The organism is Lentzea sp. NPDC059081 (genome assembly GCF_042738015.1).
Classification (GTDB): domain Bacteria; phylum Actinomycetota; class Actinomycetes; order Mycobacteriales; family Pseudonocardiaceae; genus Lentzea.
The window spans coordinates 390,471-498,993 of the sequence record NZ_JBHYGW010000001.1; the positions used below are offsets into that span (position 1 = coordinate 390,471).

The 108,523-nt window shown below is 71.0% G+C and carries 120 protein-coding genes and 1 pseudogene (1 of these 121 running past the window's edge); 58 read left to right on the plus strand and 63 right to left on the minus strand.

Annotation, left to right across the window (positions count from 1 at the left end; all coding sequences use genetic code 11):
* Nucleotides 1-214 precede the first annotated feature (214 nt).
* The 3 genes from ACFWV3_RS01880 to ACFWV3_RS01890 all read left to right on the plus strand — a co-directional run bounded on the left by ACFWV3_RS01880 (nt 215) and on the right by ACFWV3_RS01890 (nt 3,109).
* A complete protein-coding gene (locus ACFWV3_RS01880) occupies nt 215-637 on the plus strand; it encodes a YciI family protein (RefSeq protein ID WP_382407132.1) in 423 nt (140 codons plus the stop codon).
* A gap of 27 nt (nt 638-664) precedes the next feature.
* Nucleotides 665-1,966: an RNA polymerase sigma factor gene (locus tag ACFWV3_RS01885; protein ID WP_382407134.1), complete on the plus strand. Its 1,302-nt coding sequence runs from the start codon at nt 665-667 to the stop codon at nt 1,964-1,966.
* 66 nt (nt 1,967-2,032) lie between these two features.
* Nucleotides 2,033-3,109: a hypothetical protein gene (locus ACFWV3_RS01890; protein ID WP_382407136.1), complete on the plus strand. Its 1,077-nt coding sequence runs from the start codon at nt 2,033-2,035 to the stop codon at nt 3,107-3,109.
* Nucleotides 3,110-3,118: 9 nt separating this feature from the next.
* Here ACFWV3_RS01890 and ACFWV3_RS01895 read toward each other — a convergent pair whose 3' ends face one another.
* Nucleotides 3,119-4,522, minus strand: a complete 1,404-nt coding sequence (locus ACFWV3_RS01895) for an amidase (RefSeq protein ID WP_382407138.1) — start codon at nt 4,520-4,522, stop codon at nt 3,119-3,121.
* Between the two features lie 42 nt (nt 4,523-4,564).
* A complete protein-coding gene (locus ACFWV3_RS01900; RefSeq protein ID WP_382407140.1) occupies nt 4,565-5,065 on the minus strand; it encodes a CGNR zinc finger domain-containing protein in 501 nt (166 codons plus the stop codon).
* 26 nt (nt 5,066-5,091) lie between these two features.
* On the opposite strand from ACFWV3_RS01900, the gene ACFWV3_RS01905 reads away from it, so the two are divergent.
* Both ACFWV3_RS01905 and ACFWV3_RS01910 read left to right on the plus strand, forming a co-directional pair.
* Nucleotides 5,092-5,298, plus strand: a complete 207-nt coding sequence (locus ACFWV3_RS01905; RefSeq protein WP_382407142.1) for a hypothetical protein — start codon at nt 5,092-5,094, stop codon at nt 5,296-5,298.
* Complete coding sequence (locus ACFWV3_RS01910) at nt 5,285-5,914, plus strand: TetR/AcrR family transcriptional regulator (protein WP_382407144.1); 630 nt, start codon at nt 5,285-5,287, stop codon at nt 5,912-5,914. The genes ACFWV3_RS01905 and ACFWV3_RS01910 overlap by 14 nt, the downstream gene beginning before the upstream one ends.
* Here ACFWV3_RS01910 and ACFWV3_RS01915 read toward each other — a convergent pair.
* Together ACFWV3_RS01915 and ACFWV3_RS01920 are read right to left on the minus strand one after the other, a co-directional pair.
* Entirely contained in the window at nt 5,881-6,402 is a 522-nt protein-coding gene (locus ACFWV3_RS01915) for an AAA family ATPase (protein ID WP_382407146.1), read from the minus strand. The genes ACFWV3_RS01910 and ACFWV3_RS01915 overlap by 34 nt on opposite strands.
* 10 nt (nt 6,403-6,412) lie before the next feature.
* The gene (locus tag ACFWV3_RS01920) at nt 6,413-7,276 is read right to left on the minus strand and encodes a sucrase ferredoxin (RefSeq protein WP_382407148.1); all 864 of its coding nucleotides are present in this window, start codon (nt 7,274-7,276) and stop codon (nt 6,413-6,415) included.
* Between the two features lie 99 nt (nt 7,277-7,375).
* Here ACFWV3_RS01920 and ACFWV3_RS01925 point away from each other — a divergent pair, with 99 nt between their 5' ends.
* Nucleotides 7,376-7,762 carry a DoxX family protein gene (locus ACFWV3_RS01925; RefSeq protein WP_382407150.1) on the plus strand — a complete coding sequence of 129 codons (387 nt, stop codon included), beginning with the start codon at nt 7,376-7,378 and terminating at the stop codon, nt 7,760-7,762.
* On the opposite strand, the gene ACFWV3_RS01930 is transcribed toward ACFWV3_RS01925, so the two are convergent.
* Together ACFWV3_RS01930 and ACFWV3_RS01935 are read right to left on the minus strand one after the other, a co-directional pair.
* Entirely contained in the window at nt 7,753-8,082 is a 330-nt protein-coding gene (locus ACFWV3_RS01930; RefSeq protein WP_382407152.1) for a hypothetical protein, read from the minus strand. The genes ACFWV3_RS01925 and ACFWV3_RS01930 overlap by 10 nt on opposite strands.
* Nucleotides 8,079-8,630 carry a PadR family transcriptional regulator gene (locus ACFWV3_RS01935; protein WP_382407154.1) on the minus strand — a complete coding sequence of 184 codons (552 nt, stop codon included), beginning with the start codon at nt 8,628-8,630 and terminating at the stop codon, nt 8,079-8,081. Before ACFWV3_RS01935 ends, ACFWV3_RS01930 begins: the two co-directional genes overlap by 4 nt.
* 84 nt (nt 8,631-8,714) lie before the next feature.
* On the opposite strand from ACFWV3_RS01935, the gene ACFWV3_RS01940 reads away from it, so the two are divergent.
* Nucleotides 8,715-9,413 carry an SDR family oxidoreductase gene (locus tag ACFWV3_RS01940; protein ID WP_382407156.1) on the plus strand — a complete coding sequence of 233 codons (699 nt, stop codon included), beginning with the start codon at nt 8,715-8,717 and terminating at the stop codon, nt 9,411-9,413.
* Nucleotides 9,414-9,489: 76 nt separating this feature from the next.
* Nucleotides 9,490-10,119, plus strand: a complete 630-nt coding sequence (locus ACFWV3_RS01945) for a class I SAM-dependent methyltransferase (protein WP_382407158.1) — start codon at nt 9,490-9,492, stop codon at nt 10,117-10,119.
* 3 nt (nt 10,120-10,122) lie between these two features.
* Here the strand turns inward: ACFWV3_RS01945 and ACFWV3_RS01950 are convergent, their stop codons facing one another.
* From ACFWV3_RS01950 to ACFWV3_RS01960, 3 genes are read right to left on the minus strand one after another with little or no spacing between them, the layout of a single operon-like run.
* Entirely contained in the window at nt 10,123-10,479 is a 357-nt protein-coding gene (locus ACFWV3_RS01950) for a VOC family protein (RefSeq protein WP_382407160.1), read from the minus strand.
* A gap of 29 nt (nt 10,480-10,508) precedes the next feature.
* The gene (locus tag ACFWV3_RS01955) at nt 10,509-11,258 is read right to left on the minus strand and encodes a ZIP family metal transporter (protein ID WP_382407162.1); all 750 of its coding nucleotides are present in this window, start codon (nt 11,256-11,258) and stop codon (nt 10,509-10,511) included.
* A 13-nt stretch (nt 11,259-11,271) separates the two neighbouring features.
* On the minus strand, nt 11,272-12,357 hold the full coding sequence (locus ACFWV3_RS01960; RefSeq protein WP_382407164.1) for an epoxide hydrolase family protein: 1,086 nt from the start codon (nt 12,355-12,357) through the stop codon (nt 11,272-11,274).
* A 51-nt stretch (nt 12,358-12,408) separates the two neighbouring features.
* Between ACFWV3_RS01960 and ACFWV3_RS01965 the strand changes: the two genes are divergently transcribed.
* Together ACFWV3_RS01965 and ACFWV3_RS01970 are read left to right on the plus strand one after the other, a co-directional pair.
* The gene (locus ACFWV3_RS01965) at nt 12,409-13,353 is read left to right on the plus strand and encodes a helix-turn-helix transcriptional regulator (RefSeq protein ID WP_382407166.1); all 945 of its coding nucleotides are present in this window, start codon (nt 12,409-12,411) and stop codon (nt 13,351-13,353) included.
* 2 nt (nt 13,354-13,355) lie between these two features.
* Nucleotides 13,356-13,622 (plus strand): hypothetical protein, encoded by a 267-nt coding sequence (locus ACFWV3_RS01970; protein ID WP_382407168.1) that lies wholly within the window; start codon nt 13,356-13,358, stop codon nt 13,620-13,622.
* Here ACFWV3_RS01970 and ACFWV3_RS01975 read toward each other — a convergent pair.
* Nucleotides 13,534-16,434, minus strand: coding sequence for an NACHT domain-containing protein (locus tag ACFWV3_RS01975; RefSeq protein ID WP_382407170.1), 2,901 nt, complete (start codon nt 16,432-16,434; stop codon nt 13,534-13,536). The genes ACFWV3_RS01970 and ACFWV3_RS01975 overlap by 89 nt on opposite strands.
* A 29-nt stretch (nt 16,435-16,463) precedes the next feature.
* Entirely contained in the window at nt 16,464-17,015 is a 552-nt protein-coding gene (locus tag ACFWV3_RS01980; protein ID WP_382407172.1) for a cadmium resistance transporter, read from the minus strand.
* Between the two features lie 96 nt (nt 17,016-17,111).
* Here ACFWV3_RS01980 and ACFWV3_RS01985 point away from each other — a divergent pair, with 96 nt between their 5' ends.
* Both ACFWV3_RS01985 and ACFWV3_RS01990 read left to right on the plus strand, forming a co-directional pair.
* Nucleotides 17,112-17,960 carry an SDR family NAD(P)-dependent oxidoreductase gene (locus ACFWV3_RS01985; RefSeq protein ID WP_382407174.1) on the plus strand — a complete coding sequence of 283 codons (849 nt, stop codon included), beginning with the start codon at nt 17,112-17,114 and terminating at the stop codon, nt 17,958-17,960.
* 9 nt (nt 17,961-17,969) lie between these two features.
* The gene (locus tag ACFWV3_RS01990; protein ID WP_382407176.1) at nt 17,970-18,530 is read left to right on the plus strand and encodes a TetR/AcrR family transcriptional regulator; all 561 of its coding nucleotides are present in this window, start codon (nt 17,970-17,972) and stop codon (nt 18,528-18,530) included.
* Between the two features lie 16 nt (nt 18,531-18,546).
* Here ACFWV3_RS01990 and ACFWV3_RS01995 read toward each other — a convergent pair whose 3' ends face one another.
* Entirely contained in the window at nt 18,547-19,041 is a 495-nt protein-coding gene (locus tag ACFWV3_RS01995; RefSeq protein WP_382407178.1) for a DinB family protein, read from the minus strand.
* 605 nt (nt 19,042-19,646) lie between these two features.
* Here ACFWV3_RS01995 and ACFWV3_RS02000 point away from each other — a divergent pair.
* From ACFWV3_RS02000 to ACFWV3_RS02020, 5 genes are all read left to right on the plus strand, one after another.
* On the plus strand, nt 19,647-20,624 hold the full coding sequence (locus ACFWV3_RS02000; protein WP_382407180.1) for a tyrosine-type recombinase/integrase: 978 nt from the start codon (nt 19,647-19,649) through the stop codon (nt 20,622-20,624).
* Nucleotides 20,625-20,754: 130 nt separating this feature from the next.
* Entirely contained in the window at nt 20,755-21,576 is an 822-nt protein-coding gene (locus tag ACFWV3_RS02005) for a Ku protein (RefSeq protein WP_382407182.1), read from the plus strand.
* Nucleotides 21,577-23,016 (plus strand): non-homologous end-joining DNA ligase, encoded by a 1,440-nt coding sequence (ligD, locus tag ACFWV3_RS02010; RefSeq protein WP_382407184.1) that lies wholly within the window; start codon nt 21,577-21,579, stop codon nt 23,014-23,016.
* Complete coding sequence (ligD, locus tag ACFWV3_RS02015) at nt 23,009-23,890, plus strand: non-homologous end-joining DNA ligase (RefSeq protein WP_382407186.1); 882 nt, start codon at nt 23,009-23,011, stop codon at nt 23,888-23,890. Before ligD (ACFWV3_RS02010) ends, ligD (ACFWV3_RS02015) begins: the two co-directional genes overlap by 8 nt.
* A 33-nt stretch (nt 23,891-23,923) precedes the next feature.
* A complete protein-coding gene (locus ACFWV3_RS02020; RefSeq protein WP_382407188.1) occupies nt 23,924-24,964 on the plus strand; it encodes a GrpB family protein in 1,041 nt (346 codons plus the stop codon).
* 14 nt (nt 24,965-24,978) lie between these two features.
* Here the strand turns inward: ACFWV3_RS02020 and ACFWV3_RS02025 are convergent, their stop codons facing one another.
* Together ACFWV3_RS02025 and ACFWV3_RS02030 are read right to left on the minus strand one after the other, a co-directional pair.
* Complete coding sequence (locus ACFWV3_RS02025) at nt 24,979-27,111, minus strand: choice-of-anchor P family protein (protein ID WP_382407190.1); 2,133 nt, start codon at nt 27,109-27,111, stop codon at nt 24,979-24,981.
* 201 nt (nt 27,112-27,312) lie between these two features.
* A complete protein-coding gene (locus tag ACFWV3_RS02030; RefSeq protein WP_382407192.1) occupies nt 27,313-28,278 on the minus strand; it encodes a GlxA family transcriptional regulator in 966 nt (321 codons plus the stop codon).
* Nucleotides 28,279-28,322: 44 nt separating this feature from the next.
* Between ACFWV3_RS02030 and ACFWV3_RS02035 the strand changes: the two genes are divergently transcribed.
* Together ACFWV3_RS02035 and ACFWV3_RS02040 are read left to right on the plus strand one after the other, a co-directional pair.
* The gene (locus ACFWV3_RS02035) at nt 28,323-28,724 is read left to right on the plus strand and encodes a cupin domain-containing protein (RefSeq protein WP_382408132.1); all 402 of its coding nucleotides are present in this window, start codon (nt 28,323-28,325) and stop codon (nt 28,722-28,724) included.
* A gap of 29 nt (nt 28,725-28,753) precedes the next feature.
* A complete protein-coding gene (locus ACFWV3_RS02040) occupies nt 28,754-31,507 on the plus strand; it encodes a BTAD domain-containing putative transcriptional regulator (protein ID WP_382407194.1) in 2,754 nt (917 codons plus the stop codon).
* A gap of 290 nt (nt 31,508-31,797) precedes the next feature.
* Here ACFWV3_RS02040 and ACFWV3_RS02045 read toward each other — a convergent pair whose 3' ends face one another.
* From ACFWV3_RS02045 to ACFWV3_RS02060, 4 genes are read right to left on the minus strand one after another with little or no spacing between them, the layout of a single operon-like run.
* Nucleotides 31,798-33,321, minus strand: coding sequence for an ATP-binding cassette domain-containing protein (locus ACFWV3_RS02045; protein WP_382407196.1), 1,524 nt, complete (start codon nt 33,319-33,321; stop codon nt 31,798-31,800).
* Between the two features lie 4 nt (nt 33,322-33,325).
* The gene (locus ACFWV3_RS02050) at nt 33,326-34,159 is read right to left on the minus strand and encodes an ABC transporter permease (RefSeq protein ID WP_382407198.1); all 834 of its coding nucleotides are present in this window, start codon (nt 34,157-34,159) and stop codon (nt 33,326-33,328) included.
* Entirely contained in the window at nt 34,156-35,106 is a 951-nt protein-coding gene (locus tag ACFWV3_RS02055; RefSeq protein ID WP_382407201.1) for an ABC transporter permease, read from the minus strand. The genes ACFWV3_RS02050 and ACFWV3_RS02055 overlap by 4 nt, the downstream gene beginning before the upstream one ends.
* Nucleotides 35,107-35,108: 2 nt before the next feature.
* Nucleotides 35,109-36,833 (minus strand): ABC transporter substrate-binding protein, encoded by a 1,725-nt coding sequence (locus tag ACFWV3_RS02060; RefSeq protein ID WP_382407203.1) that lies wholly within the window; start codon nt 36,831-36,833, stop codon nt 35,109-35,111.
* Between the two features lie 92 nt (nt 36,834-36,925).
* Here ACFWV3_RS02060 and ACFWV3_RS02065 point away from each other — a divergent pair, with 92 nt between their 5' ends.
* Complete coding sequence (locus tag ACFWV3_RS02065; protein ID WP_382407205.1) at nt 36,926-37,756, plus strand: M55 family metallopeptidase; 831 nt, start codon at nt 36,926-36,928, stop codon at nt 37,754-37,756.
* 17 nt (nt 37,757-37,773) lie between these two features.
* Complete coding sequence (locus ACFWV3_RS02070) at nt 37,774-39,060, plus strand: M20/M25/M40 family metallo-hydrolase (protein WP_382407207.1); 1,287 nt, start codon at nt 37,774-37,776, stop codon at nt 39,058-39,060.
* Here the strand turns inward: ACFWV3_RS02070 and ACFWV3_RS02075 are convergent.
* The 4 genes from ACFWV3_RS02075 to ACFWV3_RS02090 all read right to left on the minus strand — a co-directional run bounded on the left by ACFWV3_RS02075 (nt 39,010) and on the right by ACFWV3_RS02090 (nt 41,062).
* Nucleotides 39,010-39,552 (minus strand): pyridoxamine 5'-phosphate oxidase family protein, encoded by a 543-nt coding sequence (locus tag ACFWV3_RS02075; RefSeq protein WP_382408134.1) that lies wholly within the window; start codon nt 39,550-39,552, stop codon nt 39,010-39,012. The two genes, ACFWV3_RS02070 and ACFWV3_RS02075, sit on opposite strands and share 51 nt — an antisense overlap.
* 46 nt (nt 39,553-39,598) lie before the next feature.
* Nucleotides 39,599-40,195 (minus strand): pyridoxamine 5'-phosphate oxidase family protein, encoded by a 597-nt coding sequence (locus ACFWV3_RS02080; protein WP_382407209.1) that lies wholly within the window; start codon nt 40,193-40,195, stop codon nt 39,599-39,601.
* A 62-nt stretch (nt 40,196-40,257) separates the two neighbouring features.
* The gene (locus ACFWV3_RS02085; RefSeq protein ID WP_382407211.1) at nt 40,258-40,836 is read right to left on the minus strand and encodes a DinB family protein; all 579 of its coding nucleotides are present in this window, start codon (nt 40,834-40,836) and stop codon (nt 40,258-40,260) included.
* Between the two features lie 4 nt (nt 40,837-40,840).
* Entirely contained in the window at nt 40,841-41,062 is a 222-nt protein-coding gene (locus tag ACFWV3_RS02090) for a hypothetical protein (protein WP_382407213.1), read from the minus strand.
* A gap of 241 nt (nt 41,063-41,303) precedes the next feature.
* Between ACFWV3_RS02090 and ACFWV3_RS02095 the strand changes: the two genes are divergently transcribed.
* Nucleotides 41,304-42,962 (plus strand): M14 family metallopeptidase, encoded by a 1,659-nt coding sequence (locus ACFWV3_RS02095; protein ID WP_382407215.1) that lies wholly within the window; start codon nt 41,304-41,306, stop codon nt 42,960-42,962.
* Nucleotides 42,963-42,971: 9 nt separating this feature from the next.
* On the opposite strand, the gene ACFWV3_RS02100 is transcribed toward ACFWV3_RS02095, so the two are convergent.
* Entirely contained in the window at nt 42,972-44,177 is a 1,206-nt protein-coding gene (locus tag ACFWV3_RS02100) for an FAD-dependent monooxygenase (RefSeq protein WP_382407217.1), read from the minus strand.
* An 86-nt stretch (nt 44,178-44,263) separates the two neighbouring features.
* Between ACFWV3_RS02100 and ACFWV3_RS02105 the strand changes: the two genes are divergently transcribed.
* A complete protein-coding gene (locus ACFWV3_RS02105; protein ID WP_382407219.1) occupies nt 44,264-44,800 on the plus strand; it encodes a TetR/AcrR family transcriptional regulator in 537 nt (178 codons plus the stop codon).
* A 143-nt stretch (nt 44,801-44,943) separates the two neighbouring features.
* On the plus strand, nt 44,944-45,708 hold the full coding sequence (locus tag ACFWV3_RS02110) for an alpha/beta fold hydrolase (protein WP_382407221.1): 765 nt from the start codon (nt 44,944-44,946) through the stop codon (nt 45,706-45,708).
* Here the strand turns inward: ACFWV3_RS02110 and ACFWV3_RS02115 are convergent.
* The 5 genes from ACFWV3_RS02115 to ACFWV3_RS02135 form a co-directional block, all read right to left on the minus strand.
* A complete protein-coding gene (locus ACFWV3_RS02115; protein ID WP_382407223.1) occupies nt 45,705-46,247 on the minus strand; it encodes a TetR/AcrR family transcriptional regulator in 543 nt (180 codons plus the stop codon). The two genes, ACFWV3_RS02110 and ACFWV3_RS02115, sit on opposite strands and share 4 nt — an antisense overlap.
* A gap of 7 nt (nt 46,248-46,254) precedes the next feature.
* Complete coding sequence (locus ACFWV3_RS02120) at nt 46,255-47,337, minus strand: agmatine/peptidylarginine deiminase (RefSeq protein WP_382407225.1); 1,083 nt, start codon at nt 47,335-47,337, stop codon at nt 46,255-46,257.
* Nucleotides 47,338-47,417: 80 nt separating this feature from the next.
* Complete coding sequence (locus tag ACFWV3_RS02125; RefSeq protein ID WP_382407227.1) at nt 47,418-48,206, minus strand: pentapeptide repeat-containing protein; 789 nt, start codon at nt 48,204-48,206, stop codon at nt 47,418-47,420.
* A 6-nt stretch (nt 48,207-48,212) separates the two neighbouring features.
* A complete protein-coding gene (locus ACFWV3_RS02130) occupies nt 48,213-49,127 on the minus strand; it encodes a hypothetical protein (protein ID WP_382407229.1) in 915 nt (304 codons plus the stop codon).
* 70 nt (nt 49,128-49,197) lie between these two features.
* Entirely contained in the window at nt 49,198-50,157 is a 960-nt protein-coding gene (locus tag ACFWV3_RS02135) for a hypothetical protein (RefSeq protein ID WP_382407231.1), read from the minus strand.
* A gap of 528 nt (nt 50,158-50,685) precedes the next feature.
* On the opposite strand from ACFWV3_RS02135, the gene ACFWV3_RS02140 reads away from it, so the two are divergent.
* Nucleotides 50,686-51,531: a helix-turn-helix transcriptional regulator gene (locus ACFWV3_RS02140; protein ID WP_382407233.1), complete on the plus strand. Its 846-nt coding sequence runs from the start codon at nt 50,686-50,688 to the stop codon at nt 51,529-51,531.
* A complete protein-coding gene (locus ACFWV3_RS02145; protein ID WP_382407235.1) occupies nt 51,528-52,133 on the plus strand; it encodes a short chain dehydrogenase in 606 nt (201 codons plus the stop codon). Before ACFWV3_RS02140 ends, ACFWV3_RS02145 begins: the two co-directional genes overlap by 4 nt.
* Before the next feature lie 4 nt (nt 52,134-52,137).
* Here ACFWV3_RS02145 and ACFWV3_RS02150 read toward each other — a convergent pair whose 3' ends face one another.
* Nucleotides 52,138-52,707, minus strand: a complete 570-nt coding sequence (locus ACFWV3_RS02150; RefSeq protein ID WP_382407237.1) for a TetR/AcrR family transcriptional regulator — start codon at nt 52,705-52,707, stop codon at nt 52,138-52,140.
* A 62-nt stretch (nt 52,708-52,769) separates the two neighbouring features.
* On the opposite strand from ACFWV3_RS02150, the gene ACFWV3_RS02155 reads away from it, so the two are divergent.
* Nucleotides 52,770-53,261 (plus strand): FBP domain-containing protein, encoded by a 492-nt coding sequence (locus ACFWV3_RS02155; protein WP_382407239.1) that lies wholly within the window; start codon nt 52,770-52,772, stop codon nt 53,259-53,261.
* Nucleotides 53,262-53,264: 3 nt separating this feature from the next.
* On the opposite strand, the gene ACFWV3_RS02160 is transcribed toward ACFWV3_RS02155, so the two are convergent.
* On the minus strand, nt 53,265-53,441 hold the full coding sequence (locus tag ACFWV3_RS02160; RefSeq protein ID WP_382407241.1) for a hypothetical protein: 177 nt from the start codon (nt 53,439-53,441) through the stop codon (nt 53,265-53,267).
* 444 nt (nt 53,442-53,885) lie between these two features.
* Here ACFWV3_RS02160 and ACFWV3_RS02165 point away from each other — a divergent pair, with 444 nt between their 5' ends.
* Nucleotides 53,886-54,932, plus strand: coding sequence for a M4 family metallopeptidase (locus ACFWV3_RS02165; RefSeq protein WP_382407243.1), 1,047 nt, complete (start codon nt 53,886-53,888; stop codon nt 54,930-54,932).
* On the opposite strand, the gene ACFWV3_RS02170 is transcribed toward ACFWV3_RS02165, so the two are convergent.
* The 3 genes and pseudogenes from ACFWV3_RS02170 to ACFWV3_RS02180 form a co-directional block, all read right to left on the minus strand.
* Nucleotides 54,903-55,082, minus strand: a complete 180-nt coding sequence (locus ACFWV3_RS02170) for a DUF397 domain-containing protein (RefSeq protein ID WP_382407245.1) — start codon at nt 55,080-55,082, stop codon at nt 54,903-54,905. The genes ACFWV3_RS02165 and ACFWV3_RS02170 overlap by 30 nt on opposite strands.
* Nucleotides 55,048-55,880: pseudogene (locus ACFWV3_RS02175) on the minus strand (Scr1 family TA system antitoxin-like transcriptional regulator). Before ACFWV3_RS02175 ends, ACFWV3_RS02170 begins: the two are co-directional and overlap by 35 nt.
* A gap of 95 nt (nt 55,881-55,975) precedes the next feature.
* A complete protein-coding gene (locus ACFWV3_RS02180) occupies nt 55,976-56,560 on the minus strand; it encodes a TetR family transcriptional regulator (protein WP_382407247.1) in 585 nt (194 codons plus the stop codon).
* A 92-nt stretch (nt 56,561-56,652) separates the two neighbouring features.
* Here ACFWV3_RS02180 and ACFWV3_RS02185 point away from each other — a divergent pair, with 92 nt between their 5' ends.
* Nucleotides 56,653-57,684, plus strand: a complete 1,032-nt coding sequence (locus ACFWV3_RS02185) for an NAD(P)-dependent alcohol dehydrogenase (protein WP_382407249.1) — start codon at nt 56,653-56,655, stop codon at nt 57,682-57,684.
* A 16-nt stretch (nt 57,685-57,700) separates the two neighbouring features.
* Here the strand turns inward: ACFWV3_RS02185 and ACFWV3_RS02190 are convergent, their stop codons facing one another.
* Nucleotides 57,701-58,438, minus strand: a complete 738-nt coding sequence (locus tag ACFWV3_RS02190; RefSeq protein ID WP_382407251.1) for an SDR family NAD(P)-dependent oxidoreductase — start codon at nt 58,436-58,438, stop codon at nt 57,701-57,703.
* A gap of 39 nt (nt 58,439-58,477) precedes the next feature.
* Entirely contained in the window at nt 58,478-59,329 is an 852-nt protein-coding gene (locus ACFWV3_RS02195; RefSeq protein WP_382407253.1) for an SDR family oxidoreductase, read from the minus strand.
* 90 nt (nt 59,330-59,419) lie between these two features.
* Here ACFWV3_RS02195 and ACFWV3_RS02200 point away from each other — a divergent pair, with 90 nt between their 5' ends.
* The 6 genes from ACFWV3_RS02200 to ACFWV3_RS02225 all read left to right on the plus strand — a co-directional run bounded on the left by ACFWV3_RS02200 (nt 59,420) and on the right by ACFWV3_RS02225 (nt 63,727).
* Complete coding sequence (locus ACFWV3_RS02200; protein ID WP_382407255.1) at nt 59,420-59,971, plus strand: TetR/AcrR family transcriptional regulator; 552 nt, start codon at nt 59,420-59,422, stop codon at nt 59,969-59,971.
* Nucleotides 59,972-59,999: 28 nt separating this feature from the next.
* On the plus strand, nt 60,000-60,566 hold the full coding sequence (locus tag ACFWV3_RS02205) for a TetR/AcrR family transcriptional regulator (protein WP_382407257.1): 567 nt from the start codon (nt 60,000-60,002) through the stop codon (nt 60,564-60,566).
* 53 nt (nt 60,567-60,619) lie between these two features.
* On the plus strand, nt 60,620-62,038 hold the full coding sequence (locus ACFWV3_RS02210) for a carboxylesterase/lipase family protein (protein ID WP_382407259.1): 1,419 nt from the start codon (nt 60,620-60,622) through the stop codon (nt 62,036-62,038).
* Between the two features lie 72 nt (nt 62,039-62,110).
* Complete coding sequence (locus tag ACFWV3_RS02215) at nt 62,111-62,482, plus strand: hypothetical protein (protein WP_382407261.1); 372 nt, start codon at nt 62,111-62,113, stop codon at nt 62,480-62,482.
* A 55-nt stretch (nt 62,483-62,537) separates the two neighbouring features.
* Nucleotides 62,538-63,134 carry a DsbA family protein gene (locus ACFWV3_RS02220; protein WP_382407263.1) on the plus strand — a complete coding sequence of 199 codons (597 nt, stop codon included), beginning with the start codon at nt 62,538-62,540 and terminating at the stop codon, nt 63,132-63,134.
* Between the two features lie 41 nt (nt 63,135-63,175).
* On the plus strand, nt 63,176-63,727 hold the full coding sequence (locus ACFWV3_RS02225; RefSeq protein ID WP_382407265.1) for a vitamin K epoxide reductase family protein: 552 nt from the start codon (nt 63,176-63,178) through the stop codon (nt 63,725-63,727).
* A gap of 36 nt (nt 63,728-63,763) precedes the next feature.
* On the opposite strand, the gene ACFWV3_RS02230 is transcribed toward ACFWV3_RS02225, so the two are convergent.
* Both ACFWV3_RS02230 and ACFWV3_RS02235 read right to left on the minus strand, forming a co-directional pair.
* Nucleotides 63,764-64,297 (minus strand): HAD-IA family hydrolase, encoded by a 534-nt coding sequence (locus ACFWV3_RS02230; protein ID WP_382407267.1) that lies wholly within the window; start codon nt 64,295-64,297, stop codon nt 63,764-63,766.
* A complete protein-coding gene (locus ACFWV3_RS02235) occupies nt 64,294-65,031 on the minus strand; it encodes a DeoR/GlpR family DNA-binding transcription regulator (RefSeq protein WP_382407269.1) in 738 nt (245 codons plus the stop codon). The genes ACFWV3_RS02230 and ACFWV3_RS02235 overlap by 4 nt, the downstream gene beginning before the upstream one ends.
* 74 nt (nt 65,032-65,105) lie before the next feature.
* On the opposite strand from ACFWV3_RS02235, the gene ACFWV3_RS02240 reads away from it, so the two are divergent.
* The 5 genes from ACFWV3_RS02240 to ACFWV3_RS02260 are packed head-to-tail and all read left to right on the plus strand — an operon-like array spanning nt 65,106 to nt 68,402.
* Nucleotides 65,106-66,269 carry an MFS transporter gene (locus ACFWV3_RS02240; protein ID WP_382407271.1) on the plus strand — a complete coding sequence of 388 codons (1,164 nt, stop codon included), beginning with the start codon at nt 65,106-65,108 and terminating at the stop codon, nt 66,267-66,269.
* Nucleotides 66,270-66,279: 10 nt separating this feature from the next.
* A complete protein-coding gene (locus ACFWV3_RS02245; protein WP_382407273.1) occupies nt 66,280-66,966 on the plus strand; it encodes an RraA family protein in 687 nt (228 codons plus the stop codon).
* A 4-nt stretch (nt 66,967-66,970) separates the two neighbouring features.
* Nucleotides 66,971-67,537: a TIGR03086 family metal-binding protein gene (locus tag ACFWV3_RS02250; protein WP_382407275.1), complete on the plus strand. Its 567-nt coding sequence runs from the start codon at nt 66,971-66,973 to the stop codon at nt 67,535-67,537.
* 50 nt (nt 67,538-67,587) lie between these two features.
* Entirely contained in the window at nt 67,588-67,986 is a 399-nt protein-coding gene (locus tag ACFWV3_RS02255; protein WP_382407277.1) for a VOC family protein, read from the plus strand.
* Between the two features lie 5 nt (nt 67,987-67,991).
* Nucleotides 67,992-68,402 (plus strand): YciI family protein, encoded by a 411-nt coding sequence (locus ACFWV3_RS02260; RefSeq protein ID WP_382408136.1) that lies wholly within the window; start codon nt 67,992-67,994, stop codon nt 68,400-68,402.
* 33 nt (nt 68,403-68,435) lie between these two features.
* Here the strand turns inward: ACFWV3_RS02260 and ACFWV3_RS02265 are convergent, their stop codons facing one another.
* Nucleotides 68,436-69,275: a helix-turn-helix transcriptional regulator gene (locus tag ACFWV3_RS02265; protein ID WP_382407279.1), complete on the minus strand. Its 840-nt coding sequence runs from the start codon at nt 69,273-69,275 to the stop codon at nt 68,436-68,438.
* A 95-nt stretch (nt 69,276-69,370) separates the two neighbouring features.
* Here ACFWV3_RS02265 and ACFWV3_RS02270 point away from each other — a divergent pair, with 95 nt between their 5' ends.
* Nucleotides 69,371-70,330 (plus strand): SDR family NAD(P)-dependent oxidoreductase, encoded by a 960-nt coding sequence (locus ACFWV3_RS02270; RefSeq protein WP_382407281.1) that lies wholly within the window; start codon nt 69,371-69,373, stop codon nt 70,328-70,330.
* An 88-nt stretch (nt 70,331-70,418) separates the two neighbouring features.
* The gene (locus ACFWV3_RS02275) at nt 70,419-70,739 is read left to right on the plus strand and encodes a DUF4333 domain-containing protein (protein ID WP_382407283.1); all 321 of its coding nucleotides are present in this window, start codon (nt 70,419-70,421) and stop codon (nt 70,737-70,739) included.
* A gap of 36 nt (nt 70,740-70,775) precedes the next feature.
* Here ACFWV3_RS02275 and ACFWV3_RS02280 read toward each other — a convergent pair whose 3' ends face one another.
* The 3 genes from ACFWV3_RS02280 to ACFWV3_RS02290 all read right to left on the minus strand — a co-directional run bounded on the left by ACFWV3_RS02280 (nt 70,776) and on the right by ACFWV3_RS02290 (nt 75,281).
* Nucleotides 70,776-73,928 carry a S8 family serine peptidase gene (locus ACFWV3_RS02280; RefSeq protein ID WP_382407285.1) on the minus strand — a complete coding sequence of 1,051 codons (3,153 nt, stop codon included), beginning with the start codon at nt 73,926-73,928 and terminating at the stop codon, nt 70,776-70,778.
* Between the two features lie 96 nt (nt 73,929-74,024).
* The gene (locus ACFWV3_RS02285) at nt 74,025-74,717 is read right to left on the minus strand and encodes an aspartate/glutamate racemase family protein (protein WP_382407287.1); all 693 of its coding nucleotides are present in this window, start codon (nt 74,715-74,717) and stop codon (nt 74,025-74,027) included.
* A 9-nt stretch (nt 74,718-74,726) separates the two neighbouring features.
* Nucleotides 74,727-75,281, minus strand: a complete 555-nt coding sequence (locus ACFWV3_RS02290) for a TIGR03086 family metal-binding protein (protein ID WP_382407289.1) — start codon at nt 75,279-75,281, stop codon at nt 74,727-74,729.
* Nucleotides 75,282-75,379: 98 nt separating this feature from the next.
* Here ACFWV3_RS02290 and ACFWV3_RS02295 point away from each other — a divergent pair, with 98 nt between their 5' ends.
* Nucleotides 75,380-76,150 carry a DUF6597 domain-containing transcriptional factor gene (locus ACFWV3_RS02295; RefSeq protein ID WP_382407291.1) on the plus strand — a complete coding sequence of 257 codons (771 nt, stop codon included), beginning with the start codon at nt 75,380-75,382 and terminating at the stop codon, nt 76,148-76,150.
* On the opposite strand, the gene ACFWV3_RS02300 is transcribed toward ACFWV3_RS02295, so the two are convergent.
* Nucleotides 76,143-76,565 (minus strand): VOC family protein, encoded by a 423-nt coding sequence (locus ACFWV3_RS02300; RefSeq protein ID WP_382407293.1) that lies wholly within the window; start codon nt 76,563-76,565, stop codon nt 76,143-76,145. The genes ACFWV3_RS02295 and ACFWV3_RS02300 overlap by 8 nt on opposite strands.
* 123 nt (nt 76,566-76,688) lie before the next feature.
* On the opposite strand from ACFWV3_RS02300, the gene ACFWV3_RS02305 reads away from it, so the two are divergent.
* The gene (locus tag ACFWV3_RS02305) at nt 76,689-77,291 is read left to right on the plus strand and encodes a LysE family translocator (protein WP_382407297.1); all 603 of its coding nucleotides are present in this window, start codon (nt 76,689-76,691) and stop codon (nt 77,289-77,291) included.
* Nucleotides 77,292-77,309: 18 nt separating this feature from the next.
* Here the strand turns inward: ACFWV3_RS02305 and ACFWV3_RS02310 are convergent, their stop codons facing one another.
* Nucleotides 77,310-78,224, minus strand: a complete 915-nt coding sequence (locus ACFWV3_RS02310; RefSeq protein ID WP_382407299.1) for an NADP-dependent oxidoreductase — start codon at nt 78,222-78,224, stop codon at nt 77,310-77,312.
* Between the two features lie 109 nt (nt 78,225-78,333).
* On the opposite strand from ACFWV3_RS02310, the gene ACFWV3_RS02315 reads away from it, so the two are divergent.
* Nucleotides 78,334-78,747, plus strand: a complete 414-nt coding sequence (locus tag ACFWV3_RS02315) for a MerR family transcriptional regulator (protein WP_382407301.1) — start codon at nt 78,334-78,336, stop codon at nt 78,745-78,747.
* Nucleotides 78,748-78,752: 5 nt separating this feature from the next.
* Here the strand turns inward: ACFWV3_RS02315 and ACFWV3_RS02320 are convergent, their stop codons facing one another.
* The 9 genes from ACFWV3_RS02320 to ACFWV3_RS02360 all read right to left on the minus strand — a co-directional run bounded on the left by ACFWV3_RS02320 (nt 78,753) and on the right by ACFWV3_RS02360 (nt 85,063).
* Nucleotides 78,753-80,000, minus strand: coding sequence for an RNA polymerase sigma factor (locus ACFWV3_RS02320; RefSeq protein ID WP_382407304.1), 1,248 nt, complete (start codon nt 79,998-80,000; stop codon nt 78,753-78,755).
* A gap of 7 nt (nt 80,001-80,007) precedes the next feature.
* Nucleotides 80,008-80,232 carry a hypothetical protein gene (locus ACFWV3_RS02325; protein WP_382407307.1) on the minus strand — a complete coding sequence of 75 codons (225 nt, stop codon included), beginning with the start codon at nt 80,230-80,232 and terminating at the stop codon, nt 80,008-80,010.
* A 63-nt stretch (nt 80,233-80,295) separates the two neighbouring features.
* Nucleotides 80,296-81,132: an SDR family oxidoreductase gene (locus ACFWV3_RS02330; protein ID WP_382407309.1), complete on the minus strand. Its 837-nt coding sequence runs from the start codon at nt 81,130-81,132 to the stop codon at nt 80,296-80,298.
* Nucleotides 81,129-81,884 carry a TetR/AcrR family transcriptional regulator gene (locus ACFWV3_RS02335; protein WP_382407311.1) on the minus strand — a complete coding sequence of 252 codons (756 nt, stop codon included), beginning with the start codon at nt 81,882-81,884 and terminating at the stop codon, nt 81,129-81,131. The genes ACFWV3_RS02330 and ACFWV3_RS02335 overlap by 4 nt, the downstream gene beginning before the upstream one ends.
* A 61-nt stretch (nt 81,885-81,945) precedes the next feature.
* Nucleotides 81,946-82,527 (minus strand): hypothetical protein, encoded by a 582-nt coding sequence (locus ACFWV3_RS02340; RefSeq protein WP_382407313.1) that lies wholly within the window; start codon nt 82,525-82,527, stop codon nt 81,946-81,948.
* 67 nt (nt 82,528-82,594) lie between these two features.
* Nucleotides 82,595-82,825 (minus strand): hypothetical protein, encoded by a 231-nt coding sequence (locus tag ACFWV3_RS02345; protein ID WP_382407315.1) that lies wholly within the window; start codon nt 82,823-82,825, stop codon nt 82,595-82,597.
* Nucleotides 82,822-83,331 (minus strand): general stress protein, encoded by a 510-nt coding sequence (locus ACFWV3_RS02350; RefSeq protein ID WP_382407317.1) that lies wholly within the window; start codon nt 83,329-83,331, stop codon nt 82,822-82,824. Before ACFWV3_RS02350 ends, ACFWV3_RS02345 begins: the two co-directional genes overlap by 4 nt.
* 38 nt (nt 83,332-83,369) lie before the next feature.
* Nucleotides 83,370-84,146, minus strand: coding sequence for an arylamine N-acetyltransferase (locus tag ACFWV3_RS02355; protein ID WP_382407319.1), 777 nt, complete (start codon nt 84,144-84,146; stop codon nt 83,370-83,372).
* 11 nt (nt 84,147-84,157) lie between these two features.
* Nucleotides 84,158-85,063 (minus strand): LysR family transcriptional regulator, encoded by a 906-nt coding sequence (locus ACFWV3_RS02360; RefSeq protein ID WP_382407321.1) that lies wholly within the window; start codon nt 85,061-85,063, stop codon nt 84,158-84,160.
* A gap of 146 nt (nt 85,064-85,209) precedes the next feature.
* Between ACFWV3_RS02360 and ACFWV3_RS02365 the strand changes: the two genes are divergently transcribed.
* A complete protein-coding gene (locus ACFWV3_RS02365) occupies nt 85,210-85,824 on the plus strand; it encodes an NADPH-dependent F420 reductase (protein WP_382407323.1) in 615 nt (204 codons plus the stop codon).
* Here ACFWV3_RS02365 and ACFWV3_RS02370 read toward each other — a convergent pair.
* The 4 genes from ACFWV3_RS02370 to ACFWV3_RS02385 all read right to left on the minus strand — a co-directional run bounded on the left by ACFWV3_RS02370 (nt 85,808) and on the right by ACFWV3_RS02385 (nt 89,811).
* Nucleotides 85,808-86,299: a GNAT family N-acetyltransferase gene (locus ACFWV3_RS02370; protein WP_382407325.1), complete on the minus strand. Its 492-nt coding sequence runs from the start codon at nt 86,297-86,299 to the stop codon at nt 85,808-85,810. The genes ACFWV3_RS02365 and ACFWV3_RS02370 overlap by 17 nt on opposite strands.
* Complete coding sequence (locus tag ACFWV3_RS02375) at nt 86,281-87,912, minus strand: MFS transporter (RefSeq protein ID WP_382408138.1); 1,632 nt, start codon at nt 87,910-87,912, stop codon at nt 86,281-86,283. The genes ACFWV3_RS02370 and ACFWV3_RS02375 overlap by 19 nt, the downstream gene beginning before the upstream one ends.
* A gap of 91 nt (nt 87,913-88,003) precedes the next feature.
* The gene (locus ACFWV3_RS02380) at nt 88,004-89,236 is read right to left on the minus strand and encodes a hypothetical protein (protein WP_382407327.1); all 1,233 of its coding nucleotides are present in this window, start codon (nt 89,234-89,236) and stop codon (nt 88,004-88,006) included.
* Nucleotides 89,233-89,811 carry an RNA polymerase sigma factor gene (locus ACFWV3_RS02385; RefSeq protein WP_382407329.1) on the minus strand — a complete coding sequence of 193 codons (579 nt, stop codon included), beginning with the start codon at nt 89,809-89,811 and terminating at the stop codon, nt 89,233-89,235. The genes ACFWV3_RS02380 and ACFWV3_RS02385 overlap by 4 nt, the downstream gene beginning before the upstream one ends.
* 114 nt (nt 89,812-89,925) lie before the next feature.
* Between ACFWV3_RS02385 and ACFWV3_RS02390 the strand changes: the two genes are divergently transcribed.
* A complete protein-coding gene (locus ACFWV3_RS02390) occupies nt 89,926-90,162 on the plus strand; it encodes a hypothetical protein (RefSeq protein WP_382407331.1) in 237 nt (78 codons plus the stop codon).
* Between the two features lie 492 nt (nt 90,163-90,654).
* Complete coding sequence (locus ACFWV3_RS02395; RefSeq protein ID WP_382407333.1) at nt 90,655-91,386, plus strand: SDR family oxidoreductase; 732 nt, start codon at nt 90,655-90,657, stop codon at nt 91,384-91,386.
* Here the strand turns inward: ACFWV3_RS02395 and ACFWV3_RS02400 are convergent.
* Nucleotides 91,368-91,871, minus strand: coding sequence for a DUF2087 domain-containing protein (locus ACFWV3_RS02400; protein ID WP_382407335.1), 504 nt, complete (start codon nt 91,869-91,871; stop codon nt 91,368-91,370). The genes ACFWV3_RS02395 and ACFWV3_RS02400 overlap by 19 nt on opposite strands.
* A gap of 82 nt (nt 91,872-91,953) precedes the next feature.
* Nucleotides 91,954-92,430, minus strand: a complete 477-nt coding sequence (locus ACFWV3_RS02405) for a hypothetical protein (protein ID WP_382407337.1) — start codon at nt 92,428-92,430, stop codon at nt 91,954-91,956.
* Nucleotides 92,431-92,491: 61 nt separating this feature from the next.
* On the opposite strand from ACFWV3_RS02405, the gene ACFWV3_RS02410 reads away from it, so the two are divergent.
* The gene (locus ACFWV3_RS02410; RefSeq protein WP_382407339.1) at nt 92,492-93,460 is read left to right on the plus strand and encodes a helix-turn-helix transcriptional regulator; all 969 of its coding nucleotides are present in this window, start codon (nt 92,492-92,494) and stop codon (nt 93,458-93,460) included.
* Here ACFWV3_RS02410 and ACFWV3_RS02415 read toward each other — a convergent pair.
* The 4 genes from ACFWV3_RS02415 to ACFWV3_RS02430 are packed head-to-tail and all read right to left on the minus strand — an operon-like array spanning nt 93,448 to nt 97,670.
* Nucleotides 93,448-94,068, minus strand: a complete 621-nt coding sequence (locus ACFWV3_RS02415) for a DUF2238 domain-containing protein (RefSeq protein WP_382407341.1) — start codon at nt 94,066-94,068, stop codon at nt 93,448-93,450. The two genes, ACFWV3_RS02410 and ACFWV3_RS02415, sit on opposite strands and share 13 nt — an antisense overlap.
* Nucleotides 94,058-94,576, minus strand: coding sequence for a sugar O-acetyltransferase (locus ACFWV3_RS02420; RefSeq protein WP_382408140.1), 519 nt, complete (start codon nt 94,574-94,576; stop codon nt 94,058-94,060). The genes ACFWV3_RS02415 and ACFWV3_RS02420 overlap by 11 nt, the downstream gene beginning before the upstream one ends.
* 17 nt (nt 94,577-94,593) lie before the next feature.
* Nucleotides 94,594-95,352, minus strand: coding sequence for an SWIM zinc finger family protein (locus tag ACFWV3_RS02425; RefSeq protein ID WP_382407343.1), 759 nt, complete (start codon nt 95,350-95,352; stop codon nt 94,594-94,596).
* A complete protein-coding gene (locus ACFWV3_RS02430; protein ID WP_382407345.1) occupies nt 95,352-97,670 on the minus strand; it encodes a DEAD/DEAH box helicase in 2,319 nt (772 codons plus the stop codon). The genes ACFWV3_RS02425 and ACFWV3_RS02430 overlap by 1 nt, the downstream gene beginning before the upstream one ends.
* Before the next feature lie 37 nt (nt 97,671-97,707).
* Between ACFWV3_RS02430 and ACFWV3_RS02435 the strand changes: the two genes are divergently transcribed.
* The 7 genes from ACFWV3_RS02435 (at nt 97,708) to ACFWV3_RS02465 (ending at nt 105,465) form a co-directional block, all read left to right on the plus strand.
* The gene (locus tag ACFWV3_RS02435; protein ID WP_382408142.1) at nt 97,708-98,463 is read left to right on the plus strand and encodes a TetR/AcrR family transcriptional regulator; all 756 of its coding nucleotides are present in this window, start codon (nt 97,708-97,710) and stop codon (nt 98,461-98,463) included.
* A gap of 131 nt (nt 98,464-98,594) precedes the next feature.
* Nucleotides 98,595-99,836, plus strand: coding sequence for a hypothetical protein (locus ACFWV3_RS02440; protein ID WP_382407347.1), 1,242 nt, complete (start codon nt 98,595-98,597; stop codon nt 99,834-99,836).
* Nucleotides 99,833-100,789: a glutamate ABC transporter substrate-binding protein gene (locus tag ACFWV3_RS02445; protein ID WP_382407349.1), complete on the plus strand. Its 957-nt coding sequence runs from the start codon at nt 99,833-99,835 to the stop codon at nt 100,787-100,789. Before ACFWV3_RS02440 ends, ACFWV3_RS02445 begins: the two co-directional genes overlap by 4 nt.
* 9 nt (nt 100,790-100,798) lie before the next feature.
* Nucleotides 100,799-102,931: a tetratricopeptide repeat protein gene (locus ACFWV3_RS02450; protein ID WP_382407351.1), complete on the plus strand. Its 2,133-nt coding sequence runs from the start codon at nt 100,799-100,801 to the stop codon at nt 102,929-102,931.
* A complete protein-coding gene (locus ACFWV3_RS02455; RefSeq protein ID WP_382407353.1) occupies nt 102,931-103,899 on the plus strand; it encodes a PP2C family serine/threonine-protein phosphatase in 969 nt (322 codons plus the stop codon). Before ACFWV3_RS02450 ends, ACFWV3_RS02455 begins: the two co-directional genes overlap by 1 nt.
* A gap of 20 nt (nt 103,900-103,919) precedes the next feature.
* Entirely contained in the window at nt 103,920-104,681 is a 762-nt protein-coding gene (locus ACFWV3_RS02460; RefSeq protein WP_382407355.1) for a dienelactone hydrolase family protein, read from the plus strand.
* Between the two features lie 10 nt (nt 104,682-104,691).
* Nucleotides 104,692-105,465: an alpha/beta hydrolase gene (locus ACFWV3_RS02465; protein WP_382407357.1), complete on the plus strand. Its 774-nt coding sequence runs from the start codon at nt 104,692-104,694 to the stop codon at nt 105,463-105,465.
* Here the strand turns inward: ACFWV3_RS02465 and ACFWV3_RS02470 are convergent.
* Nucleotides 105,452-106,474: a LacI family DNA-binding transcriptional regulator gene (locus ACFWV3_RS02470; RefSeq protein ID WP_382407359.1), complete on the minus strand. Its 1,023-nt coding sequence runs from the start codon at nt 106,472-106,474 to the stop codon at nt 105,452-105,454. The genes ACFWV3_RS02465 and ACFWV3_RS02470 overlap by 14 nt on opposite strands.
* 137 nt (nt 106,475-106,611) lie before the next feature.
* Between ACFWV3_RS02470 and ACFWV3_RS02475 the strand changes: the two genes are divergently transcribed.
* Entirely contained in the window at nt 106,612-107,628 is a 1,017-nt protein-coding gene (locus tag ACFWV3_RS02475; protein ID WP_382407361.1) for a sugar ABC transporter substrate-binding protein, read from the plus strand.
* A 4-nt stretch (nt 107,629-107,632) separates the two neighbouring features.
* Nucleotides 107,633-108,523, plus strand: the 5' portion of a protein-coding gene (locus tag ACFWV3_RS02480; protein ID WP_382407363.1) for an ABC transporter permease. The gene runs 108 nt beyond the window's last position; 891 of the gene's 999 nt are visible here — the first part of the coding sequence; it begins with the start codon at nt 107,633-107,635; its stop codon lies off the right edge, out of view.

Below are 108,523 nucleotides of genomic sequence, written 5' to 3' on the forward strand. Positions count from 1 at the left end.
CTACGCCATCCTCCCCCCCACCACTCCCCCCGCCCCCCCCTTTCCCTCCCCCCCCCCCCCTCCCCTCCCCCCCCCCCCCCACGTCGTCTCACCAGCGGAAACAGAAAATTCCGAGAAACTTCCGGCCGCGTGTCGATCGAAGGACCCGCCCGTTCGACCTCGGCGTGACAGGGTCCGCGAGGGACCCGCACGAACCACCCGGGAGAGACTGACCATGAAGTTCATGCTGATCTGGCGCGTGACCTCCGACGAGGCCTGGGGCAACCTCGGCGAGATCGACTTCGACCGGATGCTCGAGACCGTCGGCCGGTTCAACGAGGAGCTGATCGAAGCGGGCGTGCTGATCGCCGCCGAAGGCCTCGCCCCCGCCGAGGAAGGCGTGGTCGTCGACTTCTCCTCGGAACCGCCCGTGGTCACCGACGGCCCGTACGGGGAGACCAAGGAGCTGTTCAACGGCTTCTACCTGATCAACGTGCCGACCATCGAGGACGCGATCGGCTGGGCCAAGCGCACCCCGATGACCGCCGCCGGGTTCAAGACCGAGATCCGCCGCGTCCCCACGATCGACGAGTTCCCCCAGGACAACGAGTGGATCAAGAAGGAACGGGCGTGGCGGGAGTCCACCGGCCAGCTCTGAACCGCCGGTCTGTTTTGATCTGACCCCATGAGCAGCAGCGACCCCACCGGGCGCAAGGCGGTGGCGGCGGTGTGGCGCATCGACTCCGCGAGGATCATCGGTGCGCTCACCCGCTACACCGGCGACTTCGCGCTGGCCGAGGACCTCGCCCAGGAAGCCCTCGCCGAGGCGCTGGTGACCTGGCCGCGCGAGGGCGTGCCGGCCAACCCCGCCGGGTGGCTGCTCACCGTCGGGCGGCGCCGCGCGATCGACGCGTTCCGCCGCCGCAGCACCCGAGACGAGAAGTACGCGGCGATGGCGCACCACCTCCCCGAGGGCGGCGCCCTGACCGGCGCCACCGATCCCGGTGCGGCGCCCGACGACGTGCTGTGGGACCCGGACCAGATCGACGACGACACCCTCGCGCTGATGTTCACCTCGTGCCACCCCGTGCTGTCGCGGGAGGCGGGGGTGGCGCTGACGTTGCGCGTGATCGGCGGCCTGACCAGCGACGAGATCGCACGCGCGTTCCTGGTCCCCACCGCCACGGTGCAGGCCCGCATCACCCGCGCGAAGAAGACCCTCGGCGCGGCCGGCGTGCCGTTCGAGGTGCCGCCGGTGGCCGAGCGGCCCGCCCGGCTCGCGCAGGTCCTCAGCGTCGTCTACCTGATCTTCACCGAGGGCTCGTCAGCCACCTCCGGCGACGAGGTCCTGCGCCTCGACCTCGCCGGCGAGGCCCAGCGGCTGGCCCGCATCCTGTCGCGGCTGATGCCGGGCGAACCCGAGGTGCACAGCCTGCTCGCGCTGCTGGAGCTCACCGCCGCCCGCTTCCCCGCGCGGCGCGGCCCCGACGGCGAGACCGTGCTGCTGGAGGACCAGGACCGGCGCCGCTGGGACCGCTCCGCCATCGCCCGCGGCCGGGCCGCCCTGGCGAAGGCCTCCGACGCGGGCCGCGGGTTCGGCTACTACGGACTGCAGGCCGCGATCGCCGAGTGCCACGCGCTCGCGGCGTCGGTCGAGCAGACGAACTGGGGCCGCATCGTCGCCCTCTACGACGGGCTCGGCCGCCTCGCCCCGTCCCCGGTGGTCGACCTCAACCGGGCGGTCGCGGTGTCCATGGCGCAGGGACCGGAGGCGGCGCTGCCACTCGTCGACGCGCTGGCCGGCCACGACGCGTTCAAGGACTCCCACCAGCTGCCCGGTGTGCGCGGCGAGCTGCTGCGGCGCCTGGGCCGGGCATCGGAGGCGCGCACCGAGCTGGAGCGGGCCATCCGCCTGTGCGGCAACGACCGCGAACGCGAGGTTCTCACGCGAAAGCTTGCTGAACTGCAGCTATTTGAACACGAATAGTGAACCTTAAATCCGTTAGGGGGACACCTGTAGTACTCGACCGGGCGACGCGGGAATGATGTTGTGATGGATTCGCTGCCCGCCGCCGTGGCTTCCGCGCTCGCCGAGGCCGACAGCGAGACCACCGACTGGCCCGCCCGCCGGCAGGCCCTCACCGCCGTCTCCGCCGAGCTGCAGTCGTTGCTCGTGACCCGCGCCGGCCCCGAGCTGGTCGCGCTGGCCGAGGACGTCGTCACCCAGCTCGCCGCCGCGGCGACGACCATCCGGCGCCACCGCGTCGAGCTGGCCGAGCTCGCCCACCAGGTGCTGGGCACCCACGCCCGCGCGTGCGCCGCGGCCCGCCCGGACCCGGTCCGGCTCGCCGACTGGCTGCTCGACCTGCAGCTGCGCCACCCCGAGGCACCCGACGTCGGTCTCGCCGCCTACTCCGAGGCACTCGACGACGAGGGTCTCGCGCACTACCGCGACCGCGCGGTGGCGTTGTTCGAGCCGCTGCCGGTGATCGGGTTCGGGGAGACCGGCCGCTACGACCGGGCCCGGTGGGCGCTGCTGCGGGTCATGGAGGAGCTCGCCGAGTACACCGAGGACGTCGACCTGCAGCTGCTCGTGCTCACCAAGGACCTGTCCTCCGGCTGGCACTACCTGCAGGTCGCGACCGTGCTGCGGGACAGCGGCCGCTCGGGCGAGGCACTGGAGTGGGTGCACCGCGGGCTCGGCGCCGTCGGCGGCAGGGGAGCGGCGACGCGGCTGCTCGACCTCGCCGTCGAGGAGCACCTGCGGCGCGGCACCCCGCAGCAGGCCGTCGAGGTGTGCCGGGAGGCGTTCGTCGCCCGCCCCAGCCTCGACGTCTACCTCAAGATCCGCGCGCTGGTCGTGCACACCGACGACTGGCCACCGCTGCGCGCGCAGCTGGTCGAGCACCTGGTGCGCGACGGCGGCCGCCTCGCCGTCGAGGTCTACCGGCGCATCGTCGAGGTCGAGCTGGCCCGCCGCGGCATCGAGGAACAGGACCTGCTCGTCGAGTGGCTGGAGCAGCTGCGCGGCCTGCAGCCCGACGCGTTCGCCGACTACCTCGACCACATCCGCTCCCGCCACGCCGCCGACCGGCAGCTGCTCGACGAGCTGACCCGCCGCGGCTTCTAGCGGTGTGGCTCAGAACCCCGGCGGGAACCGGTCCGCCCACGGCCGCGCGCGTTCCAGCTGCGCCGACACCGACAGCAGCGTGCACTCGTCGTGCTGGCGGCCCACGAGCTGCACCGCCAGCGGCAGGCCCGCGGCGCTGCGCCCGGCCGGCACCACCGCGGCGGGGTTGCCGACGACGTTCCACAACGGCAGGAACGTCGTGTAGTGCGCGGCCGCGAGCAGCGCCGTGACGACGTTGCGGCCGTCCCACTCGCCCACGCGGATCGGCGGCCGGGTCAGCGCCGGAGTCAGCAGCACGTCGACCGTGCCGAACACGCGGTTCGCGTGGGCGGTGAGCGAGGCGTCGTCCTTGAGCGCCCACCGCACGGCGCCGCGCGGCAGCCGCCGGCCCAGCTCGGCGGCCGCGCGGGTGCGGGGCTCGACGAGGTCGGGCAGCTCCAGGCCCGCGCGGGCCAGGTGGGCGTTGCGCAGGTAGCGGACCGCGAACCGGGTGGGCGCGGTGACCTCGCGCATCGGCGGGTCCAGGCGCACCACGTCGTGGCCGAGGTCGGTCAGCAGCGCGGCGGTGTCCTGCACGGCGTCGCGGACCTCGTCGGCGATCGGGATGCCCGGACCCCACGGCCGCAGCGACACCCCGACGCGCAGCCGTCCCGGGTCGGTGCGCGCGGCCTCGGTGAAGCTCGTGCGCGGCGGGTGGGCGGCGTGCGCGTCACCGGGGACGGCGCCGTGGATCTGGTCGGCGACCAGCGCCCAGTCCGCCACGGTGCGGGTGATCGGCCCTGCCACGACCATCCCGCCCCACATCTGCGGCTCCGGCGACAGCGACACCCGGCCGCGCTGGGGCTTGAGCCCGAACAGGCCGGTCATCGCGGCGGGGATGCGGATCGACCCGGCGCCGTCGGTGCCGATCGCGGCGGCCGCGAGCCCCGCCGCCACGGCCGCGGCCGACCCGCCGCTGGACCCGCCGGGGGAGTGCGTGAGCGACCACGGGTTGCGCGTCGGCCCGGCCCAGGAGCTCTCGGTGAACGGCCACAGCCCGAGCTCGGGCATGCGGGAGCGGCCGATGACCACCGCCCCGGCCGCGCGCAGCCGGCGCACGATCTCGGAGTCGGCCGGCTGCGGGGCGCGGGCGGCGTTGGTGCCCTTCGTGGTCGGCAGGCCCGCGATCGCGATGTCCTCCTTGACCGCGATGGGCACGCCCCTGAGCGGCAGGTCGTCGCCGGTCGCGTCGAGTCGCTCGGCTTCGGCCAGGGCCTGCTCGGCGAAGACGAGCCGGAACGCGTTGAGCCGCGGGTCGAGGCGTTCGATTCGGCGCAGGTGCTCGGCGACGAGGTCGCGCGCGGTCACCTCACCGGAGCGCACGGCCTGCGCCTGCCTCGTCACGCCGGCGAAACACAGCTGTGTCAGCTCCATGAACCGACCCTAGGGGCCCGCGGGTGACCGGCGGAACCGCTCTCAGGCCGAGCGGCGGCTGCGGTGGCTCGCGACCGCGACCCGGTTCGCGCACTTGGTGGAGCAGAACCGGCGCCGGCCGTTGCGGCTGGTGTCGACGAACACCGTGCCGCAGCCCTCACGGCCGCACCAGCCGATGCGCTCGGCGTCCTCGCAGAACACCGCGGCCATCCCGGCGGCGGTGTAGGCCTTGATCCGCACGTCGATCGGCGCGTCGGCGCGCGCGTAGTGCAGATGCGGCGCCCGTCCGTCGTGGGTGGAGATGTACGGCGTGGTCGACGACTCGGCGAGCAGCTCGTTGAGCAGGTCGACGCCGGGGGCGCGGAACACCTCGCGCAGCCGCTCGACCCAGTCTCGTACGTCACGTTCCTGACCTGCGTCGAGGGCGCGCAGCGGCTTGTAGTCCGCGGCTTTCAGCACGTCGAACAGGGGTGCGCCGGGCTCGGCGTTGACGAGCTTCGCGGCGAGCTCCGCCGCCGCCCCGCCGTAAGGGTTGAAATGCACTAGACCATGACAGCACGCTGGTGGGCATGATCGCCACCTGCCCCGCCTGCCACTGGCCCGCCGACTCCGCCCTGTCCTGCCACGGCCCCGTGTCCTACGTGCGCTGCGTGTGCGGTCTGTTCCTCGTGGTGGAGCGCGGCACGGTCACCGCGACGGCCGGGACCAGCACGTTCGCCCCGGCCCGGCACGACTGTGGTGATCTTGCTAGTGTCCCGGACCGTGAGCCGTCGTGAACTCCTGTGCGACACCGCGATCCAGATCCTCGCGGTGGAGGGCGGCCGGGGACTGACCCACCGCGCGATCGACCGCGAGGCCGGCGTCCCCATCGGCACCACCAAGAACTACTTCCCGACCCGCGAGGCCATCCTCACCGCCTGCGCCGCCCGCATGACCGCGCTGCACCAGGCCGCCGTCGAACGCCTGCGCGAGACCACCCCCGCCGACATCAGCGCCTCCGACGTCGCCGAGCTGTACCCGGCCCTGCTGCGCCGCGCGGTCGCCGACGACCCGACCCAGATGCTCGCGATGGTGGAGCTGTACCTGGAGGCGGTCCGCAGGCCGGGCGTGCGCGAGGCCCTGTCCGGCATGGTGCTCGCCAACGCCGAGGCGGGCGCGGCACTGCAGCAGGCGGCCGGTCTGCCCTCGACCGTGCGCGACACCGGCCTGCTCGACGCCTACTTCCTGGGCGTGGCGATCTCGCTGCTGGCGCTGCCGGTGGAGACGCTCGCGACGGTGGGCCTGGACGACCCGTACGCGCTGGGCATCGGCGTGTTCTCGGCGACCGTGCCCGGACCGGGTCAGCAGGGCGAAGCTGCTCAGCAGGACAAGGCGGCGAGGAGCTCGTCGTAGGTCTCGTCGACGCTCGCGCCGGCGGTGTCGATGGTCCTGGTGCCGGGCGTGATGTAGGTGCCGAAGTGCGCGTGGGCCCGGCGGATCAGCTTCTCGCCGCCCATCGCCTCGATCGCGGGGTCGATGGGGTGCCCGCGCCGGTGGAAGCGGTCGATCATGGTCTCGGCCGGGGCCACGAGCACGAACTCCCGGTAGTCCGCCCTGGCCGCACGGGCGACCGCGGCGAACCTGTCGCGCTCGCTGTCCACGGCGATGAGCTGCGGCATCACCACGTCGTTGCCCAGGCCCAGGTGGGTGGCCGCCATGGCGAGGGCGAGCGGGCGGACGAGGTCGACGGTGCCGTAGAAGTCGTCGCGCCAGCCGCCGACGAGCCGGACGATCTCGTCGGCGTCGAGGTTGAGCGTGCGGGGGTGGTCGGCGGCGTAGCGGGCGGCGATCGTCGACTTGCCGACGCCGGTGGCGCCGTTGAGGTGGATCAGTCGGGGCACCGGCCCCAACCTAGCGGCCGACCGACACCAGCTGGTCGATCGCCGTCGCCACCAGCGCGATCGCGATGTCCGGCGACTTGCCGCAGCTCGCCGGCCGCGGCGGCACCGGCTGCTCGGTCAGCGCCACCCGCCACTCGCGGCCGTCGGTGTGCCGCACGGTCGCCGAGTCCGGGGTCTCCGCCACGACGGTCAGCACGTCGCGGGTCTCGCCGATCCGCTCCCGCACCGCGACCTCCGCGACCTGACCCCGAGGGGTGAAGCAGGAGCGTCCCCGGCACCGGTCGGCGACGATGCCCTCCGTCACCACGCGCTCCGCCAACCGGTGGTCTATGCGCCCGTACAGGTGACCGGTGGGCAGCAGGACCCCGGTGGGCGCGAACCTGTGCCCGCCGGTGTGCGTGCACTCCCAGAGGTTGAGCGCGGTGGCGATCGGGCGGCCGTACAGGGCGCAGCAGACGTCGCGTTTGCTGTTGGTGCAGATCAGGAGCAACGGGTCGTCGACCGGGGTGCCGAAGGCGGTGGAGCGGCCGGCGCCGAGGGCTTCGAAGTCGAGCTCGAGCGCCTCCTCCGCGGAGGTGAGGTCGGCCTGTTCCAGCCAGGACGCGCCGGGTTTCGTCGAGGCCAGGTACAGGCGGCGGCTCGCGGGCACGTGGTCGTCGGCATGCCGGCCGGGGCGGCGGATCAGCAGGATGCGCACCCCGGTGCCGGCGGCGCGACGGGCCAGCTCGGCGCCCAGTTCGGGGTCGAGGTGGCTCTCGGTCAGCGCGTCGCGGCCCCACGGGCCCGGCTGTTCCAGGCACAGCCACGCCGTCGCGGTCGCGGCCGTGCCGGCCAGCGGTTCGCCCGCGAAGTCGGAGAGTATCGAGCACCTCATCTGCACACTCTATACGGCCGTTCGGGTGATGACTAAGGACACCCTTACCTCGGTTGGTTGTGATCTTGGTCCCGTACCCCGTGGTGTTGGATCCCGGTCATGAACCTCGCTGTCATGAACCCCGCTGTGTGGATCGTGTCCGGCGTGCTGGCCGCCCTGTACCTCGTGGCGGGCTTCACCAAGCTGGCCAAGTCGAAACAGGATCTTCTCGCCGAGCCGCGGATGGCGTGGGCCTCGGACTTCTCCCCGGGACAGGTCAAGGGCATCGGCGCGGCCGAGGTCGCGGGGGCGCTCGGGCTGGTGCTGCCGTGGCTGACCGGCGTCGCGCCGATCCTCACCCCGGTCGCCGCGCTCGGCCTCGCGCTGGTGCAGGTGGGTGCGGCGATCACGCACGTGCGGCGCGGTGAGGGTGCCACGGTGCCGGTGAACCTGGTGCTGTGCGCGCTGGCGGTGTTCGTCGCCGTGGTGCGCTTCGGTCAGCTCTGAGCCTCCAGCAGCGCGATCCGCTCCCGCAGCGAGGCCTGCAGGCGGGCGCGGTAGCCGAGGAAGAGCTTGTTCGCGAGGTAGGGCGCCCAGTTGCCCTGGCGTGCGATGTTGTAGACGCGGTGCACGAGCAGCGCGCCCTCGGGGTGCGGGTGCAGGGAGTCCTCGCCGCGGTACCACCAGTCGCCCCAGTGGGCGATGACCCCGGCGGCGCGGTCGACGAGCCGGTGCGACCCGGACACACCGGCGTCGGCGAACATCCGTGCGCGCACCTCCTCCAACGGGGCGTGCACGACGCCCTGCACTTCGAAGAGCAGTCTCATCGGTGTTTGTCCTCCCAGGACTCGTACCCGCCGACGGTGCCGTCGCGGGTGGCGGTGGCGAACCACGTCAGCCAGGCGCGTTCGGCGCGCAGCATCGCCAGCCGGTAGTCGAGCTCGATCCACGCGAGCTGCGGCAGCCCCATGCCCGCGAGCCGTTCCAGCAGCACGGCCAGCGCCACGAGCTGTTCGTCCACGGCCGCGCACCGCCGGTCCACCACGGCGAGCGCGTCGGCGGGGGAGAGCAGACCGACCATCGAGATGCCGGCCTCGAAGCGCCGGTACTCCTTCGCGGGGACGGCGATCAGCTCGCGCAGCCAGTCGTGCAGCTCCGCCGTGCCCGTGCCGGTGACGGTGTAGACGGTGCGTTCGGGGCGGTTGCCGGCCTTCTGGGTGGCGCTCGCGGCGATCAGTCCGTGCTTGGCCAGCTGCTCGACGACGGTGTAGAGCGAGCCGTAGTTGAGCTTGACGACCTCTTCCTGGTGGCGCTCGCGCATGGTCTGCGCCATCTCGTAGGGGTGCATCGGCCGTTCCGACAGCAGGGCCAGCACCGCCAGTGCCAGCGGGTTCGTGCGCTTGAAGGATATGTCCGCTCCCGAATACTCGGCACCGAATATATGGGTAGGGTGGGCGGTATGACAACGGTGATCACCGGGGGAAGCCGGGGTATCGGTGCCGCGACCGCGCGCAGGCTCGTGCGCGACGGCCATCGGGTCGTGATCAGCTACCGCCAGGCCGCCGACGAGGCGAAGGCGCTGCGGGACGAGCTCGGCGTGCTCGCCGTCCGAGCGGACACCGCGGACGAGGACGACGTGGCGCGGCTGTTCGACGCCGCCGGGGACGACATCACCGGGGTGGTCAACAACGCCGGCATCACCTCCCCGTCCGGCCCGCTCGCCGACCTGCGCACCGAGGACCTGCGCCGCGTGGTGGACGTCAACGTCGTCGGCGCGTTCTTCGTCGCACGGGAGGCGGCCCGGCGGATGACGCGCGGCTGCATCGTGAACGTCTCCTCCGGCGCGGCGACGCTGGGCAGTCCCGGCGAGTACGTGCACTACGCCGCGACCAAGGCGGCGGTGGACGCGATGACGATCGGCCTGGCCAAGGAGCTCGCGCCCCGTGGGATCCGGGTCAACTGCGTGCAGCCCGGCACGATCCGCACCGACATCCACCAGCTCTCCGGGCAGCCCGACCGCCCCGACCGGGTCGCGGGACGGGTGCCGCTGGGCCGGCCCGGTGAGGTCGACGAGATCGCCAACGCCATCGCGTGGCTGCTCTCGGAGGAGGCCTCCTACGCCACCGGCGCGATCCTGCGGGTCACCGGCGGCACGTGACGGGCGGGGGTGCGGGAACCTCTACGGCCTTTCGCCTCTGCGGACGCCCCCGCCCGCACCCCTAAGCTTCTCCGTCATGTCCGCGCCTGCGCTGTCCGACTTCGTGCTCGCCAACACGACGCTCACCCCGGTGCCGCTGGTGCCCGAGGTGCTCCTGCACAGCGCGGTCGAGGCGATGGACCTGTGGGAGCTGACCGACCACGACCAGCCGCCGTTCTGGGCGTTCCCCTGGGCGGGCGGCCAGGCGCTGGCCCGGCACCTGCTCGACCACCCCGGCCTGGTGCGCGACAAGAAGGTCTTCGACCTGGCGTCCGGATCCGGTCTGGTCGCGATCGCCGCGGCACTGGCGGGCGCGGACTCGGTGACCGCCAACGACATCGACCCGCTCTCGCTGACCGCGGTGCAGCTCAACGCCACCGCCAACGGCGTCTCGGTCACCCCGCTGCCCGGCGACCAGCTCGACAGCGACGCCCACGGCGCCGACGTCGTGCTGGCCGGGGACGTCTTCTACGACGCCGACATCACCGCGCTCGTCCTGCCGTTCCTCGTCCGGGCCGCCGCCAGGGGAGCGCTGGTGCTGCTGGGCGACCCCGACCGCGCGCACCTGCCGCGCGACCGGTTCGTGCGCTGCGCCCGCTACGAGGTCCCGGTGCCGCTGACGCTGGAGAGCACCGAGACCCGCAGCGCGACGGTCTGGCGCGCCTAGCGCCTAGACGATCACCAGGCAGAACGGGTGCCCCGCCGGGTCGGCGTAGACGCGGCAGGCGGCGTGCTTGTCGTGCAGCTTCGCCGCCCCCAGCGCGAGGACCTCCGCCTCGGCCGCGTCCAGGTCGGCGACCGCCACGTCGAGGTGGACCTGCTGCGGCAGCTCCTGACCCGGCCACCGCGGCGCCGTGTAGCCCTCGACCTGCTGGAACGACAGCCGGCGGCCGTTGCCGGTCCGCAGGCTGACCCAGTCGGAGTCCGCGTCGACGATCTCGCCGCCCACGAGCTGCTGGTAGAAGTCCGCGAGCTTCACGGGCTCGGGACAGTCGATCACCACGTCGTACAGGTCGCCGATCGCCACTGCGGTTCCCCCTCGTCGGTCGGGCCGGGTCAGCCCAGACGTTCCACCACGAACGCGGTGAGAAACCCGGCCGTCGTGCACAGCCCGGTGTAGAGCCGGGCGCGCTCGTAGGCCTCGGGGATCATCGTATCGGCGATCATCGCCAGGATCGCCCCGGCCGCCACCGCCGTGATCACCGCGACGACCTGCGGCGACGCGCCGTCGAGCAGCACGTTGCCCAGCGCAGCGGACAGCCCGCTCGCCACCGCGATCGCACCCCACACCCCGAACACGTAGCCCGCGCCCCGCCCGGCCTGCTTCATGCCGGCCACGCTCGACAGCCCCTCCGGCACGTTCGAGATGACCACCGCGGCGAGCATCGCCACCCCGACCCCGCCACCGCCGATCAGCGACACCCCGAGCACCACCGACTCCGGCACGCCGTCGAGCAGCGCACCGACCGCGATGGCCGTGCCACTACCGGCCTGGTCGCTCTCCGACGGCTGGTTCGCGCTGCGCTTGCGGTGCCGCGCGCCCTGGCGGGCGAGCAGCATGTTGGCCAGCACGTACACCACCGCCCCCGCCGCGAACCCGCCCGAGGTCGCGAGCAACCCGCCCTTCTGCTCGGCCTCGTCCATCAACTCGAACGCCGCGGCCGCCGTCAGCACCCCCGCGCCGAACGCCATCACGACCGCGACCACGTCCCGCGGCACCCGCAGGAACCAGGCGAGCAGCGCGCCCACCACGAGCGCGCCGCCGCCGGCCAGTCCCCACAAGCCTGCTTCCACCCACTGAGCCATGCCCGAGGATGACCTACAACTTGGCGAAGAACACCTTGAGATCACCCGCGAGCAGTTCCGGCGAGTCGTGGCCGGAGTAGTGGCCGCCCGTCGCGAACTCCGACCAGTGCACGATGTTGTGGTGGTCGCGCTCGGCGAAGCGGCGGATGGTCTGGAAGTCGTCGGGGAAGATCGCGACCCCCATCGGCACCGTCGTCGGCTCGGTGGGCACGTCCTCGCGGTGGGCGTCCTCGTAGTACAGCCGCGCCGAGGAGCCCGCCGTGGCGGTGAACCAGTAGATCGACACGTTCGCGAGCAGGAAGTCCCGCGTGACCGCCGGTTCGGCCATCAGCTGCATGGTCCAGGCGAGCTGGCCGACGGGGGAGTCGGCGAGCGCGAACGCCACGTTCTGCGGCCGCGCCTGCTGCAGCTTCGCGTAGCCCGACAGCGACTCCCAGAAGTGCTGCAGCACCCCGAGCCGCCGGTGGTCCTCGTCGGTCAGGCCCTCCATCTCGGCCGGGTCGCCGCCGGGGAACGAGAAGATCTGCGTGACGTGCACACCCATGACGTGCTCGGGGTCCACGCGCCCGACCTCCGGCGCGATGATCGACCCGGCGTCGTTGCCGTGCACCCCGTACCGCTCGTACCCCAGCCGCGCCATCAGCTCCGCGAACGCCCGCGCGATCCGGCCGGAGTGCCAGCCGCCCTCGGTGGTCGGCCCCGAGAACGCGAAACCGGGGATCGACGGGATCACCAGGTGGAAGTCGTCGGACAGGTGCTCGATCGTGTCGACGAACTCGAGCACCGACCCCGGCCAGCCGTGGATCATCAGCAACGGCACCGCGTCCGGGTTCGCGCCGCGCACGTGCAGGAAGTGCACGTCGGTGCCGTCGATCGCGGTGACGAACTGCGGGTGGGAGTTGAGCCGCGCCTCGACGGCCCGCCAGTCGAAGTCCTCGGCCCAGTACCGGGCCACCGCCTTCACGTCCGCCACGTCGTCGCCGTAACGCGAGCCCGCACCCGGCACCTGGTCGGTCCACCGCGTCCGCGCCAGCCGCAGCAGCAGCTCGTCGACGTCCGCCTCGTCCACCGCGACCCGGAACTCCCTGATCTCCGTCATACTCCGAGGCTAGTGAACCTTGCGGCCAGCTCCTGTCCTAAAGTGCACGGCATGCTGGAAACCTCGGCCCGCCTGCTGCGCCTGCTCGCCCTCCTGCAGTCCCGCCGCGACTGGCAGGGCAGCGAACTGGCCGACGAACTGCAGATCAGCCCCCGCACCGTCCGCCGCGACGTCGACCGCCTGCGCGAGCTCGGCTACCCCGTCAACGCCACCACCGGCTCGTTCGGCGGCTACCGCCTCGGCGCCGGCGCCGAGCTGCCCCCGCTGCTGCTCGACGACAACGAAGCCGTCGCCGTGACCGTCGCCCTGCGCACCGCCCCCGTCACCGGCCTGGAAGAGGTCTCCCTGCGCGCCCTGCTCAAACTCGAACAGGTCCTGCCCTCCCGCCTGCGCCACCGCGTCTCCGCCTTCGACCACGTCGAACAGGTCCCACGCGACACCCCGGCCCCCACCGTCGACCCGGAGCTCCTGACGACCCTCGCGGCGGTCTGCCGGGACAGCGACACCATCCGCTTCGACTACACCGCCCACGACGGCACCGCCTCCCGCCGCTGCACCGAACCCCACCGCCTCGTCAACTGGGGCCGCCGCTGGTACCTCGTCGCCTGGGACCTCGACCGCACCGACTGGCGCAGCTTCCGCGTCGACCGCATCACCCCACCCGCCCCACCGTTCGGCCCGCGCTTCACCCCGCGCGACTTCGACGCCACCACCTACGTCGCCTCCGAGGTCAGCTCCGCCGCCTGGCGCTTCCAAGCCCGCGTCGTCGTGAAAGCACCCGCCACCGCCGTCGCCGAGCGCATCAACGCCGCCATCGGCACCGTCGAAGCCGTGGACGCCGAGTCCTGCGTACTGGTGACCGGCTCCGACTCCGTCGAGTCCCTCGCCGTGTGGATCGGCATGCTCGGCTTCGACTTCGAGGTCACCTCACCACCCGAGCTCGTGGCACACGTTCGCTCTCTTGCGGCCCGCTACGCACGGGCCGTACAAGACTGAGCATGACCATCACCGGACGGGACATCGAGCGCCTGCTCTACACCGACACCCCCGACCCGGTCCTGGTCGTGCACCACGGGGAGACCGCGATCGTGGCCGCGGCCGAACTGGGCGGCCACACCGGAGCCGTCGTCGTGTGCTCGCGGTCGGAGATCCTGCGGCACGTGGGGGAGAGGGACCTCACCGAGGAGGAACTGGACGCGATCGCGGCCACTCTCGAGGCGGCCATTCGAGACCCAGCTCAGCCGCGGCCGCTTTGGCCCGCTTGACCAGATCGGGCCTGCGCTCTTCCACCCGCTGAACATCCTCGTCCTGCAGCACGAACCTCGGGAAGCTGTCACCTCGTTCGAACGTGCGCAACCAAGCATCGACGAAAATTTCGTTGTCGATTATTCCGGACGTCGACCACCCCAGGTCCAGAAGCTCGTGGTCATCGGCTCCCCGCCCCATCCGGGCAAGACACTCGTCGGTGGTGAACTCCGCTTCCGGGGAAAGCCGCCGCAGCACCGGCAGGCACTTCTCCAGCGGGGTGACCATCAGCTCGATCAACACCGCGGTGTCGTGAATGCCGTGCCTCGACACGAGCGGGGTTAGTGCGTCCCGCAACGTCATGCTGACCTCGTCCAACGTCACGTACGGCTCCGACATCAACAACCACTCCGCCTGCGCCTCCCGGTCACGGTTGCTCAGGCTCACCGCGAAATGCCGGTCGGCGTCGCGCTCCACCCACAGCCACAGCACCACGCTCGCCCACTCGCTCGACGACACCCGCGACTTCCAGAACAAGGTCAACCGCCGCCAGTCGTCCACGCTCAACGCCAGCTCATCGGCATGGACCTTTTCCTGCAGCACCAACGCCAGCACCAGAAGGTTCAGCGAGTACTTCGCGTCCCGCGTCGAATCGGCCAACGACACCGGCGCGTAGTCACCCCGCGACAGCCGCGTCTCGTCACGGGCGGCGAACAACCGTGCCACCAGGTCGCACAGGCCCGCCTGATCGGATTTCTCCGCGAACTCCCGCAGGAAGTCCAGCACCGGCTTGCTCGTGGTCAGCGCCATGTACGACAGCACCGAGTACAGCTCGGTGTCGTCCACCGTGGACTTCCGCCGCGACCGCGCCGAGTCCTCCCGGTGCAGCTCCGCCAGCCGGTCCCACACGAACCTCGCCACCAGGTACTCGCCGAACGTCGCGTGCAGGAACTCGAACGTCCGCAGCCTGGTGTTGTCCTCGCGCACGGCTTCCGTCTTCTGCACGAAGAAGAACCTCCCCAGCACGGTCTCGCCTGCCGACAGGGGAGTACGCCGGCCCACCGACCGGTCCGGTGAGTCGACGCCGAGCAACGGTTTGAGATCCGCGGTCACCTCGTGCTCGGCCACCCACTGCGCGCCCCGGTTGAACATCCCCAGGGCCACCACCGACAACCGGTCGAGCTCGTACTCGACGTCGGCGTCCAGGTCGGCCTCGGACCGGTCCGCGTCGTCCTTGGCGACCTCCCGGCGGGCGAACCTGTCCAGCAGCCGCCGGTACAGCTGGCCTCGGCTCAGGCTGAGGTGGTCGTCCTGGAAGGAGCTGTCCACCGCGTCGTACAAAGCCAGCATCAACAACAGAAGCGGCTGTGAGGCGAGGTCGGGGTACTGCAGCGCCGTCGCGGCGGGCAGCGGGCGGTTGATCGCGTTCCAGGCCTCCAGCCAGGCACGCACCTGGTCCTCGTCGAACGGCATCAGACGTACGACCTGGGTGTCCTGAGGCAGCTCCAGGCCCGCGCACACGCTCAACCGGCTTGTCACGACGAACGCCGCCGGCCTGCCCATGTCCTCGAGCCGCTGTTGGAAGTCCGCGATCGTCGTCAGGTACCGGGTCTGGCTCACCCCGGTCGACTGCAACAGCTCGTCGAACCCGTCCAAGATCACGACAGGCAGCGCACCCGCGGTCTTGCGGGAGAAGTCGGCCCAGCTCACCGGCTCGTTCAGCAACACCCGCAGGCCGTGCTCTATCTGCTGCTCCAGTGCTGCCTCCGTGGGCGTGCTCCGCAGCTCCACCCGCACGACGGCGAAGTCCGACGCCGGCAGCCGAGCCGCCAGCATCTCGGTCAGCACCGATTTGCCCGAGCCCGGATCGCCCAGCACCAGCAGGGGCGCCGTCAGAGCTGCCGGCGAGGTGAGGTGGCCTGCCAGGTAGGCGTAGAGGTCGTCGCGCACGGGCACGTCGTCCCACCAGGCCAGCAAAGACGGGGCAGCGGTGTGCTCGGTGCCGATCACCACCTGGAACCGCGGGTCGACGTAAGCCTCGCCCAAGCTGGGGACCCGCACCTCGGTCGACTTCACCAGCGGCCGCCGCAACGCTCCTCGGTAGGCGCCGGCCAGTTCAGCCAGCCTCACCTCGGGCGTGAGGTCGGTCGTGGTGTCGCGCAGAACCTCTTCCAGCCGCCCCAGGGCCTTGCGGGTGGACCGGCCGTCCTCGACCGCGCACCAGAACCGGATCTCCGGGTACTCGGCGGCCAGCTGCCCAAGCAGTTCCTCGTACCGTTGCAGCGCCCGGTGCGGGGCATCGACCATGATCGCCTGCCGCACACGTGCCTGCGAGGTCTCGTGCAGCTCGTCCCACGTGCTCAGACACGTGATCGCCTCGTACAGGTTGGAGCCCAGTCGGTCGTACAGGGGTGCGAGCTGCGCCAGGTTCTCCTCGTAGGGCCTGGCAGCCGACGGGAGCGGCCAGTCCAGCGTCCACGGGTTGAACCTGGCGACCAGTTCCTGGTCCTTGGCGCCGACCTTGACCGGGGTCTGCTGCTCCTCGAACGCCTCGAAGAACGCCGTCATCACCAGCACCGCATGCGCCGCGTGCAGCTGCTGCGTGCGCGTGTAGCGGCTCACGCCACAGCGCTTGGCCGAGACCTTGGAGATCAGCTCGCTGCTCAGACGGATGAAGTCCGGCTTCGCGTCGAACAGGTCCAGCACCTGCCACAACCCCAACGAGCCCGCCAGCAGCGCACCGCCCAGCAGCTTGTCCATCGCGGCGATCACGGGGTGGTCGCGGCCGCCGAGGATCTTCACGGCCTCGTTGTAGCTGTAGGTCTTTCGCACCCGAAGTGTCTACCTGACGACCACACCGGTCAGCCCGAGAACAACACCAAAAGACCAATCAGGATCAGCACAACGGGGAGCGCTACGTGCCCCCACCGGGCCAACGCCTTCGCCACCACCTGACGCGACGCCAAGAACCAGCCCGCCAGGCACCACACACCGACCAGCACCAAGAACACCACCATGTACAGCCACAGCGAGTCCGTGACGGTGAACACCGGGACGTAGACACCGATGTTGTCCCCGCCGTTGGCAAGCGTCACACCCGCCACGGCGAATACGCCCGGAGCCGCGGCACGCTCGTCGTCAGAGTCCGCACCGCGCCACACGGACCAAGCCGCCTTCAGGCCCAGGGCGAGCGGGATCAGGCCCAGCCACGGCCGGAACGCCTCGGGGAGCAGGGACGCGCCCAGCGCGCCCAGCACCGCCACCGCGAGGATGCCCGCGAAGCCCAGGTACTGACCCGCCACCACCTTCCACGCCGCACCCGCGTGCGCGAAGAACAAGGCGAGGATCACCAGGTCGTCGACGTTGGTCACCGCGAACATGCCCGCTGCCTGGCCGATCACCCCGAGATCCACGGCGCGGATTCTGCCCGAGCCTGAAGCGGATAGATCATCCGGATGTGTGCTAGCGTCAACACCGGAAGTGGATGAACTATCCGAATCGAGGACGACATGACACCCAGAGCAGTGGTCACCGCGGGCACCGGCGGCATCGGCCTCGAAACAGCACTCGGCCTCGCCAGAACCGGCTACGCCGTCACCGTCGTCGGACGCAACGCCGAACGAGGAGCACACGCCGTCGACAAGATCAACCAAACAGGGGAGAAGGCACAGTTCCTCCAAGCCGACCTCGGATCACTCGACCAGGTCCGCACCCTCGCCGACCGGATCACCGCCGACGGAGACCTCGACCTCCTCGTCAACAACGTCGGCGGCATGTACCCCGACCGCACCGAGCTCGACGGCCTCGAAGCCACCTTCGTCATCAACCACCTCTCGCCCTACCTGCTCACCGAACTCCTCCTGCCCACCATCACCCGCCGCATCGTCAACGTCACCTCCGGCGCCGTCACCATCGCCAAGAAGACCTTCGACCACGTCGAACCACCCGGCCCCTACTACGGCTTCCACTGGTACGGACGCGCCAAGCTCGCCAACCTCACCTACACCCTCGACCTCGCCCACCGACTACGAGACAACGGCATCACCGTCCTCGCCGCCGACCCCGGCGGCGCCGACACCGACATGACCGGCGGCTTCACCAGCCACCCCCGCACCCTCACCCCCGCACTCCGCCCCTTCCTGCCCCTCATCACCCTCGTCACCAAACCCGCCACCCACGCCGCCCGCTCCACCCTGCGCGCCGCCACCGACGCCACCCTCGACACCGGCACCCTCATCGGCCGCAACGTCCGACCCGTCACACCCCCCAAAGCAGCCACCCGCAACACCCACGCCGTCCGCCTCCTCAGCCAGAGGCACGCACCACTCCGCCACGTTCCGGATGACGTATCCAATTAAGCTGCACCCATGACGCCGCAGCGGAAGGACGCCGCCCGCAACTGGGACCGCATCGTCACCGTCGCCAGAGACCTCGTCGACGAAGGCACCCCACTGCAGCTCAACGACGTCGCCCGCCGCGCCGAACTCGGCGTCGGCACCGTCTACCGCCACTTCCCGACCACCGAGGCACTCCTCGAGACCGTCGCCACCCCACGCCTCGAAGCACTCGCCGACCACGGCGAACAAGCCCTCCAGGACGACGACGCCTGGCACGCCCTCGCCGGCTACCTCACCCGCCTCGTCGAAGCACAGGTCAGCGACCCGGCACTCGCCAAGGTCTCCGCCACCGGCGCAGACGCCCTCCCGCGCACCACCGAGCTCAAACACCACATCCTCGACATCGGCGCCCAGCTCCTCGCTCGCGCCCGCGACACCGAAGCCATCCGCCCCGACCTCGCCGACGCCGACCTCGTCCCCCTCATGTGCGGCATCGCCTACGCCACCTACGTCCACAGCGACACACCCACCGACCGGCTCGCCACCGCACGCCGCTACCTCGACACACTCCTGCGCGGCATGCGCACCTGACGGCGGGGGAGCGGCATCACGGCCACTCGCCGACCGCCCCGTCGATCTGCTCCCGCAGGATGTCCGCGTGCCCCGCATGCCGAGCCGTCTCCGACAGCATGTGCACCAGCACGTTGAACAACATCACGTCCGGACGCGGCCACCACGGCACATGCCCCGCGGCATCCACCGCAAGAGACGAAATCGTCACGTCCGAATGCGCACACACCCGCCGATACCGACCAACGATGTCCTCACGCGACTCCTCATCAGTCGCCCACTTGTCCGCACCGCGCGCCGACAAGTCGTCCCACCGCGGCATCGGCTCCGGAAACGGCCGCCCGAACACCTCACCGAAGTACCGCGACTCCGACAACGTCAGGTGCTTCACCAGACCGAGCAGGTTCGTGCCCGACGCCACCAACGGCCGGCGCACGTCCGCCTCGGGTAGCCCGTCGAGCTTCCACACCATCACCTCACGCAGCTCGCGGAGGTCGTCGTGCAGGTACTTCTTCGCGAAGTCGTCGATCACGGACACGCAGCCTGCCACACAGCTAACGCCACGGTGACGAAACGACGGTGACACCGGGAGCGCGGTAGCGGCGAACCGGCCCGCGGCACCCGAACCGTCGTCAGAACGCCGCTCGCAGAAGACCGCCGACAGAAGACCGCTGGGCGACACGAACGGATGAGTCGCGCACGGGCGAGGGTCGCGAACGCCCGGCGAAGGCGTCCAGAGGCCCGGGAGAGCCCTCCAGGCGAGCCCGATCCGCTTTACTTGACATAATGTAGATTATCGGTGAAACGGCGACCTGCGAAGATCGTTGCCGGAAGGGGTTCGACGACGTTGTTGGCGCGTCTGCAAGCATCGCCCGGCGGGCAGGCCGGCCGCGCTTGCAGACGCCACAACATCTCGCCTTCGACGATGCCGGAGCGCGGTCGGCACCGTCGAGTCGTCAGTAGAGACGTACGCAGAGTGGTGCCATTACGTTCGCGATCCCCGACAAGTGACGCCACCTGGTCCAGCGCCCGGCGAACCCCGACTAAACGGACATTTCATGCATAATCGCCATTATCCAGCACGGAACACGCTGCGGGACGGCACAGGGGACCAGCGCGTGCGGAATTGTCGGTGCCGTGCGGTACAAGATCCATATGCACGTGCTCGCCGCCCAGGACGCCTTCTTCCTCGCCCGCCGGACCCGCAAGGACTCCCCCCACACCACGGCGGCCTACCAGCGCGATCTCTCCGGCGTGAACACGCTCCTGGCCGAGACGCTGCTCTCCCCCGTCGAAGACCTGCTGGTGCGGGACCTCACGGGCTCGAACCTGCGTCACGCTTTCGGGTTGTTCGCGGACACCCACGCCAAGAGCTCCGTGCTGCGGGCCTGGTCGACGTGGAACCAGTTCCTGACGTTCTGCGTGGCCGAGGACCTGATCGCCGGCAACCCGATGGGCGCGGTCGCACGCCCGAAGACTCCTCCCCTGGTCCCGAAGCCGCTGCGGGGCGAGGACACACCGGAGCAGCTGCTGACGGCGGCCGCGGAGGGGGCGCGCAAGGGGCGTGACCCGTGGCCGGAGCGGGATGTGCTGGTCATCGCCCTGGGGCTGGTGGCGGGGCTGCGGAGTGCGGAGATGCGGACGTTGACGCTGGCGAGCGTGGTCGGGCGGGAGGGTGACCGGCGGTTGCACGTGAAGGGCAAGGGCAACCGGGACCGGAGTGTGCCGATCGAGCCGCCGATGGAGCGGATCGTGGACGCGTACCTGGCGAGCTGCAAGGTGCGGTTTCCGCAGGGGCGGTTCGACCGGGACAGCGCGTTGCTGCGGGACCGGCACGGGGAGCCGATCGGGCGGGGTGGGCTGGAGTACCTGGTGAAGTCGTGTTTCCGATGGGCGGGGTTGAACGACCGGGTGCCGACGGGGGCGAACCTGCACGCGTTGCGGCACACGTTCGCGACGCGGCTGGCGGAGGACGGGGCGTCGGCGAGCGAGATCATGGCGTTGCTGGGGCACGCGAGTCTGGCAACGAGTCAGAACTACATCGAGGCGACGGCGCGGGAGCGGCGGGCGGCGGTGGCGAGCAACCGGACGTATCGGGCGCTCAAGGACATCTAGCGGGGTTCCACCGCGGTGCGGGACGCTCGGCGGACGTGTGTGACGTCGGGGGTCGCCCAGTTGCGGGATCGTTAGGCCGAGTGGGTGACCTGCTAGTGCGAAAACCGCATTTCAGGGGTACCCAATGAGAATGAGATCCGTGTGGCGTGGGGCCATCTCCTTCGGGTTGGTGACGATCGCCGTGCGCCTCTACACGGCTGTCGAGGAGCACGACTTCCGTTTCAACCAGGTGCACCGGGAGGACGGCGGGCGCATCAAGTACAAGCGCGTCTGTTCGGTGTGCGGTGAAGAGGTCGAGTATTCGGACATCACCAAGGGCTACGAGCTGGACGACGGCCGGATGGTGATCATGGAGAACGAGGACTTCGAGAAGCTGCCGGTGAAGACCGACAAGTCGATCGACGTGCTGGAGTTCGTGCCGGCGGAGGAGATCGATCCGATCTACTTCCAGAAGACGTACTACCTGGAGCCGGACAAGGCGGCGGCGCGGCCGTACGTGTTGCTGCGGGATGCGCTGGTGAAGACGGGTCAGCTGGCGGTCGTGAAGATCACGATCCGGCAGAAGGAGACGCTGGCGACGATCCGGGCTCGTGATGACGTGCTGGTGATGCACACGATGTTGTGGCCGGACGAGATCCGGAAGGCGGAGTTCGACTTCCTGGACCAAGACGTCGAGGTGCGGCCGCAGGAGTTGAAGATGGCGACGTCGTTGGTGGAGTCGATGGCCGGGGACTTCGATCCGGACACGTTCACGGACGACTACCGGGATGCGCTGGAGAAGGTCATCGCGGCGAAGGCGGAGGGTGCGGAGCTGCCCGAGCAGCCGGAGGCCGAGGACAAGGGTGATGTCATCGACCTGATGACGGCTCTGGAGCGCAGTGTGGAGAAGGCGAAGGCGGGGCGGAAGTCGGCGAAGAAGGCGCCGCCCAAGAAGAAGGCTTCGTCGGCGTAGATGGCCGGGCTCGACGAGTACCGGCGCAAGCGGGATCCGGCGAGGACGCCGGAGCCCGTGCCTGGTGCTGGGGATCTTCCTCGGGGCGATGACGACACGTTCGTGATTCAGGAGCATCACGCGTCGAGCTTGCATTGGGATGTGCGGCTGGAGCGTGGTGGTGTGCTGGTGTCGTGGGCGGTGCCGAAGGGGTTGCCGCCCACGACGGACGTGGTGAGGCTCGCGGTGCACACGGAGGACCATCCGCTGGAGTACGCGGAGTTCTCGGGTGAGATTCCGAAGGGCGAGTACGGCGGCGGCGAGATGTTCATCTGGGACAGCGGTCGCTACGAGACGGTGAAGTGGTCGGACCGCGAGGTGGACGTGGTCCTGCGCGGTCGTCGGGTCGAGGGTCAGTTCGTGTTCTTCCGGTCGGGGAAGGACGGGAAGAACTGGATGGTGAAGCGGCGGCACGCGGCGGCGCGGCCGGACTGGCAGGTGTTGCCGGAGCAGCTCAAGCCGATGCTGGCGGTGCCGGGTCCGCTCCCCCACGACGATGACGAGCAGTGGGCGTACGAGTTCAAGTGGGACGGTGTGCGGGCGATTTTGCGGGTCGAGGGTGGCCGGGTGCAGGGGTGGTCGCGGCTGGGCAACGACATCACGGTGGCGTATCCGGAGCTGCAGGGTGTGGGTGAGCAGCTGGGGTCGACGGAGGCGTTGCTCGACGGGGAGATCGTGGCGTTGCAGAACGGGCGGCCGAGTTTCAGCGCGTTGCAGAACCGGATGCACGTGAGCAGGTCCGATGCCGCGCGCCGGGCTGCTCGTCAGTTCCCGGTCACGTTGCTGCTGTTCGACCTGCTTCACCTGGACGGCACGTCGTTGCTGCATCTTCCGTTCCGGCAGCGGCGTGAGCTGTTGCGGGGGTTGGAGCTGCGGGGGAAGAACTGGCTGACTCCCCCGTCCTACGACGAGGACGGGGCGGCGGTGCTGGCGGCGAGCCGGGAGCAGGGGCTCGAGGGCGTGGTGGCGAAGCGGCTGGACTCGGTGTACCAGCCGGGGACGCGGTCGCCGGTGTGGCGCAAGATCACCGACCTGATGGCGCAGGAGGTGGTGATCGGGGGCTGGCGGATGGGTGAGGGCAAGCGCGCGGGGGTGATCGGGGCGCTGTTGCTGGGTATTCCGCGGGGTGACGGGCTGGCGTTCGCGGGGTCGGTGGGCACGGGGTTCAACGATGCGGAGCTGGCGGTGCTGACGCCGCGGTTGGAGGCGTTGGCGCGGCGGTCGTCGCCGTTCGTGACGGAGATGCCGAGGGAGAGGTCCAAGGGCGCGAAGTGGGTGGAGCCGGAGCTGGTGGCGGAGGTGGTGTTCCGGCAGTGGACGCCGGACGGGCGGATGCGGTTCCCGGCGTGGCGGGGGTTGCGGCCGGACAAGTCTCCCGGGGAGGTGCGTCGGGTTGAGTGAGTCGCCGAAAGAGGTCTCGGTGCGGGTCGAGGACCGGTTGGTGAAGCTGACGAACCTGGACAAGGTGCTGTATCCGGAGTTCGGGTTCACCAAGGGTGAGGTGATCGACTACTACACGCGGATCGCGCCGGTGCTGCTCCCCCACCTGAAGGATCGTCCGGTGACGTTGAAGCGGTATCCGAACGGTGTGGACGGGAAGTGGTTCTTCGAGAAGAACGCGCCGGAGCACCGTCCGGAGTGGGTGCGGACGGTGCGGCTGGAGTCGCCGGGGAGCACGAAGGGCAACGAGACCGTCAACTACGTGCTGGTGGACGAGCTGGCGACGTTGGTGTGGCTGGCGAACCTGGCGGCGTTGGAGCTGCACGTGCCGCAGTGGACGGTGGGGCCGCGCGGGGGCAAGCGGGATCCGGACCTGCTGGTGTTCGACCTGGATCCGGGGGCGCCGGCGACGGTGGTGGAGTGTTGCCGGGTCGCGGAGCTGGTGCGGACGGTGCTCGACGACGACGGTGTGGACGCGTGGGCGAAGACGTCGGGGAACAAGGGCATGCAGGTGTACGCGTACGCGCCGGCGAAGGACACGTCGGAGTACGCGAAGGCGGTGGCGCTGCGGTTGGCGAAGGAGAACCCGTCGCTGGTGGTGGCGACGATGGCGAAGGCGCAGCGCACCGGGAAGGTGTTCATCGACTGGTCGCAGAACAACACGGCGAAGACGACGATCGCGCCGTACTCGTTGCGGGCCCGTGAGCGGCCGGCGGTGTCGACGCCGGTGACGTGGGACGAGGTCGAGGAGTGCCAGGTGGTGGAGGACCTGGTGTTCACGGCGGACGAGGTGCTGGAGCGGGTCGCGGCGGCGGGTGAGCTGTTCGGGAGTTGATATTCTGGCCGACTGCCTACGAGGGGGTTTGCCGTGAACATCGAGCTCGCCGAGTACGACCCGGCCTGGCCGGGTCTGTTCGAACGGGAACGCGTGCGGGTGCTGGGGGCGTTGCCGGGTGCGGAGCTGGAGCACGTGGGGTCGACGTCGGTGCCGGGGTTGTGCGCGAAGCCGGTGGTGGACCTGATGCTGGTGGTGGCGGACGCGGCGGACGAGGTGTCGTACGTGCCGGCGTTGGAGGCCGCGGGCTACCGGGTGGTGGTGCGCGAGGACGACTGGCACGACCACCGGATCCTCAAGGGGCCGGACACGAACATCAACCTGCACGTGTTCTCGCGCGGGTGTGCGCAGGTGCGGCGGCATCTGATGTTCCGGGACTGGTTGCGGGCCCATGGGGAGGACCGGGAGCTGTACGCGTCGGCGAAGCGGAAGCTGGCGGAGTCGGACTGGGTGCGGGTGCAGGACTACGCGGATGCGAAGAACGCGGTGGTGCTGGAGATCCTCGAGCGCGCGTATCTGGCGTGGCGGGTGCCGTCGGACGACGTGGAGTTCGTGACGGAGGTGCCGGCCCGCGGCGGTTCGATCGTGCTGGAGGACTACAACCGCGCGTGGCCGGAGTGGTACGGGGTCGAGGAGGACCGGATCCGCGGCGCGCTGGGTGAGACGGTGGTGCGGCTGGAGCACTGCGGGTCGACGTCGGTGCCGGGGCTGGCGGCGAAGCCGTTGATCGACGTCCTGCTGGTGGTGCCGGACTCGGACGACGAGGACGCCTACGTGCCGGCGTTGGAGCGGGCGGGCTACTACCTGCGGTTGCGGGAGCACGGCTGGCACGAGCACCGGTTGCTCAAGCGGCACGAGGCGCCGGACGTGAACCTGCACGTCTTCTCCCCCGCCTGTGAGGAGATCGACCGGATGCTGGTGTTCCGCGACTTCCTGCGCTCGGACGACGGGGCGCGGGCGGAGTACGAACGGACCAAGCGCGCCTTGGCGAGCGAGTCCTGGGACAGGGTCCAGGACTACGCCGACGCCAAGACGCGCGTGGTCGAGAGGATCATCCTGCGGGCACTGGCCTGATCAGGCTCGGCCGGTCAGCCGAGGCGGCAGGCGCTCAGGATGATCTCCTGTCCGAGCAGGGTGCGGACGCGGACGGCGTTCTGGACGAGCTGGCCGTTCGGTCCGGTGGTGGTCTCGTTGAGGTGGACGGTGGCGACGCCGGGGATGCCGATGGTGGCGGGTCCGGTGCCGATGGGCTGGCCGTTGAGGGTGCCGACCTTGGACGAGCCGGTGATGCCGTTCGCGTCACTGACGCACTTGGCCTCGATGGCGTTGAGGGTGATCAGCCCGCCGAGCAGGCTGGCTCCCTCCACCCGTGCCTGGGCGACGGTGCGACCGGTGTTCGGGTCGAGGGTGCAGTCGGCGTGCAGGGCGTTGACCGAGGCGAGGCCGGCGACGTTCACGGTGGCGACGGTCTTGTCCTCGTTGGGCGGGCACTGGGCGTGCGGGGTCTTGGTGACGCCGATGAGGCCGGTGGCCGACAGCGCCCACGCTTCACCGCGCAGGTAGACGACGACCTTGACGGTGGCGGTGGCGGATCCGCCGTCGTCGTCGGTCACGGTGACCAGGACGGTGTGCGGGCCGAGGGCGGTGAACGTGCGGGCGGCGGTGCAGGTGCCGCTCCCGGCGCCCTGGGCGACGGTGCCGTTGACGGTGGGGCTGCCGTCGTCGAAGTTCAGGGTGCAGGTGTGCTTGTCGTTGGTGGCGATGTCGGTGAACGGCGCGGTGAAGTTCACCGTGGTGCCGCGGGTGACCAGGGTCTTGTCGGCGGTGAGGGTGGCCTGCGGGGCGACGTTGGTCAGCGTGAGCGTCGTGGTCGTGGCGACCGGCGGGTTGAGGCCGTCGTTGGCGGTGAGGGTGAGCGTCCAGACGCCGTCATCGGTGCACTTGACCGTGGTGGTCTGGGCGGCGGCGTCGCCGAAGGAGCAGGTGGCGCCCGCGTCGACGCCGGACTGCGGTGCGGCGGTCCAGGCGGTGGTCAGCGAGGGGCCGTCGGGGTCGGTGACCGTGCCGGCGAGGCCGACGTCGGTGCCTTCCTGGCCGGCGTACGGACCGCCGGGCTTGACGACGGGCGGGGCGTTGACCTTGACGGTGGTGCACTCGGTCACGTCACCGGCTCCGCCGCCGTCGGTGCCGCGAGCGGTGACGCACAGCTGGTGCGTGCCGGGGGTCAGGGCCGGGGTGCCGACGGTGTAGTCGACGGTCGCGGGCCCGTCCTGCGGGAGGGCCGGCGTGATCGAGGTGATCGGGATGTCGGCGCCGTTGTCGACCTTGAGGGTGAGCTGGGTGAGCTTGGAGGCGATGACGCCGGGCACGACGTCGGGCAGCTGGGCGACGTTCGGGACCTCGGTGCAGGTGCCGCCGGTGGTCTCGGCGATCTCGCGCAGGGAGCCCTGGGTGCCGGCGTTGTTGCAGGCGGCGCTGTTGGACACGGCGAAGGTGAAGATCTTGATGCCGGCGGAGACGGCCTGCTGCAGGGCGGCGTCGACGGTACCGCCGTCGGTGGACCCGCCGTCGGAGAAGAACACCATGAGCTTGCGGGCCTGGGGTGCGGCGGTGGCGGAGGCGATGCCGGCGTTGAGGCCGCCGACGAAGTTGGTGCTGCCGCCGGCGTTGCGGGCGGTGAAGAGGTTCACGCCGCCGCCGATGAAGGCGCTGCCGAGTGCTTCGGAGATGTCGGTGGTGCCGTTGCCGTTGACGTCGGCGCCGGGGGCCACGACCTTCTGGTCGCCGGGGGCGGAGCTGACGTCGGCGGACTGGCCGCTGGCGCCGAACACGGCGGCGCCGACGTTGCCGACGACGGTGTTGGGCACGGCGGCCTTGGCGTTGAGGGCCCTGGCGGCGGCGATCTCGCAGTCGAGGATCGTGGCCGGTTGGCCGTCGCCGTTCTGGTCGCCGCCGCAGCCCGCGGCGACGTTGGTCTGAGTGGAGCCGGACACGTCGAGCACGTAGGTCAGTGCGGTGTCGACGACGGCGACGCCGGTGCCGATCGAGGCCTTGCCGGTGACCGTGACCGGGCCGGGCACGACCACGGAGTTGTTCGCCGGGCTGGTGATCGTGACGCCGATGCTGGTGCCGCCGGGCAGGTTGCCGGTGGCCGCGTGCGCTGGGATGGCTAGTGCCACGGTGGCCGTCAACGCGGCCGTGACCGTGATGGTGCGTCTCATGGTTCTCCGCTCGAATGGTGCGGGGGTCCCCCGACCCGATGAACAGAGAACCCCACGTCGCGGAGCAGATACAGGCGGTCACCGGATTGCGTCCATCAACGACCCGGTTGGACCAATCGGCGGTATGGTGCGCAGGCGTGCGGAGTAGTCGGCTGATGGGCGGTTCGTGCCCGGAGTCCAGTCCTTCGGCGGCTTGAGATTTCAGCCCGTGGGCCCGAACCTGCGGCGGTAGTCCGACGGGGACAGTCCGGTCTCGCGGCGCATGACCGCGCGCAGGTTCGCCGCGGTGCCCAGGCCGGTGCGGCGGGCCACGACGTCCAGGCGCGGCTCCCCCAGCTCGATCAGCCGGCAGGCGAGCGTGACGCGTTCGCCGGTGAGCCAGGCCAGCGGGGTGGTGCCGAGCTGGGCCTGGAAGCGGCGGTGCAGGGTGGCGGGGCTGACGTTCGCGCGGGTGGCGAGGCCGGTGACGGTGAGCGCGGTGTCGAGGTGTTCCTGGGCCCAGGCCAGCAGCGGGGCGAGGGACTCGTCGGGCAGGTCGGGCACCGGGCGTTCGACGAACTGGCGCTGGCCGCCGTCGCGGTGGGCGGCGAAGACCAGGCGTCGGCTCACGGAGTTGGCGATCTCGGCGCCGTGGTCGCGGCGCACGAGGTGCAGGCCGAGGTCGAGGGCGGCGGCGCTGCCGGCGGAGGTGAGGATGTCGCCGTCGTCGACGAACAGCACGTCCGGTTCCAGTCGCACGGCCGGGAAGCGGGCGCGGAACTCGTCGGCCCACTGCCAGTGCGCGGTGGCCCGGCGGCCGTCGAGGACCCCGGCCTCGGCGAGGGTGAACGCGCCGCTGCAGCAGCCCACCAGGCGGGCGCCGCGGGCGTGGGCGCGGCGGATCGCGCCGAGCACGGCCGGGTCGCGCGGGGTGGCGACGTCGGGCCGGTTGGGGACGATCAGGGTGTCCGCGGTGTCGGCCGCCTCGATGCCGTCGACGCCGGTGAGGGTGAAGAACCCGTCGCGCATGGCCGTGGCCGGGTGGGCCGAGCACAGCCGGAAGTCGTAGAGGTCGCGGCCGAGCTCGGGGCGGCGCAGGCCGAAGATCTCGGTCGCGCAGCCGAGCTCGAACGGGTTGGAGTTCTCGTCGACGATCACCACGACCCGGTGCGAGGATTCTTGCGGCATGTGCGATTCCTAGCACTCACGCTCGCCGGGCGGCAACGGCCAGGCTGGTGGGCGTGACCGAACCCATCACCCTCGCGACCGCACTGGCCTCCTTCGACGCCCTGTGGAGCCCCCGCATCGTCACCCGCGTCAACGACTACGACGTGCGCGTCGCCAAGGTCCACGGCGAGCACGTCTGGCACGTGCACGACCACACCGACGAGTTCTTCCTCGTCCTGGACGGCGAGCTGCACATCGCCCTGCGCGAACCGGCAGGGGAACGCACCGTCGTGCTCGCCCGCGGAGCGGTGTTCACCGTGCCGCGCGGCACCTACCACCGGCCGACCGCCCCGCACGGCGCGTCGATCCTGATGTTCGAACCCACCGGCACGATGACCACCGGCGATGACCACGACGACGTCCCCGCCCACGTCGACTCGACCGCCGGGCACGAACTGGCCTCCTGACACCGGCCGGTGCGCAACAATCACGCGGTGTGAGGTTCGGGGTGCTGGGGCCGGTCGAGGTGCACGACGACGCGGGAGCGGTGATCACCGTCGCCGCACCCCGGCAACGGGCCCTGCTCGCCATGCTCGCGCTGGACGCGGGCCGGATCGTCGGGCACGACCGGCTCGTCGACGGCCTCTACCCCGAGCCGCCCGCCGGTGCCGCGAACGCGCTGCAGTCCCAGGTCTCCCGGCTGCGCAGGACCGTGCCGGGACTGCTGGTCGAGCACCACCCGGCCGGCTACCGGCTCGTCGCCGACCCACGTGACGTCGACGCCCACCGGTGCGTGCGCCTGCTCGACGCCGGACGCGGTGCCGAGGCGCTGCAACTGTGGCGCGGCACCGCGTTGGCCGACGTCGACGCCCCGTTCGCCGCCGACGCCCGGCAGCGCCTGACAGAAGTGCTCATCAACTGCACACTTTCCGGCGGGACCGAAAACGACCTCCGCCGAGTCCTGTCCGGGCACCCGCTGCGCGAGGACGTGCGGGCGGCGCTGATGCGCGTGCTGCACCACGACGGCCGCACCCCGGAAGCCCTGCGGATCTTCGCCGAGGGCAGGGCGCTGCTGGCCGACGAGCTCGGTGTCGATCCCTCCCCCGCGCTGGCCGCCGCCCACCTCGACCTGCTGCGCGCCACGGCACCGCACCGGGGCGTGCCCGCCCAGCTGACCAGCTTCGTCGGCCGCGACGACGACCTGCGCCGCGTGACGACGTGGCTGCGGGAGCACCGGCTGGTGACCCTGACCGGGCCCGGCGGCACCGGCAAGACCCGCCTCGCCGTCGAGGTCGCCCGCCGCGACGCCGGCGAGGTGGCGTTCGTCGACCTCAGCGCCACCACCGACGTCGCCCGCGCCCTGCTCGACGGCCTCGGCGTCCGCGAGGCCGGGCTGCTCACCCCCGCCCCTGCCGGCACCGCACCCGTGCGCGTCGAGGACCGGCTGACCGCCGCGCTGGCCACCCGCGCGATCCTGCTGGTCGTCGACAACTGCGAACACGTCGTCGACGACGCCGCACGCGTGCTCGGCACCGTTCTCGCGGCGTGCCCGGACGTGCGCGTGCTCGCCACCAGCCGCGAACCGCTCGGCATCACCGGCGAGGTCCTCAGCCCCGTCGCCGCCCTGGACGACGAGTCCGCCACCCGGCTGTTCCTCGACCGCGCCCAGGCCGTCCGACCCGGCTTCACCGCCCCCACCGGGGTGATCGCCGAGGTCTGCCGGCGGCTGGACGGCATCGCGCTCGCCGTGGAACTGGCCGCCGCCCGCGTGCGGACCCTGCCGCTGGCCGAGATCACCGCGCGCCTGGACGACCGGTTCCGGTTGCTGTCCAGGGGCAGCCGCACCGCCGCGCCCCGGCACCGCACGCTGCACGCCGTCGTCGAGTGGAGCTGGGACCTGCTCGACGACGCCGAACGCGACCTCGCCGCCCGCTTCACCGTCTTCTCCGGCGGGGCGTCGCTCGCCGCCGTCGTCAGCGTCACCGGTGCCGACGTCGACACCCTGACCTCGCTGGTGGACAAGTCGCTCGTCGAGATCGGCGGCGACCGGTACCGGATGCTCGACACCATCCGCGCGTTCTGCCTGGACCGAGCACCCGACCTGCGGGAACGGCACGCCCGCTGGTTCCTGGCCCGCGCCCGCGAGGCCGAGCCGCACCTGCGCGCCCACGACCAGCTCGACTGGCTGCGGGCACTGGGCGCCGACCACGACAACCTCACCGCCGCCATCACGTGGGCCGTCGAGCACGACGTCGTCCTCGCGCTGGAGCTCGTCGCGGTGCTGGCGACCTACTACTGGTGCCGCGGGCTGCGCACCGAAGCCGCCGAACGGGCCGAGACCGTGCTGCGCGCGTGCGGCGAGACCCCGCCCGCCGGGTACGGGCAGGAGTACGCGATGTGCCTGCTGATCGCGTGGCCCGTGGCGACCGGCGACCAGTCCGCCCGGCAACGCCAGGCCGACGCGCTGCTGGCCGCGGTCGACGGACCGCCCCGGTACCCGATCCTCACGATGATGTGGGGCATGGCCATGGGCGCCCCGGAGACCGAGTCGCCCGCCTGGCACAGCCGCCACCGCATGGTCGGCACCGACGCCTGGAGCGCGGCCCTGTCGTTCGTCGGCGACGGCCTGGTCGCCTGGCAGCAGGGCGAGCCCGTCCGCGCGGCCGAGCTGCTGCGCCGTGGCGCGGACGGGTTCGACCGGGTCGGCGACCGGTGGGGCGTGGCGCTCGCGGTCAGCCAGCTCGCCGAGCTCGCCCTCGGAGCCGGGGACACCGCCGCCGCGCTGCGTCACGTCGAACGCGCCCGCGCCCTGCTCGAGGAGCTCGGCGCCACCGAGGACACCGCCGAGGCGCTGGTCAACCGCGCCAACGTCCGGCTGCACGCCGACGACCCCGCCGGGGCGCGCGCCGACTACGCCGAGGCACTGCGCGTGGCGCGGCGGGCAGGGGCACCGCTGGTGGCGGCGAGCTGCCACGTCGGACTGGCCGAGCTGGCCCGCCTCGACGGCGACCTCGCCGCCGCGGCCGCGCAGTGCGACGCGGCGTGGGAGCTGACCCCGGGAGGCTGGTACGGGCCGGACGAGATGCGCTGCCGGATCGCGTTCGAACGAGGCCGGATCGCCCGCGACGCCGCCGACCCCGAGCTGGCGCGCCGGCACTTCGAGGAGGCGCTGCGCCGTGCGGTCGGGCAGCGCAACCGGGTGACCGAGACCGCCGCGCGTGCGGAGCTCGACGCCCTGCCCGCGCCGTGACCCGCCGCCCGGCGCGGCACCGCCTGCGGGCCCGGCACGACGTCGGCACGTGGTCCCGGTCCCGTCACCTCCGCTGGTTCGGTGGGGGGAGGCCGGGCGGCCTGGGGCGTTCCACGCTGTCCGGGCGCTCACCGGTGCGAGCATGGTCGGCCGCCAGGTACCGCCCACCGCCGTCGTGTCCACACGAGGGGTCGAGGCGAGGACCCTGGGCGGGCGGCCCAGGTCGTTCCGCGCCGGCCAGCCGTCGGCGCCGCCCGATCTCGGCAGGCGTCAGCGACACCCGGTGGTTCTCAGACCGTCGGCACCGCGCGCACCAGCGCCCGCGTGTACTCGTGCGAGGGGGCGAGCAGGACCTGCTCGGCCGGGCCCTGTTCCACGACCTTCCCCTCGTGCATCACCACCACCCGGTCGGCGATCTGCCACGCCAGACCCAGGTCGTGCGTGATGAGCAAGGACGCGAGGCCGAGTTCGGCGCGCAACCGCAGAATCAGCGCCACGATCTCGCCGCGCACCGAGGCGTCCAGGGAGGCGACGGGTTCGTCGGCGACCAGCAGGCGCGGTTGCAGCACCAGCGCTCCGGCGATCACCACGCGCTGCTGCTGGCCGCCGGACAGCTCGTGCGGCAGCGCGTCCAGGTACAGGCTCGCCGGCCGCAGCTCGGCCCGTTCCACGGCGGCCGTGACCTGCGCTTGCTCGTCGTCGGTGAGGCCGTGCACGCGCAGTCCCTCCGCCACCGCGTCGTACACCCGGTGGCGTGGGTTCAGGGCGCTCGCCGGTTCCTGCAGCACGAGCTGGACCTGCCGCCGGAACGCCTTGAGCGCCCGGCCCCGCGACGGCACCTGCGCGCCGTCGAAGAGCACCTGGCCGGCGGTCGGCGTCCGCAACCCCATGATGGTGCGGGCCAGTGTCGTCTTGCCGGAGCCGGACTGGCCCACCAGCGCCACGATCTCCCCGCGCCCGACCGTGAGGTCCACGCCGTCGACCGCGCGGGTGCGGCCGTAGTCGACCACCAGGTCCCGCACCCGCAGCAGCGGCTCTGGTTCGGGCGTGGGTTCGGTCCAGCGGTGGGCCGGGTCGCCGATCACCGGGAACGCGGCCGCCAGCGCCGCCGTGTGCGGATGGCGCGGGTGTGCGATCACCTCGCGGGTCCGGCCGCGTTCGACCAGGGCGCCGCGATACATCACCGCGAGCTCGTCGCACGTCTCGGCGAGCACCGACAGGTCGTGACTGATCATCAGCAGCCCGAGGTCCTGCTCCGCCACCAGCCGGGTCATCAAGCCCAGCACCTGGGCCTGCACGAGCACGTCCAGCGCCGTCGTCGGCTCGTCCGCGATCACCAGCCGCGGCCCGCACGCCAGTGCCATCGCGATCATGACCCGCTGCTTCTGCCCGCCCGAGAGCTCGTGCGGGTACGCGCGTGCCTTCGCCGCGGGCAGCTCGACCTGCTCCAGCAGTGCGGCGACGTCGCCCGGTGTGCCGTGCAGGCGCAGGGGTTCGGCGATCTGGTCGCCGACGCGCCGCACCGGGTTGAGCGAGTGCATCGCGCCCTGGAAGACGATCGACGCGGACGCCCACCGCACCGCCCGCAGCCGTCCCCACGACATCGCCCGCACGTCCTCGCCGTCGAGCAGGACCTCCCCGTCGACCCTGGCGGTCTTGGGCAGCAGCCGCAGCACCGACATCGCCACCGTCGACTTGCCCGAGCCCGACTCGCCCGCGAGCCCCAGGGTCGCGCCGGGCGGCAGCGTCAGGGACACGTCGTCGACGACCCGCTTGTGTCCGTAGTGGACGGTGAGGTTCCTCAGCTCCAGCACCCGGTCACCTCTCCGGCGCCACGACGGCTTCGAGGGCGCGGCCGACGAGCGTGAACGCCAGCACGACCACCACGATCGCCAGCCCCGGCGGCAGCAGGAACCACCACGCGCCCTGCGGCACCGCCCCGTGCAGCTGCGCCTGGTGCAGCATCGCGCCCCACGAGATCCGCGTCGGGTCGCCCAGGCCGAGGAACGCGAGCGTCGACTCCGCCACGATCGACGACGCCACCGCCAGCGTCGCGTTCACCAGCACCAGCGGCACCACCGACGGCACCACGTGCCGGGTGATCACGTGCACGTGACCGCCGCCCAGCGCCCGCGCGCGTTCCACGAACGGCCGGGCCTCGGTCGTCAGCGTCTGCGCCCGCACCATCCGCGCCGTCGACGGCCAGCTCGTCAGCCCGATCGCCAGGACGATCGTGCCCAGCCCCCGCGGCAGCACCGTCGACAACGCGATCGCCAGCACCAGCGACGGCAGCACCAGGAAGAAGTCCGTCACCCGCAGCAACGCACCCGCGACCAGGCCGCGGAAGTGCCCGCTCAGGACCCCGACGAGCGCGCCGATGCCCACCGACAGCACCGCCGCCGTCAGCCCGACGAACAACGACGTCCCCGTGCCCCGCACCACCAGCAACGCCACCGACCGGCCCGTGTGGTCGGTGCCCAGCCAGTGCCCGGCGCCCGGCGGCTGCCACGCCGCGTCGGACACCCGCGTCACGTCCAGGGCGTCGGCGGGGATCAGCAGCGGCGCGACCAGTGCCGTCACCGCGGCCACGGCCAGCACCACCGCGCCCGCCACCCCGGCCCGGTGCGCGCCGAGCCTCTCGATCGTTCTCATACGACCTTCACCCGTGGATCCAGGACCCCGTGCAGCAGGTCGGCCAGCAGGTTCATCACCACGACCGCGCCCGCCGTCACCACCAGCAGCCCCTGCAACAGGAAGTAGTCCGGGCCGGTCAGCGCGTCGTAGAACAACAATCCCAGCCCCGGCCAGGAGAACACCGTCTCCGTCGTGATCGCGCCGCCGACCACGAGCCCGAACCGCAGGAACACCAGCGTCATCGCCGGCAGCACCGCGTTCGGCACGGCGTGGCGGCGGCGCACCAGGTCGTCGCGCAGCCCCTTCGCCCGCGCCGTCACCAGGTACGGGGCGGTCGTCTCCGCCAGCAACGACGACCGCATCACCAGCACGTACTCCGCGCACACCACCGCCACCAGCGTCACCGACGGCAGCACCAGGTGGTGCGCCACGTCCAGCGACTGCGACACGAAGTCCGGTGCCGTGTCGGTGTCGCGCATGCCCCGCGACGGGAACAGGTCCCCGGTCGCCATCATCAGCAGCATGCCGAGCCAGAACGTCGGCACCGCCCACAACGTCAGCGACACCCCCGTCGTGACCCGGTCGAACACCGAGTCCCGCCGCCACCCCGCCCGCACGCCCAGCCACAGCCCGAGCAGCACCGCGACCAGCGTCGACGTGCCGACCAGCAGCACCGTCGGCCCGAGCCGGTCGAGGATCACCTCCGCCACCGGGCGGCGGAACGTGAACGACGTGCCCAGGTCACCGCGCAGCAACGACGTGAGGTAGCTCCAGAACTGCTCGTGCAGCGGACGGTCCAGGCCGAACTGCGCCCGCAGCTCCGCCTGCGCCGCCGCCGTCGTCGGACGCCCGCGCGTCATCGACACCACCGGGTCGCCGGGCACCACCCGGAACAGGAAGAAGCCCAGCACCGCCACCATCACCAGGCTGAGCGCGGCACCACCGAGCCGACCGGCCGGCCGCACCGCTACTCGCGCTCCCCGGCCGTGGCCCGCCGCCGGCGCACGTAGACCGCGACCAGCATCGCCATCGCGCCGAGCGCCGCGCAGAACGCCGCGATCCCGCCCCACCCCCGTGCGGCCGGAGCCGCCTGCGCGACGGGTTCGGCGCGGTAGTAGCCCCACATGCCGTTCTGGGCCATGATCACGCCGTTCTGCGCGGGCTGGGTCGTGAACTTCGCGAAGTGGTCGGAGCGGTAGGCCTCCAGCGCGTTGTCGTAGGCGAGCACGATCGACGGCACCTGGTCGTAGAAGCGGGCCTGCATCCGCTTCACCAGCTCCACCCGCTTGGCCTCGTCGAACTCCGAGAGCTGCCGGGCGTAGAGCTCGTCGTAGGCGGCGTCGCAGAAGTAGGCGTCGGTGGTGCCGCCCTTGCCGTCCGCGCCCGGCCGCTGCGCGCACGTGTGCAGGCCGAGGACGAAGTCCGGGTCCACGTTGGTCGCCCACCCGGAGAACGCCAGGTCGTAGGTCGCCGCGGTGGTCGCCTCGTTGAGCTGGTTGTCCGACACCAGCCGCACGTCCAGCGGGATGCCGATGTCGCTCATCGACCGCTTCAGGTACTCGGCGGCCTGTTCGTCGTAGGCGCGCCCGGCCCGGCCGACCAGCCGCAGCCCGAAACGGGTGCCGTCGGCCCCGCGCGGGTAGCCCGCCGCGTCGAGGGCGGCGTTCGCGGCGGCCGGGTCGAACCCGCGGGGCTGCTCGGGCTGCCAGTGCCACGTCGAGAACACCGGCGGCACGAGCCCGGCGCCCTTCTCCGCGTAGCCGTGGTTGACCCGCTGCACGAGCGCGTCGAGGTCGATGGCCTGCGCGATCGCCCTGCGCACCTCGACCTTGTGCAGCGCGGGGTTGCCGTCGCCGACCGGGTCGCCGGTGCGGGTCTGCGCGCCGGGGTTGACCAGCAGCTCGGTGAAGCGGCGGCCCTGCGCCCAGTTGCGCGTGACGCCCGCCTTGCCCTCGAGCGAGTCGAACTGGGCGGGCGCCATCCGGTTGACCAGGTCGACCTCGCCCTTGCCCAGCGCCTGCACCGCGGCGTCGGAGTTCTGGAAGTACACGAAGTGCAGCTCGTCGTACTTCGGCGCGCCACGCCAGTAGTCCTCGTTGGCCTTGAGCTTGATGAACTGCCCCGGCACGTGCTCGGTCAGCACGAACGGGCCGGAGCCCACGACCGGCCCCCGGTCGTTGGCGTAGTCCTTGATCGCACCGACCTTCGCCCACACGTGCTCCGGCACGATCGGGACGTCCAGCGCGAGCATCGTGACCTGCGGCGCCTTGGTCCTGATCACCACGGTCCGGTCGTCGGGCGCGGTGACGGAGGCGAAGTTGGTGACGAAGCTGCCGTTCGCGGTGCGCGCGACCTCGTCGGTGAGCATGAGGTTGTAGGTGAACGCGACGTCCCGCGCGGTGATCGGCTGCCCGTCGGACCACTTCTTGCCCTGCGGCACGGTGAACGTCCACGTGAGCTTGTCCGCCGAGGGCTCCCACCTGTTCGCCAGCCCCTCGGTGACCGTCTGGTCGTCGGCCGAGTACGCCGTCAGGTAGTCGTACATCAGCCGGTTGATCTCCGTGCTCGACTGGAACACCGCGAGGAACGGGTTCAGCGAGTCGATCTGCTGCACGATCGCGACCTTCAGGATGACCGGCGCCCGAGCTCCCGCCTGCGCCTGTGCCTGTGTCTGCGCCGGTGGTGCGGCCACCCCCAGTGTCGTTGCAATCGCAAGCAACGCGCACAACTTCACCCGCACGAAAACCCCTCTTCCCCAGCGGCCCGCCGCTAACTTACCGAGATGTGCGGATCCTGATCTCGGCGGACATGGAAGGCGCCACCGGCGTCACGTGGACCGGGGACGTCGTGCCCGGTACCGAGCAGTGGCAACGGTTCCGGCGCCTGCTCACCGGTGACGTCAACGCCTGCGTCACCGGTCTGGTCGCGGGCGGCGCCACCGAGGTGCTCGTCAACGAGGCCCACTCCTCGCAGCGCAACCTGCTGCTGGAGGACCTCCACCCCGCGGCGCGGCTGCTCACCGGCCGCCACAAACCCCTGTCGATGATGCAGGGCGTCCAGGAGGACGTGGCCGGCGTGGTGTTCCTCGGCTACCACACCGGTGCCGGCGCCCCCGGCGTGCTCGCCCACACCTACCTGGAGAACTCGATCACCGGCGTGTGGCTCGACGGCGTGCCCGCCTCCGAAGGCCACCTCAACGCCGCCCTGGCCGCCGAGTACGGGGTACCGGTGCTGCTCGTCACCGGTGACGACCTCACGTGCGTCGAGGCCGCCTCCACCTACGCGCCGTCGGTCGAGTTCGCCGTGGTCAAGGACTGCGTGTCGCGGTACGCGGCCCTGTGCCTGCCGCCCGCCGTGACCGCCGAGCGGATCACCGCCGCGGCCCGCAGGGCGATGGCGTCGGCCGGGCCGGTGCGGCCCCGCCTGACCGCGCACCGCATCGAGATCGAGTTCGACGCCAGCCAACTCGCCGACGCCGCCGCCGTCGTGCCCACCGTCGAGCAGCTCGACGTGCGCCGCGTCGGGTTCGACGCCGAGTCCATGACCGACGCGATGAAGGCGTTCAAGGTGGTCACCTACGTCGCGGCCGGGGCGATCGAGGGCATCTACGGCTGAAACGTAGGGTGGCGGGCATGACGCTGGACGTGGCGCAGCTGTGCGCGGAGCTCATCCGCTTCGACACGACCAACCGCGGCGGAGGCGACTCCGCGGGCGAACGCGAGGCCGCCGAGCACGTGGCGGCGGTGCTGTCCGACAGCGGCGTGCACCCCACGTTGCTCGAACCCGCCCCGCGCCGCACCAACGTCCTCGCCCGCGTCCCCGGCACCGACCCCGCGCTGCCCGCCGTGCTCGTCCAGGCCCACCTCGACGTCGTGCCCGCCGACCCCGCCGAGTGGAGCTTCGACCCGTTCGCCGGGGAGGTCCGCGACGGGTTCGTGCACGGCCGCGGCGCCGTCGACATGAAGGACATGGCCGCGATGACGCTGGCCGTGCTGCACCGCTGGCACACCGAGGGCCGCCGCCCGCGCCGCGACGTCGTGCTCGCGTTCGTCGCCGACGAGGAGGACCAGGGCGTCCACGGCGCACACTGGCTCGTCGAGCACCACGCCGCCCACTTCGCCGGCGTCCAGGCCGCGATCAGCGAGTCCGGCGGGTTCTCCTACGACGTCGACGGCGTGCGCCTCTACCCGGTGGGCACCGCCGAGCGCGGCACGTCGCACATGAAGCTCACCGCCACCGGACGCGCCGGCCACGGATCCCGCCGCAACGACCAGAACGCCGTGACCGCGCTGGTCACCACACTGGCGCGGATCGCCGCGCACGAGCACCCGGTCCGGCTGACCCCGACCGTCGAGGCGTTCCTCGTGGAGACCGGCAAGGCGCTGGGCGTGGAGGTCGACCTCGACGACGTCGACGCCACCATCGCCCGACTCGGCCCCGCCGCCAAACTCGTCGAGAACACCGTGCGCTGCTCGACCACCCCGACCATGCTGCAGGCCGGGTACAAGGTCAACGTCATCCCCGGCACCGCCACCGCGCAGGTCGACGTCCGCACCCTGCCCGGCACCGTCGACGAGCTCACCGCCACCATCGACGCGCTGCTCGAACCCGGCGTGAACCGCGAGTTCCTCGAACACCAGCCGGCCGTCGAGGCGCCGATCGACACCCCGTGGTTCACCGCCATGGCCGACGCGCTGCGCGACGAGGACCCGTCCGCCGCGGTCGTGCCCTACTGCCTGGGCGGCGGCACCGACGCCAAGGCGTTCAGCACGCTCGGCATCGACTGCTACGGCTTCTCGCCGCTGCTGCTGCCCACCGGCTTCGACTACCGCGCCATGGCCCACGGCGTCGACGAACGCGTCCCCGTCTCAGGCCTGGAGTTCGGCGCCCGCGTGCTGGACCGCTTCCTGTCGAGCTGACCGCTGCCGGGCAGCACGGCGGTCGGCGAGCTCCTGCACGGCGCTGGGCAGCGTGGTCTCGAAGTCGATCAGCTTCGCCCACGTCGGCGTGACCACGATCCGCACCATGCCGTCGTAGAGGCTGCGCACCTCGCGTTCCCACTCCACGCGCTGCTCGGCCGTCATCTCGTAGCTGCCGTTCATCTGCAGGTACTCGTCCGGGATGCCGTCCACGACGTCGAGCTCGACCGTGCCGCGGATCAGCAGGATCTTCGGCGGGTGCGACTCGGTGTCGATCGTCAGCGCCACCGCCGGGTTCGCCTTGAGCGCATGCAGCTTCGGGGCGTTCTTCGACGTGCACAGCACGACCTCCGTGCCGTTCCACGCGAACGCGATCGGAACCGCCCTCGGGGTCCCGTCCTTCGCCACGTACGCCAGCCTGCACAGGTCGCGGTGCAGCAGCTCCCGGCTCAGCGGCTGGGACAGGACCTCGGCGATCTCGCTCTGCGTCATCATGTCCCGGGGACGGCGCCGCCCCGAGGTTCTCGACACGCTCCGCTCAGGATTTTTGAAGATCTTCCTGACGGGCCGGCAACGGCAGCGGCATCGCGGGCAGCCCGTCGATGCTCGCGTTGTTGTACGGCTTCTTGTCGGTGTACTCGCGGAACTCCTCGTCGGTCTTGCGGCCGAAGTAGTCCGCGTGCAGGTCCCGCTCCGACCGGTAGTCCATGAACGGCACCGCGAACCCGCACGTGTCGCTGATCAGCTCGGCCGTCACCACGATCACGGCCCGCACCGCGGGCCCGTCCGCCTCGCCGAACCCCGCCACCAGCTCCCCGAACCGCGGGTCGTCGCGGAACACCGGCTCACCGCGCCCGTGGACGCGCACGATGTTCGGCGGCCCCTCGAACGCACACCACATCAACGTGATCCGGCCGTTCTCCCGCAGGTGCGCGACCGTCTCGGCGTGGCTGCCGCCGAAGTCGAGGTAGGCCACCGTGCGGTCGTCGAGGATCCGCAACGTCCCCTGCCGGCCCTTGGGCGAGAGGTTGACGTGACCGTCCCCGGCCAGCGGAGCGCTGGCCACGAAGAACACCTTCTGGTTCTCGATGAACTCCCACAGCCGCGGCTCGATGCGCTCGTATTCCTTGCCCATGCTCCGCAGTATCGATCCGCGCACGGCCGTCTGTCAGCGCGATTCCCAGGAGGTGAACGGCCTCACGCCCGCCCCGACGCCTCCCGCGCCACCTGCTCCACCCGAGCCCGGTAGGCGGCCCAGTCCTGCTCGGGCAGGTTCGTCCCGCCCTGCCGCAGCCCGGCCTCGCCGTCGATCTCCTCCCGCAGGATGTCCGCGTGACCGGCGTGCCGGTTGGTCTCCGCGATCATGTGCACGAGCAGCAGGTGCAACGTCACGTACTTGCGCTCCTCCGGCCACCACGGCACCACACCGGGCGCGTCCAGCGGCAGCTCGGTGATCACCGCGTCGGCGAACTCCGCCACCCGCCCGTACAGCGCGAGGATCTCCTCACGGGTCTCCGCCGCGGTGGCGTACATGTCGCCGTTCGGGTCGTCGTCGTCCAGCCACGGCAGCTTCTCGCCGAACGAACGGCCCATGCAGTCGCCGAAGTAGCCCTGCTCGGTGCTCGCGAGGTGCTTGATCAGCCCCAGCAGGTTCGTGCCCGTCGGGGTGAGCGGGCGGCGCACGTCGTACTCCGACAGGCCCTCCAGCTTCCAGAGCATGGTCTCGCGGGCGACGCGGAGATAGCGGTGCAGGTCGGCTTTGGGATCTGAGGCCATGCGCTCACCCTTTCAGACGCCGGGCCGCGACGACCGCGAATTTCCGCGACCGGGCGTGGCAGCCCCCGTCAATCGCCCACCGGGGAACGTCAGCCGGCATCGCCTCCAGCCAGCGGACCGCGAACCCCAGCCCGTCGGCCACCTCGGACACGGTCGGAAACCCTGACAGCGCCCGCACCGCCCCGGCAGCGGCGAGATCGGGCACGTGGTGCACGACGGTCGACATCCACGTCCAGGAACCACACCCCGAACGCCCGCACGAACAACCCCGTCCCGGCCCCCAGGTCGAGCACCGTCCGCCCGCCAACGAGATCTCCCGGGCCTCCCGGAACGCGGAGGCCCCCACCGAGTCACAACGCCTCATCCCACCAGGCAACCCCATACGGATGGCGGGATGACAGTGGGGCTTCACACCCACTTCACTTGGCGGAGCCATGTCCTGCCGTGGTTCGAAAGGGTTGCCCTGCATGCGAAAGAGCCATCTCAGACCCCTGATCGGGGTAACCGTCGCCGCGAGCGTCGTGTTCGCCATGGGAGGCGTGCCGACCGGCGCGGCCCCCGGCGCCGAGGAGACGTCGACCAACTACCAGGTCGGCAACGTCCGCACCGCTGAACAACGCAGCAAGCTCGCCAAGTCCGGTGCCGCGATCGACTCGGTCGAGGAGCACGGCATCGTCGTGATCACCGCGACCGAGCGCGAGGTCAAGAGCCTCAAGGCCCAGGGCTTCGAGGTCACCGAGCTGCCCAGGCGGATGGAGGCGAACTCGGCGATCGGCCCGTTCGACTTCCCCGCCGCCGACTCGAACTACCACAACTACGCCGAGATGACCGCCGAGATCGACGCGGCCGTCGCGGCGTACCCGACCCTGCTGTCCAAGCAGGTCATCGGCAAGTCCTACGAGAACCGCGACATCGTCGCGCTCAAGATCAGCGACAACGTCGCCACCGACGAGGACGAGCCGGAGGTGCTGTTCACGCACCACCAGCACGCCCGCGAGCACCTCACCGTCGAGATGGCGCTGTACCTGGTCAACCAGTTCACCACCCAGTACGCGACCGACTCGCGGATCAAGGGCCTCGTCGACACCCGCGAGATCTGGATCATCCCCGACGTCAACCCCGACGGCGGCGAGTACGACATCGCGACCGGCAGCTACCGGTCGTGGCGCAAGAACCGGCAGCCCAACGCCGGGTCCAGCAACGTCGGCACCGACCTCAACCGCAACTGGGACTACAAGTGGGGCTGCTGCGGCGGTTCCAGCGGCAGCACCGGTTCCGAGACCTACCGCGGCCCCAGCGCGGCGTCCGCCCCCGAGGTCAAGGTCGTGTCCGACTTCGTGCGCGGCCGCAACGTCGGCGGCAAGCAGCAGATCTCCGCGTCCATCGACTTCCACACCTACAGCGAGCTCATCCTGTGGCCGTGGGGCTGGACCTACGACGACGTCGCGCCCGGCCTGACCCAGGACCAGCGCGACACGTTCGCCACCATCGGCCAGTCCATGGCCGCCAGCAACGGCTACACGCCCGAGCAGTCCAGCGACCTCTACATCACCGACGGCTCGATCCCCGACTGGCTGTGGGGCACGCAGGGCGTCTTCGCCTACACCTTCGAGATGTACCCCGGCAGCGCCGGTGGCGGCGGCTTCTACCCGCCCGACGAGGTGATCCCGGCGCAGACCTCCCGCAACAAGGAGGCCGTGCTGCAGCTGCTCGAACGCGCCGACTGCCCCTACGAGGCCATCGGCAAGGAAGCGCAGTACTGCGGCGTCGACCCGCCCGCGCCGGGCAAGTACTTCGAGAACGCCACCGACTTCACCATCAACGACAACTCGACGATCACCTCGCCGATCACGGTGTCCGAGGTGACCGGCAACGCGCCGTCGACGCTCAAGGTCGGCGTGGACATCAAGCACACCTACCAGGGCGACCTGCGCGTCGAGCTCATCGCCCCGGACGGCACCGTCTACGTCCTGCACAACCGCAGCGGCGGCAGCGCGGACAACATCAACACCACCTACACCGTCAACGCCTCCAGCGAGGTCGCCAACGGCACCTGGCAGCTGCGGGTCAACGACAACGCCAACCAGGACACCGGGTTCCTCGACAAGTGGAGCCTGCAGTTCTGAGCTGAGGTGTCAGGGCGCCGGTACGCCGGCGCCCTGACGTCCGTAGTCCTTCACCGGCATCGAGTCGTGCAGCCGCACGCCCTTCGAGTTGAGCTTCGCCAGCGGCCGCACCAGCCACGACGGCAGCCGCGTCGCCACCTGCATGCCCCGCGTCAGCGCCCAGACGCCCAGCCGGGTCGAGGGGATCAGCGTCGTCGCCATCCCCAGCGCGAACGCCCTGCTGGCGTGCACCAGCTCCCGCATCTCGTCCTCGTAGCGCGCGAACGCCGTCGCGTGGTCCGGGCTCGTCGCGAGCTCACCGGCCAGCACGTACGCGCCCACCACCGCCAGGCTCGTGCTGCCACCGATCGCCGGACCGGGGCAGTACGCGGCGTCGCCGACCAGCGCCACCCGCCCGCGCGTCCAGGTGTCGGAGCGCAGCTGCGTGATCGAGTCGAAGTAGAACGCCCGATCGGTGTCCAGGTAGGACATCCACTCGTCGACCTGCGGGTGCAGGCCGGCGAACGCCTCGCGCAGCAGCTGCTTCTGCCGTGCGACGTCGCGGTGGTGGTAGGACAGTTCCGGCGAGCGGAACAGGAACACCGCCCGCGCGTCGTCCAGGTGGCGCGCCCCGTACACCGCCGCGCTGCGGCCCGGCCCGACGTGCCCGGTCATCGCACCCGGCACACCCTCCTCCCGCGGCACCGACAACACCGCCAGGTAGGCGCCGATGAACTGCTTCTCCACCTCGCCGAACACCAGCCGCCGCACATTCGAGTGCAGCCCGTCCGCGCCGATGACCAGGTCGAACGACCGCGGCGCGCCCTGCTCGAACGTCACCTCGTCGCCGATGGCCGTGATCGAGTCGCCGAACAGGTACTCGACGTCCGCGCGGGTGGCGTCGTAGTAGATCTCGCTCAGGTCGTCGCGCATGATCTCGACGTGCCGGTCAGAGGCGGCGGCGAAGATCTTCGTCGCGTCCCCGGTGATCGGTCTGCGGGTGCCCTCGCGCAGGAACGTCAGCTGTTCGGTACCGGTGGCCCTGGACTCGATCCGGGGCAGCACGCCCATCTTCTCGGAGATCGTCATGGCCGGTTGGAACAGGTCGACGGCGTGCCCGCCGGTCTTGCGCAGCACCGGTGAGCGCTCCACGACCGTCACCTCGTGCCCGTACCGCGTGAGCCACCAGGCGAGCACCGGGCCGGCGATGCTGGCGCCGGAAACGAGAATGCGCACGTCAAACCTCCTTACTTAACGGTCGGTAAGTACATGGAGGGGACTGTAGCATCGCGGCTTACCGACCGTTAAGTAAGATTCGGCACGTGCCCCGACCGTCCGACACCAAGCAGCGGATCCTGCAGACCGCCCGCGAGCTGTTCGCCACGCAGGGCGTGCAGCAGACCAGCCTGCAGGAGATCGCCGACCGCCTCGGCATCACCAAACCCGCGCTCTACTACCACTTCTCCTCCCGCGAGGAGCTGGTCCGCAGCATCGTCACCCCGCTGCTCGACGACGGCGAACGGTTCCTCACCGGCGTCGAGCAACGCGAGGACGTCCCGGCCCGCGAGCTCGTCAAGGGCTTCTTCGAGTTCCACCACCGCCACCGCAAGGACATGCTGCTGTTGCTCACCGAGCTGACCACGCTCGCCGAGCTCGGCCTGATCGACGTCGTGCTGTCGTGGCGCGCCCGGCTCACCGCCCTGGTGTTCGGCCCCGAGGCCACGCTGGAGCAGCAGGCCCGCGCGGTGCTCGCCTTCGGCGGCATGCAGGACTGCACGATGCAGTTCCCCGACGCGCCGTTCGACGAACTTCGTGCCGCAACGGTCACGGCGGCATGCGCCGCACTCGGGATCGACTGATCGGCCTCTCCCGCGTGACGCGTTCGTAGGCGAACATCACGCGATAACCCTCAGCCAGATGAGAACCGGCTCCCGAAACCGAACTAAGCTCACCTGACCGCGGGGTAGGGTCCGCACACTGAACCACCGCTGCCGGGAGTGACATGCGCGCCGTCGAGATCAGACCTGGGGTCCGGATCCGCTGGGTCGAGGTGCCGGGAGCGACACCGGCCAGGGTCTACCTGCACGGACTCGGCGCGTCGTCGGCGCCCTACTACGCGGAGGCCGTCGCGCACCCGCTGCTCGCGGGCCGCCGCAGCCTCATGATGGACATGCTCGGCTTCGGCATCAGCGACCGCCCCACCGGGTTCGCCTACTCGCTGGAGGGCCACGCCGACGCCCTCGCCGTGGCGCTCGCGAAGATCGGCCTGCGCCGCAACGAGATCATCGGCCACAGCATGGGCGGCGCCGTCGCCATCGTGCTCGCCGCCCGCCACCCCGAGATGGTGCGCTCGCTCGTCCTGGTCGACCCGCACGTCGACCCCGCCCGGCCCTCGCTCGGCGCCCCCGGCAGCCGGGGCATCGCCGCCTACAACGAGACCGAGTTCCTCACCCACGGCTTCGACCGCGTGCTGCGCGACGTCGGGCCCCACTGGGCGGCCACCATGCGCATGGCAGGCCCCGAAGCGCTCTACCGCAGCGCCGTCGACCTCATCCGCGGCACCTCGCCGACCATGCGCAAGCTGTTGATGGAGCTGGAGATCCCCAGGGTGTTCCTGCACCCCGAGGACGCCCCGCCCAGCGGCGGCCGCGAGCTCACCGCAGCCGGCGTGCAGATCATCTCCGTGCCGAACACCGGCCACAACATCATGATCGACAACGTCGAGGGCTTCGCCCGCGCCGTCGCCCAGCAGCGCCTGTCGGTCTAGTCCAGCTCGCGGCCGATCGCACCGGACAGCAGCTCGCGGGCACGTTCCACCGTCAGCGAGCCGCTGTGCCGACGTTCGCTCAACCCCTCCACCAACGCGGTGAGCCGCTCCGCCGCAGCCACTGCGTCCACGTCCGGGTTCGCTTGCCGCACCAGGGTTTCGACGTCGGCGTTCCACGCGTTGGTGGTGTCGCGCAACGTCGGCCGCAGCTCCTCGTGGAACACCGCGCTGGCCCGCAGCTCACCCCACGCGACACTGGTCTCGCGCACGACGTCGACGTCCTGCAGCTCCGCCAGCAGCATCTGCTCGACCTGCTCGCGCGGGTCGTCCGACGCCGTCTCGGTGTAGGCCTGCGCACGGTGGTTCACGTGCTCCAGCGCGGCCCGCAGGATCCCGGCGCGGTCCTTGAAGTGGTAGTAGATCAACGCCGTGGACACCCCGGCGGCCGCCGCGAGCTTCTCGACGCGCAGCCCGCGCACGCCGTCCTGCGCGATCACGCGCACCGCGGCCTCGAGCATCTGGGTCCTGCGTTCCGACAAGGTGTCCTCACCGTGGTTGCTGCTGGGTCGTGCAGTGGATGCCGCCACCGCCCGCCGCGATGCCGTCGATGTCGATCTGCACCACCGTACGTCCGGGGAACACGCGCTCCATCGTCGCCTTCGCCGCGGCGTCCGCCCGCTGGTCACCGAACCGCGGTCCGATGACGGCACCGTTGCAGACGTAGAAGTTGACGTACCCGGCCGCGAAGTCCTCGCTGTCCGAACGCACCGTCTCCGGCCCCTCGAGCACCTCGACCCGCAACAGCCGGCCGGCAGCGTCCGTGGCCGACCGGAGGATGTCGAGGTGGCGGCGGGTGACGTCGTGGTCGAACGACTCCGGGTCGGTGTCCAGCCCCGCCACCACGACACCCGGACCGGCGAACCGAGCGTAGAAGTCGGTGTGCCCGTCGGTGATGTCGCGCCCGGCGATGCCCGGCAACCAGATCACCTTCCTGACGCCGAGCAGGTGCGCGAGCTCCTCCTCGACGTCGCGCTTCGACCAGCCGGGGTTGCGGTTGCCGTTGAGCACGCAGCTCTCGGTGATGATCGCCGTGCCCTCGCCGTCGACCTCCAGCGCGCCGCCTTCGAGCACCAGGTCCGTGCGCACCCGCTCCACCCCGGCCCGCTGCGCGACGAACCCCGCGACCCGCGCGTCCCGGAGATGCTCCTGCTTGCCGCCCCAGCCGTTGAAGTTGAAGTCGACCCCACCGCCGTCACGCACGAACACCGGCCCGGTGTCGCGCATCCACAGGTCGTCGAGCTCGGCCGTGACCAGCTCGACGTTCGCCGACCCGACCAGCGACCGCGCCTGCCCCACGTCCTGCGCCCGCACCAGCATCGACACCGGCTCGAACCGCGCGATCGTGGTCGCGACCGTCGCCAGGTCACGCCGCACCTCGGCGAGGTCACGGCCCCAGATGCGCTCGCTGGCCGCGAACGCCATCCACGTCCGCGCGTGCGGCTCACCCTCGTCGGGCATCAGCCAGGTCTTGGCCGTCCCGCTCGTCGTCCCGGTGGTCCTGCCCGTGCAGCCGGCGAACAGACCGCTGATGGCGGCGGTCGCCGACTGCACGAAAGTGCGCCTCTTCATGCCGCCACCGTAGCTCTGACTGAAATTTCAGTCAAACCGAAAGGCCTGGTCAACGGCTTCAGTGGCCTTCGCTTGGCGGTTCAGCGCCTCCGCGCGGGCACCGCGGTCCAGTGAGCCGGCCGGGCCAGCGCCTCCGGCAGCGTCGTGCGGGCGTTCCCCCTCGCCGCGTTGACCTGCGGCTGCGTCAGGAACAGGCACGTGGCCAGGTCCGCACCCGACAGGTCCGCTCCCCGCAGATCGGCGCCGATCATGTCCGCCCGCGACAGGTCGGACCCCGTCAGATCCGCCCCGATCAGGTACGCACCGCGGAAGTCGGCACTCGCGAGGTTCCTGTTCCGCAGGCGAGCACCGATCAGGTCCGCGCCCCGGTACGACTTCGCACTCGTCCGCAGCCGCTCGCTGGTGCGCAGCAGCAGGACGTTGACCTTGGCCCGGACCTCCGCGACGTCGAGCGCCAGAATCTCGTCCGGCCCGGCCACCGCGTGCCGTTCGACCTCGGCGTAAGCGGCCGCCAGGTCGTCGTGCGGGTCGAGCCGCCCGGCCTCCGCGAGGTACCAGAGCAGCTCGTGCAACTGCCGGACCACGGGGAACACCGCGAACATCTTCTCCCGCTCACCCGCACGCCAGTCCACGCCGCCGAACACCGTCTGCGACACCCGCTGACCAGCACCGAAGCAGTCGTAGACCGTGCAGCCCGCATACCCCTGCTGCCGCAACCGGTCGTGGATGCCACACCGGTGGTCAGCCAGCAGGTTGCGACACGGCGTACCCGCGTCCTTGGTGGCGGCGAAATCGGCCGACCTGGCGAACGGCAGTGCGACGCAGCACAACCCGAAGCAGTTGGCGCAGTCGCCCTTGAGCTCGTCCATCGCCGCTCAGGATACGGTGCGCGACCTCCGTGCCTTGAGCTGCGCGCCGAACTCCTTGCGGTCGGTGAGCTCGACATTGCGGTGCGGGGTGACCTGCGATGCCAGTGCGCGCATCTCGTGGATGTGGTCCTCGCCCACCTTCCACAGGCCCGTGACGTCGGCCGCGGCAGCCTCGTTGGCGCACAGGAGCATGTTGCCCGCACGGTCGAGTGACACGTCCGCCACCACCGAGTCCCAGTTCTGCTGCTGCCCGCCGGTGCCGTGCAACGCGATGTCGTAGTCACTGTCTTCGACGATCGCCTCAGCGATCGCGAGCATCGACCTCAGATGGCCGCCGACCGCGTTCACGCTGGCTGTGAGCGCCGCCGGGTTCGTGATTGTCGTGGCACCGGCCAGATCGGCATGCCGGCGGGCCAGGTCCTGCCGGTGCGGCTTGAGGGCGTTGGCCTCCTGCGACAGAGGTGCGCACGCCGCGGCCATGTCGGACGACGCGCGCCCCGCGTCGAAGTACATGGTCGTCGCGAAGAAGTGCTGGTCCGCCGGTAGTGCGGTCAGCACGGAGCCGATCTCGGCCCGTACCGCGTCGATGTCGACCACCTGGGCGGCCAGCGCGTCGACCGCCGAGTTCAGCGGAACCTCCGCCGTGCGCGCCCAATAGCCGAGAAAGGCGACTTTCTGCAACGCCCGCAACATGGGCGGGTCACCATGCTCGAACTCGAACTCGAACTCGTTCTCCCGCCAGTAGGCAAGACTCTTGTCCTGGGCGAAGGCCCTCTCGGACGGCTCGCGCGCGTCGGTCTTGTCGTGGTGCTCGCCGACGATGTTCAGCTTGCCCTCGGTGACCGCGCGCTGCACGGCCCGGTTTCCCGCCAACGCCTGCAACGCGAGCAACGCCTCGGGCGACGGTTTGTGAACACCCACCACGAACCTCCTGTGCGCCGTTCAGTCCAATGCTGCTGAACTGTTCGGCGTCAGGACAAGACCGATAGCACTATCGGCGCAACGCCCGCAGCTCCGCCGTCGCCTCATCCAGCTGCCGCTCGGCCCGTTCCGCCCGCGTCACCGTCTGCGCCCTCGCGTCCTCGACCACCGCCAGGGTCTGACGTACCGCCGCCACCTGCTCAGCGGCTTCCTGCCGCACCAACGCAAGCCGCCCCTCGAACTCACCCCGAGCCCGCTCCAACTCCGCGCGCGCATCGGCCGCCGTCTGCTCAGCCCGTTCCGCCCGCACCACGGCCTGGTCCCGAGCCTTGGCCGCCCGACTGACGGTCTCCGCCGCCTCCTGCCGAGCCGTCTCCACCTGCCCTGCGGCCTCGACCTTGACCTGCTCAGCCGCCTCACCAGCAGCCTTCGCCTCAGCGCGGGCCCGTTCCACCACCGCCCGAGCCTCCGCCCGCGCCTCTTCCACTTCCTGCGCAGCCTGCGCACGGGCGTGCTCGATCTCCTTGGCCGCCTGCCGCCGCGCCTGCTCGGCGTGCTTCACCGCATCGGCCTTGGCCTGCTCCGCCTCAGCCCGAACCTCCTCGACCACCGCCGCAGCCCGCACCCGAACCTCGGCCACCTCCGCCTCAGCCCGCTCACCGGCAACCCGGGCAGCCTCCACAGCCTCGTCCCGCGCCGACAACGCCGAGTCAGCAGCCTCGTCCGCTTCCTCCGCCGCCCGCACCGCCTGCTCGGTCATCTCCTCGGCAGCCTTGCGAGCCGTCTCCGCCTCATGCCGCCGCCGCTCCGCCGCCGCCACCTCGGCCTGCGCCTCCGCAACCCGCCGAGCAGCCTCCGCCTCGGCCGCCTGAACGAGACTCTCGGCCACGCTCGGATCCGCCATCGCGTTCAGCTCGCCGACAGCCCGCCCGAGAGTCACCGTCATCTGCTCCGACAGCACCCGGAACCGGTCGAGGAGCTCTTCAGCCCTGATCTTGGCGGTACCGGAGACCCTCGGGAGATTCGTCACGGTGACGACCTCCAGGTTTTGCTCGGGACTCTCCGCCAGTCGCTGGCGTTCCCTCCACGCCCGCCACCGCGTGTGCTCCGGCAGGTCGCAGTACTCCGAGGGTCGACCAGGCCCGCCACCTCGAAGAACAGGGCGTTCACAGCCGGGGAAGTTGCAGCTCGTCTCCACGGCGATATCGTAGCAGAATTACGTGTGCAGTTACGTTATCCAACGCAACGCTACCCAATGAGGCGAGAAAACGCTGGCCGCCGATAAGTGAACGTTATCGGCGGCCAGAGGTAGGGAGTTTTCTGAAGAGCCGCGCCGGGGACGACCCCCCTCGACGGCTACGCCTGCGACGGCGACTCGCGGTGGACACCGGCGAGTTCCTCGCCTACCTGGCGGGTGACCTCAAGACCGACCTTCGGGCGTATGTCTTCCGCCTGGAACAAGGCCGCTACCCCGGACTTCGGCGACCTGCTCCCCGATCTCTGAAGGTGCCCGTATTCGGGGCAGGTACAGGACGACGATGGGCGAGACGATGAGGTGGTGACCAAGACAGGAGTGCACGACCTCGGCGGGTTCCTGCGCAGCCGGCGCGAACGCCTGACGCCGGAAGGGGCCGGCATCGATCCCGGCCCCGCCCATCGGCGGGTCTCAGGACTGCGCAGGGAGGAACTGGCCGAGCTCGCCGGGGTCAGCGTCGGCTACTACACACGACTCGAGCAGGGCATCAGCGCCAGCGCGTCGGGCGCTGTCATCGACGCGCTGGCCGCGGCGTTGCGCCTCGACCCCGCCGAGCACGACCACCTGCGGATACTCGCCACGCCACGACGGCCGACTCGCCCTCGTGCCCGCAGGAGCAAGCTGAGGCCCTCGGTTCGTGACCTGCTGGCCGTCCTCCCCGCCACAGCGGCGATAGTGATCGATCACCGCGCCGACGTTCTCGCGTGGAACGGTCTCGGTCACGCACTGCTCGCCGGGCACGTCGACCTCGACGCACCGGACGCGCGGACACGGCCGAACATCGCGCGAATGCTGTTCCTCGACCCGCACCACCGAGCGCTGTACCGCGACTGGCATGGCAAAGCGCAGGTCACAGTCGCGGCCCTGCACCAGGCGGCCGCGCGGCACCCGGCCGACCCGGAACTGGAGCAGATCGTCGGCCGGCTCGCCGTCGACAGCCCGGAGTTCGCGCGGATGTGGGCGCGACGGCCGGTCCGGACCTGCTCGTACTACCTGCGGGAACTCGACCATCCTGTCGTCGGGCGCCTGACCCTGGCGAACGAGACCGTCACCCTGCCCGACGACGACCAGCAGATCGGGCTGTTCTACGCACGTCCCGGCACCCCGGACGGCGACGCTCTCACCCTGCTCGCGCAGAGCGTGCGATGAGGATCGTCGTCATCGGCGGAGCGGGCACCATCGGACGACGGTTGGTCCCCGCTCTGCGATCGCGCAACCACGACGTCGTCGTGGCCGGACGCACCTCGGGCGACGTCCGCGTCGACCTGGCCTCCCACGCCACGATCGAGGCCATGTACCGCGAAGTCGGGCCGGTCGACGGCGTCGTGAGCATCGCCGCGCACGGCGCGCTCGACGAGTTCGCGACGTTGACCGCGGAGGAGCTGCAGGAGAACATGCGGGCCAAGTTCTTCGGGCAGGCCGACCTGGTCCTGACCGGCCAGCACCACGCCGCCGACGGCGCCTCCTTCACGCTGACCTCCGGCATCTTCGCCGACCAGCCGTGGCCGCACGTCACCGGCGGCGGCGCCATCAGCGGTGCCCTGCACAGCTTCACCCTGTCGGCCGCCGTCGAACTACCGCGAGGCATGCGGATCAACGTCGTCAGCCCCACGATGATCGGTGACTCCGTCGACGCCTTCGCCGGACACTTCCCCGGTATGCGCCCGGTGCCCATGGACGACCTCGTCGAGCACTACCTGGACTGCGTCGAAGGCGACCACACCGGCCGAGTCATCCGCGCGTACGGGTGATCGTTCAGCCCGCCGGCCACGCCCGCAGCAGGGCGTCGAGGGCGTCCAGCGCCCGCAGCCACGACGCCTCCACCCCGCGCGGATGGCTGTGGAAGGCACCGGCTCGTTCCAGCGACACGTAGCCGTGGAACGTGCTGTGCAGCAGGCGGGCGGCATCGGTCTGGTCGGGTTCCCACAGGTCGTAGCCCCGCAGGATCGCGCGGACCAGCTCCGAGTACCTGTCGGCGGCGCTGTCCGAGGCCACGTCCGGGTCGAGCGCCAGCTGCGTCGCCGTGTACCGGCCGGGGTGCGCGTGGGCGTAGGCGCGGTAGGCGTGGGCGAACGCCAGCAGGGCCTCGCGGCCCGATCGGCCGCCGAGGGCTTCGGAGACGCGGTCGGCCAGCTCCGACAGGCATTGGACGGCCAGGCGGACGCGCAGGTCGTGGGCGTTGCGGATGTGCGAGTAGAGCGAGGCGTCCTTCACGCCGAAGTGGCGGGCGAGTGCGGACACCGTCACGTTCTCCAGGCCCACCTCGTCCGCCAGCTCCGCCGCCGCCTGCGTCAGTCGGTCGGCGGTGAGCCCCGCGCGTGCCATGCGTCTCCTAGGGTCATTATTGATTTGCCTAGGACCTCTAGGTAAGCCTAGCGTCCCTGGTCATGAAGCCGTTGACCGAACACGACATCCGCGCGTCCTTCGTCAATTCCACCAAGGGCGAGGCGAAGCGCATGCACGTGCCCAGGGATCTCGGCGAGCGGCCGTGGGACGACCTGGACTTCCTGGGGTGGCGAGATCCGGCCGCACCGGACCGCTCGTACCTGGTGATCGAGCTCGGCGGCGCGCTCGTCGGGATCGCGCTGCGGCGGGCGACCAAGGCCGGGCTCGCGCGCAAGACGATGTGCGCGTGGTGTCTGACCACGCACCAGAACGACGGGGTGTCGCTGATGACCGCGCGCAAGGCGGGGAAGTCCGGGCAACTGGGCAACTCGGTCGGCGTCTACGTGTGCGCCGACCTGGCCTGTTCGCTGTACGTGCGCGGCAAGAGGAGTGCCGGGCCCGGTTCTCGGTTCACGGAGTCGATCACGCTCGACGAGCAGGTCGAGCGGATGGTCTCCGGGGTGAGCGCGTTCCTCGATCGGGTGCGCTCGTAGGGGTCAGAGCTCCAGCACGAGCTCCGCGCAGCACGCGCGGGCGCAGGGCCACGGGTCGCCGCACGCGGTGCAGCCGGTCGTCGCGGGCAGGTGCGTGTCCAGCACGTGCACCGCCCTGGTGCGGTAGCGCTCGAGATCGGACTCCCAGTCGTGGCGGGAGGCCGCGGTGGCACTCGTCATGGTCATCAGTCCTCGGGTCGAGGTTGGTGTAGACCAGGATGCACCTGTGCGGCGTCGTTCGGGCGGCAATTTCCCGAATCACGACGATCGGCGGGTCGCGAAGGCGACACGCCGAACAGAACACGCGTCGATCGGGTGGGAAAGGCGAGTCCCGATGGCCCCGCGCGGCATCGTGCGGCCGTGGACATTCCTGCGTCGCCGGGCGTGGTGACCAGACCGTGCGGGACGCGCTGGTCAGGCAGTTCAGCGGGTCACCGTGGTCGGTCGCCCCCGCGCACCGACCAAGCGACGCCGACGCGGACCATGCCGTGCGGTGCACGTGGATCAAGCTCGTCGAGCACGTCGACCGGATCGGTGAGCCCGAACGACCTGCCGGCCCGCTCGCCACCGTATTTCCTCCGGCGGCTGTCCCTCTTCCCAGGTACGACAAGAGGAGGAAGAGCCATGACCTGCTTCATCCTGCCCGCCCACCTGCTGATCGAGCTCGCCGAGTCCGGCGGCGTCGACCTCCGCGACACCATCGGCACGCTGCTCGCCTCGTCGGCCCTGCGGTCGCAGCGCGAGGTGCTCACCGAGGCCGTGCAGTTCCTCGACGTCAACGCCGCCCAGCTGCGCGGGCCGTCCAGCGAGTTCAAGGCCGTGCACGACGTGCAGGGCGGTGACGAGCGCACGTTGCCCGGCGTGCTCAGACGCAAGGAGGGCGACGGCGCGGTGGCCGACTCCGCCGTCAACGACGCCTTCGACAACGCCGACCGCACCTACGACTTCTACCGCGACGTGCTCGGCCGGCACAGCGTCGACGGCAACGGTCTGCGGCTCGTGTCGTCGGTGCACTTCGGCAGCGGGTTCGACAACGCCTTCTGGGACGGCACCCAGATGGTCTACGGCGACGGCAGCGGCAAGGTGTTCCAGGTGGGCGCGCTCGCTCGCGACACCTCCGTGGTCGGCCACGAGATCACGCACGGCGTCGTCCAGTACACGGCCGGGCTGCGGTACCGGAAGCAGTCGGGTGCCCTCAACGAGTCCATGGCCGACGTCTTCGGCTCCCTGGTCAAGCAGCACGCGCTCGGCCAGTCCGCAGACCAGGCCGACTGGCTCATCGGCGCCGGCATCCTCGGCACGCAGCTGCAGGGCGTCGCGCTGCGGTCGTTGCAGGACCCCGGCCGCGCCCACCAGCTCGACCGCCAGCCCGCCCACATGCGCAACTACGTCGACCTGCCCGACGACGGCAACCCCCGCAACGACAACGGCGGCGTCCACATCAACTCCGGCATCCCCAACAAGGCGTTCCACCTCACTGCGACCCGGCTCGGCGGCAACGCCTGGGACCGCGCCGGCAAGGTCTGGTACGACGCCCTCGCCACCAAGCTGCGGGTCAACTCGTCCTTCGGCGACGCGGCGGCGGCCACGGTCGCGAGCGCCCAGGCGTTGTTCGGGGCGGAGGTCGCGACCGTGGTGCGGTCAGCCTGGGACGACGTCGGCGTCCGCTGACTTGACCTGGCACAACAGCGACGACCACTGGTGGGCCGTGAGCGGGAGCTCGACCGACGGCGACTTGCTGTCCCGGATGCCGACCCCCTGGCCCACCTCGACGCAGTTGCCGTCGTTAGCGCTGTAGCTGCTCTTCCGCCACCTGGTCACCACAAGACTCCTCACCGATGATGTCGGTGATCAGCTTCCTCGTCCGCTCCTCGTTCAACGCCGTCCGTCCGAGTGACTTCACGACGTTGCCGTAGAGACCGACGGAGAGCTGGTCTTCGAGGAAGACGTTGGCGCCGTGGCTCTCCAGGTAGACGATCGGCGGGATCTTCTTGAACTTCAGCAGGTCGAAGTCACCGGCGAGACCCGCGTGCGGTCCGGAGGCCGTGGGGACCACGCGAATCGTCAGGTAGGGCCGCACGGACAGGCGGAGCAGGTGGTGGAGCTGTTCCGCCATCACGTCCGCGTTGCCGACCGGGAGCCGTCGAGCACCGACCGCTGGCGCACGCCACGGCTGCGGACAACCGCGGGCACGTCCTCCTGCAGGTTCACGGCGGAGTCGGCGAGGTGCAAGGTGTAGTCGGGCACCTGCAGCAGGCCGTGGACGACGTTCATCGACCAGCCGGTGATCTCCGACGCGATCCGCTCGTGCTCCCGCAACGTGCGTGCGCGGTCCGGTGTGCCGGATCCCTTGGGCTGCAACCAGTCCCTGATGTGCGTGTCGTGGTGCAGGGTCATCAGGTGGTCGTACTCGGCGGGCGGTGTGCGCAGCAGGCCCAGCAGCTTGGCGAGGTCGACGTCGGACGTGCCGTCCTTGCCGTTGACCAGCTCCGAGACCTTGGCCTCCTGCCAGCCCAGCAGCTCGGCGGCCGCGCGGTTGGTCAGGTCGGCCGACCGCAGCAGCGCCCGTATCGCGTCGCCGAACTCGCGGCCGCGCACAGTGGATCTCCGCAGAGGCATGCGGGGACGGTAGAGGTGGCGTTCCGTTTGGTTCCACCCGTTCCTCGCAGGTCAACCTGAAAGCGTGCCGTTTGGAGCGCTGCCAAAGCAGGTGGTCAGGGTGCGACGGCCCGGCGGACGGTGTCGCGCAGCAGGTCACGGCGGCGTTCGTGGTCCTCGGCTGGTTCGTCGAGGACGGCCGCGTAGACGTTGCTGACAGGGGACCACGCCATCGACATCGCGATGACCATGGCCATGAGGTCGAACGGGTCGCCGGCGCGGACGAGTCCCACGTCCTGGGCGGCGGCGATGGCCTTGAGCTTGGCGTCGTCGCGGCGCTGGGCGGGGTCGACGAGCAGGCCGGCGGGGCGGCGTTCGAGGCGGGCCCACGTGGCGAGGCGGATGAGGTCGGGGCGCTGGAGGTACTCGTCGTAGAGGCGCACGGCCCAGCCGGCGAGGTCGGTGGCGTCGATGGGGACGACGTTGACGATCCGGTCCAGCGAGGCGAAGAAGATGGCGTCGAAGAGCCCGTCCTTGTTGCCGAAGTAGGCGTAGAGCTGGGCTTTGTTGGTGCGGGCCGCGGCGACGACGCGTTCGATGCGGGCACCGGCGATGCCGTGCTCGGCGAACTCGGCGGTGGCGACGTCGATGATGCGGTGCCGCGTGGCCTCGCCCCTGGCCGTCAGCTGCTGGTCGGACATGGTCCGCACTCTACTGACAGAACAGTCGGTTTACTTTGCCGCCGGGCGCGCGTACGTTGAAATAGACCGAACAGTCTGTTTGAAGGAGCGTCATGCGCAGCACCACCGGCTGGCAGTCCCACGGCACCGACGAGTTGCAGCGGGTAGAACTCTCGCGACGGGACCTCCGCCCCGACGACGTCGCCGTCCGCGTCGACTTCTGCGGGGTCTGCCACACGGACCTGCACGCCGTCCGCCGGCACGAGGACAAGCCGCTCGTGCCGGGACACGAGTTCACCGGCGTCGTCACGGAGGTCGGTCCGGACGTGACCGCGTTCCGCGTCGGCGATCCGGTGGCGGTCGGCAACATCGTCGACTCCTGCGGTGAGTGCGACATGTGTGCGGCGGGGCAGGAGAACTTCTGCCGTGAGTACCCCACGCTGACCTACAACGGCACCGACCGTCATGACGGGACGACGACGCTGGGCGGGTTCTCGCGGGAGTACGTCGTGCGGGAGAAGTTCGCCTATCCCCTGCCGTCCGGGCTGGACCCGGCGGCCGCGGCGCCGTTGATGTGCGCCGGGATCACCGTGTGGGAGCCGCTGCGCGCGTTGAACGTGGGGCCGGGCATGCGCGTCGCGGTGGCGGGACTGGGTGGGCTCGGGCACCTCGCGGTGAAGTTCGCCGCGGCGATGGGTGCCGAGGTCTCGGTGGTGAGCCGGTCAGCGGGTCGTGAGGCGGAGGCGGTCAAGCTCGGCGCCCGTGACCTCGTGGTCTCCACCGACGAGGAGAGCGCCGCCGCGTCGCGCGACCGGTTCGACGTGCTGATCGACACCATTCCGGTGGCGCACGACGTCGGCCCGTACCTGAAGCTCGTGGCGATGGACGGGACGCTGAGCCAGGTCGGCTACCTCGGGTCGCTGACCGTGGAGACGATGGACCTGCTCCTCGGCCGCAAGAAGCTCAGCTCCGGAGGCAGCGGTGGCGTGCCGGCCACCGCCGCCATGCTGGAGTTCTGCGCTGCTCACGGCATCACCGCCGACGTCGAGGTGCTTCCGTCGGGACAGGTGGTCGAGGCTCTCGACCGGCTCGAGCGCGGCGACGTGCGCCACCGGTTCGTGCTCGACCTGTCCGACCTGGGCTGACTCGGGCGACCGTGGCTCAGGCGACCGGGCCGAGCAGGAAGCCGCCGTCGGCCAGCAGTTCGGTGCCGGTGGCGAAGCGGGCCTGGTCGGAGGCCGCGAACAGGATGAAGTCCGCGATCTCCGCCGTGCTCGCCTGGCGCGGGATGGCGAAGCTGCCCACCGGGACGAGCTCGGTGCCGTCGGGACCGTAGGCGAGCGGCGTGCCGATGATGCCGGGGTGCACGGCGTTGACCCGGATGTTGTCGCGGGCCAGCTCCTTCGCGGCCGCGCGCATCAGGCCGCGCAACGCCCACTTGCTGCTGCTGTAGGCGACGAGACCGGGTGCGGCGGTGAGGCCGGCGATGGAGTTGACGTTGACGACCACGCCGCCGCCCGCCTTGCGCATCGACGGGGCGGTGGCGCGGATGCCGAGCAGCGCGCCGGTGAGGTTGGTGTCGAGGACGCGGCGGAACTCGTCGAGCTCGATGCTCTCGGTCGTGCCGACGCGCAGGTAGGCGGCGTTGTTGACCAGGACGTCCACGGGTCCGAAGCGGTCCTCTGCCGCGGCGACCGCGTCGGCCCAGTCCTGCTCGCTGGTGACGTCGAGCCGGACGCCGAGCGCCGGGCCGTCGAGGGTGGCCGCCAGGTCGTCGGCACCGCTGCGGGCGGCGACGACGGTGTTCGCGCCCGCCTTGGCGAGCTGCTCGGACAGCGTCGTGCCGAGCGCTCCGGTGGCGCCGGTGACGAGGACGGTCTTGCCGGTGAAGTCGAACATGGCTGGCTCCTTCTGGGTTACGCGCTGGTTGGTGGTGGGTCAGTTGGCGACGAGGACGTCGTCGGCGTCGGTGGAGTGGGCGAGGTCGCGCGAGGCCTTCAGCGCGTCGAGGCGGTCCTGCAGTGCGGCGGTGCCGATCGCGTAGGCATCGGAACCGAGCGTCAAACGCAGCGGTGCCTCGGCCTGGTCGGCGGAGGCGATGATCGCGGCGGCGATCTTCTCGGGGTCGCCGGGCGTCGGCAGCGGCGGCAGCGCGCCGGAGAGGACGCCGCGGAGGTAGCCGGACGGGCCGTCGGCGTACTCGGGCAGTGCGTCTCCCAGCACCGAGCCGCCGGTGCCGAAGTTCGTCCGCGCCATGCCGGGCTCGACCAGCGTCACGCCGATGCCGAACGGCGCGAGCTCGGCGGCCGCCGACTCCCAGAAGCCCTCGATGCCCCACTTGGTGGCGTGGTAGAGGCTCATGGCGGGGAACGCGACCTGCCCGCCGATGCTCGCGACCTGCACGAACCGCCCGCCGCCCTGGGCGCGCAGGTGCGGGGTGGCGGCGCGGGCGAGCTGGATCGAGGCGGTCAGGTTGGTCGCGATCTGCCGGTCGATCTGGTCGTCGCTGAGCTCCTCCGCCGCGCCGAACAGGCCGTAGCCGGCGTTGGAGACGACGACGTCGATCCGTCCGAGCTCGCCGAACGCCTCGGTCACCACGGCGCGCAGTGCGTCGGTGTCGGTGACATCGAGCCGTGCGTGCCACAGGCGGTCGCCGTAGCGAGCCGAGAGGTCGTCGAGGGTCTCGACACGGCGAGCGGTGGCGGCGACGCGGTCACCACGCTCCAGAAGCTGTTCGGTGAGCTCGCGGCCGAAGCCGGAGGACGTGCCGGTGATGAACCAGGTCTTCATGTCCGCTCCTCGGTAGGTAACTAACTAGATACATTCGTACACCCCCGCGGTCCTGATGTAAATACCCAGATGGTTATGTACGATCGGCGTATGCCACCCGATGCCACGGAGACCAAGCGCCGCCTGATGAAGGCCGCTATCGACGAGTTCGCGACCTACGGCCTCGCGGGGGCGCGGGTCGACCGGATCGCCGAGCAGGCGTCGGCGAACAAGCGGTCGATCTACATGCACTTCGGCGCCAAAGAGGAGCTGTTCGACCGCGTCGTGGGCGACTGCATGGCCGAGCTGGCGGCGGCCGTCGCGGTCGACGCGGGCGATCTCCCCCGCTACGCCGGCGCGCTGTTCGAGCAGCTGGAGACGCGCCCGCACGTGCGGCGGCTGTACCTGTGGGCCGGGCTGGAACGCCAGCAGCCCGTCGAGGCCGAGGTGGCGGAGTACCGGCGCAACGTGGCCGCGATCGCCGCCGCGCAGGAGGCGGGGACGGTCCGGTCCGACATCCCGGCAGTGGAACTGCTGGCCATGGTGGTCGCGCTGGTGATCAGCTGGGACACCGCGTCGTGGTCGCTCAAGGCGCTGAGCGACTCCTTCCCCGGACGCAAAGCCGCAGTTCAGGCCGCAGTCACCGGTCTTGCTCGACCCTAGGTTTGCTCGCGTGTGCTAATTTTTGCTCATGCGAGCAAAATCCGTGACGGAGCAGGCCCGGCGTGCGCAGATCGTGTCGGCCGCCATCGCCACGATCGCGGAACTGGACTACGCCGAGACGTCGTTCAAGGCGATCGCGGCACGCGCGGGGCTGAGCAGCACCGGGTTGATCTCGTACCACTTCGGGAACAAGCAGGAGCTCGTCGACGCGGTGTTCGCGGACGTCCTCGACCGGTTCCAGGACTTCGTCGGCGCGCGCCTGGGCCAGTCGAGCCCGCGTGAGGAGCTGCGGGCGTTCCTGGCCGCGAACGTGGCGTTCCTGCGCGCGCACCGCGCGGACATGCTCGCGTTCCTGCGGATCAGGGCGCACGCGGCGGTCGCCGACGGGGGCATCGCCGACTCCGATCACGTGGAGCTTGCCGCGCTGCTGCGCCGAGGACAGGAAGCCGGCGAGTTCCGCGCGTTCGACCCGGACGTCATGGCGGTGTTCGTGCTCGCGATGCGCAACGGCGTCGTACTGCGGTCCGGGTCGCTCGACCTCGACGTCTGCGAGAGGGAGCTGGTCGCGGCCGTCGAGCTGGCGACGGGAACTTAGCCGTGCGCCTGCTGTTGTCCGTGTTGCTGCTGGTCAGTGGGGAGGCGGTTGCGATGCCATCGGACATCGTCACGACGGACACCGGTCAGATCAGGGGCGAGGTGCGGGACTCGAGCCTGGTGTTCGAGGGGGTCCCGTACGCCCGTGCGGCGCGCTGGGAGCCGCCGGTCCGCGCGGCGTCGTGGGAAGGGGTGCGCGACGCCCGCGCGCCGGGGAGCCCGTGCCCGCAGGTCGGTTCGAGCTACTCCGAGGAGCGCAGCACGAACGAGGACTGCCTGTTCGCGAACGTCACCACGCCGTCGACGACCGGCCGCAAGCCGGTGCTGGTGTGGATCCACGGCGACGGCGCGGTCGGAGCCGGGCACTTCTTCCACGCCGAACGCCTCGCCCGGCAGGGGGACGTGGTCGTGGTGACGTTCAACTACCGCATGGGCGTGCTCGGCGGCTTCGGCCTGCCGGGCCTGCCGCACTCCGGCGAGTTCGGGCTGCTCGACCAGCGCGCGGCGCTGGAGTGGGTGCGGCGCAACATCACCGCGTTCGGCGGCGACCCGGGCAACGTGACGCTGTTCGGGGTGTCGTTCGGCGCGACGGCGGTGAGCGCGCACCTGATGGGGCCGCGGCCGTTGTTCCACAAGGCGATCATGCACAGCTCGTTCACGCTGGTGGACGTGCCGAGGGGAGCCTGGTTCCCGGGCCTGGAGGCGTTGCCGTCACTCGCCTGGCGGCCGGTGGCGGAGATCGAGGGGCTCGGCGCCTGGGTCATGGCCGAGCTGGGCTGCCCAGATGTCGAGTGCCTGCGGGCGCTGCCGGCCGAGAAGCTGCTGGACCACCCGCAGATCATGAACATCTTCCAGGCGACGGGGTACGGCGGCACGCTGCTGCCGCGCTCCCCCGCCGACCTGCTGGAGGCGGGGGAGTTCGCCCCGGTGCCGATCCTGGCCGGGGCGACGCGCGACGAGCACAACAGCTTCGTCGGGCTGTTCCGGCCCGAGCCGATGACCGCCGACGACTACGCGGCGCTGGTGCGGGACGCGTTCCCCGACCGCGCGACGGAGATCCTGGCCGAGTACCCGCAGAGTTCCAACGCGTCGCCGAAGCAGGCGTGGGCGGCGTTGCTGACGGACCGCATGTGGGCGCGATCGACGTTCCGGCAGAACACCTTCTACGCGCGCACGGCACCTGTGTACGCGTTCGAGTTCGCTGACCGTTCCGCGGCCACGGATCCGTCGTTCCCGCCGGAGCTGCACGGAGCGAACCACTCTTCGGACATCGACTTCCTGTTCCCGGATAAGTCGTTCTCGAAGGATCGTGGGCTGTCCGACTACATGATCCAGGCGTGGACCGACTTCGCCCGTGACGGTTCTCCCGGGTGGCCGCGGTTTTCGGAGGGGCAGTACGTGCAGTCGTTGGCGCCCGGTGCGATCGGGCCGGTCGACTACGCGGCGGAACACCGGCTGCCCTTCTGGGAGTGACCGGGCGCCCGGCTCGTGCGGCTTCTCCCCCGACGCCACCCGGCACGGGCACGGGTGGCTACCCTGGATGACGTGCCCGGCACCCCCAGCTCGCGAACCCCCGCGTACCTCGTGCGGGTCCTCGCCGTGCTGGCGTTGGTCGCCGGGGTCGCGATGATGCAGGGCACGCCGTGCGAGACCGAGTTCGCGTGGACCGCGCAGTGTGCGACGACGTCGGCCACGGCCACGTACGTCGCCGATGCGGTCGACGACGGCTCGTCGTTGCTGGAGGGCATCCTCGTCGCGGGCTGCTGCCTGATGGTGGCGCTGGCGGTGCTGATCGGCTTCGCCGTGCTGCGGCGCTCGTCGTTCGCGGTGCGGCTGCTGCGCCTGCCCGCCGCCCTGTCTCCCCCTTCACGCCGGCTGGAAGTGCGGCTGGCCCAGCTCTGCGTGTTGCGCGCCTAGACCGAACCCGTTCCGCGGTCCTTTCGGTTCCTGCTCGCACACGTGGAGTTCTGCCATGTCCAAAAACGCACGTCTGTCCTTGATCATCGTCGCCGTCGTGGCGGTGGTGGTCGCCGGGTTCCTGCTGTTCGGCCGTTCCGACACCACCGCGCTGGAGACGTCCGGCGACGGCAAGGTAACCGTCGTCGAGTACCTCGACCTCGAGTGCCCTTCCTGCCGCGCCGCCTTCCCCGGCGTCGAACGGCTCAAGACCGAGTACGGCTCACGGGTCACGTTCGACCTGCGGCACTTCCCGATCCCCAGCCACCGCAACGCCGAACTGGCCGCCGTCGCGGTCGAGGCCGCCGGGGCTCAGGGCAAGCGAGACGAGATGTTCCGGGTGCTCTACGACGCGCAGCCGGAGTGGGGCGGGCAGCAGACGTCCCAGCGCGCGGCGTTCGTCGGGTTCGCCTCCGAGCTCGGGCTCGACCAGGCGCAGTTCGAGAAGGCGCTGGACGACGCGTCGCTGCGGGAGCGGGTGCTCGCCCAGCGCACGGAGGGCGGCAAGGCCGGGGTGCAGGGCACGCCGACGTTCTTCGTCAACGGGGTCAAGTTCGCCGGCGCGCCGACCTACGACGCGCTGAAGGCGGCCATCGAGAAGGCCCTGTCGTGAACCAGCCTGCCGTGAACCAGCCTGCCGTGAATCAATCTGTCGTGAACCAATCTGGCGTGAACCGGATCGTCGCCTGGGTGCTGGCGGTCGGCGGAGCGATCGGCCTGGTCGCGTCGTTCGTGCTGACGATCGAGAAGATCGCGCTGCTCAAGGACCCGTTCTACATCCCGACGTGCAGCATCAACCCGGTGCTGAGCTGCGGCTCCGTCATGAAGACCGCGCAGGCGGAGGTGTTCGGGTTCCCGAACCCGCTGCTGGGGATCGTCGGGTTCGCGGTGGTGACGACGGTCGGTGTGCTGCTGGTCGCGGGCGTCTCGTTGCCGTCGTGGGTGTGGATCGGGCTGCAGGTCGGGGTGACGTTCGGCGTGCTGTTCGTGCACTGGCTGATCGTGCAGTCGCTGTACGAGATCCGCGCGCTGTGCCCGTACTGCATGGTCGTGTGGGCGGTGACGATCCCGATCTTCTGGTACGTCACTCTGCGGAACATCCGGCCCGCGTTCCAGTGGCACAGCGTCGTGCTCGTGCTGTGGTACCTGGTGATCGCGGGCGGGGTGCTGCAGGCGTTCTGGTTCTACTGGTCGTCGCTGGTGTGACCTGGGTGGGGCTCGCCGCCGGCGAGCCCCACCGGCTCAAGCGAGCACTTCGCGCAACCCGGCGATCCCCGTGAAGTGGTGCCCCAGCATCCCCGCCTCCCGAGCCGCCGCCACGTTCTCCACCTTGTCGTCCACGAACAGGATCTCCCCGTCACCGAGCCGCTCCCGGCACCACTCGAACGCCGCGCGCTCCGGCTTCGCGGCACCGATGCGGCACGAGAACGCGCACACCTCGAACAGGTCGAGCCACGCGTAGGTGCGTTCGAAGTTCTGCGCGTGGTCCTCGGGGATGTTGGACAGCAGCGCGATGCGGCGGCCGGCGTTGTCCAGCTCGTGCAGCAGGGCGACCATCTCGTAGTCGACGCGGCTCCAGCTCGCCACGTCCTGCTCGACGAGCGGAGGGTGGCCCACCAGAGACCAGTACTCCGAGGCCGTCACGTCGCCGCGGTCGTAGGCCGGGCGGTGGGCCCAGTAGGCGTCCCAGAACTCCGGCGAGGTGCTCATCGTGTCCATGACCTCGCGCGACTGGTCGCGGGCGATCACGCCGAACATGTCGAACAGCACGATCATGCCGTCACCACCGCCACTCCCGCGGCGCTGAGGCCCTCGTCCCCGTCGGCGTCGGTCACCACGGCGTCCAGCGCGGACGCCGGTGCGACGAAGGCCAGGGCGGTGCGGGTCAGTTTGGACGCGTCGACGGCGGCGATCACGCGGCGGGCCGAGGCGATGGCGGTGCGTTTCACCGAGGCGTCTTCCAGGTCGAACGCGGTCATGCCGTGCTCGGCGGACAGGCCGCAGCAGCCGATGACGGCGGTGTCGAAGCGCAGGGCCTGCAGCGAGGCGAGGGTCAGCGGGCCGGTCAGGGCCAGCTCGCCGAGGCGGGGGCGGCCGCCGGGGACCAGGAGTGTCACGGTCGAGGACGACGACAGGGCGTTGACGGAGTGCAGCGACAACGGCATGACGGTCACGCGCCGGTCGTGCAGCAGGCGGGCGACTTCGAGGCACGTGGTGCCGCTGTCGAGGACGACGGACTCGCCGTCGGCGATCAGGCCCGCGACCGTGGCGGCGATGCGGCGCTTGGCGTCCATGTTCTCGTCGGAGCGCAGTGCGAACGGGGGTTCGGAGCCGCGCAGGAGCAGGCTGCGGGCGCCGCCGCGGTAGCGTTCGAGGACGCCCTGGGCCGCGAGGACCTCCAGGTCGCGGCGGATGGTCATCTCGGAGGCGCCGGTCAGCGACGCCAGGTCCGCCACGCCGAGGGAGCCGGCGTCGCGGACCGCCTCGGTGATCTGCTTCAGTCGGGACACGGTCGCGATTGAACACGAGTGATGTGCGGAACTCAAGCTTTCGAACACGTCCTACGTTCGTTAGCGTGTGTGCCGTGAGTGCTCTCAAGGCCGCGCGGGTGGCCACCTTCACGTACTTCGCCCTCAACGGGTTCCTGCTCGGGCTGTGGCTCGTCCACATCCCGACGGTCGAGGACCGCACGGGCATCACCCACGCGGAGCTCGGCCGGCTGCTGCTGTTGCTCGGGCTGGGCGCGTTCCTCGGCATGCGGGTCGGCGGCAAGGTCACCGACCGCCTCGGCGTGAAGCTGGTCGTGCCGCTCGCGGGCGTGGTGTGCAGCGTGACGGCGTTCCTGCCCGGAATCGCCTTCGACCAGTGGACGCTCGGGGCCGCGCTGCTGATCTTCGGCTTCGGCAACGGGCTGATCGACGTCAGCATGAACGCGCACGCCGTGGTCGTGGAGCGGCACTACAACCGCCCGGTGATGTCGGCGTTCCACGCCACGTGGTCGCTGGGCGGTGTGGCGGCGGCGCTGACCGGTGCGCGGACGTTGGGCTGGGAGCTCTCCCCCGCGACCACGCTGGGCGCGGCGGCCGTGCTCGGCGTGATCGTCAGTCTCGTGACGGCCCGGCTGCTGCTCGACGAGAAGGAAGAGCAGCACGCCACCGAGCAGACCGGCGCCAAGCGCAAGGCACCCCGCAAGATCTGGATCATGGCCGTGCTCGCCCTGCTGGTGATGCTGAGCGAGGGCGCCGCGAACGACTGGAGCGTGCTGCACCTGCAGGACGTCCTCGACGCCTCGCCGGAGATCGCGGCGTTCGCCTACGGCGCGTTCGCGACGACGATGACCGTCGGGCGGCTGATCGCGGACCGGGTCACCGCGAAGATCGGGCCGATGGCGGTGCTGCGCTGGGGTTCGGTGATCGGCGCTGCAGGCATCGCGACCGCGGCGCTGTCGCCGGTCATCTGGCTCGCGCTGGTCGGCTGGGCGATCGCCGGCATCGGGCTGTCGGGCACGGTGCCGCAGCTGTTCAGCGCGGCGGGTCACGCGGAACCGGGCGCCGCGGGCGTCAACGTCTCGCGCGTCGCCGGCCTCGGCTACCTCGGCGTGCTCGCCGGACCGGCGGTGATCGGCTGGCTGACGCACTTCGTGCCGCTCAACATCGCGTTCCTGCTGCCGGTCGCGCTGTGCCTGGTCGCGGCGCTGTCGGCGGGTGTGCTGCGCACCGCATCGACCGAGGAGCGGGTCTCGGCGTAGAACATGCCTCATGGATCTTCCCCAGACTGATCTGGCAGCACTCGATCTGACGACCGCGCACCTCGCCGACGCGTGCGTCCGGGCCCACATCCCGGTCCGCACGGTGAGCCTCAAGCCGGTCGTCCCCGGCACGAAGACGGCCGGCCGCGTGCTGCCCGCCCGGCACGCGGGCAGCGTCGACGTCTTCCTGGAGGCGCTCGGCCGCGCCGAGCCCGGTGACGTGCTCGTGGTCGACAACGACGGTCGCACCGACGAGGCCTGCGTGGGCGACATGATCGTGCGGGAGGTGCAGCTCGCCGGCCTGGCGGGCGTCGTCATCTGGGGACTGCACCGCGACACGCAGGAGCTCCGCGAGATCGGCCTGCCGGTCTTCAGCCTCGGCGCGAACCCGACCGGGCCGCTGAGCCTGCGCGACCGGGCGCCGGAAGCCCTGTCGACCGCCGAGGTGGACCAGTGGACCGTCACGACCGACGACCTCGTGTTCGGCGACGACGACGGCGTGCTGTTCCTCCCCGCCTCGCACGTGGACTCGCTGCTGGAGAAGGCGCGGTCCATCCGCGACGTCGAACGGGCGCAGGCCGAGCGCTTGAGGCAGGGTGAGTCCCTGCGCGACCAGCTGCGGTTCGACGAGTACCTCGGGAGCGGGCTCACCTTCCGCGAGCACCTGCGCAAGATCGCCGGCGCCGTCGAGGAGTGAGGCCATGATCTCTGCCAGATACCGGGCGCGGGCCGACGCCTTCGAGGCGAAGGTCGCGAACGTGCGAGCGGACCAGTGGGGCAGTCAGTCGCCATGCGCGCGTTGGACGGCCCTCGAGGTCGTCGACCACGTCATCGACATGCACGGCGTGATGCTGGGAGTGCAGCTCCCCCGCACCGAGGACCCGCTGACGGACTTCCGCGAGGCCCGCCGCCAGGTGCAGGAGGCGCTCGACTCCGACCGCGCCCGCGACGAGGTGTCCACGCCCGGCGGCCCGATGACGCTCGAGGACCACGTCGACCAGGTCGTGAGCGACGACCTGGTGCTGCACGGCTGGGACCTCGCCCGCGCCACCGGCCAGGACGAGACCATCCCGCCGGACGACGTCGACCGGCTCTGGGCGGCGACGCGGTCCGTGCCGCCCGAGCTGATGGAACGCTTCCGCACGCCCGGCGCGTTCGGTCCCGGCATCGAGGTCTACGGCCCGGAGGTCCCGGTCGCCGAGGACGCGTCGGCGCAGGACAGGCTGCTCGGGTATGTGGGCCGGGACCCCTTGTCGAAAAACTTCTGAGCACTTCGACGCGTCGGTGCAAAGGGCCACCGCTGAGAGGACCACGAGAGATGGACTGGACCCTGGAAGTCATCGTCGTACCGGTGTCGGACCTCGACCGGGCGAAGCGCTTCTACGAGGAGCAGCTCGGGTTCGAGGTCGACCACGACACGACGTTCAACGAGGACACCCGGATCATGCAGCTCACGCCGCCCGGCTCCGGCTGCTCGATCGTCATGGGCAAGGGGATCGTGAAGGGCGAGCCGGGCACGCTCAAGGGCGTGCAGCTCGTCGTGTCCGACCTGGAGAAGGCACGGACGCAGCTCCTCGAGCGCGGCGTCGAAGTCGGTGAGATCGTGCGCATGAACGAAGCGGACGGAGGGTCGTTCGTCTTCTTCGACGACCCGGACGGCAACAGCTGGGCCGTGCAGGAGATCAAGGCCCGCGCGACCGGTGGGGAGTGGAAGTGAAGTACATGCTGGTCAGCTACGGCGGCAGCCAGGAGGACTGGGAAGGGCTCGCCGCGTGGTCCGACGAGGACATGCACCGCATGATCGGCTACATGCGCGACCTGGACGCCGAGCTGCGCGCGTCCGGTGAGCTGCTGCAGTCCGAGGGCCTGAGCGGTCCGGCGCGGGCGTTCGTCGTGCGCGGGTCCGACGACGGCCCGGTCGTGGTGGACGGTCCGTTCGCGGAGTCCAAGGAGGTCATCGCCGGGTACTGGGTGGTGGACGTCGACAGCCACGAGCGGCTGCTGGAGATCGCACGCAAGGCGTCCGCGTGCCCAGGGCCGGGCGGAAAGATCCTCAACCAGCCGATCGAGGTGCACCCGATCATGTCGGCGCCGGACGTGGACCCGGAGACCCTGGCGCCGTACCAGAAGTGACGCCCGCGGCCGGGGTGCTCGCGCCCCGGCCGCTCACCGCATCATCTGGACGTCCCGCACGCCGCTCCGCTGCAACCGGTCGAGCTTCTCCCGCGCGTCGGTGCCCTCGGTCGGGAAGAACACCAGGACCTTGGTGTCCTGCTCGGGCGACAGCAGGACCTCGCAGGTCAGGTGCAGGACGCCGACCTGCGGGTGGACGACCCTCTTGCGGTCGTGCAGGCGCACGGCGACCTCGTGGCGTTCCCACAGGGCGCGGAACTCCTCGCTGACCGCCAGCAGGTCGCGGACCAGGCCGGTCACGTCGGGGTCGCCGCCGCGGCGCGCGTGGGCCGCCCGCATCTCGAGGACGTGGGAGAGCGACTGCCGCGGCCAGTCCTCCCGCGGGAACCAGGCGCGCAGGTCCGGGTCGGTGAACCACCGCCACAGGAAGTTGCGCGCACGCCCGGCCCCGCTGTCCGGCAGCGGTCCGAACGCCAGGTCGGCCAGCGCGTTTTGCCACAGGGTCTCGCTCAGGTCGGAGACGACGCAGGCCGGAACGTCCTGGAGGTGGTCGAGCAGCATCATCACGCCGGGCCGCACCCGTCCGCCGGACATCCGGGGCGGCGGCGTGAACCCCGCCAGGTGGTACAGGTGGTCGCGTTCGTCGAGGTCGCACCGCAAGGCGACGGCCAGTGCCGCGACGATGGGCTCGGACGGGTTGGCGCCGCGTGACTGCTCCAGGCGGGCGTAGTAGTCGGCGGAGATGCTGGCCAGCTCGGCCACCTCGTCGCGCCGCAGACCGGGGGTCCGCCGCACGCCCCGGCCGATGTCGTCCGGGCGCAGCAGCTCACGGCGGCGGCGCAGGAAGTCCGCGAGGCCGGGTCGGTCGATCACGGCACCAGTACACCAGCCGGGACCAGGCTGTCCCTGGCTGGCGCGCGGCCCTCGCAAGATCATGGACGCATCCCGCCAGTCCAGAAGGAAATGACGTGACTTCGATCCTGATCACCGGTGGCCACTCCGGCATCGGTCTCGCCGCCTCCCGGGCACTCGCCGCACGGGGCTTCGACCTGGTGCTGGCCGGTCGCAGCCCCGACCGCATGGCCGAGGTGGCCGCCGCGCTGAGGTCCGAGCACGGCGTGTCCGTGACGCCCCTGGCGCTCGACCTGGCATCGCTCGTCTCGGTCCGCGAGGCCGCCGCGCGACTGCGCACGCTGCTCGACTCGGGCGAGGTCTCCCCGCTCGACGCGATCCTGTGCAACGCGGGCGGCCGCCTCGGCGGTGACGTCACCTACAGCGCCGACGGCCACGAGATGACGTTCGCGGCCAACTGCCTCGGCCACTTCCTGCTGGTGGAACTGCTGCTCCCAGCGCTGTCCGAGAAGGGCAGAATCGTTTACACCGCCAGCGGCACCCACGACCCGGACACCCTGGACGGCAAGCTGGTGGGCGCCGTCGTGCACCCGGACGCCATCGCCCTCGCCTCCACGGGCAAGAACGGCGCGAAGCCGGTGTCGTCCGAGAAGCGCTACACCACCTCGAAGCTGTGCACTGTCATGTGCGCCTACGAGCTGCACCGCAGGCTGCGCAAAGCGGGTAGTGCGGTGTCGTCGATCGCCTACGACCCCGGTTCGGTTGCGGACACCGAGTTCATGCGCGGCATGCCCGCACCGGTGCGGCGGCTGATGGGCAGCGGCGCGCTGAGGTGGGTCATGAGGCGGATCGGTGTCACGACGTCGGAGGTGGGCTTCTCCGGTGCGTCGCTGGCGGCGCTGGCGGTGGACGCCGGGTACGCGTCCGGAAAGTACTTCCAGGCCAAGGAGGGGGTGCTGGCGGAACGGCGGTCGAGCCGGCTGTCGTACGAGGAGGCGCTGGCCGGGAAACTGTGGGAGGACTCGAAGGTGCTCGTGGGGCTGACGGTCGACGAGGAGCCCGCGGCGCTGCGGTGAGTGAGGAGCCGCTCGGGGTAACGAGAATTTCGACGACTGCGATCTGGTCGTCATGCGTTCCCGCCACGTGCTGATCGGCCTCGGACTGGTGCCCGGCGTCCTCACGACCGCCTGCACGGTCTCGATCTCCGGAATCGGCGTAACCACCACGGTCACCGTTACGGCGACACCGCAGGCGCCAGAGGCACACAGGGTGTTCGTTGCGGCTGCCGTCGAACGTGATGTGGTCCAAGTCCTGCGCGACGAGTACAAGATCTCAGACGTCGGTCTCGCGTCGTGCCCACTTGGTCAGGCTGTCGATCCAGGGTCCTCGTTCTTCTGCACAGTCGGAGTCGGCGGCCGGACGAAGTCCGTCAAGATCATGGTCAAGTCGGTGGACGGCGAGTACGAGGTCGGGCAGCCGGAGTGAGTGAGGGGCCGGCAGGAGACCGGCCCCTCACCCGGATCACTTCAGGTCGTACGCGCGGATGATGGTCTGCTGCACCTCACCACCCGAGTCCGCCGCCCGCGCCTTGAACGACACGTTCTTCGCCCAGTGCGGGTGGACCAACGTGACCGCCCAGCCCGAACGGGTCTTGCGCAGCGGCACCGGCTTCCACGTCTTGCCCTCGTCGTAGGACACCTGCACCGCCGGGTCCTTGATGTTCGTGACGGTGCCCGTTCCGTTGCGCTCCACCGTGATCGGCACGGTCTGCACGCGGCCGGCGCGGTTGGACGTGTCGAGCTGCGGTGCGAACCGGACGGCCAGCAGCGGGATCGGCTGGTAGGCGTCGCCCGTCACGTGCTCCGAGGTGAACGACCAGTCGGCCGTGATGCGCGACGACAGCGAGTCGCGGGTCGCCTCGGTGTGCGCCTGGTAGCGCTTCTTCTCCGCCGGCACGTTCTGGATTGCGGCGTAGCCCGAGTACGGCTCGTCGGAGATGACCTTGCCGTCGAGCGTCACGGTGGTGCGGCCGGTGTGCGCGCTGGTGCCGTTCATGCCCTGCGAGCTGAACATCGGCATGTCCAGGCGCAGCAGGTCGCCGGCGCGGCCCGCGTAGCGCACGTAGCGCGGGTCGTTGGGCACGCCGGGACCGTAGACGGCGCTGTTCCAGTGCTCGGTGACGGTGCGGCCGAGCTGGAACACGCGCGGCACGGCCGAGAACTGGTAGCCCAGCAGCGGGTACTCGCCGAGCTTCGTGAACTCCAGCAGCGAACCGGACCACTCGACGCCGGGCGTGTAGTACTCCTTGAGCCGCAACGGCAGCGTGCCGGAGGCGCCGTCGTCGCGCTGGCCGACCGAGCCCGGTACGCGGGCGTGCGTGACCGAGTCGACGCGGGCCAGGTCGCGGTCCTTCACCGAGCGCTGGAGGTTCGCCGGCACGCGGGTCTTCTCGCTGACCCGCACGTGGTACTGGTACGGGCTGCCGCCGAAGGTGCCCTGCGCGTCCGGTTTGGCCAGCACGGCCTCGGCGTAGAAGTCGAACTTCGGCCACGACGTCTTCGACGGGCGGACCAGGATCGAGTCGAAGCTGTAGAGCGACCAGGTGCCGCCGGTCTCGCCCCAGGTGGCCTGCATGAGGAACCCGAGCCCGGCGCGGGCCGGCTTCGCTTCCTGCCGGTCGACCGCGATGGACGGCCGGACGCCCTGGCGGGCGTCGAACACGATCTCCGTGGGCCTGTTGATCTCCAGCGCGGGCTCGGTCAGCGTGGTGATCGGGCTGTTCTGCGTCGGGTCCGGGTTGCGGGTGCTGATCGTGCCGTCGAGGAAGAACCGGCCCTTGGGCAGGCGCTGCACGAGCGTGCCGGACGGGTCGTAGCGGAAGTAGGCCTGGCGTTCGTCGATGTTCACGAACCGGTAGTCGTAGTACTCCGCCGGCTGGCCGTTGTGGTCGAGGAACGTCAGCTTCACGTCGTAGCTCTCGACCTCCTTCACCACGCCGATCGCCACGCGGGTGCCGTCGGACGCCAGCACCGCGGCGCCGTAGAGGCCGTCCGGCACCGACGCGCGGGTGTCCGCCGTGACGGTGGCGTCGGCGGTGCCACCGGCGGGGATGGTGAGCTTCGCGGGTGAGACGCTGAACAGGCCGGTCGCCGCGGGCTTCACCTCGCCGACGCTGAGGTCGACGGTCACGTCGGACGTGCCGGTGTTGCGGTAGGTGAGCTTCTGCGTGATGGGCTTGTCGTCGTCGTGCGGCCACTGCGCGGTGCCCAGCGAGAAGCTGCCGTGGTCCGTGGTGAGCGGCCCGGAGACCGCGCGGTCGACGTCGAGACGTCCGGCGCCCTGCTCGTAGACGGTCAGCGACGGGTTCGGCTTCGCGCTGTTCATCAGCGCGGCCTTGATGTCCTCCGCCTTCCACGCCGGGTGCTGCGCGGCCACGATCGCCGCTGCTCCCGCCACGTGCGGGGTGGCCATCGACGTGCCGGAGATCGCGACGTGGCCCTCGTCGACCGGGGTGCCGATGACGCCGTTCTTCGCCTTCGCGGCCACGATGTCGACGCCCGGCGCGGTGATGTCGGGCTTGACGGCGTTGTTCGTCCAGCGCGGGCCGCGCGAGGAGAACTCGGCGAGCGTGTCGTCGCGGTTCACGGCCCCGACGGTGAGGGCGGCGTCGGCGGCTCCCGGTGAGCCGATCGGGCCGCCCGAGTTGCCGGCGGCGACCACGAACAGCGCGCCGGTCTGCTCGGTGATGCGGTTGAGCGCGAGCGACATCGGGTCGGTGCCCTCGTCGGGCCACGAGCTGCCGAGGCTCATGTTGACGACCTTGGCCTTGGTGGCGGCCCACTCCATGCCGGCGATGATGTCGCTCTCGCTGCCGCCGCCGAAGTCGCCGAGCACCTTGCCGTTGACGAGCTTCGCGTCGGGCGCGATGCCCTTGTACTTGCCGTCACCGGTGACGATCGACGCGACGTGCGTGCCGTGGCCGAAGAAGTCGTCGGTCGACGGGCTGTCGCTGAAGTTCTTCGACTCGACGACCGCGCCCGCGAGGTCCGGGTGCGACTCGTCGACGCCGGTGTCGAGGATCGCGACCGTGACGTCCTTGCCGGTGAAGCCCTTGGCCCACGCCCTGGGCGCGCCGACCTGCGCGGCGCTGCGGTCCAGCGACGCGGTCACCCTGCCGTCGAGCCAGATCCTGCCGGTGCCCGCCGCCCGAGCACCGGCCCAGAACTGGCCGTTCTTGTCGACCTTCACCGCGTGCGCGCCGATGCTCGGCAACGACTCGGCGTTCGCCGCGCTGATCCCCTGCCCCTGCACGATCAGCGGGGTCGTCCTGCTGGAGGCGTCGTCGTAGCCGGACCTGGCCAGCAGCGAGACGTCGAACAGGCGCTCGTCGAGCTCACCGGAGTTGATCCGCGCCTGGGCGTCGAGCGGGACGACGTGCAGGTCGCCCCGCGTGTCCTTGAACGACCGGAAACCGATCTTCTCCCTGCCCTGCGCCCCTCTGGTCCTGACCCGGCCGTCGACGACGGTGACCTCGTCGCCGGTGATGAGCGTGACCTTCGTCGTCAGCCCGTCGGCTCTGACCGGGTCTGGCGGTGGTGCCGCCGAAACGGGAACGGCTGCCGTGGCGGCAACCACGACAGCCGTGAGTCCTGCGGCGAGATGCGATCGTTTCAACGCGAGCTCCCCTGGTTCACCGTGGTGAGGAATAGCCCTCGGTGACTAAGACACTTCGCAGAGTTGTCGCGTTGCGGCGTGGATCACATGAGTTGTTCACAGATTTGTCTGAATCGCCCTCTCGACGGCGGCTTCGACGTGCAGCCGGGTCGTCGGGAACACCGGCAGCGGGACGTCGTCCTGGCTGATCAGCAGCTCGATCTCGGTGCAGCCGAGGATCACGCCCTGCGCGCCGTCGAACCGCGCGATGACGTCTTGGTAGGCGCGGCGGGACTCGTCGCGGACGATGCCGAGGCACAGCTCGTCGTAGATGATCCGGTGCACGGTCGCGCGGTCGTCCTCCGAAGGCACCAGCACCGTCAAGCCGTGTGATTCGAGGCGTTCGCGGTAGAAGGGCTGGTCCATCGTGAAGCCGGTGCCGAGCAGCCCGACCGTGGTGAGGCCCGCCGCCGTGATCGCGGCGGCGGTGGTGTCGGCGAGGTGGAGGACCGGGATGTCGACGGCGGCCTGCACCTGGTCGTAGACCTTGTGCATGGTGTTGGTGCAGATCAGCAGGAAGTCCGCACCGGCGGCCTGCACACCCGCGGCCGCCTCCGCGAGCACCTTGCCGGCGTCGTCCCAGCGGCCCTCGACCTGCATCCGCTCGATCTCGGCGAAGTCCACGGAGTGCAGCACGACCTTGGCCGAGTGCAGGCCACCCACCCGTTCCCGCACCAGCACGTTCGCCAGCCGGTAGTACTCCGCACTGCTCTCCCAGCTCATCCCGCCGAGCATTCCGATCGTCTGCATGGGACCCAGTCAAGCACTCCAGCGCGGGTCGCGGCCGGTGGTGGCGAGCAGCTGCTCGAACGGCGAGGCGTCGGCCGGGGCCGCGACGGGTTCCTTGAAGACGTTCATCTCGATCGCCATCGGCCCCATCTGCTTCACCAGGGCCTCGACCTCGGCGAACACCTCGGGGTCGGGGTCGAAGCGCTGGCCGGTCGCCTTCGCGAGGTCGGAGGCGTGGATGGTGAGGTCGAGCAGGGCGAGGCCGCCGACGACCTGCGCGGGCATGTTCATGTTGCCCGCGATGCCCTCGTCCGCGCCGGGCTGTCCCCACGCCTCGACGAGCTTCGCCGTCTCGGCCGGGTACCGCGCGCGCCAGTCCGGGTAGGACGGGGTGTGGCTGAAGTCGGCGTCCTGCTTGACGGCGAGCTTCTGGAACTCGACGACGACGTGCAGCAGGTGGTCGAGCAGGGCGCGGACGTCGTAGTCGGCGCACGGGGTGGGCCTGGTCAGGTCGTCGTCGCCGATGCCGGCGATGACGGGCAACGCGTGGTCGCGGGCGCGGTCGAGCAGAACGCTGAGCTTCATGTCCCCGAGCTTATTTTCGGGCGGTCCGGCGCTCTTGAAGAAACGCGCCAACCTCGCGGCGGGCACCTGGCGGAGGCCGCGCACCTAGGATCTGCGACGTGCAGGGGCCGCGCCGGGACACTCGGGGGATCGTGGACGCGCGTGAGCTGTTCGCCCGCGTGCGGTTCCGGCGCCGCCTGCCGTGCCCGGAGCTGCGGCCCTACCTGGAGCACTACTGGTTGATCGACGGTCAGCTGGACGAGCCGTACACGTCGTACGTGGTGCCGCACCCGTCCGTGAACGTCGTGTTCGAACGCGGGTACGCGCAGCCGGAGATCGCGGGCGTCGGGCTCGGGCTGTTCAGCCGGGTGCTCGACGGGCGGATCCGGGTGGCGGGCGTGCAGTTCCGGCCCGGCGGGTTCCGGCCGTTCCGCGCCGAGCCGGTGTCGTCGTGGACCGGCCGGCACGTGCGGCTGCCCGTGGACGCGGGTCTGGTCCTCGACGTCGAGGACGAGGACGAGCGGGTGGCGGCGCTGGACTCGTTCCTGCTGGGCCTGGGACCCGTGGCCGACCCGCAGGCGACGCTCGCGATGGACCTGGTCCAGCGGATCCGCGACGACCGGGAGATCCGGCGGGTCGCGGACTTCGCAAGGTCCTCGGGCGTGGCGGTGCGGACCCTGCAACGGCTGTTCGCGGACTACGTCGGGGTGAGCCCGAAGTGGGTGATCCTGCGCTACCGCATCCACGAGGCGCTGGAGCGCGCCGAGTCGGAGGTCGAGTGGTCACGGCTGGCCGCCGACCTCGGCTACAGCGACCAGGCCCACCTCGTGCGGGACTTCACCCAGACCGTCGGCGTCTCCCCCGCGGCCTACGCCCGCGCGCTCACCTGAGGTACTCGGACAGCTCGACGATGATCCCCTCCGGGCCGCGGACGTAACAGGTCCTCAGGACGTCCTGGTACCGCTCGACGTTCCCGACCAGCTCGGCGCCGTGCGGCTGCAGCCGGGCGAGGGTGTCGTCGAGGTCGTCCACGACGAACGCGATGTGCCGCAGCCCCAGGGCGTTGATCGGGGCGGACGCGCTGCCGTCGATCGCGTCCGGGGCCGCGAACTCGCTGAACTCGATCCGGTAGCGGCCGTCCGGGGTGTGCAGCATGGCGATCTCGCTGCGTGAGCCTTCGAGGCCGATGACGCCGTCGACGAACTCGCCCTCCATGTGCGCCTTGCCCTCCAGCTCCATGCCGAGCGCCTCGAAGTAGGCGACGGCGGCCGCGAGGTCGGTGACGGTCATACCCACGTGGTGCATGCTCTGGATGCTCATGCCCCTGGGACGGAGCCCGCGCCGGGTTCTCGACACGCGAAGTGGTCCAACTTCGTGAGCGGATTGTGGCTCTCCTGACTGGACCGCTTTCGCGGCAGAGTGCACGGCATGAGCCTCGCTTTCCTGGTCACGACGGTGATCGCGGTCGCCACCCCCGGCACCGGTGTGCTGTACACGCTGTCCGCCGGTCTCGCGCACGGACGCAAGGCGAGCGTGATCGCCGCGTTCGGCTGCACGCTCGGGATCGTGCCGCACGTGCTCGCGACCGTGACGGGGCTGGCGGCGTTGCTGCACGCGAGCGCGGTGGCGTTCGAGGTCGTGAAGTACCTCGGTGTCGCGTACCTGGTCCACCTGGCGTGGGCGACGTTGCGGGACAAGAGCGAGCTCGTCGTGGAGACCGCTGCAGAGGCCGCGGTGGCGCCCACGTCCGCGCGGAAGATCGTCGTGTCGGCGGTGCTGATCAACCTGCTGAACCCGAAGCTGACGATCTTCTTCGTGGCGTTCCTGCCGCAGTTCGCCACCGGGTTCGGGCAGATGCTGACGCTCAGCCTGGTGTTCATGGCGGTGACGTTCGCGGGCTTCGCGGTGTACGGGGTCTTCGCGGCGGCCATGCGCGACCGGGTGCTGGCCCGGCCGCGCGTGACGGTGTGGCTGCGGCGGTTCTTCGCGGCCTCGTTCGCCGCCCTGGGCGTGAAGCTCGCCCTCACCTGAGACCAGCCCTCTTCCGGGTCACGGCACGAGGATCAGCTTGCCCCGGACGTGTCCCGCGCGGCTGAGCTCGAACGCGCGGGCGGCCTCGGCGAGCGGGATGCGCTCTTGGACCGGGAAGCGGAGCACGCCCCGAGCCGCCAGCTCCGCCACCGCCGCGACGATCCTGGCGACGCTGTCCATCGGCGCGCCCACGGGGGCGATGCCGGCCTCCGCCGAGTGCTGGTCCTCGGCGACCGTCGTGGCCCGCGTCAGGTCGGAGAGCAACGCCAGGGTCGCGGCGACGCAGTCGGCACCGCCGTGGGTGTCGAAGACGCCGTCCACGCCGCCCAGCGCCGTGACCTCGTCGACGAGCCCCGGTCCGTACGCGACCGGCGTGGCGCCGAGGCTCCGGAGGAACTCGTGGTTGCGGGGCGAGGCGGTGCCGATCACCCGCAGGCCCAGGTGGAGCGCGATCTGCGTGACCGCGATGCCGACCCCGCCCGCGGCGCCGTGCACGAGGAGGGTCTGGCCGGGTTCCAGCTCGAGCATCTCCAGCCCGGCGTACGCGGACCCGGCGGCGACCGGCAGTCCCGCCGCCTGCTCGAAGTCGACGTCCGCGGGCTTGGGCACCAGCTCGGTCGCGGGGAAGGTCGCCTCGGCCCGGTAGCTGCCGCCGATCCCGGTGCGGATGACCTCGTCGCCGACCGCGAACCCGGTGACGTCCGGCGCCACCTCGGTGACCACGCCGGCGCTCTCGTTGCCGGGCACCGCCGGCAGCGGGAGGGGCAGGAAGTCGCGGGCGTACCCGGCGACGATCTTCCAGTCCGCGGGGTTCACGGAGATCGCGCGCTGGGAGACGCGCACCTCGCCCGCGTTCAACGGCGGCAATTCTTCTTCGCGCGCTTCGAGAACGGACGAGTCTCCGTATTCGTCGAAATAAATCGTGGTGCTCAAGAGGTCATCCTCATCAAGGAAATCGGGAACGGGCACCCCGTAAACTAGGACCTGACGTCGACGTGAGAGGTCGGTGAATGTGACCGCCCTCACGAGAGGAGCGGGTGGGATGCGCATCGGTGAGCTGGCCGAGAAAGCCGGGGTCACGCCTCGGGCTCTGCGTTACTACGAGGAGATGGGCCTGCTCCGCTCGACCCGCACGACCAGCGGTCAACGCATCTACGACGCCGCTGCTCTGGACCGCGTCACCGTCATCCGGGAGCTCTACGGCGCCGGGCTCGGCAGCGACCTGGTCTCGTCCATCCTGACCTCCGTGGAGAACCAGCGCGCGGAAGACGGGTTGCTGAACGCGTTGACCGACGAACGCGCACAGCTGGAGGTGAGGATGGCCGCACTGCGCGACGCCGCGAACCGGCTCGACGTTCTCATCGACCTGGTCGAGAACCCGACCACGCACGTGTGCCCGCCCTCGCTTTCCGCTGACGGGAAAGCGCCGACGAGGATGAAGAACGTTCCGGCCTGAATTCGTCAGCCGCAGGCGGCGGCGCGTTCGAGCAGCAGTGCTTTCTCGGCTTCGTTGCGGGTGAGCGAGGCGGCTTTCTCGAACTCCGCTTTCGCTTCCTCCGCCCTGCCCAGCTTCGCCAGGAAATCCCCGCGCACGCTCGGCAGCAGGTGGTACCCCCGCAACGCCTTGTCGTCCGCGATCTCGTCGACCAGCGCCAGCCCGGCCGCCGGGCCGAACGCCATCGACAACGCCACCGCGCGGTTGAGCTCCACGATCGGCGACGGCGAGATCCGCGCCAGCACCTGGTACAGCGCGGCGATCTGCTGCCAGTCGGTGTCCTCGGCCCTGCGCGCACGGCCGTGGCACGCGGCGAGGGCGGCCTGCACGTAGTACGGGCCGGGCGGCTGGTTCAGTGCCTCGGCGCGTTCCAGCGCCTTGAGGCCGCGGCCGATGAGCAGCCAGTCCCACTTGCCGCGGTCCTGCTCCAGCAGCAGCACGGGCTGGCCGCCGGGACCGGTGCGGGCTTTGGCGCGGGAGGCCTGGATCTCCATCAGCGCCACCAGGCCGTGGACCTCGGCCTCCTTCGGCGCGAGCTCGGCGAGCACGCGGCCCAGGCGCAGGGCCTCCGCGCAAAGCTCAGGACGCATCCAGTCGTCGCCCTGGGTGGCGGAGTAGCCCTCGTTGAAGATCAGGTAGAGCACCTCGAGCACCGAGGCGAGGCGGGGCGCGAGGTCGGGACCTTCCGGGACCTCGAACGGGACGCCGGCGTCGGCGAGGGCCTTCTTGGCGCGCACGATGCGCTGGGCGACCGTCGAGTCGCTGACCAGGAACGCGCGGGCGATCTCCTCAGTCTTGAGGCCGCCAAGCATCTTCAGCGTCAGCGCGACGCGGGCCTCGGTGCCGAGCACGGGGTGGCAGGCGGTGAAGATGAGGCTCAGCAGGTCGTCGCCGATCTCGTCCTCGATGCCCTCGCTCGCGTCCGGGGTGGCCTCCTGGACCTCGCGGCCGATCTCCTCGACCTTGCGGTTGAAGTTCTCGCGGCGCCGGATCTGGTCGACCGACCGCCGCTTGGCGGTCGTCATCAGCCAGGCGCCGGGGTTGCGGGGCACGCCCTCGGCCGGCCACTGCTCCAGTGCCGCGACCAGCGCGTCCTGGGCCATCTCCTCGGCGAGCCCGACGTCGCGCGTGTACCGGGCGAGTGCGGCGATGACCTTCGCCGACTCCATCCGCCAGACCGCGTCGATGGTGCGGTGCACCGAGGTAGCCCCCATGGGGGCATCAGACCACAGCCACCTGACGTATTTCCACGACGCACGCCGGAAGGGGGATGCGCCGGATCCGTTCCACCGCCTCCTCGTGGTCGCGCACGTCGATCAGCCAGTACGCCGACACCCCGAACGCACCGGGCACGAGGTCGCCCGCGTCGAGCAGGACACCCGCGCGCAGCAACGAGATCCCGTGCCGCGCCGCCACCGTCCCCTTGACGAACACCATGAACCGCACCGGACCTCCTCGCTCGCGCCCTCATCGGGACGTCGAACGGGGAGGTGCCGGATCGACGTGGGTTCAGGAGCGGAAGTCGGCCGCGTGGTCGCGCGCCCACCGGGCGAACGTCCGGTACGGCCTGCCCGTCAGCTCCTCGTACACCGGGGACACGGTGTACTCGTAGCCGCTGAAGTCGTCGGGGTCGCCGCCCTCGTACCCGGCGAGGCCCAGGACGTAGCGGGCGATCTCCTCGGGCCAGCCGACACTGACGTAGTAGGCGAGCGTCTCCTCGGCCGTGACGTCGCGGAACGTCGGTTGACGCCCGATCGCCTCGCCGATCGCCCGTGCCATGTCCCGCTGCGTGATCGGCGCGGGGCCGGTGAGGTCGTAGGCACGGCCCGTGTGCCCGTCCTCCTCGAGGACCCTGACCGCGACGTCGGCGATGTCGGCCTCGTGGATCGGCTGTCCGACCGCGTCCGGCCACGGGTGCACGATCGTGCCGTCCTCGCGGATCGACGGGCCCCACAGATCGATCTTGTTGGCCGCGAACTCGCCCGGCCGCAGGTGCGTCCACTCGGCGCCGGACGCCTCGACGGCCCGTTCGACCGGCAGGTGGTGGCTCTGGTCGTAGCCGTGGGTCACCGCGCCGCTGGACAACGTCACGATCCTGCGCACGCCGGCCCGCACCGCTCGGTCGACGACCTCCTCGGCCGTCCGCGGATGGGCGAACAGGTAGAGCTTCTCGACGCCGTCGAACGGGATGCTGGCGGGGTCGTCGAGGTCGCCCCGGACGACCTCGACGCGGCTCGGGAAACGAGTCTTGCCGGGGTCGCGGGTCATCGCCCGTACGGGGCCCGTCAGACCGGCGGCCACCAGGCGGCCGACGTTGCCCGTCGCGCCCGTTACCAGGACCGTCATCGCATGCCCCCTTCGATCCCGTCCAGCAGCTTCGCGAGCCCGTAGTCGAACGAGGTGCGCATGGTGTCCGCGAGCGTGCCGTCGGTCTCGTAGGCGCCGGCGTTCCACAGCGCGGTCATCGCGGGGTAGCGCTCGACGTCGAAGTAGTCGTCCCAGAACACCTGCCGCGCGTTCCACCACGAGTCGCCGGACTCCCCGGTCTTCGCGGCCAGCTGCTGGTCGTCCACCTCGGACGCCGCCGCGCCATGCACGAACCCCTCGACCGCGACGTGCGCGACGGTGACCTGCTTCGGTTCCAGCCCGGAGTCGGCGAGCGCGGCCAGCACGAACTCCTGGCCGTCCATCAGGCCGGGCCCGAGCGGCGGCCGGACCATCGACACGTCCCGCATCCACGGGTGCGCCTGGTAGACCGCCCGCGTGCGGTCGGCGTAGTGCGTGACGCGCTCCCGCCACCCGCCGCTGGGCGTGAGGTCGCGTTCCTGCAGCACCGCGTCGGCCATGAGGTCGATCAGCTCGGCCTTGCCGGGCACGTGCGTGTAGAGCGACATGGTGCCGACGCCGAGCTCCTGCGCGACGCGGGCCATCGACATCGCGCCGAGCCCCTCGCGGTCCGCGACCGCGATCGCGGCGCCGACGATCTGGTCGACGCTCACCTTCGGCTTCCTGCCGACCGGTTTCGGCTCCGGCGGCGTGCGCCAGAGCAGCGCGAGCGTGCGGACCGGGTCTCCCCCGCCGCTGCGTTCGGCGGCCATCCGCCCACCTCATTTCCGTAGGCCATACGGAAACAATACCGTACGACCTACGGAAATGGGCTCAGTTGACGTACCAGACGACCTCGACACTGGAGGGTGTGGCTTTGTGCAGCTCTGCGCACGCTTCGTGGGTCACGACGAGGCCGGTCCGCCGGCACATCCGCTCGCTGTCGTCGAGCGATGCCTTCGGCGTGTACCCGCGAGACGCGAGGTGGGCGCGCATCACGTCGGCCGCGCGGTCCCCGGTCGCCTCCAGGTCACGGGAGCAGCTGTGCGAGCCGCAGTACCCGGCGCCCTCGACGACCCGCACCCCGACCGGCCCCGGGAGCACACCTTCGTCACCCGGCTTGGCCTCGTACTGCGCGATCAGGACCACGCCCACCGCGACCGCGGCGGCGATCGCCACCGCGGGCACCAGCAGGAGTACGCGGAACCGCCCCCGCACCGCAGACCCGATGCCCCACACGAGCGCGAGGAGTACCGGCAGTAGGCCGGCCACCTCGACGGCCGACGGCACCCACGGGCCCGACCAGTCCAGCACCTGCGGCGCCACGAACCACGCGACCAGCGCCGCCGCGACCGCACCGGTGACCACCTTCGTCAGCCGGGCGCGCGAGGACGCCACTTCCCCCTCGATCGACATGGACGCCAGTAAAGCGGAAACGCCGCCCCGTGTTCGGGACGGCGTTTCCTGTGGTGGGAGCGAGGTGTCAGGCTGCCAGGGCTGCCAGGTCCATGCGGGCCGGTTCCAGCAGCAGCTGCGTGACCCGGAGCTGGCGGGCGGCGGCCCGCAGATCCTTCACGACCTCGGCCACGTCGCGGCCCAGGTCCGTGTCGGCCCGCGAGGCCAGCGCGGAGGCCTCGGCGGAGAGCCGGGCGCTCGTCGCGCGGATCTCCTCGAGCGCGGCGCGCAGCTCGTCGACCGTCAGCGGGGTGCTCATGACCGCCAGGCCAGCGCGGTCAGCATCTCCTTGCCGCGCTCGGCGCTGCGCGGGTGGCTCAGCACGTCGTAGCGGCCGGCCACGAGCTGCGTGGTCGAGGCGAAGTCGCGGCGGCCGCGGGTGGCGCCGTAGCGGGCCGCGGCGCTGGCCAGGCCGAACACCGTACCGACGACCAGGCCCGTGACGATCGGGGCGAGCGCGCCGCCGGTCGAGAACAGGCCCAGCAGCAGGCCGACGAACAGACCGAACCAGGCACCCGACGCGGCACCGGCGCCGAGGACGCGGCCCCAGGTCAGGCGGCCCGTGACGCGTTCGACGATCATCGGCTCGATGCCGACGATGGTGACGTCGGCGACCGGGAAGTCGTTGTCCGCCAGGTGGTCGACCGCTCGCTGCGCTTCCTCGTAGGTCGCGTACGAACCGATCGGCCAGCCCGAGGGCGGGGTGGGCAGTGCGTTGACGCCAGTGGAATTGGCTCCGGTGGCGAACGGAGTCGCGGTGGTCATGTCCAACACCTCCGAAATGCGATCCCCTACACCCGGTATTACGAATTCGCCCCTTCGGTTGTTCCCGGAGTCGAGCTGATGTGACTCAGCTCCCTCTCGGTAAGTGCGATGTCCAGCGATTCCAGGGTTTTCGCGAGGTCGTCCACCTGAGAATTCTCAGGTTCGGCACCGGCGTGCTCGACGGTGAGCCGCGAGCCCACCAGACGGCGGCTCAGTCCCGGCTCCAGACGCATGACGACGAGCTGCCGGCTGAACGGCGACCGCGCGTGCGTGGCGACGTAGTGGTTGGCCGCCTGGTAGTCGACGGGCAGCTGGTCGACGTCGGGCTCGAACGCGTGCCGGAGGTCCCAGCCGTCCGCGGACTGCTTCTCCAGCACCCAGCGGCGTCCTTCGCGGCGCAGCCGGTGCGGCCAGCCCGCCTGGTCCACGACCACGCCGTCGGCGAGCGGCATCGGGTGCAGCATTCCGGCGCCGAAGCCGACGTCGACGAGGTGGTCGTCCACGATCGACATCATGTGCGTGCGCGGCCCGGTCATCACCCGGCTCATCCGCCGCGCGACCGTGTACCCGAGACGTTCCAGCACGGCCGTGAACAGCAGTTGGTGCTCGTAGCAATAACCGCCCCGACGGCTTCGGAGCATCTTGTCCTGGATGTCGCCGAGGTCGAGTGACGGAACACGGCCGAGCATCACGTCGATGTTCTCGAACGGAATGGCGCGCACGTGCGCTTCGTGCAACTCCGTCAACGAACTCGACGCCGACGCACCCGTGCGCGCGAAATACGCGTCGAGGTCCACTGTTTCCGTTTGCCACATGCTGAAAACCGTCACCCCTGTGCTTTGCCGCGGTCTGCGGCGAAAGCCGCGGGATCTCCGCATTCCGCCGTGATCTCGGCCGTCGCCAGCGCGGCGGCCACGAAGTCGTCGACCAGCGGCGAGACGCGCGAGGCCGCCGTCGCGAGGCCCACCTGGACGGGCGCGAGCTCCGGGACGGGGACGTAGCTGATGTCCGGGCGGGAGTGGAACACCGTCTCCGACCTGGCCAGGAACGAGATGCCCCGGCCGGCCGCGACGTGTTCGAGCGTCTCCTCCACGCCCCGCGCCCGCAGGCCGGAGTCGGGGTGCGGGCGCCGGGTGGGCGCGGTGTCCGGTGCGGCGTGCCAGACCAGCGGCTCACCGGCCAGGTCGGACTCGGTGACCTCCTCCTTGCCGGCCAGCCGGTGCCCCGCGGGCAGCACGGCCAGGACCGGCTCGGTGAACAGCGGGGTCACGCGCAGGCCGGTCGCGTCGATCGGCAGCCGCACGAAGCCGACGTCGACGCGGCCGTCGAGCAGCATCGACGCCTGGTCGTCCCACTCGATCCGCTGCACGTCCACGACCACGTCCGGGTGCCGCGCCTCGAACGCCCTGGCCGCCGGGATGACGGGAATGCCGGTGCGGAACCCGATCGCGAGCCGCGTGCTGCCGCGGGCGGCCACCGCGACCCGGTGGCGGACGGCGTGCGCGGAGGCGAGCAGCGGGCCCGCGTCGGTCTGCAGCTGACGGCCGGCGTCGGTGAGGGCCACGCCGTGGCGGTTCCTGGTGAACAGCTCGGCGCCGAGGTCGTGCTCCAGCGCCCGGATCTGCCTGCTGAGCGCCGGCTGCGCGATGTGCAGGTCCTCGGCGGCACGGCCGAAGTGCAGCCTCTCGGCGACGGCGCGGAAGTAGCGGAGTTTGCGCAGGTCCAGATCCACAGGGGCTCCCCGTCCGGTGATGCCTCCAAGGTATCACCACGACCGAAAGCGGTCTTGGACATCGGTTCGCGCCGGTGAAAACCTCGAATGGCACGCGGCGAACACCCAAGAACTCGCCGCAGGATTCCGGAAGAAGGCGGAGAAGAATGAGCAGCGTCAGCATCATCGGTCTGGGGAACATGGCCAGGGCCCTGGCCGGACGGGCGCTCGCCGGCGGCAACACCGTCGAGCTCATCGGCCGAGACCAGGCCAAGGCGAAGAAGCTGGCCGAGTCACTGGACGGGGCCACCGCCGGCACCGTGCCGACCGGCGACATCGTCGTGCTCGCCGTGCTCTACGACGGCGCGGCGGAGGTCGTGCGCGAGTACCGGGACGCGCTGCGCGGCAAGGTCGTCATCGACATCACCAACCCCGTTTCCGCTGATCGGCTCGGGTTCGTCACGCCCGAGGGCAGCTCCGGCGCGCAGGAGATCGCCAAGGCCGCGCCGCCGGACGCGCACGTCGTCAAGGCGTTCAACACGCTGTTCTCGCAGGTGCTCGCGTCCGGTCCGGCCGGGCTGGACGTGTTCATCGCGGGCGACGACGCGGAGGCCAAGGCGCGCGTGTCGGAGTTCGTCGAAAGCCTCGGCATGCGGCCGAGGGACGCCGGGCCGCTGCCGATGGCGCGGGCGCTGGAGAACGCGGGTCTGATGATGATCGGGGTCATCACGAACTCGGTGAAGCACACCGATTTCGCGCTCGGTCTCACGATTCTCCGCTGATCGCGCTTTCCCATTCCTGCTTGGTGAGCGCGTATTCGACTTCCCCGAGCTCCGTGCCGGGTAGCGGGTCGGGGAAGTCGACGTGGAAGGTGCGGACGTGCCGCAGCCCGCACTTCTCCATCACGCGCCGCGAGCCCGCGTTGACGAACATGGTGGTCGCGACGACCCGCTGCACGCCACCGGCGGTGAATCCCCGGTCGATCAGCGCCCGGCCGCCCTCGGTGGCGTACCCGAGTCCCCAGAACTCGCGGTGCAGCCGGTATCCGAGCTCGGCGTCCGGGGTTCCCTTCAGCTCGAACCAGCCGATGAACCGACCGGTCGTCTTCTCCAGCGCCGCGTGGAAGCTCTCGCCGAGGTAGTTCTCGACGGGTGCGGGGTCGAGGTAGCGCATCACCTCAGGATCGGCGTGCAGGGCCCGCAGCGCGTCCGCGTCGGACCCGGTCATCGGGCGCAGGGTCAGGCGTTCTGTTTCCACGAGGGCATCGTGGCGCGGCTGTCCACCGCTTTACCGCACTTCAGCGACGCGAACGCCGCCACCAGGCACAGCACGATCGCGAAGCCGAACGCGATCGCGAGCCCCTCGGAGAACGGCTGCGAGATCAGGCTCGGGAAGAACCCGCGCCCGGTCAGGAACGCGGCCTGGTCCGGCGGGAGCGTCGTGAGCTGGTCGCCGAGCAGCTGCTGGATCGGGTTGTAGCCGAGGAACGCGGCGAACAGCACGGCCACGGCGGGCAGCCCGGCGACTTGGGAGGCGGCGGCCGGTGACACGCCGTGCTCCACGAGCCCGGTCCGCATCGCGCCGGGCAGCGACTGGGAGAACCCGACGATGATCAGGCTGAAGAAGAACCCGATCGAGAGCACCATCGCGGTGTTCTGGAACGTGGTCATCATGCCGCTGCCCGAGCCGCGGGCGTTGGCGGGCAGCGAGTTCATCACCTCGGCGCGGTTGGGCGAGGAGAACATGCCCATCCCGATGCCGGTGAACACCAGGATCAGCGCGAACGCCCAGTAGGGGAAGTCGACGGGCAGCGCGATCAGCAACCCGAACGTCACGGCGGCGATCAGGTTGCCGGTGAACGCGAGCATCCGGCTGCCCAGCCGGTCGGACAGCACGCCCGCGGTGGGCGCGGCGAGCAGGAACCCGACGGTCATCGGCAGCATGTAGATGCCCGCCCACAGCGGCGTCTCCTCGTAGGAGTAGCCGTGCAGCGGCAGCCAGATGCCCTGCAGCCAGATGATCAGGATGAACTGCAGCCCGCCGCGGCCCAGCGCCGAGGTGAAGTTCGCGATGTTGCCCCAGGTGAACGACCTGAGCCGGAACAGCTCCAGGTCGAACAGCGGGTTGGGCACGCGGTGCTCGATCACGACGAACGCCACCAGCACCAGCACGCCGCCGATCAGGCAGGTCAGCACGAACGGGCTGGTCCAGCCGGTCTGCGAGGTGCCGTGCGGCTGGATGCCGTAGGTGATGCCCACCAGCAGCACGATCAGGCCCACCGCGAACGTGATGTTGCCCCACCAGTCCATCTCGGCGTGCCGGCGCTCGCCGGTGTCGTGCAGCTTCAGGTAGGCCCAGACCGTGCCGAACAGGCCGAACGGCACGGACACGATGAAGATCAGGTTCCAGTTGACCGGCGCCAGCACGCCGCCGATCACGAGCCCGAGGAACGAGCCCGCGATCGCCGCCACACCGTTGATGCCGAGCGCCATGCCGCGCTGGGTGACCGGGAACGCGTCGGCCAGGATCGCCGAGGAGTTCGCCATCAGGAACGCCCCGCCGACGCCCTGCACCACGCGCCAGCCGATCAGCCACAGCGCGGCGGCGTCACCGTCGAACCAGGTCACCGCGAGCATGACCGAGGAGACCGTGAAGATCGCGAAGCCGAGGTTGTACATGCGGGCGCGCCCGTACATGTCGCCGAGCCGCCCGAAGCTCACCACCAGCACCGCGGTGACGACCAGGAAGCCCATGATCATCCACAGCAGGTAGCCGGTGTTGGCCGGGTCGAGCGGGTTGATCGCGATGCCCTTGAAGATGTCGGGCAGCGCGATCAGCACGATCGAGGAGTTGATGGTCGCGATGAGCATGCCCAGCGTGGTGTTGGACAGCGCGATCCACTTGTAGCCGGCCGGAGCCGCGGACGTCTCGACAGTCACTTCGCCATGCTAATCATCCTGTCTACCGCGTGGGGGTGATGGTCTCGAGGACCACTCCTCCGGCGTCGCGCACGACGACCTTCGCGCCCTCGGCGAACGGGGCCGCGAGCACGAACGTGCCGTTGCCGATCACCGCGGGCACGTCGGCGGACCCCGGCGCGGTGTAGGTGATGGAGGCGACGCGCGGGTCGAACAGCACGCCCACCGCGGCGGTGCTCTCGCTCGCGGAACCGCCGCCCTCCAGCGGCTTGAAGTCGTAGGCCGCGCGGATCGCCCCCACGGTCGTGCCGTTGACGATCTCCATGCCGTCGGGGTCGCGCAGGTCGTAGACCAGGCCGTGCGCGGGACGGCCGTCGTCGAGGCAGTGGACCAGCAGGTCGCCGAACCGGCCCAGCACGATCGTGTCGGTCGGGCTCACCTTGACCGTGACGCCGTGGGCGAACTGGCCGGCGTCGGGGATCGCACGACCGGACATGCACGCGCCGAGCCGTTGCGCCTCCGGGGTGGTGCGGTCCGCGGGTGGCTGCGGCCGGTCGGTCACCGGCGGGGTGGGCTTCGGCACCCCGCGCACCGCGGACTCCTCGCCGTCGACGAGCGCCATCGTGCCGGTCTCCGCGTTCAGGTAGCCGTCGGGGGCGAGGAACAGGCCGTCCACCACCGCGGGCGAGGTGACGTTCCAGCCGGGGTCGGCGATGCGGGACAGGCTGAGCAGCGTCACGTCCGGCGAGACCAGGCCCGCCATCGCCCCGGACGGCGTGGTGAACAGGATCTTCACCTTGCGGTCGCCGGCCTCGACCGGGTCCGCGGCGGGCGCGGAGACGGTCGTGGTGGTGGCGGTGTTCGCGCAGAAGAACACGCCCGCGGGCACCCGGAACGCGGTGAGCACGGTGCCGTTCCTGCGGCTGGTGACGAGCGGCTGCCACTCGGCGGCCGGCGGGTGGGCCGTGGCGGCCGCGGCGCAGCGGGCGAGTGCGTCCTGGTCGACCTTGCCGCGTTCGACGTGGTTGACGACGGCGCGGTCCTTGCCGACGAACTCGCCGTTGTGCTGCATCGGAGGTCCGGCGACCTCCGCGGGCGCGCCGAGCAGGGCCTGGCTCGCGACGACGGCGCCCGCGGCCAGGAGGCTGACCCCGGCGGCGATCAGGACGGGCCGGCCGGTGCGCGGTGCGGGACGCATGTCCTCGGACAGGCGCCGGCGGGCGCGCAGGCGGATGTCGTCGGGCAGGCGGCGGTGTTCGGGCAGCTGGTCGATCACGGGGTGTCCTCGGGGGTCAGGTCCCGCAAGCGGGCGCGGGTGCGGGCGACGCGGGCGCGGACGCTCGACTCGGCGATGCCGAGGAGCGTGGCGGCGTCGGCGGTGGACACGTCGCCCAGCAGGCAGAGCTGGGCGATCTCGCGTTCGGCCGGGGGCAGCTTCGCGATGGCCGCCACCACGACGGCCAGGCGCCGTTCGGCGTCGGTGCGGGCGGCGACCTCGTCGGCGTGGTCGCGTTCGTGCTGCGGGGTCAGCCTCGACACCAGCCGCAGCGCGCGGCGCGCGGCACGCCACTCGGTGCGGGCGCGGTTGGCCGTCACGGTGTAGAGCCACGGCAGCGCAGAGTCGCGCACCAGCCGGGCGTCGCCGCGTTTGCGCCACGCGGTCAGGAACGTCGCGGACAGCAGGTCCTCCGCCTGCGACCACGACGCGGTCAGCCGGTAGGCGTAGTTCCAGACCGCCTCCGCATGACGTTCGAACAGCTCGGTGAACGCCGCGTGGTCACCCTGCGCGATCTGGTCCCACAGGCGGGTGTCAGGCGGTCCCACGTCCGCACACTCGGTCGTTTCAGTCATCACACTCCGCCTGGGGCCACCTCCGCACAGTGTGCTGCGTGACAGCGGTCACACCCCATCAGGCGACCTGCCCCTCATTCGAGGCGCGAATGACAGCGATGGCAAGATCGTGGGGTGCCGATCGAGCAGCCCGGCAGTGTCGAGCCGGAGACCCAGGTGTTCGCGAAGATCCCGACCGAGCAACCGGAGGCGGCGACCGTTCCCGGAGTCGCTCCCGTAACGCCCACTCCATCAGCACCCCCGGCGACGCCCGCCGCCGCGACCGCTCCGACGCCCGCGCGCAAGCCCAAGTCGCTGACCAGGCGGCTCGCCCGCCGCATCCTCGGCCCGACCCTGATGACGAAGAAATAGGTTCCGGCGGCTACCGGTCGGGGACCTGGCCCAACCCGCCGCAGACCCGGCAGGCGGTCCGGTCCTCGTTGAGCCCAGAACCATGGCAACGGCTGCACTCCTTCACAGAAGAACAGTGTCCGCTTCTACTCCGAGTGGTGGCAGCCGCCAAGCAGGGACGGTCACGGCAATAATGGGTGACCCCCATCGTTCACGCTCGGTGATCAGGCCTGGGTGGACGGTCCGGCTGGAATCTCGTTGGCGTGGGCGACGTTTCCCGGTACCGAGCGCCCGCTCTCGGCGTGCGGGACTCTCCACCAGCCCGAGCAGCCGCGCGGGCACGGATGCGACATCTCGTGCAGCACAAGGCCTTCTGGACCGGGAACCGGCTGTTGCCACGACATCGTCCCTGACCCCTGGCACAGTCGGCAGGGGTCGTCTTCACGCTCCACACCCGGTTATTACTCCACACCGGACAGTTCGGGCAATCGCTTGATCGAGGGGAGACAACCGATGGCAGTCGTCGTGGTGACGGGAGCGGGCTCCGGCGTGGGACGCGCGGCCGCGCGAACCCTGCTGGAAGCGGGCTTCCAGGTGGCGCTGGCCGGTCGCCGCGAGGACGCGCTGACCGAGACCGCGGACGGCTTCCCCGACACGGCGTTCGTCGTGCCCACCGATGTGTCCCGAGAGGACTCCGTCGTCGCGCTGTTCGACGCGGTGGTCGCCCGGTGGGGCCGCGTGGACGTGCTGTTCAACAACGCCGGGACGAACGTGCGCGCCACGCCGGTCGAGGAGTTCAGCCTCAGCGCGTGGGAGAAGGTCGTCGGCGTGAACCTCACCGGCGCGTTCCTGTGCGCCCGTGAGGCCTTCCGCGTGATGAAGACCCACGGCGGCGGCCGGATCATCAACAACGGCTCGATCTCCGCGTCCGTGCCGCGCCCGCACGCCGTGGCCTACAACGCGACCAAGCACGCGATGACCGGGCTGACCAAGTCGTTGTCGCTGGAGGGCCGCCCTCACAACATCGCGTGCGGGCAGATCGACATCGGCAACGCGGCGACCGCGATGACCGAGCGGATGGGTCAGGGCGTGCTGCAGGCGAACCTCGAGACCGCCGCGGAGCCGACGTTCGACGTGCGGCACGTGGCCGACGCCGTGCTGTACCAGGCCCGGCTGCCGTTGAACGCCAACGTGCAGTTCATGACCGTGATGGCCACGACCATGCCCTACATCGGGAGAGGTTGAGCCTGGTACATGCCGCCGCCGCGTTCGAGCAGACCGAAGTCGACCAGGTAGCGGCGGATGGTGACGTGGTCGACCTCTCCCCCGTCGCACCACGCCTGGAGCCGTTCGTTGATCTCGGTCTCCTCGTAGTACGTCCGCGCCTCGAAGGCCTTCGACGCGACGTGTTCGAGGATCTTGCGACGGCGTTCGTGCGCGACCGGCAGCGAGATCAGCTTGTCCCCGCGCACGAACGGCGCGAGCCCGTCGGCGGGCACCTGCTCGGTGAGCGTCGCGGCGAGCGGCTTGAGGTCCGCGGGTCGCGCGGGCTCACCCTCGACCAGTCCGGCCTCGCGCAGCTTGCGCAGCGCGGTCCCGGCGTCCTTGACCTCGAGCCCGGAGGCGGCGGCGACGTCGGCGAGGGTCCCCGCCCCGAGGACGACGGCGGCGAAGGCCCGCAGCCTCGCCGGTTCGGCCAACGCGCGCACGACAGACTCCGGAGTGGTCATGTCTGCGAACCTAACGCCTCCGTCCACCGGTTTTGCCCGCTACTTCGACGGTGCTACTTCGACGGCGCCCCCTGCCAGTCGCTCACCGGCCCACGAGACCTTCGGCCATGACGTCCTTCAGGTAGGTCTCGACGTCGGGCTCGGCGGGCTCCAGGACGTGCCGCACCCACGCGCGGCGCTCGTGCTCCAGCGGCGGCAGCTCCCACACGCAGCCGATGAGGTCCTTGGGGATGACGCCGAAGCGCGTGAGGTCGGGGTCGGTCGAACCGAGGAACGGCTGGTCACCGGACACGGCGGTGCGGCAGTGCAGGACGTTGTCCCAGACCCAGTTGTAGGCGTTGAGGTACATGCCCGCGGCGCTGCGGTGCAGCACGGTGACGGTGGCCGGCGGGGTCGGGTCCTCGAAGTCCGGGTAGATCGTGGGCAGGAACGCGTACGCGGCGGCGCGGACCTCGTCGGTGATCTCCAGGCCCGGGGTGACGACCTCGTAGCGCTTGACGTGCCTGCCCGCGATGAGCAGCGGTTCCTTGACCGCCAGCTCCTTCTCGTAGAAAGCCATGCGTCGAACGTATGAGCTAACACTGACAACCTGTGTCAGTGGTGTGTGCCAGTGTGGTCGCGTGCGTGCGAGCCGACTGGTGTCCCTGATCCTCCTGCTGCAGACGAAGGGCCGGATGACGGCGCAGGCGCTCGCCTCCGAGCTGGAGGTGTCGGTGCGCACGATCTACCGCGACGTCGAGTCGCTGCACGCGTCCGGGGTGCCGCTCTACGGCGACGCGGGCCCGGCGGGCGGCTACCAGCTGCTCGACGGCTACCGCACCAAGCTCACCGGCCTGACCGAGCAGGAGGCCGAGTCGCTGTTCCTCGCGGGGCTGCCGGGGCCGGCGGCCGAGCTGGGGCTCGGGGACGCGGTGTCGGCTGCGCAGCTCAAGCTGATGGCGGCGCTGCCGTCGTCGATGCGGGTGCGGGCGGCGCGGATGACCGAGCGGTTCCACCTCGACGCGCCGTCGTGGTACTCCGACCCGGAACGGTCGCCGTTCCTCGCTCCGGTGGCGGACGCGGTGTGGCGGGAGCGGCTGCTGGAGGTCGGGTACCGGCGGTGGCAGGCGCCGGAGGACGTCACGAAGGTGCTGAAGCCGCTGGGGCTCGTGCTCAAGGCGGGGCGCTGGTACCTGGTGGCGCAGGGGGCGTCGCGGATCTCGACCTACCGGGTGGCGCAGATCCGGTCGGTGGAGGTGCTGGAGGAGTCGTTCGAGCGGCCGGCGGGGTTCGACCTGGCGGCGCACTGGGCGGCGTCGCTGGAGGACTTCCAGGCACGGCAGTTCACCGGCGAGGCGGTGGTGCGGTTGTCGCCGCGGGGGTGGGAGTCGTTCGCGTCGAACGTGCTGCCGGCGGTGGCGCGGGCCGCGGAACGGTCCGCTGTGGACGATGGCGGGTGGGTGCGGGTGACGATCCCGATCGAGTCGGTCGGGCACGCGGCCGGGATGTTGTTGCGGATGGGCGGCGAGGTCGAGGTGCTGGCGCCGGACGAGCTGCGCGCGCACGTCGCGTCGGTGGTGCGGGAGCTGGCGTCGATCTACCTGACGTGAGCGAGCTGCCGGTCGTGCCACCGCGCCAGCGCGAGCTGTGCGGTGAGGGCACCCAGCAGGGCCATGAACATGTCCCACTGGGTGTCCCAGACGTCGCCCTGGGTGCCGAGGAAGTCCTCCGCCGCCGAGCCGCCGATCACGGCCGACGCCCATTCGAGCAGCTCGTAGGTCGCGCTGAACGCCAGGCACACGCTCACCACGAGCACGAACAGCCAGCCGCCCGGCCGCAGCGGGGTCTTGCGCAGCAGCAGTTCGCGGGCGAGCACGGCGGGCACGAAGCCCTGGACGAAGTGGCCGAGCCGGTCGTAGTGGTTGCGCGCCAGGTCGAACCAGTCCTGCACCCAGAACCCGAGCGGCACGCGGGCGTAGGTGTAGTGGCCGCCGAGGATCAGCACGAGCGCGTGCAGGAACAGCAGCCGGTACAGCAGCGGTGTCAGCCGGAACCGCCGGTAGGTGGCGACGAGGATGACCGCGCCGATCACGACGGGTCCGACTTCGAGGTACCAGGTCGTGCGGTCGTACGGCGCGATGCCGGACACGACCAGCGCCACCGCCGTCAGCGCCAGCAACACCAACGGTTCGGTGGGCCTGTGCTTCTCAGAGCTCACGGATCACCTTGCAGGGGTTGCCGACGGCGAGCACGCGCGGCGGGATGTCGCGCGTGACGACGCTACCGGCTCCGATGACCGCGTTGTCGCCGATCGTGACCCCGGCGCAGACGATGACGCCGCCGCCGAGCCACACGTTGTTCCCGATGGTGATCGGCGCGGCGGTCTCGAACCGTTGCCGGCGGGCCTCGTGGTCCTCGATCGGGTGCAGCGCGGTGAGCAGCTGGGCGCGCGGGCCGATGGAGACGTCGTCGCCGATGGTGATCGTGGCGCAGTCCATGAGGATCGCGTCGTAGTTGAGGAAGCTGTTGGAGCCCAGGTGGATCTGGTAGCCGTAGTCGCACTGCAGCCGCGGCATGACCCACGAGCCCTCGCCGACCGAGCCGAAGAGCCGGGCGATGACGGCGCCGTCGCGGGTGGCGTTGAACTCGTCCACGAGCGCCTGTGCGTGCTGCCGTTCGGCGACCAGCTCGGGGTCGGAGTCCTTGTACAGCTGCCCGGTCATCATCTTCTGCTTCTCGGTGATCACCCTTCGAGAGTGCCCGATCGCAGCAGCGCGCGGGCCCTGTTCGCGGCGATCTCCATCAACGCGGTGAGGTGCGCGGCGTCGGCACCGGGTGGCGGCTCGACCGCGAGCACCACAGGTGTGGTGGCCGGAAGTGGCGGTTTCGCAGGCAGTTGACCTGCTGGTTCGACGGAAACCACCACAGGTGTTCTGGTTCCGACGGGTCCGGCGACGCGGTCCTTGAGCGCGCCGAGGAGCTCCTGTTCCGGTTTTCCCTTGAGCAGCAACAGCACGAACGGGTCGGCGTCGAGCAGCCAGCCGACCTGGAAGGCGAGCGCGGCGGCGTGGCGGCACGGCAGTTCCCAGCCGTCGCAGTCGCAGTCGGGTTCGAGGTCGCCGATGCCGGGCAGCAGGTCCACTCCGGACTCCTCGGCGGCGGTGACGAGGTCGCGCGGCATGTCGTTGTCCAGCAAGGCGGCGATGTGGCCGGGGTGGTCGGCGACGCGGTCGAGGAACCGTCCCCAGTGGACCTCGCTGAGCGACGGGACGGCGACGGTGGTGTTGTGGACGGTGCCGACGTCGTGGACCTGGGCGTGCAGCCGGCCGGGACTGACGGTGATCGGGCCGACGACGCCGGCGTGGGCGTAGCGGCGGCCGAGGCGGACCGTGCGGGTGTCGAGGGCGGTGTCCTCCAGCGCCTTCACCCAGGCCTTGCCCCACCAGGTGGTGGCGACGCGGCGCTTGACCTTCGGGAACGCGGCGAACCCGCGTGCGGTCATCAGGAGCTCCTGAGCTGGACGAGGTCGGCGAGCTCGGCGTCGGTCAGCTCGGTGAGGGCGGCGTCCCCGCCGTGCAGGACGGCGTCGGCGAGGTCGCGCTTGTCCTGCAGCAGTGAGGCGACGCGGTCCTCGACGGTGCCCTCGGTGACGAGCTTGTGGACCTGGACGGGTCTGGTCTGGCCGATGCGGTGGGCGCGGTCGGTGGCCTGGTCCTCGACCGCCGGGTTCCACCAGCGGTCGAAGTGGATCACGTGGTCGGCACGGGTGAGGTTGAGGCCGGTGCCGGCGGCTTTGAGCGACAGCAGGAACACCGGTGCCCTGCCCTGCTGGAAGTCGTCGACCATCCGCTCCCGGTGCGCCACGGGGGTGCCGCCGTGCAGGAACAGCGTCGGGTGCTCGATGTGCTGCTGCAGGAGCTTGGCCATGCCGACGTACTGGGTGAAGACGAGCGCGGCGCCGTCCTCGGCGACGATGGTGGCGAGCAGTTCGTCGAGCAGGTCGAGCTTGCCGGAGGTGCCCCGCAGCCGGTCGTGGCCGAGGTAGTGCGACGGGTGGTTGCAGATCTGCTTGAGCCCGGTGAGCAGTGTCAGCACGAGCCCGCGTCGTGCCATGCCGTCACTCGCCGCGATCCGGTCGAGGGTTTCGCGGGTGAGCGCCTCGTAGAGCGCGGCCTGGTCGGTGGTGAGGGAGACGGGCAGGTCGGTCTCGGTCTTGGCCGGCAGTTCGGGGGCGACGCCGGGGTCGGACTTGCGGCGGCGCAGCAGGAACGGCCGCACGACCTTGGTGAGGGTGTCGTCGGGCGCGGGCCAGCGGGTGCGGAACGCGCGGTGCGTGCCGAGCAGGCCCGGTGTCGTCCAGTCCAGGACGGACCACAGCTCGGACAGCGAGTTCTCGACCGGGGTGCCCGACAGCGCGACGCGGGCGGCGGCGGGGATCGAGCGCAGTGCCTTGGCGGTGCCGGAGTGCGGGTTCTTGACGTGCTGGGCCTCGTCGGCGACGACCATCCCCCACTCGTGCTGCCGCAGCGCGTCGGCGTCCAGGCGCATGGTGCCGTAGGTGGTGAGGACGACGCCGGACTCGGCGAGGGTCCGGTGTGGACCGTGGTAGCGGGTGACCGGGGTGCCGGGGGCGAAGCGGCGGATCTCGCGTTCCCAGTTGCCGAGCAGGGAGGCGGGGCAGACGACGAGCGTCGGGTGCGGGTGGTCGCGGTGCAGGTGCAGGGCGATGAGCGTGACGGTCTTGCCCAGGCCCATGTCGTCGGCGAGGCAGGCGCCCAGGCCGAGGCCGGTGAGGTGGGCGAGCCAGCGCAGTCCGTGGAGCTGGTAGTCGCGCAGCTGCGCGTGCAGTGCGGCGGGTTGCGGGATCTCGGGGATGGTCGTGACCGCGGTGGTGAGGCTGTGCGCGGCGACGGGGACGGGTTCGCCGTCGACGATCGCGGTGCCGGTGAGCGCGGCCGTGACGGCTTGGACGGCGGTGAGGGGCTTGAGCTCGCGGCGGACGCGGTCGCGCAGTCGCGGGTCGACGAGGACCCACTGGTCGCGCAGCCGGACGATCGGACGGCCGGCTGCGGCGATGGCGTCCATCTCGGCGTCGGTGAGCGCGTCGTCGCCGAGGGCGAGCTGCCAGCGGAACGTGAGCAGGTCGTCGGCGCGGAACCGGCCGTTCGGCTCGCCGATGACGGCCCTGGCGGACAGTGTGGTGGTGAGGTCGCGGGGCCAGTGGACCTCGATGCCGGTGCCGAGGAGCTCGGCCACCTCGTCGTCGGTGAGGTCGGCCTGGTCGAGCAGGCGGTGCAGCAGAGGCCGGCCGAGGCGGCCGATCGCTTTGATGGCGTCGAGCTCGCGGCCGGAGCCGCGCACGTCGCGCGGGTGGGGGTCGGTGACGTGGCGGACCTGGAGGATGCCGCGGAACCGCCGGTCGTCGGTCGTCTCGACGCGCACCGAGAGGGTGACCTGCTCGTCGGCCCACGCGGTGAGCTCGGGAACGTCGTGGACCTCCGTGCTCGCGAACGGGCCGTCGCCGCCGCGCGGCAAGACGTCGGCGACGGCGTCGAGGAACCCGCGCAGCTCGTCGTAGTCGCCGTGCGCGGCGAGGCGGCGCAGGTGCAGCTCGTCGGCGTGGTCGAGCGGCCCGACCCGCCAGGTGTCGTGCTCACCCGCGGTCACGCTCGGCACGATCCGGCCGCGGGCGACGAGAGCGAGCGCCGTCGCAGCGGCGACACCCCAGTAGTCGTCGCGGCGGAGGACGTCCGGCAGGGCTTCGAGGAGGGGTTTTCCGTGGAGGCGGCCGAGCCGGGGAGGGTCCGCTGGCGTGAACACACCTTGTACCGTACAGCATACGGTACGGTAGGGTCGGCTGGTGATCGAACACACGGGCAGCGGTGACCCGGCGCGGACGCTGGCGTTGCTGTGGCGCACGCAGGAGCGGACCAGCCGCAAGGGCAAGCCGGACCTGAGCGTGGACCGCATCGTGGCGGCGGGGATCGCCCTGGCCGACGCGGACGGGCTCAAGGCGCTGTCGATGCGGCGGGTGGCCGAGTCACTGGGCGTGGGGACGATGTCGCTCTACACCTACGTGCCGGGCAAGGGCGAGCTGATCGACGTCATGGTGGACACCGTGCAGGCCGCGACCGGGCGTGAACCGGCGGCCGGGTGGCGCGAGCACCTGACGTACGTGGCGCGGGAGAACCTGGCGCTGTACCGGCGGCACCCGTGGTTGTTGCAGGTAGCGCCGTCGCGGACGGTGCTGGGGCCGCAGGTGGCGGCGAAGTACGACTTCGAGCTGCGGGGCCTGGAGGGCGCCGGCCTGTCGGACGTCGAGATGGACTCGGTGCTCAACCTGGTGCTCGGGCACGTGCAGAACTCGGCGCGGGGCCTGACCGCTGCGGCGGTGACCGAGAAGGAGACCGGGCTGACCGACCGGCAGTGGTGGGACGCGGCGGCGCCGGTGCTGATGACCGTGTTCGACCCGGCCCGCTACCCGGTGGCCGCGCGGGTCGGCGGTGCCGTCGGCGAGGCGCACCAGAGCGCGTTCAGCCCGGAGCACTCGTTCGAGTTCGGACTGGAGATGATCCTCGACGGGGTGGGCCGGCTGGTCGCGGCGCGCGCGTAGCCACCAGTCGAGACGATCATCTCGTTACGGCCGGGTGACACCTCACGGGATGCGTCGTTAATGCGCACGTGGTGTCCTCCGGGTGCCTACAGTTACGCGACGCCGATCAAGTTGCCGTGGGAGGCCCGCTCGTGGTGATCGACTCGCAGCCGCGGCAGGCGCTGGTGCGCCGGGTCACCGGTCTGGCGCGGTCGACTCCCGGCCGGTTGGGCCTGATCGTCGTGGTGCTGGTCGTGGCGAGTCTCGCGAGCGGCTGGCTGTCGACGTGGAGCGTGGACCGGCAGGAACGGGCGCTGGAGGACCTGGCGACCCGGTCCGAGCCGCTCGCGCACGCGGCCCAGGAGGTCTACCGGGCGTTGCAGGACGCCGACGCCACGGCGGCGAGCGCGTTCCTGTCCGGCGGCCTCGAACCGCCGCAGCTGCGGGAGCGCTACGAGAAGGACATCGCGCAGGCGCAGGCCGCGTTGTCGGTCGCGACGGCCTCCTCCCCCGACCTCACGACGACCCTGGCCGCGCAGCTGCCGGTGTACACGGGGCTGATCGAGACGGCGCGGTCGAACAACCGGCAGGGCTTCCCGGTCGGCGCGGCCTACCTGCGCGAGGCGTCCGGGCTGATGCGCACGCAGCTGCTGCCGGCGGCCCAGGAGCTGTACCGGGCGGAGACCGACCGGGTGGGCCGTGCCCAGGACGAGGCGGACTTCCCGGTGGTGCCGGTGCTGGTCGCGCTGGCGTTCGTGATCGCACTGGTGCTGGTGCAGCGGTACCTGACGCGCAAGACGAACCGGCTGCTCAACGTGGGTCTGCTCATCGCCACGGGCGCGGCGGCGCTGTCGCTGCTGTGGGTCACCACGGTGTCGGTGCTGGTCATGAACAACGTGTCGGACTCGCGCACGGCGTCGGCGAAGGTAGACGTGCTGGCCCAGGCGCGGATCGCGACCCTGACCGCGCGCGGCGAGGAGACGCTGACCCTGGTCGCACGCGGCTCGGGCCAGACCTACGAGAAGAACTTCCTCGAGGTGTCGCAACGCCTGCAGGGGCTGCTGGACCAGGCGGGACGGCTGGACGACACCGACGCCGTCGACGCGGCGACCCGGCACTTCCAGGAGTGGCAGCAGGTGCACCAGCGCATCCGGCAGGCCGACGACGCGGGCCAGTACACCGAGGCGGTCGGGCTGATCGGCACCCCGGCGTTCGACTCGCTGGACCAGGACCTGGTGAAGGCGATCGGCCAGGCCCGGCAAGACTTCAGCGACGAGGTGGCGGTGGCGCGGACGTCGCTGGCGGGCACCGTGGTGGGGGTCGTGGTGCTGGCGCTGATCGGCGCGGCGGGGGCGACGATGGGGTTGTGGCAGCGGCTCAAGGAGTACCGATGAGGCGACTGGCACTGGCGGGTGTGCTGCTGCTCGGCGCGTGTTCGGCGGGCCCGGCGCCCAGCGAGGTCGTGCCGCGCGGCGGCCCGGCCCCGGAACCGGCCAACGCGAGCACCGTGACGGCGGCGCCGAGCAGTTCGGCGGCGCCCGCGCCGTCGTGCGACGCGACGGCGAGCCTGCGGCCGGGGGTGCTGCCGCCGGCGGGTCAGATGCCGGCGGGGTCGACGATGGAACGGATCCTGCAGCGCGGCCGGGTGATCGCGGGGGTGGACCAGAACTCGTACCTGATGGGGTTCCGCAACTCGTTCACCGGCGAGATCGAGGGCTTCGACGTCGACGTGGCACGGCAGATCGCGAAGGCGCTGTTCGGGGACGAGAAGAAGGTGCAGTTCAAGGTCGTCACGTCGGCCGAGCGGATCCCGATGCTCAAGAGCGGGGCCGTCGACGTGGTGGTCCGCACGATGACCATCACCTGCGACCGGCTCAAGGAAGTCGACTTCTCGCAGGTCTACTACCAGGCCGGGCAGCGCGTGCTGGTGCGCCGCAACTCCGGGATCGGCGGTGTGGAGGGGCTCGCGGACCGCAAGGTGTGCGTGGCGGCCGGGTCGACGTCGCTGGGCAACGTCGTGACCAGGGCGAAGACGACGGTGAGCGTGCCGAACTGGACCGACTGCCTGGTGATGTTGCAGCAGGGGCAGACCGACGCGATCTCCACCGACGACACGATCCTGGCGGGGCTCGCGGCACAGGACCCGTACACCGAGGTGGTGGGGTCGCGGTTCACCGACGAGTCGTACGGGGTGGGGATCCCGAAGGGGCAGGAGGACCTGGTCCGGTTCGTCAACGGCGTGCTGGAGCGGATGCGGGCCGACGGGACGTGGCGCGGGATCTACGACCGGTGGCTGAGCAGGCTGGGCCCGGCACCGACGCCGCCCGTCGGTCGTTATCGGGACTAGGGGGTCGAGATGGCTGAAGAGGTGGACCTGCCCGAGACGGGGCCGTCGACGGCGCCGGGCACCGCGCCCTGGTCGGCGTCGCAGGAGACCGCGCGACCGGGTTCGGGGCGGGCGCGGCGCGGCAGTGCGCGGTCGATGAGCCGCGGCCGGTTGGGCGCGGGCCTGGTCGAGGTGCCGCGGGTGCCGTACCGGGACCCGACGACGGCGGTGCTGGCCGACCCGGAGGTGCCGGAGGCGAAGCGGTTCTGCTCGAAGTGCGGCAAGAAGGTCGGGCGGGCGAAGGACGGCAAGCCGGGCCGGGTGGAGGGGTTCTGCCCGCAGTGCGGGCACGCGTACTCGTTCACGCCGAAGCTGGCGCCGGGTGAGGTGCTGCACGACCAGTACGAGGTGCTGGGGTGCCTGGCGCACGGCGGGCTGGGCTGGCTGTACCTGGCGCTGGACCACGCCGTCAGCGACCGGTGGGTGGTGCTGAAGGGCCTGCTCGACTCGGGTGACGCGGACGCGATGGCGGCGGCGCTGGCGGAGCGGCGGTTCCTGGCCGAGGTCGAGCACCCGAACATCGTGAAGATCCACAACTTCATCCGGCACGCGGACCGCGAGAGCGGCAACCTCGTCGAGTACATCGTGATGGAGTACGTCGGCGGCGAGTCGATCAAGGACATGATCACGCGCCGGCGCCGGGAGGGCCGCGGCGACGAGGCGCTGCCGCTGGCGCAGGCCATCGCGTACGTGCTGGAGATCCTGCCGGCGGTGGGCTACCTGCACGGCGTGGGGCTGCTGTACTGCGACTTCAAGCCGGACAACATGATCCACACCGAGGAGCAGCTCAAGCTGATCGACCTGGGCGCGGTGCGGCGCATCGACGACCACCACTCCCCCATCTACGGCACGGTCGGCTACCAGGCGCCGGAGATCGGCACGATCGGCCCGTCGGTCTTCTCCGACATCTACACGGTCGGGCGGGCGCTGGCGGTGATGAGCTTCCCGTTCGACTTCCGGGGCGCCTGCAAGGACCGGCTGCCGTCGGCGGACGAGGAGCCGCTGCTGGCCCGGTTCTCCTCGTTCCACCGGTTGCTGCTGCGCGCGACGAACCCGAACCCCGAGCTGCGGTTCTCCTCCGCGGAGGACATGGCCGAACAGCTCACGGGCGTGCTGCGGGAGGTGCTGGCGATCGAGGACGGCGTGCCGCGGCCGGGCATGTCGCGGCAGTTCACGCCGGAACGCCGCCGGTTCGGTGTGGAGGGCGCGCTCGACCTGCGCGAGGTGGCGCTGGCGTTGCCGGCGCCGAGCGTGAGCACCTCGGACGCGGCCGCCTCCTGGCTCGCGACGGCCACGACGTCGGACCCGGCGGGGCTGCGCAAGGCACCGCAGGTCACGGTGGAGGTGCGGCTGCGGATCGTACGGGTGCTGATCGAGTCCGGTGACACGGCGGCGGCGTTGCGAGAGCTGGAGTCGCTGACGGCGCCGTCGATGTTCGACGAGCCGGAGCTCGACCCGGCGGAGGACTGGCGGCCCGACTGGTACCGGGGGCTGGCGGCGCTGGCCGACGACCGGCCGGGTGACGCGCTGGGGTTCTTCGACGCGGTGTGCTCGGCGGTGCCGGGCGAGGCGGCGCCGAAGCTCGCGCTGGGGGCGTGCACGGAGGCGGTGGGCGACGGCAAGGCGGCGGCCGGCTGGTACGAGCTGGTGTGGCGCACCGATCACTCGTACGTGTCGGCGGCGTTCGGGCTGGCGCGGGTGTTGCTCGCGTGTGGTGACCGTGCGCGAGCGGTCGAGGTGCTGCTGTCGGTCCCGGACACATCTTCGCAACACTTGCCGGCGCAGATCGCGGCGGTGCGCGCGCAGCTCGGCGACTGCGGTGCCGAGGACCTCGTCGCGGCCGGGGAACGGTTGCGGGACTTGGACATCGACGTCGCGTCGCACACCCAGCTGTCGGCGGAGGTGCTGGAGGCGGCGTACGACTACGTGACCCGCAATCAGGCCGCCGAGGGGAGGGTGCTGGACTGTGCACTCTCCGAACACGAGCTTCGGCTGGGTCTCGAGCGTCGCTACCGCACGCTCGCCCGGTTCGCGGCCACGCCGGAGGAACGGATCGCATTGGTGGACCGCGCGAACGCGGTAAGGCCTAGGACGTTGGTTTGATGGACACCCTGAAGTGCCCGGAGTGCTTCGCGCCCGTAGCGCCGGAAGACCGGTTCTGCGAGGCGTGCGGGCGCAACCTGCTGGTCCGCCGCACGCCGCTGGGCGGGCCGACCGGTCCCGCGCAGGCGTCGTGCATCCTGTGCGGCTCGCCCGACATCGACGACGAGGACTACTGCACGCAGTGCGGCCGTCACCAGCCCTCGGCGCGTGACCGGGTCGAGTACGCGCTGGGCTCGGTGTCCGGTGTGTCGGACCGCGGCAAGCGCCGCGCCCGCAACGAGGACTCGATGGCGTTCGGCACGGTCGCGGGCAAGGGTGTCGCGGCGGTGGTGTGCGACGGCGTGGCGTCGTCGGAGAGAGCCGAGCAGGCGTCCCAGGCCGCAGCGGACGCCGCGGTGGACGTGCTGATCAACGCCCTGATCGACTCGGCGGACGCCGAGCAGGCGATGGTCGACGCGGTCGCGGCCTCGTGCTTCGCGGTAGAGCAGCTGGTGGAGGCCGAGCCGGTGGAGGCGGGCGGCCGGGGTGTCGCGCCGTCGTGCACGTTCGTGTCGGTGCTGGTCACGCAGGACTCGGCCACGATCGGCTGGGTCGGCGACTCGCGCGCCTACTGGCTGTCCGCGGACGGCTCGAAGCAGCTCACGACGGACGACACGTGGGCCGCGCAGCTGGTCGCGGAGGGCGTGCTGACCGAGGAACAGGCCCGCACGGACCGCCGCGCGCACGTGCTGTCGCGGTGGATCGGCGCGGACGCGGGCCCGGTGGTGCCGCAGGTCGTGACGCTGCCGCTGACCTCGGCGGGGACGTTCCTGCTGTGCTCGGACGGGCTGCACAACTACCGGCCGGAGCCGCAGGACCTGGAGCCGTTGCTCGGGTCGGGGCCGGAGGAGTACGTGAAGGTGGCGCTGGACGCGGGCGGCCACGACAACATCACCGTCGTGCTGGTGCCGTTCGCGCCGGCCGACTGAACCCCGGGGAGACGACGAGAGTGACTGCTGTGCGCGGGACGACCGTGGACGTGACCACCGCGGACGGTGTCGCGGACGCCTACGTGGCGCATCCGGACGGCGACGGTCCCTTCCCGGCCGTGCTCTTCTACATGGACGCGTTCGGCCTGCGGCCGCACCTGGAGAAGATGGCCGACCGGCTGGCGGCGGAGGGCTACCTGGTCCTGGTGCCCAACGTCTTCTACCGCGCCGGCCGGGCACCGGTGGTCGAGCTGCCGGACTTCATCGACCCGGCGGCCAGGCCGGGGCTGTTCGAGCAGATCATGCCGATGCTGCGGTCGCTGACGCCCGAGGGGCTGATGAGCGACGCGCGGGCGTACCTGGGGTGGCTGGCCGACTCGCCGCTGGCCGCCGGCGGACCGGTCGGCATCACCGGCTACTGCATGGGCGCGGGCCTGGCGCTGCGCACGGCGGGCACCTACCCGGACCGGGTGGCCGCGGCGGCGGGCTTCCACGGCGCGAACCTGGCGTCGGAGGCGGACGACAGCCCGCACCTGCTGGCCGGCGAGGTCACGGCGGAGCTGTACTTCGCGCACGCCGACCAGGACTCGGCGATGCCGGTGGAGCAGATCGACCGGCTGGAGAAGGCGCTGACCGACGCGGGCGTGACGCACCGCTGCGAGGTCTACGCGGGTGCGCACCATGGCTACACGCAGGCCGACACGGCCGCCTACGACGCCGAGGCGGCGGAGCGGCATTGGACGGAGCTGCTGGCCCTGTTCGAGCGCACGCTCACGCCGTGACGCGGAGCTGATGCGCAGGGCGGTGTTGATCGCGGTGGCGGTGGTTGTCACCATCGTCGCCGTGGTCTTCGCCTTTCAGCGCAAGCTGGTCTACTTCCCCTCTCCCGGTCCGCTGCCGTCCGCGGAGGACGTGCTGCCCGGCGGCCGCGACGTCCGGCTGGTGACGGCGGACGGTCTGCTGCTCGGTGGCTGGCACTTCGAGGTGCCGGACGCGCCCGCGACGGTGATCGTGTTCCCCGGCAACGGCGGCAACCGGGCCGGCCGGGCGCCGATCGCCGAGGAGCTGACGGCGCGCGGGTTGTCGGTGTTGCTGTTCGACTACCGCGGCTACGGCGACAACCAGGGCAAGCCGTCGGAGGAGGGCCTGACCTGGGACGCGCGGGCCGCGCTGGACCTGGTGGACGGGCCGGTGGTGTTCTTCGGCGAGTCGCTGGGCGCGGCGGTGGCGGCGGAGCTCGCGACTCACCGGGCCCCGAAGGGCCTGGTGCTGCGCTCGCCGTTCACGTCGCTGGCGGCGGTCGGTTCGCACCACTACCCGTGGCTGCCGGTGCGGATGCTGTTGCAGGACACCTACCCGGTGCTGGAGCGGGTGTCGGCGCTGGACGTGCCGACGGTGGTGCTGCTGGGCACCGCGGACTCGGTGGTGCCGCCCGCGCAGAGCCGGGAGGTGGCGACGGCGGCGCGGGCGACGCTGGTGGAGGTCGCGGGCGCGGACCACAACGACGAGGTGCTGAGCTCGGGCCCGCAGGTGATCGACGCGATCGTGTCGGTCAGCCGGGGGTGATCTCGCCGGAGCCGCGGCGCACCAGCGCGGCGGGCACGACGGCGTGCACGGGCGGTGAGGTGTCGCCGTCGATGCGGGCGAAGATGAGCTCGGCGGCCTTGCGGCCGATGCCGGGCACGTCCTGGCGCACGACGGTGATGCCGGGGTCGACCATGTCGGCGAGCGGAAAGTCGTCGAACCCGATGACCGCGACGCCGCGGTGCAGGTCACGGGCCCGCAGTGCGCGCATGGCGCCGACGGTGACGAGGTTCTGGGCGGTGAACAGGGCGGTGGGCGGCCGGTCGAGGCAGAGCAGCTCACCGGTGGCGGCCTCGGCGGGGCCGGCGCCGTGCAGGTCGGTGCGCACGAGCTCCTCGCGCAGCGTGAGACCGGCGTGGGCGAGGCCTTCGAGGTAGCCGGTGTAGCGCTCCTGGCTGGTCCACAACGTGCGGCGGTCGCCGAGGAACGCGATGGCGCGGTGCCCGAGGGCGGCGAGCCGGGTGACGGCGTCGCGGGAGCTGGCGCGGTTGGTGGTGGTGACGCAGTCGGTGCCGCCGAAGGTGGGCGGCCGGTCGACCAACACCATCGGAGTCCCCCGTTCGCGTTCCTGCTGCAGCGCGTCCTGGTGGCCTCCGGCGGCCATGACGACGACGCCGTCGACGCGCCGGGCGGACAGGGAGACGAGCAGTTCGCGTTGCAGCGCGTGGTCGTCCTCGCTGCTGCCGGCCAGGACGAGGACTCCGCTGTGGCGGGCGCGGTCTTCGACGGCGCGCAGCAGGGCGGAGTCGAACGGGTTGGACAGGTCCTCGAACAGCACGCCGATGGTGGCGCTGCGCCGGTCGGAGCGGCGCAGGCTGCTGGCGGTGAGGTTGGGCCGGTAGCCGAGCGCGCGGGCGGCGGCGAGGACGCGGTCGGTGACCTCCCGGCCGGCGCCGGGCTGGCCGTTGATGACGCGGGAGACGGTCTTGGTGCTGACCTTCGCCACCGCGGCGACGTCGCGCATCGTGGGCTCGCGTCTCGGTTGGTTCATGCTCACCGCCTGTGACGATCCTTGCGTCATCGTTGACGCAACGGTATACCCGTCTGGTTACTCGTAGCTGCTCTCCCACTACATCAGGTGAGCACGACGGGAGAGCCGGTTACGTCAACGATGACGTAGGAGTGGTCATGCGCAGAACGGTCGGGGTTTTCAGCGCAGCGGCGTTGCTCGTGGCGGTCACCGCGTGCGGATCCGGTGGCGGCTCTTCCGGCGGCTCGACGCTGGTGGGCCTGGTCACGAAGACGGACACGAACCCGTTCTTCGTGAAGATGAAGGAGGGCGCGCAGCAGGCGTCCTCGTCGGCCGGGGTGACGGTGCAGTCGTTCGCGGGCAAGCAGGACGGCGACAACCAGACGCAGGTCGACGCGGTCGAAAACCTGATCGCCTCGGGCGCGAAGGGCATCCTGATCACGCCGAGCGACTCGAAGGCGATCGTGCCGTCGGTGGACAAGGCCCGGCAGGCGGGTCTGCTGGTCATCGCGCTCGACACGCCCCTGGAGCCGGCGAACGCCGCGGACGCGACGTTCGCGACGGACAACTACAAGGCCGGTCTGCTGATCGGGCAGTGGGCGAAGGCGAAGTTCGCGAAGGACGGCAAGCAGGCCAAGATCGCGCTGCTGGACCTCAACCCGAACCAGGTGTCGGTGGACGTGCAGCGCGACCAGGGGTTCCTGGAGGGCTTCGGCGTCGACGTGAAGGACAAGACCCGCATCGGCGACGAGTCCGACCCGCGGATCGTGGGCCACGACGTGACCAACGGCGACCCGGCGGGCGGCCGCACGGCGATGGAGAACCTGCTGCAGAAGGACCCCGGCGTCACCCTCGTCTACACGATCAACGAACCCGCGGCGGCGGGCGCGTACGAGGCGTTGAAGGCGGCGGGCAAGGAGAAGGACGTCGTGATCGTGTCGGTCGACGGCGGCTGTCCCGGCGTGAACAACGTCAAGGCCGGGGTGATCGGGGCGACCTCGCAGCAGTACCCGCTGAAGATGGCGCAGCTCGGCGTGGAGGCGGTCGCGAAGTTCGCGAAGGACGGCTCGAAGCCGCAGAACACCGACACCGGCGTCACCCTGATCACCGACCAGCCCGCCGACGGCGTGGAGTCGAAGGACTCGGCGTTCGGCCTGCAGAACTGCTGGGGCTGAGCCGATGGCCGTGGTGGAGTCCCGCGACCGGTCGCCGCTGACCCGCGTGCAGCACGTGCTGCACGCGCAGGCGACGATCGGGCCCGCGGTGGTGCTGCTGGTCGCGGTGGTCGTGTTCGCGCTGCTGTCGGACCGGTTCCTGACGCCGGGCAACATCTCGCTGGTCCTGCAGCAGGTGGCGGTGGTGGGGACGCTCGCGGTGGGCCAGACGATCGTGATCCTGACGGCGGGCATCGACCTGTCGTGCGGGGCGATCATGGTGCTCACGTCGATCGTGATGGCGAAGGTGGCCTCGTCGACGGGTCTTCCGGGGCTGCCGGCGTTGCTGCTGGGGTTCGCGGTCGGCACGCTGTGCGGGCTGCTCAACGGGGTGCTGGTGACGCGGCTGAAGCTGCCGCCGTTCATCGTCACGCTGGGCACGCTCAACGTGTTCTTCGCGGTGAACCTCTGGTACTCCGGCAGCGCCACGATCCGCGGCACGGACATGCCGTCGTTGCTGCTGTTCACCGGGCAGACGTTCACCGTCGGCGGCACGCGCATCACCTACGGCTCGATCATGCTGGTGGTGCTCGTGGCGGTGATGGCGTTCGTGCTGAAGAACACCGCGTGGGGCCGGCACGTCTACTCGACCGGTGACGACCTGGAGGCCTCACGCCTGTCGGGGATCCGGACCGCGCGCGTGCTGCTGAGCGTGTACGCCACGGCGGGACTGATCTACGCGGTGGCGGCGTGGACGTTGATCGGCCGGATCGCGTCGGCGAGCCCGCAGGCGGGGCAGACCGACAACCTGGACTCGATCACGGCGGTGGTGATCGGCGGGACGTCGCTGTTCGGCGGCCGCGGCGCGGTGGTCGGGTCGCTGATCGGCGCGTTGATCGTCGGCGTGTTCCGCAAC

What these genes read in the sequence shown, in the direction of transcription:
- ACFWV3_RS02230 (WP_382407267.1), bottom strand. Translation starts at nt 64,297, where the DNA reads ATGATCGTGCTGTTCGACATGTTCGGCGTGATCGCCCGCGACCAGTCG.
- ACFWV3_RS01955 (WP_382407162.1), bottom strand. Translation starts at nt 11,258, where the DNA reads ATGGCTCAGTGGGTGGAAGCAGGCTTGTGGGGACTGGCCGGCGGCGGC.
- ACFWV3_RS02030 (WP_382407192.1), bottom strand. Translation starts at nt 28,278, where the DNA reads ATGCCGCAAGAATCCTCGCACCGGGTCGTGGTGATCGTCGACGAGAAC.
- ACFWV3_RS02095 (WP_382407215.1), top strand. Translation starts at nt 41,304, where the DNA reads ATGCGAAAGAGCCATCTCAGACCCCTGATCGGGGTAACCGTCGCCGCG.
- ACFWV3_RS01945 (WP_382407158.1), top strand. Translation starts at nt 9,490, where the DNA reads ATGTCCGCGCCTGCGCTGTCCGACTTCGTGCTCGCCAACACGACGCTC.
- ACFWV3_RS02470 (WP_382407359.1), bottom strand. Translation starts at nt 106,474, where the DNA reads ATGAACCAACCGAGACGCGAGCCCACGATGCGCGACGTCGCCGCGGTG.
- ACFWV3_RS02205 (WP_382407257.1), top strand. Translation starts at nt 60,000, where the DNA reads ATGCGAGCAAAATCCGTGACGGAGCAGGCCCGGCGTGCGCAGATCGTG.
- ACFWV3_RS02345 (WP_382407315.1), bottom strand. Translation starts at nt 82,825, where the DNA reads ATGAGCACCCCGCTGACGGTCGACGAGCTGCGCGCCGCGCTCGAGGAG.
- ACFWV3_RS02255 (WP_382407277.1), top strand. Translation starts at nt 67,588, where the DNA reads ATGGACTGGACCCTGGAAGTCATCGTCGTACCGGTGTCGGACCTCGAC.
- ACFWV3_RS02025 (WP_382407190.1), bottom strand. Translation starts at nt 27,111, where the DNA reads ATGAGACGCACCATCACGGTCACGGCCGCGTTGACGGCCACCGTGGCA.
- ACFWV3_RS01905 (WP_382407142.1), top strand. Translation starts at nt 5,092, where the DNA reads ATGATCGCCACCTGCCCCGCCTGCCACTGGCCCGCCGACTCCGCCCTG.
- ACFWV3_RS02080 (WP_382407209.1), bottom strand. Translation starts at nt 40,195, where the DNA reads ATGGGCAAGGAATACGAGCGCATCGAGCCGCGGCTGTGGGAGTTCATC.
- ACFWV3_RS02290 (WP_382407289.1), bottom strand. Translation starts at nt 75,281, where the DNA reads ATGAAGCTCAGCGTTCTGCTCGACCGCGCCCGCGACCACGCGTTGCCC.
- ACFWV3_RS01920 (WP_382407148.1), bottom strand. Translation starts at nt 7,276, where the DNA reads ATGAGGTGCTCGATACTCTCCGACTTCGCGGGCGAACCGCTGGCCGGC.
- ACFWV3_RS02120 (WP_382407225.1), bottom strand. Translation starts at nt 47,337, where the DNA reads ATGAAGAGGCGCACTTTCGTGCAGTCGGCGACCGCCGCCATCAGCGGT.
- ACFWV3_RS02375 (WP_382408138.1), bottom strand. Translation starts at nt 87,912, where the DNA reads ATGCTCATCGCGACCATCAACTCCTCGATCGTGCTGATCGCGCTGCCC.
- ACFWV3_RS02185 (WP_382407249.1), top strand. Translation starts at nt 56,653, where the DNA reads ATGCGCAGCACCACCGGCTGGCAGTCCCACGGCACCGACGAGTTGCAG.
- ACFWV3_RS02090 (WP_382407213.1), bottom strand. Translation starts at nt 41,062, where the DNA reads ATGTCGACCGTCGTGCACCACGTGCCCGATCTCGCCGCTGCCGGGGCG.
- ACFWV3_RS02075 (WP_382408134.1), bottom strand. Translation starts at nt 39,552, where the DNA reads ATGACGCAGAGCGAGATCGCCGAGGTCCTGTCCCAGCCGCTGAGCCGG.
- ACFWV3_RS02220 (WP_382407263.1), top strand. Translation starts at nt 62,538, where the DNA reads ATGTCCAAAAACGCACGTCTGTCCTTGATCATCGTCGCCGTCGTGGCG.
- ACFWV3_RS01925 (WP_382407150.1), top strand. Translation starts at nt 7,376, where the DNA reads ATGAACCTCGCTGTCATGAACCCCGCTGTGTGGATCGTGTCCGGCGTG.
- ACFWV3_RS02125 (WP_382407227.1), bottom strand. Translation starts at nt 48,206, where the DNA reads ATGGACGAGCTCAAGGGCGACTGCGCCAACTGCTTCGGGTTGTGCTGC.
- ACFWV3_RS02250 (WP_382407275.1), top strand. Translation starts at nt 66,971, where the DNA reads ATGATCTCTGCCAGATACCGGGCGCGGGCCGACGCCTTCGAGGCGAAG.
- ACFWV3_RS02070 (WP_382407207.1), top strand. Translation starts at nt 37,774, where the DNA reads ATGACGCTGGACGTGGCGCAGCTGTGCGCGGAGCTCATCCGCTTCGAC.
- ACFWV3_RS02160 (WP_382407241.1), bottom strand. Translation starts at nt 53,441, where the DNA reads ATGACGAGTGCCACCGCGGCCTCCCGCCACGACTGGGAGTCCGATCTC.
- ACFWV3_RS02150 (WP_382407237.1), bottom strand. Translation starts at nt 52,707, where the DNA reads ATGGCACGCGCGGGGCTCACCGCCGACCGACTGACGCAGGCGGCGGCG.
- ACFWV3_RS02165 (WP_382407243.1), top strand. Translation starts at nt 53,886, where the DNA reads ATGACCTGCTTCATCCTGCCCGCCCACCTGCTGATCGAGCTCGCCGAG.
- ACFWV3_RS02315 (WP_382407301.1), top strand. Translation starts at nt 78,334, where the DNA reads ATGCGCATCGGTGAGCTGGCCGAGAAAGCCGGGGTCACGCCTCGGGCT.
- ACFWV3_RS02110 (WP_382407221.1), top strand. Translation starts at nt 44,944, where the DNA reads ATGCGCGCCGTCGAGATCAGACCTGGGGTCCGGATCCGCTGGGTCGAG.
- ACFWV3_RS02400 (WP_382407335.1), bottom strand. Translation starts at nt 91,871, where the DNA reads ATGACCACTCCGGAGTCTGTCGTGCGCGCGTTGGCCGAACCGGCGAGG.
- ACFWV3_RS01890 (WP_382407136.1), top strand. Translation starts at nt 2,033, where the DNA reads ATGGATTCGCTGCCCGCCGCCGTGGCTTCCGCGCTCGCCGAGGCCGAC.
- ligD (WP_382407184.1), top strand. Translation starts at nt 21,577, where the DNA reads ATGGCCGGGCTCGACGAGTACCGGCGCAAGCGGGATCCGGCGAGGACG.
- ACFWV3_RS02210 (WP_382407259.1), top strand. Translation starts at nt 60,620, where the DNA reads ATGCCATCGGACATCGTCACGACGGACACCGGTCAGATCAGGGGCGAG.
- ACFWV3_RS01965 (WP_382407166.1), top strand. Translation starts at nt 12,409, where the DNA reads ATGCTGGAAACCTCGGCCCGCCTGCTGCGCCTGCTCGCCCTCCTGCAG.
- ACFWV3_RS02180 (WP_382407247.1), bottom strand. Translation starts at nt 56,560, where the DNA reads ATGTCCGACCAGCAGCTGACGGCCAGGGGCGAGGCCACGCGGCACCGC.
- ACFWV3_RS01930 (WP_382407152.1), bottom strand. Translation starts at nt 8,082, where the DNA reads ATGAGACTGCTCTTCGAAGTGCAGGGCGTCGTGCACGCCCCGTTGGAG.
- ACFWV3_RS02365 (WP_382407323.1), top strand. Translation starts at nt 85,210, where the DNA reads ATGAGCAGCGTCAGCATCATCGGTCTGGGGAACATGGCCAGGGCCCTG.
- ACFWV3_RS02450 (WP_382407351.1), top strand. Translation starts at nt 100,799, where the DNA reads ATGGCTGAAGAGGTGGACCTGCCCGAGACGGGGCCGTCGACGGCGCCG.
- ACFWV3_RS02350 (WP_382407317.1), bottom strand. Translation starts at nt 83,331, where the DNA reads ATGACCACCGCGACTCCGTTCGCCACCGGAGCCAATTCCACTGGCGTC.
- ACFWV3_RS02420 (WP_382408140.1), bottom strand. Translation starts at nt 94,576, where the DNA reads ATGATGACCGGGCAGCTGTACAAGGACTCCGACCCCGAGCTGGTCGCC.
- ACFWV3_RS02330 (WP_382407309.1), bottom strand. Translation starts at nt 81,132, where the DNA reads ATGACGGTCCTGGTAACGGGCGCGACGGGCAACGTCGGCCGCCTGGTG.
- ACFWV3_RS02335 (WP_382407311.1), bottom strand. Translation starts at nt 81,884, where the DNA reads ATGGCCGCCGAACGCAGCGGCGGGGGAGACCCGGTCCGCACGCTCGCG.
- ACFWV3_RS02445 (WP_382407349.1), top strand. Translation starts at nt 99,833, where the DNA reads ATGAGGCGACTGGCACTGGCGGGTGTGCTGCTGCTCGGCGCGTGTTCG.
- ACFWV3_RS01960 (WP_382407164.1), bottom strand. Translation starts at nt 12,357, where the DNA reads ATGACGGAGATCAGGGAGTTCCGGGTCGCGGTGGACGAGGCGGACGTC.
- ACFWV3_RS02190 (WP_382407251.1), bottom strand. Translation starts at nt 58,438, where the DNA reads ATGTTCGACTTCACCGGCAAGACCGTCCTCGTCACCGGCGCCACCGGA.
- ACFWV3_RS02355 (WP_382407319.1), bottom strand. Translation starts at nt 84,146, where the DNA reads ATGTGGCAAACGGAAACAGTGGACCTCGACGCGTATTTCGCGCGCACG.
- ACFWV3_RS02245 (WP_382407273.1), top strand. Translation starts at nt 66,280, where the DNA reads ATGGATCTTCCCCAGACTGATCTGGCAGCACTCGATCTGACGACCGCG.
- ACFWV3_RS02475 (WP_382407361.1), top strand. Translation starts at nt 106,612, where the DNA reads ATGCGCAGAACGGTCGGGGTTTTCAGCGCAGCGGCGTTGCTCGTGGCG.
- ACFWV3_RS02285 (WP_382407287.1), bottom strand. Translation starts at nt 74,717, where the DNA reads ATGCAGACGATCGGAATGCTCGGCGGGATGAGCTGGGAGAGCAGTGCG.
- ACFWV3_RS02385 (WP_382407329.1), bottom strand. Translation starts at nt 89,811, where the DNA reads ATGACTGAAACGACCGAGTGTGCGGACGTGGGACCGCCTGACACCCGC.
- ACFWV3_RS01990 (WP_382407176.1), top strand. Translation starts at nt 17,970, where the DNA reads ATGACGCCGCAGCGGAAGGACGCCGCCCGCAACTGGGACCGCATCGTC.
- ACFWV3_RS01985 (WP_382407174.1), top strand. Translation starts at nt 17,112, where the DNA reads ATGACACCCAGAGCAGTGGTCACCGCGGGCACCGGCGGCATCGGCCTC.
- ACFWV3_RS02005 (WP_382407182.1), top strand. Translation starts at nt 20,755, where the DNA reads ATGAGATCCGTGTGGCGTGGGGCCATCTCCTTCGGGTTGGTGACGATC.
- ACFWV3_RS02465 (WP_382407357.1), top strand. Translation starts at nt 104,692, where the DNA reads ATGCGCAGGGCGGTGTTGATCGCGGTGGCGGTGGTTGTCACCATCGTC.
- ACFWV3_RS02405 (WP_382407337.1), bottom strand. Translation starts at nt 92,430, where the DNA reads ATGGCTTTCTACGAGAAGGAGCTGGCGGTCAAGGAACCGCTGCTCATC.
- ACFWV3_RS02320 (WP_382407304.1), bottom strand. Translation starts at nt 80,000, where the DNA reads ATGGGGGCTACCTCGGTGCACCGCACCATCGACGCGGTCTGGCGGATG.
- ACFWV3_RS02050 (WP_382407198.1), bottom strand. Translation starts at nt 34,159, where the DNA reads ATGAGAACGATCGAGAGGCTCGGCGCGCACCGGGCCGGGGTGGCGGGC.
- ACFWV3_RS02155 (WP_382407239.1), top strand. Translation starts at nt 52,770, where the DNA reads ATGAAGCCGTTGACCGAACACGACATCCGCGCGTCCTTCGTCAATTCC.
- ACFWV3_RS02340 (WP_382407313.1), bottom strand. Translation starts at nt 82,527, where the DNA reads ATGTCGATCGAGGGGGAAGTGGCGTCCTCGCGCGCCCGGCTGACGAAG.
- ACFWV3_RS02425 (WP_382407343.1), bottom strand. Translation starts at nt 95,352, where the DNA reads ATGACCGCACGCGGGTTCGCCGCGTTCCCGAAGGTCAAGCGCCGCGTC.
- ACFWV3_RS02455 (WP_382407353.1), top strand. Translation starts at nt 102,931, where the DNA reads ATGGACACCCTGAAGTGCCCGGAGTGCTTCGCGCCCGTAGCGCCGGAA.
- ACFWV3_RS02195 (WP_382407253.1), bottom strand. Translation starts at nt 59,329, where the DNA reads ATGAAGACCTGGTTCATCACCGGCACGTCCTCCGGCTTCGGCCGCGAG.
- ACFWV3_RS02200 (WP_382407255.1), top strand. Translation starts at nt 59,420, where the DNA reads ATGCCACCCGATGCCACGGAGACCAAGCGCCGCCTGATGAAGGCCGCT.
- ACFWV3_RS01940 (WP_382407156.1), top strand. Translation starts at nt 8,715, where the DNA reads ATGACAACGGTGATCACCGGGGGAAGCCGGGGTATCGGTGCCGCGACC.
- ACFWV3_RS02260 (WP_382408136.1), top strand. Translation starts at nt 67,992, where the DNA reads ATGCTGGTCAGCTACGGCGGCAGCCAGGAGGACTGGGAAGGGCTCGCC.
- ACFWV3_RS02305 (WP_382407297.1), top strand. Translation starts at nt 76,689, where the DNA reads ATGAGCCTCGCTTTCCTGGTCACGACGGTGATCGCGGTCGCCACCCCC.
- ACFWV3_RS02395 (WP_382407333.1), top strand. Translation starts at nt 90,655, where the DNA reads ATGGCAGTCGTCGTGGTGACGGGAGCGGGCTCCGGCGTGGGACGCGCG.
- ACFWV3_RS01885 (WP_382407134.1), top strand. Translation starts at nt 665, where the DNA reads ATGAGCAGCAGCGACCCCACCGGGCGCAAGGCGGTGGCGGCGGTGTGG.
- ACFWV3_RS01895 (WP_382407138.1), bottom strand. Translation starts at nt 4,522, where the DNA reads ATGGAGCTGACACAGCTGTGTTTCGCCGGCGTGACGAGGCAGGCGCAG.
- ACFWV3_RS02085 (WP_382407211.1), bottom strand. Translation starts at nt 40,836, where the DNA reads ATGGCCTCAGATCCCAAAGCCGACCTGCACCGCTATCTCCGCGTCGCC.
- ACFWV3_RS01970 (WP_382407168.1), top strand. Translation starts at nt 13,356, where the DNA reads ATGACCATCACCGGACGGGACATCGAGCGCCTGCTCTACACCGACACC.
- ACFWV3_RS01880 (WP_382407132.1), top strand. Translation starts at nt 215, where the DNA reads ATGAAGTTCATGCTGATCTGGCGCGTGACCTCCGACGAGGCCTGGGGC.
- ACFWV3_RS02145 (WP_382407235.1), top strand. Translation starts at nt 51,528, where the DNA reads ATGAGGATCGTCGTCATCGGCGGAGCGGGCACCATCGGACGACGGTTG.
- ACFWV3_RS02300 (WP_382407293.1), bottom strand. Translation starts at nt 76,565, where the DNA reads ATGCACCACGTGGGTATGACCGTCACCGACCTCGCGGCCGCCGTCGCC.